This window comes from Psychrobacter glaciei, assembly GCF_014652895.1.
In the GTDB taxonomy this organism is placed as follows: Bacteria; Pseudomonadota; Gammaproteobacteria; order Pseudomonadales; family Moraxellaceae; genus Psychrobacter; species Psychrobacter glaciei.
This window is the reverse complement of the sequence record NZ_BMZR01000004.1, coordinates 40645-155987: the sequence shown is the minus strand read 5'-3', so window position 1 is coordinate 155987 and position 115343 is coordinate 40645. Positions and strand designations below refer to the sequence as shown.

The window sequence follows — 115343 nt, the reverse complement described above, 5'->3', positions numbered from 1 at the left end:
CTACCCAATGTTAAATTCTTACCACACTTCTTTGATGAGTGTTATGCCCGTTAAATTGTTTGTATTTATAACGATTGTGCCTGTGAATTTTGACAGGTTTGAAATTTACATAAGAAAAATGATTGGTCATATAGGCGATTTTATACAGTAAGACGCTTGTTAGCCACATGACTTCTTAGCTATATGACCTCCCATTTAAGTATTTATCTCATTTTTATTATTATTTTCAAAATGGGGACACGCCTTAGTGATGGTCATAAAATCTGATAATTATCTTCGTAAATTAAACTCAGATTAGAAATTAATTTACGAAGATAATTGACGGTAAAGTGCGTATAGTAACTGAAGGTAACGTCATGCTTGATAGACAATACTGATAAAGAACATGTTAGCTATTATGACAGCGTAAAATGCAAACTTAGTCGTTCATATCAATCCAAAAATAAGCCATTTTATAAATTGGAATAACTGTTAAAATTTTGCACTGACAGATAGCGCTACGAATAAATAGTCATTCATAGGATAATGATAATGGAAAATAATTTTGAGGGTCTGAAGGTCATGGTTATCGATGACTCAAAAACCATTCGCCGTACGGCAGAGACTTTATTACAAAAAGCTGGCTGCGAAGTAGTAACCGCTATTGACGGTTTTGATGCTTTAGCCAAGATTGTTGACAACAATCCCGATATCATTTTTGTTGATATCATGATGCCACGCTTGGATGGCTATCAGACTTGTGCATTGATCAAAAACAACCCTGATTATGCCAGTAAGCCGGTGATTATGCTGTCATCTAAAGATGGTTTATTTGACAAGGCACGTGGACGTATTGTCGGTTCAGATGAGTATTTGACTAAACCATTTAGTAAAGATGAGCTTTTTGAAGCAATCAATCAGTACCGTTAATAACCAACCATTTTATAAAACTGATAATTAGGCAGTTATATTGGTATGCTTCATATGTGCAGCGGTACGGCTAGTGCAAGTGGCTAAGAAGACTGTCATACAAAAAGCAACTATTAGCTGTCGTGACTGTTCCATGAATTAAGATTTCAGGTTAATTAAATAGCCGTGTTAGAAATAGCTCAGTGACGATCACAACAGTATTGTTTAGTGTTTACTACTTTATATATATCATCGTGGAAATAGTGCTGCCCTCGAAAGTGTCAGGCATTATTTTTAATAGATTTGTCTCAATAATATATCCCAACGGATATCATCGAAAATAAAGGAAATTTCCATGGCTACTATTTTAGTCATTGACGACTCGCCATCAGAGATGGCGAAATTTCGCGACATGCTTGCAAAAAACAACTATCAGGTGCTTGAAGCAACCAATGGTGAGCAAGGCTGTCAAATGGCAACTGATCATTTACCAGATGTCATCTTGATGGATGTGGTCATGCCTGAAATGAATGGTTTTCAAGCTACTCGTAAGATAACTCGTGGCAAAACAACATCGCATATTCCTATCATTATGATTAGTACCAAAAATCAAGAAACGGATCGTGTTTGGGGTAAGCGCCAAGGCGCTAAAGAATACATAACCAAGCCAGTTGACGAAAATGGTCTGGTTAATATTATTCGCAAAGTAATGGGGTAACTTGTGGCTTCCAAAGGGTTTATTGAGCTTCTGCGTTTCGCAGATTTGGCACGCGCACGTAAAAGTGGCCGTCACGGTGGACAAGAATCCGACTGGCAGGGTGTGGTATTTGAGATTGGTGGTCAGCGCTTGGTGGCACCAATGGGTCAAGTCTCAGAAATACTCACTATGCCAGAATTCACCAGTCTGCCCTTAGTAAAGCCTTGGATGATTGGCATCGCCAACATTCGCGGACGCCTATTACCACTGACGGATTTGTCTGAGTTTTTGCAGGTTCCTAGTCGGTTGGCGCAAATGAGCCAACGCAAGGTTATTGTGATCGATCATGATAATGTGTTTTCAGGATTACTTGTCGATCAAGTACTTGGTATCGAGCAATTTACTCGTGATGAATATCGCCCAGAAGCGCTTGAATATAACTCGCCATTCTCTCCTTATAATCATGGCAAGTTTTTTAAAGATGAACAAGATTGGTATATTTTTATGCCAAGCTTGTTAGTGCAAGATTTGCAGTATGCTGATGCAGCGCTATAACGGTCTTTCATACGGTATTTGCTGCCATGAAATACTCGCCTGCTAGCACGATGAAAAGAAACACCGACTGACATAATACAGTTGTATGTCAGCATTCATACAGGCTTTGCTAATCACTATTGTTTCGATAACAATATGATTGTCGGAGTCAGTCACGATAAGACTTTGACGATTGTTCGAAAGGGATACGCAAGATGAGTGATGTTATAAAGAACTCTGTAACTGGCAATAGCAAAACAACGCACACGGTTAAAGACGCCAATAATATTTGGAAATTATTATTGGGGTTTTTTGCTTTATTGACCGTGGTTTGTCTAATTTGGCTAGTCAATTCATTGTCATCAGTAAGTCAATATCTGCCTGATTTTAATCAATCAGTAGTATTGCCAGTGATTATATTTGTAGTAGGTGTTGCCGGTATTCTATTTGCCTTATATAAGTTACTTAGTCAGCGTGGCGGCTCAGAGCGTCTACTCATCGAAAAAGAGACTTTACGTCGTCGTCAAGAAGCAGAAGCAGAATCCGAGCGTGCGCGCCAAATTCAAGAAGAGAATGAGCGTAACCAGATTGCAATTTTGCGTTTGCTTGATGAGTTGGGTGATTTGGCGGACGGTGATTTGACGGTCAATGCGACTGTATCAGAAGATTTCACTGGGGCGATTGCTGATTCGGTAAACTTCGCCATTGACCAATTACGTCAATTGGTACTGGTTATTAACAGTACCGCTGATCGCGTTTCACAGTCCTCAGAGCAGACGCAGATGAATGCGGTTGAGCTTGCTGAAGCCTCGGAAAACCAAGCGCAAGAAATCGCTGGTGTATCCGCAGCAATTAATGAGATGACTGTCTCAATTGACCAAGTTTCAAACAACGCGGCAGAGTCTGCAACGGTTGCTCAGCGCTCGGTTGCTATCTCTTACAATGGGGCAGAGGTTGTACAGCGCTCTATTGAAGGCATGAACGTTATTCGTGATCAGATTCAAGAGACGTCAAAGCGTATCAAGCGCCTCGGTGAATCTTCGCAAGAGATTGGTGATATCGTTGGATTGATTAATGATATTGCGGATCAGACCAACGTATTGGCATTGAACGCGGCCATTCAGGCGTCAATGGCAGGGGAGGCTGGTCGAGGTTTCGCGGTAGTTGCTGATGAAGTTCAACGTCTCGCTGAGCGTTCAGCCAATGCTACCAAACAGATTGAAACACTGGTAAAAACCATTCAGGCGGATACCAACGAAGCTGTGATGTCAATGGAATCCACGACCTCTGAGGTTGTACGCGGTGCACGTTTGGCCAAAGATGCTGGTGAAGCACTAGAAGAGGTACAGAGCGTTTCTAATACGTTGGCAGATCTGATTCAAAACATCTCAAATGCCGCCCAGCAACAGGCTGAGTCTGCTGGACATATCTCTCACACGATGAATATCATTCAAGACATTACCTCACAAACCTCATCTGGTACGATGGCTACAGCGCGTTCTATTGGTGAGCTAAGTGAAATGGCTGCTGCCCTCCAAGAGTCGGTGACTGGCTTCAAAGTATCGAACGATGATGAGCAATTAGAAGCTGAAGAAAACCTATTGACCAACGCTTAATAATTAGCGAATGCGTAATAGGTAAGTATCATAATTAGTCATCAAGCTTAGGGTTTTGTTATCTTGAGATGTTAATCAAAGTGCTGCTCTAGTAGTGATGCTGGGCAGCAGTAATAATAGCAGGTCACGTGGATAAGCATACTCAACAAGACGTTAATGTAGTCGATAAAGCCAATCCCGATTTGGTGACAGTCTTAGGTCAAGTTAATGCCTTTGATACACAGCAATGGCAACGTTATATAGAGCAAGAAATTGGCTTTGTTTTACCTCCTATCCAACGACAGTGGTTGGTAAATGCGATTGACCGTACGGCTGCCGCGCATGGACTATCGATTTTGCAATTATGGCGTCAACTGCCAAGCAATGATGCGCTGCGCCAGCAATTATTGGACAAAGTGCTGATTGATGAAAGTCGCTTCTTTCGTCATATGCCTTCTATAGAATTCATTACAGAGTGCGCCTTGCGACACCAGCGACTGAGTCTAATAGATGACAGTATTGATGAGACGTTTCGCATTTGGAGTGTTGGCTGTGCCAGTGGACAGGAGACTTGGTCGCTTGCCATGAGTTTGGCATCAAAGCAGCTGGTCAATTACGCCGTATTGGGTACAGATGTCAGCCAAAAAGCAATTACGAAAGCACGTTTGGCACAATATGACAAACGTCAAAAAACATTGATTCCGTCAAGCTGTCAGCAGTTTATTTACCCATTACATTCTGAAACTGTACCCGATCAATCGACTGTTTTTGATTCATCTATAGTAGAAAGTACTATTAACGACACTCAAGAACATTGGCAAATCGTGCCAACTTTACAGCAGTATGTTAGCTTTGCTTTACACAATATTATCGGTCAAGAACCACCCACGTCCGATCTACAGCAGGTCATCATCTGCCAAAATATGCTGCTATATTTTCGTAAATTTGATCAACGAGATATTCTTAACAAGCTGTCAGAGCAGTGTGCACTAGGTGGTTATATAGTATTGGCTCCAGGTGAGGCGTTATTTTGGCGTCCTTCAAATATGCGCCGTATTGCGCACCCAAAAATTAATGCGTGGCAAAAGATCAGTGCCTAAATTAGCGCCTAGACGAGTTAGGATAAATCTATGAAAAACCAGCCCAATGACATGGTGACGCTCGAGTGGTTATTACCACTTTTTAATCAGCAATTATCACAAGTATCTGATGGCTGGCAATTAGACGCTGACAGCAATAATTACGAGCAAATGGTGCAGCACTATCATCAAGTTGGTGGTGCTTTAACTATGATTAATCTGCCTTTGCTGTCAAATTTAGCGACTAAGCTGAGTCTGTTGGCAGGGGCGGGTAGCAAAGATGGTTTTACCCCTGATGATCGCCGCATCGGTCAGTTTTCTCATCGGCTGTTACAACGTGAGCTGACGCAATATATGCGTACAAGCAGTCATCATACCGCTCTAATCAGTAGAGCGGCTGATGATCTTACTCAGTCGCTATCACGACTGGGTATAGCGACCGACCATTTGTCAGCGCAATCCACTATAGCCAGCAATGCTCATTACAAAAGCCTAGTCGATGGCGGTATTAATTCTGAAAAAGTTATCGATGATATTGAACTAGTCGTGCCAAGCCACGCGGTAGATGCTCATCTAGACACTCAGCAGTATCAAAAATTACTATTGGTTTGGCGTCAGCAAGTACAGGCGCTACTGGTTGCCAATAGCAATCAGCCCTCAGTACTGACGGTCTTAGAAAAAGTAAGTGAGTATTTATGGCAAACCACGCAAGACGATGATTTGCAGCGTCTATGGTATTTAACCGAGCTGTGGTTGCACGACCTTGCTCATAATAAAACACCGTTGCCTAAGCACTATGCTCCGCTATTGGCAAAGCTTGAGCAAGTGCTAGAGTCTTGTGGACATCAAGCCGAGTTGGCGTCGAGCATTATTAAAGAATTGCTCGCCAGCCTCTATATTGAGCTGAGTGGTCTTGCGCAAAGCAGCGAGCATACGCAGTCTATCCTCAGTAATCTACCGCAAAGTGCGATAATGGATGCACGTTTTTTACCTCGTATATTGAGCGAGCTTGAGACCCTTATTTTCAGTCTCGATCAACCGCAGACTTTATTGAACCCATTGCAACGCATAAATAGTCAACTCGAAGCTCGAGGGTGGACTTTTTATGCCTCAAAAGCAGTATCCATCATTGCTGATATAGAGCGTGCCCTTTCCTCAGAGACTGGGTTTGCACAAGAACAGTGGCAGATTGAACGCCAGCTTCAAGAGTTATATAGTGCTATTTATAATACAGAGCAGGCAATATCTACAAAGATCGGTGATGCCGCTGATTTTACGCCGGTGTCTGATGTAGCAGCGAGTGTCGACGCACAGTCAGATTCTAGTACGGACATCAACTCTACTAGTAAAGACTTACGTGAATTGCGCATTGCTGTTGAAGACATAAAACAAAGCTTTAATGCATATATACAGCGTCAGGATATTGCTCTCTTACCTGAGGCTGCTGATTTTACTAATATTGGTCATGCTTTTGATGAAATGGGATTGCCTTCAATCCGTGAAGCGACTGATGCTATAGCCAGCCTATTTGTACAACTCACCACTCATGAAGTTGACGTGCTCAGTTGGAAGGTTACCCAAGCATTGGCTGAAGGTCTGACTTCAATAGAGCTGTTGCTTGATTATCTGGCTCAGCAAGTTTTTGACCAGCCACTATTAGCGTTGGCAAATCAGCATATTGATAATGCTGCCACATTGCTCAGTGAGTATATTCAAGCACCTGAAAATGTTGACCAAAGCTTACTTAGCCAAAAAGTCGCGGCGACCGATGTACTACGCTACGATGATAACGGTGAGATTGCGCCGATTACTGAGCACGCTCTCGATGACCAAATTCTTAAAGATCAAGACTTTGATACGGCAATTTTGAGCCATGAAACGGCGGTAGAAGACGAGTCGGATAACCTCATCATAAATAATACCGTCGGTGATGATTTTAGCACTGTTAATGACAGTGAAGCTTTGCTACGTGCGCGTGAACAAGTGAAGCCAGATAGTTTCGATATAGATGAAGATATTCGTGATATTTTCATTGAAGAGGTGACAGAGGTCGTTGAGGACTTAGAAGATTTTTTACCAATTTGGCAACAGGATTCACAAGATCTAACACCTTTAACGGAAGTACGTAGAGGTTTTCATACGTTAAAAGGGTCGGGGCGCATGGTTGGTGCCTTTAGTATCAGCGAGATGGCGTGGTCAATCGAAAATCTGCTCAATCGACTTTTAGACAAGACATTGCCTGTCACTGATGAGGTTGTTGCGCTAGTAACAGAGACGACCAAGCGACTTTCAGTCTTAGTTACAGATTTTACGGCGCAACAGTCGCCAAGCTTTGATCCTGCGGTAACCATCTTACAAAGTCATAATGTACTAACGGGACAGCCAGTTAACACGGGTTTAAACATTGCCGTATCTGCCTCATCGGACACTGAATTAGACGAGGCTTTGGACTCAGATGAGACAATGGCAACTGCTGCATATAACAATCTGGTAGACACGATTGATGAGTCTGAAAATGAACAGGAAGTAGGCGGAGATAGAAACGTCATAGACTCTCTTTCTGGTCTGATGTTACCCACCGTACTCCTTTCTTTCATGCAAGAGACGCAGCAGTTACCGACAGATGCGAATGATGCCGATCCTGATATCAAAGAGATATTTATAGAAGAGGCGAATGAAGTATTGGACGACATCGTGCCTTTATATAAGCATTGGCAGCTGTCTCCCACTGATTTGAGCGATTTGGCAGACATTCGCCGCGGATTCCATACGCTAAAAGGTTCTGGTCGTATGGTTGGTGCCAACTATACCGGTGAGCTGGCATGGTCAATAGAAAACATGCTCAATCGCATTTTAGATAAGAGTATTGTTGCTTCAGCTGATATGAGACAGCTTATTACCGATGTGTTAGCAGCATATCCTGCTATGCTCACCACGTTTGAAAGTGACAGCCAAGATTATCCAGTGCTAGTACCACTATGGATTGCCTGTGCGAACGCTTTTAGTAAGCAGCATGGTAATGAGTTCAGCTATGCTAAGTTATATGAGCAAGCGCTTACCTCTACTGAGCAACCTTCAGTATTACAGTCTGATAGTACGATCGAAAGTAGTGATGAAAACATTGATAATATGCTGCAGACCATTCATTCGGCTAATGAAATGATGGCAGAAGCGCCAGTCATTTTGACGCATCAAAATGCAGAAGAAAAAGCATTTTTTGAGATTTTCATCGACGAAGCAGAGACTCTATTACAGGAGGTTGATACCTTTGTTAATGAGCATCGAGGTCAGCCCTATGTTGAAGTTAGTGATCACATTGTTCGGGCATTCCATACCCTAAGAGCCGCTTCAGGTTCTAGCGCTTTGGCAGCGATTAGCGAAATCAGTGCAACAATAGAGCAGAGTCTGGAGCTGTTGCAACAGCAAGATATTCCTATGAGGGCACAACACTTAGAGGCGTTAGCCCAGTCTGTGACACTGATTAATGGCTATCTTAATAATTACAAACCAAACGTCGAACAGCAAGATATATCGGTAGAAGACGCGCAGAGCCAGCAAGATATTGCGTCATTGCAAGCGATGTTGGGTGAGCATTATGCTGTCGGTGATTATAGTGAGATAGCAGACAATAAACTCACTATAGAACAGCTTTTCGACGAAAATATTGATGAACTGCTCGATGCTGAATGGCAATTAAATGAGGCGCTGAGCCACTCCGAAAGTGAGCATGTCCAGAAATATATTGAACAACAACTGGCACAAATAAATTATCTGGCTGGCAAAGCGGTAGATATTCCAAAATTTACTGCAATTCTCAGTGCCTTAGCTGGCGCTTATAATCATCTGCAAGACAGTCCTGAAACAGCAGCTGATACAGACATTCAAACCACGTTGTTGGCTGGGCATGCGCAGTTAGTAGGGTTGTTCGATGCATTGGCCGGTAGCACGTCATTAAAAATCGATGGGCACGTTCTTGAGGATTTACAGCGTATTGCTAATGGTGCTGACACTGAAGATGACATTATTGATGAGGATAATGATGGTCTGCCTACCGTGCAAAGTGTCTCTGCTGCTGAGTTTCAGTTAGAGTCTATCGATACTGACATTGAACTGTTAGAGATCTTTTTAGAAGAAGCGCAAGAGCTTGATGATGCCCTTGCCGAAAGCTTTAATAAGTGGCGTGCGGATATTACTAACATCAATACGCTAAAGGTATTACAACGTCATCTGCATACCATCAAAGGTGGTGCACGCATGGCAGGTATCCGCAGTATTGGAGACTTGACCCATGAAGCAGAGAGTATCTATGAAGCTTTTGTAGAGCACAGACGCGCGCCAACCACACAGTGGCTTGAGATTATGCAAATCGTGCAAGATACCTTGTCGTTGCAAGTCATGCATATGGTAAATCATCAGCAATCATTTTTTGCTCCCGAACTTATCGAGCAGTTACAACGTTTTGAGAAAGCACAAGTATTGCCAGATACGGTTAATTTGATTGTACCCGTGCCAAAACATCATACTGTCGCTGAGCCGCAAGCTGTTGAAGATGACTCTATACTCAGCAATGTCGAAAACACAGAAATCCTAACGCTTGATAGAATGATTAAACAGTCATGGGCCAATGGCTTACCAGATCCTGACATATTAGAAGTATTCTTAGAAGAAGCAGAAGCGCTGACCAATAATAATCAATATCTACAGTTATTTTTAGATAACGTGAGCGATACGGTTGCCTTACAAGCGCTACAGCGTGACTTGCATACCCTTAAAGGTGGCGCAAGAATGGTCACGGCTAATGGAATAGCGGACTTGGCACACGACATGGAGTCGGTCTATGAAGATCTTGCCCATCATCGTCGTCCTGCTACAAAAAAAGTCCTAGAGCTACTCGTGGCCTGTCATGACTGGATGGCAGATGCACTATTTATTCTCAAGCAACAAGTCAACCCGCCAACGCCTGCTTTATTAATAGAGTCGCTACAAGAATTTAGTAAAAACCCTGATAGCTTAAAACAAATACCTAATGAATCTCTGCAAGCGCAGCGCAAAGCGATTTTGACTGCCAAAGAAAATCGAAACTCAGCAGGTATGGTAAAAGACATCAGTAAAATGCCGTCGATGATCGGTGAGTTTACGGAGCAAGAGCAGAGCGCTAGTAGCAATGAGATGATCCGTATCTCAGGTGGTTTGATTGAGCATATGATTAACTTGTCTGGCGAGTCAGCGATTAACCGTGCGCGTATTGACATGGGCATGAGTAGCTTGACCAACAGCCTTGAAGAGATGGGCATCACGGTACAGCGTTTGGCAGATCAGTTACGCCGAATGGAGATTGAGCTTGAAGCTCAAATCTTATCGCAGATAGATGATGAGTTGATAAGCCATGAAGGTTTTGACCCGCTAGAGATGGATCAATACTCTTCTCTGAATCAGTTATCAAAATCTCTGACAGAGTCGGCATCAGATTTGGTTGATATTAATCATACTCTTTTAGAAAAAACGCGTGATAGTGAGAGCTTATTATTACAGCTGTCACGGACGCAAACTGAGCTACAAGATGGCTTGATGAATTCGCGTATGGTGCCATTTACGCGCTTGACACCGCGCCTTGAACGTACGGTACGCCAAACGGCTAATGAGCTTAATAAGTCGGTTGAGCTGACAATTATTAATGCTGATGACGAAATGGATAGAACCATTCTAGAGCGTATTACGTCGCCGCTTGAGCATATGCTACGTAACGCCGTCGATCATGGTATCGAAGACAGTACAACGCGTCTGAAAGCTGGTAAAGAGCGCAGTGGTAACATCACTTTAGAGGTGTTGCGCGAAGGCAGTGAAATTGTCATCAACTTATCCGATGATGGGCGCGGTATCGATGTCGAAGCTGTTCGCAGCAAAGCTATTGATCAAGGCCTTATCGATGCAGCAGACAGTAGTCTGACCGATCTTGATATCATGCAGTACATCTTTAATGCGGGCTTAAGTACCAGTAAGCAATTAACACAGATCTCAGGGCGCGGCGTTGGCATGGATGTCGTTATCAGCGAGATTCGTCAATTAGGTGGCGTCGTGTCTGTAGTCTCTGAGCTGGGCAAAGGGTCGCGTTTTACCATGCGCCTACCGCTCACAGTAGCCGTATCGGATGCCCTAGTAGTGCGAGCAGCAGATCGCTACTATGCCATACCACTGGTTCAGATTGAGCGTGTGGTACGTATCAATCCAGAAAAGCTTTATGATTACTATCAGTCAAATGACGCCACGCTAAACTTTGAAGACGCTGATTACCGTGTGCGCTATTTAAATGAGATTTTATCAGGTAATAAACTCAATGAGCTGGTGGTCAATACCAATACGAGCTTGCCGGTGATTATCATCAAAAACCGTACTGGACAGAATATTGCCCTGCAGGTCGATCAGATAGCTGGGTCACGTATTGAAGTCGTAGTAAAACCATTAGGACAACAATTCTCAAACCTATCGGGTATTTCAGCCGCTACCATCATGGGTGATGGCTCGGTCATGCTTATCTTAGATTTGATTGCCTTGATGCGTAATGCACCAGCGCTTAAAGAAGTCATGCCATCTGTTGGCTCTAAGCATAGACGCTTAGAATCTCAGCCGACGGTTATGGTCGTCGATGACTCGGTCACAGTACGTAAAGTAACGTCGCGCTTCTTAGAGCGTCAAGGGTATAAAGTTGCCGTTGCCAAAGATGGTGTCGATGCGATTGAGATACTACAAGAGACGATACCGGATCTTATCTTATTGGATATTGAGATGCCACGTATGGATGGCTTCGAAGTAGCCATTCAAATACGCCACAATAAACGCTTGCAGCACATTCCGATTATTATGATTACCTCACGTACTGGTGAAAAGCATCGTGAGCGTGCCTTAGAGATTGGGGTGAATGATTATATGGGTAAACCATTCCAAGAAAATGAGCTACTGAATAAAATCCAAATGCTATTGGGTGAAGAGGTCAGCCTAACTTATGAAGGATAAGGCACCTGTTCCATTAGCGCTCAAAAACAAAAGTGATATCAAGGTGCTGGTGGTCGCAGAAGATCATCACCAGCGTATGGCCTTTTCAGATACCGTACGTGGCTGTGGCTTTACCCTCATTGATTGTGTATCACGGGCGCAGTTGCACGATAAGTTTGAACGTTATGAAACACCCATTGATATTTGGTTGATAGACAGTGATTATGATGACAGTGTAGCCACGGCTACTGCTATGTCTCAATCAATCGGGGTTTTGGTGGGTTTTAGTCAAGCGCCTTATTTAAATGAGGCAAAGCAGTATGCTAAATGGCAACGCAAACTAAAACGTAAGCTTGCACAGATGCTACTCCTACCAGGATTGGTAGATACCAATGCTTATCAGAGCGATACCAATGACTGGCAGTATGTTGTGTTTTTGGGTGCGTCTATGGGCGGTCCTAGCGCTGTAAAAGAGTTCTTAGATAACTTGTCACCCACGCTACCCATTTGTATTTTATTGGCGCATCATTTCAACCAGACGATGATTGGGACGCTACCACGCATACTGAATCGTCATAACGATTGGCGCTGTCAGGTCATTACCTCGTCGCAACGTTTACAGGCGGGTCAATGTCTGATTGCGCCTATTGATAAGCAAATTGTTTGCGATTCGACCGGACGGATTATATTACTTGCTAAAGCATGGGAAGGTGATTATAAGCCCGCTATTGGTCAGATCCTAAAAAACACCAGCGATGTTTATGGTAGTGAGCTGATCAATATTATTTTTTCAGGTATGGGTAACGATGGGGCTCAGTATCTGGATTTAATCCAAGACAATGACAGTCAGTTGTGGGCGCAAGATCCAAGTGTCAGTACTTGTCCTAGTCAGCCACAAGCGATTGTTGATTCTGGATATTGTGGTTTTATTGGTAGCCCTGTGGCTTTAGCACAAAAACTTACCGACTATATTGGCGAAAGGGCGGCTGTTGCCTCTTCGCATTAATCTATTGTGAGCGACGTATGAAACAAATTCTAAAACATTCGTTTGAGGCAGTAAGCTTGCTAACCACGAACAATGGTATGCTAGATGTCACTATCGTTCCAGCATTTAATCAGCCTGATTGGATTATTCCGAGTAGCCTGATTTTGAGTGTGGATGACTTTGATGAGCATATTTGGACTTATCTGTGGCAACAACAAGAAGTCGCTGTATTCCATTTGCTATCCAGTGGGCAAACGCCAGAAAAGATCATAGTATTAGAGGGTAATACGGCTGCCCATCGCATAGCATTACAGACTGTCGGTGAACTGCACCAGCTACAAGTACGTATCTCTGACGTTAAGGATATTGAGCTTCCTGAACAGTATACCAGCAATGCTAATATCGATTATAGCGTCGCCCAAAAAACGAAAAATAGCGATAGTGAAACGGTTCAAGCGACTGGCAAAAATCTGACAGATAGCGAAATCGACTACGTCAAAGAGCGCTTTCAAGAAAACGTTGTAGAGTCCTACTTGTTTCAAACCGTAATTATCGATAACATTCTCTACTTGGTGCCTGATTTGGATAAAATTGCGCATCAATTGGTTGATTTAGACAGCTAGCTTTTTTAGTAAGTGTGGCCTATAGTGAATAGCAATTCATTAGTCTTAATCACGACTAATGATAGTGACCAGTAACATCGTCAAGACTAACCTAGCCACAATGACTGTGCCGCCTGTTATTGTCTTTATCTATAAATGTTGGTTAGAGTGAATAGAGCAGCCTATGAATGATATCGATGCGAATGTTTCAAAGTGGTCAATCGCTAGCCGCTTATTTCACTGGATCAGTGCGGTTTTATTGCTGGTAACGTGGCTCATGATGCTGTTATACCAAAATCTTAATGACAATCTCTATATTGGGCTACACAAGGCCTTTGGTATAAGCTTGTTATGTTGGATGATAGCGCGAGTTATCAATCGCGTCTTTACCAAAGTACCACCAGCGTTACCGATGCCTAAGTGGCAGCTGTTGATGTCAAAGTTGTCGCACTTTGCGCTATATGCTTTGCTAATCGCGATGCCGTTAGCTGGCTTGCTGATGTCAGTCTATGGGGGTCGACGGGTAGATATATTTGGTTTATTTCAGATTCCTGTCTTTGTCACCCCAGATAGAGGTTTAGCGCGTTATTATAATGATTTACACGTTGATATTATCTGGCCCATGATTATTGCCTTTACTGTATTGCATGTCGGTGCAGCTTTGTATCATCAGTTTGTCAAAAAAGACAATTTGATCGCACGTATAAAGTAACGACGAATCCAGAAAGTATGCGTCCACAAAAAAGCCCTCAGTATTTTACTGAGGGCTTTTTTAGATTAGGGCTTAACTAGAGCGCTTTTTCCATATGCTTTTGAACAGCTTACTTTTTATGCTCAGGCAAGTTGATATTCATCTCTAGCACATCTAAGCTGTCTTCAGAACGATGATTGATATTCACATCATCAATTTGCACGCCATTGACGTACTTATTTACCACTTCTAGTATTTCACGTTTCATTTTTTCGATACGATCCGCTGTTAGGCGGTTGTTTAAGCGATTTTCACTCGCAACGATAACCTTGAGACGCTCAGTGGCTAAATTGGCACTGCCGACATTGCTGCTGTCATCAGTACCAAATAAATTGCTCCAAAATCCTTTTTTCTTACTCATCATTAACCCCCAAACCAGCGCTGTAATAAACTCTTTTTCTTCACGTCAATATGACGCAACGGCCGCTCTTCGCCTAAGAAACGGGCGACAATGTCATCATAACATTGACCAGCGATGGAGTCGGTATAGTGAATAACCGGTTCACCGTGGTTAGATGCCTCAAGCACTGAATGGCTTTCAGGGATAACACCAAGTAAGGGTACTTTTAGGATATCATTAGAGATGGTATCGATATCCATCATCTCATTCGCTGCCGCACGTTCGGCATTGTAGCGAGTGATAACCAAATGCTCACGGATAGAACCTTGGTTCTCTTCGATCTTTTTGGTACGGCTTTGTAAGATACCGATAATACGATCCGAGTCACGTACTGAAGAGATCTCAGGGTTGGTCACGATGATCGCTTCATCAGCATGATACATCGCTAACTGGGCTCCGCGCTCGATACCAGCAGGCGAATCACAAATGATATAGTCAAACTGCTTAGACAGCTCAGCCATTACTTCGGACACCCCTTCGTCTGTCAGCGCATCTTTGTCACGCGTTTGACTGGCAGGTAGGATGTATAAGTTCTCAAGCTGTTTGTCTTTGACCAGTGCTTGTGACAAGCGCGCGTTACCGCTGATGACGTCTACAAAGTCATAAACAATTCGATTTTCACAGCCCATGATCAAGTCTAGATTACGTAGACCTACATCAAAATCGATAACAACTGTCTTATAGCCACGCAACGCCAAACCGGCGGCAAAAGAGGCACTAGTGGTGGTTTTGCCCACACCGCCTTTACCTGAAGTGATTACAACAATCTTCGCCACAATGGCACACTCCTATGAATCAATGGGATATCTATTAAATAAAATAGCGCATTCTCTTATGCTTATTATTCACATGTAATATATGCGCTGCGAGCGTAAGCCTAGCATAAATAAACAAAAATTTATAGCAAGTCTGCACTAAAGCGAAAAACAACGATTATCTGCGTTAAGTGCTCCTGCCTATAGGTATTAGCACTGATAGATAGGTTACATAGTGGCAGAGTAAATTATTTGTCTTGAGACAGTTTTGTTAACCAAACTTACCGAAATATTAAGTAAGATATTTAGCCATTACTTTCTCAGCACTACAGCAAATGCCTTTAAGATTTATATATAAAATTCGACAAATCAGCCGTCTAACTAAGCATCATCCATTACGGTAAATACCAAACCTTGACCTTCTATAAAGCGTACTTGTACTGGTTTGTCGATTACGTGTTCCGGTAAATTGTCTCGTAGGCAGTAAGTGCCTGCGACTGACACCAATGACGGGTTAAAGACCTGACAAAAAATACGAGCATCTTTGTCGCCTGTTGCTCCTGCGACCAAACGACCTTGGGCGCGGCCGTAGACATGCAAGCTGTTGTCAGTAATCGCTTCAGCACCACTGTTGACACTGTTGGTCAAAATCAAATCCCCACCGACGTGGTTAAGGCTCTGTCCTGAACGTAGCATTTGATCATAGATGAGGCTGGTGATATGTTCAGCGCTTACCAAGGTTTCTGCTGGAATATTGGCGATGGTCGTCTCGGTCGCTGTTTCAAGTGCGGGTTCAGACGCTGCGGCTACGTCATTCGTGCTGGTCGACTCTGTACTTTTGGCGTCTGATGCTTTATTGACCTGAGTAGTGGCTTTTTTACTGGGTAGAATACGCTCGATACGTTTGCCGTCGGCAGGAAATATCGCCAATCGCTGCTCACGTGCTTGTGCATCCAACACACCTGTCACGACACCGATAGGTTGCAGTCCCCATGACCATAATAGTTCTACCAATGCAGACAGATCTTGTTCGACCTCGCTATCAATGAGGATAGGGATATTGCTGGATTTGTTGCTAAGCGTTTCAGCAAGCTGAGTCTCGATAGCGTTTAAGTCATCCGTACTGAACTGTAAGCGCGAAAAGGTGAGCATCTTGCCGTAAAAGGCGAGAGCAGGCGTGGCACTCGGGGTTGGGGTGCTGTTGTCGTTATCTAAAATCGTCATAAGATTGATCCTCAAAAAATATCGTATGGCTGCATGCGTACTATATTTATTATTATTTAGTGGTTATTTACTTAGGTGCTGGTTATTTAGTAGCCATTTTTAGCAAAAATGTTATAAGTTAAGCATATCTTGGTGCTTCCATTGCTGCACTTTTATTTGTGCTTCAAATGCTGTCAAACTGTCCTCAATAATGCTAGAAATCAAAGTATCCAGCGCGGTGTTGTTGGTATCGATTTGTGCCACACCGCTGGCAATAGCGACCATCAATGCATCAAGACGCTCAGCATCGAGGAGACGCTCGTTTAAAGCAATGACCACATTTTCGCCAATATTGTGTCCCACATGCTGCAATTGCGACTCAATCAAGCCACCAGCGATGGGTATCATGCGCAAGTAGCGACGTAACTCTGGCGTATTGGCCAAACCTTCTTTAATCGCTTCGCCCATCGCACCAGCTAGCATGTTATTGCCTCCTGGTGAGGCCGTCAGCGCTTGCAGCTTTGGCGCCAGCTCTGTGCGTAGTAGCGAAAGTAATGCTGTTTCAATCTCATGACGGTTGCGAGCAATCGTTGATTCGATCAATGATTTGTGCGTTTTGGTGTCGGTAAGCTGCACACGAAAATTATCGATTGCAGTCAAAATGACACGATCTGACAACTCTTCTAATAGCAGATCAATATAGAACTTGATACGGTCAATCCACGACTGCGGTAGTACTTGATAGCCAAGCTGGTAGAGTCGGCGGCCGATGACCACTACTCGAAATAACCGTAGCGCGCGTAGCTGCGGAAAACAGCCCAATACCTCATACCAGTGGACAAACGGAAAAAAGAACCAGCGATAATAAACTTTTTCTTTAATGGCAATTGCCCAGCGTAATAATAGCTCGACGACTAAGAATATGGTGAAAAACCCACCCGCCGTACGCAACGGATCATGCAAGGTGCCTTGATACCAGTTAAGCGCATCACTTAGTGTCAGCCACCCTGCAACATTACTACTAAAGTTACTCATCAAGATGGCATCTATGCTAATCAATAAGAGATCAATACTAATAGCAACAATCATCAAAATATCATAAGTCAGCTTAAAGCGACTTGGTTTGGGACGATTTGACTGTGGTGACTGCGTGCTTGAGGTTTGCGTGCTCGGAGATTGACTGCTTGCTAAGTTCGATGACTCATTTGGCATTGCTGCGGCTATTGGCGAGCTTTTTGTAGGAGAGGCGGGCACAGTCATACCTTTTAGTAAGAAATGGCATAAGAAATAATGTCATCAGTAGACAGAGTCAATGATGATATTACAACTGAGTAAGCGAGCGTTTTAATGACTATTCACATTATCAATGAATGCCATCAAAAAACAACCCATCAACCATTATAATTTGGTATTTTATATCAATTGAGTAAAACCTGATATTAGAGCACGTCCTCAATCTGAACAGTAAACTGTAAACGGGTTAAAAATGGCTAAATATTTGCCAAACTGCGTCAAGTAGCTTGCTCATATCTCGATATTATCTGTACTACTTTCCTTGTTTAGCTGCCATTTATCTTATTTTTATCGCCATTTTCAAAACGAGGACACGCCTTAGCCAGCTTTTAGTGTTTATATTGCAGCATAAAAAGTATGGCAACATTGTGATTTGCAGATTTACTGAAAAAAATAATTTATCGTTCAGTCTATTTGCTCTGCGGGTTATCTGCAAAGTCAGCAAGCATGGTGGTAATAAGGTCATCTTTTTGACACCATATCTGTTCAACCCAATCAAACATTTTAGCCTTTATTGCCTCATCCTCTTCATAGCCACCATTTTTGATACCAGAAAACAATTCGTCAGGTATTTTAATATACCGAACGTCAACGCCCAAGCGTCTGATATTGCCTTTCCATAGATCACCATAGGTTGGCACGCCATCCGGATAAACAATGGTCATATCCAAAATACCATCGATGTCATCCCCTAGTGCATTGATAGCCAGCGCCAAGCCACCCGCACGCGGTTTCAGTAAATGCGTATAAGGTGCATTTTGTTTGTCATGTTTTTCTTGCGTAAAACGTGTGCCTTCTAAATAGTTTAATAAGGTGAACGGTTTGTCTTTTAATAACGCGCAGGCACGCTTGGCTTCTTCAATATCTTTGCCCTTTAATGCAGGGTTTTTGGCAACCTTTTCTTTAGGATGGCGGCGCATCATTGGGAAGTCTAAAAAATAAAAGGCTTGACCAACGATTGGGATATAAATCAGCTCAAACTTGGTAAAAAATCGGGTGAGGGGCAGGCGCTGTTCACCAATGTATTGCACGATACTGGTATCGACCCATGACTGATGATTGCTAACCAGCAGGTATTTACCGGCCATATGGACATCATCGGGTAAGTTGATACGCCAATCTTTACGTGGCAACATATTATCGATCAAGGCGTTATTACTACTAATCCAGTGGGCAGCAATTTTTATCACGGTTTTATCCGCAATGGGTGCTCCAGTAATCATCTTGGTCGCGCCCATTAGCCATAGCGGGATACTATAACCAAAGCTATTGGCCGCGATGACACTGGCTGCTGTAGTCAGCGAAACTGCCTTGCCCAATTTTGGGGCGCGTTGATGTATTTTTTGAATAGTAGAGGTCAGGCGCATGTTTAATCCCTGTCTATCGATATTGTTGATATATAAACACTCCATTTCTGAAGTCGTTATTTCCAAAATTTTTGGCGGTTTTATAGGGTTGAAATCGCGCTATATGTTTAGTGGTGTTATTAGCGCTGCTTCACGGTCAACTTTATTGCATGATTTTAACAGAAATTATTCATAGTGTACGACTGTAAACGTGACTTGCCATGTCTGGCCTAGCAGAGATGGATAATACAAAGGAGAAGAGTGCAAACCCTCCTGCACTTCTCATACATAGATGTGACAAAATATTACACATAAATAGATGGTAATTGCCATAATAATAACGAACGAAAGTAAGCACCTAAATAAGATTCATAAATAATCTTTATAAAAAGCACAGCTTAACAAAGCACAATTTTAATTTAATACTTAAGAGGAAATATTATGCGTAATACATTAATGATTGCCGCAGTCGCATCTGGTTTAGCACTTAGTGGTTGTGCTACTGATCCAAACACTGGACAACAGCGCTTGAACAAAACTGCTATTGGTACATTGGCAGGTGCTTTAGGTGGTGCAACCATCTCTAAAGCAACTGGTGGCGACAAAACTGGCCGTGATGCAGCTATTGGTGCCGCATTGGGCGCTGGTGTTGGTTATTACATGGAGCGTCAAGCTAAGCAGCTTGAGCAACAGATGGCTGGTACAGGTGTAACGGTTGAGCAAAACCCAACGACTGGTAACATCGACTTAGTTATGCCAGGCAGCATCACCTTCTCATTTGATGATGCTACGTTGAGCTCATCGTTCAAGCCAACACTTGATAAACTTGCTTCAACGATGAACCAGTACAACAAAACATCAGTTAACATTGCTGGTCATACCGATAGTAAAGGTTCAACGTCATATAACATGGGTCTATCACGTGATCGTGCTTACTCAGTGGCTAACTATCTGACTGCTCGTGGTGTTGCTTCTAACCGTGTCAACGTTGTTGCTTATGGCGAATCACGCCCAGTAGCTGATAACAACACTGATTATGGTCGTCAGCAAAACCGCCGTGTTGAGCTAACCATTAACTCACCACAAAGCGTAAACTAATAAATGATTTGATAACCATTAATTTTAGACGCTTACAGTAAAAATAGTGCAAAAAAGGTCAGCAATACGCTGGCCTTTTTTTGGGCTTAGAATTTGATAAGGCAACTTCTGATCAACGGTAAGACCCAATCCTTAAATTATATTTGATAATAGTTATCAATAACATTATAATTCGCAAATATTTGAATATTTCAGCAATAGTAATGACAGTGTTTAGCAACTATGACCCTATACATCAGTCATTTATTGTACTTGCCTTTTTTTATAATGTATCTCATCGAGGACGTGTATGAATATGACCACAGTGACGAACCGTAAAATTTTACCGACTACTTTAGCCGCTGCGCTTGCAGGGATACTGCTGGTATCGGGTTGTACCAAGCAAGCCAATGACGATACCGCCACTGATGCACAAACAGAGGTACAAAATACAGACGCTGCCAATAATAGAACCACATCAGGCGCAGAGCAAGCCAATATCGATCGCTTGGCACTTAGCTATGTAAATATGGCTCATGCTGCCTATAAAGATTCATTAGGCACCGCAAAGACTTTGCAGACAGCAGTGAATGCTTATGTAGATGCGCCAACTGAAGCGAACCTTGAAGCGGCAAAAGCTGCCTATAAAGCGGCGCGTCAGCCTTACTCACAGACTGAAGTGTTCCGTTTTGATGAAGCATTTGTGAGCGCTGATGACCAGCGTGAGATTGGTAGCGTTGATGGCTGGGAAGGACAGGTCAATGCATGGCCGCTCGATGAAGCGCTCATTGATTACGTCAGCGATGATTACGAAGGTGAATACAACAGTCAAGACAATATCATCAATAGTGATAGCATTGCCGTCGGTAGCATTAAGCAAGATACCAGCACGATTACACCGCAACTTTTAGCAGACATGAATGAAATCGGTGGTAGCGAAGCCAACGTGACGACCGGCTATCATGCGATCGAGTTTATGCTATGGGGACAAGATACCAACGGCGTCGGTGAGGGTGCAGGCAACCGTCCGATTAGTGATTACAATACCACCGATGGCGAATGTACTAGTGGTGAAAGCGCCAATACCGATGCAAGCATTTGTGAGCGTCGCGGCGAATTCTTAAAGGCCGCTGCGCAGTTATTGGTTGATGATTTGACCGCGATGGAAGCCCAGTGGCAGCCTGACAGTGAGCATACCTTACGCAGCGATATGATAGCGCGTAAAGATAACAATGGCCTGCGCCAGATTATGTATCAGATGGGCAGCTTGGCATTTGGCGAGTTGGCCTCTCAGCGTATGCAGGTCGCCTTCGTCACGGGATCTACCGAAGACGAACATGAATGCTTTAGTGACTTGACCCATCTGAGCTACGCCAATAATGCTCGCGGCATTCAGAATGTCTTTAATGGCAGCTACAAGACCCTCGCGGATAAAACCGTTGGTGGCTATGGCGTGAAGAACTACCTGATTGATACGGGTCATCAGGATGTTGCTGATAAGCTGGCTGCTGACTTTAGTAAAGTAGAAAGTGATTTTAATATCATCGTCGAAAAAGGCGAAAAAGAAGGTATTAAGATTGATCAAATGATCGCGACCGTTGGTCAAGCAAGCAAACAAGGTATCTCTGCTGAAGAGCAAAATGCTCGTCGTGGTTGGATCGAGACTGCCATTACCAGCTTGCAGGAATTGACGACTGGTATCGAAAGCGCGGCAAAAGCGGTTGGTATTGATAATCTAGATGCTGATGCGGGTTCATAGTTTTAAGCTAGGCTGTTTATACGCTTACTAGCGTCAGTTGTATTCATTTATAATGCCTGATAAGTCGCTATAAGTGAATGAGAATTATTTTCATAAGAAAGTAATTTATGTATAATACACACGTTGTCAATCTCGGTTGGCAATGTGTTTTTTTATGCCCTATTAAAATAACGCTACCAGCCAGCTTTCTTACAGTTGTACCCTGTTGACTGTAACGACATATTGTTATGGTGCGCGATTTTGATGGTTCTATACTAGCGCTAAGGCAATGCTTATGAACGCCATTTCTGCCACGAAAGACAAACTATCTATGTCTCTTCATACCTCTTTATTGTCTAAAAATACACCGTTAAAGCTTGCGCTTAGTGCTCTCTGCGTCTTGTCACTTACGGCTTGTCAGCCAACTGACAGCTCATCCGCTAATAAGAATGACGTCAATGCTGATAAGCAGGATAAAACCTTGTCTGCTGAACGCAGTCAAAATATCGAAGCGCTGGCTGGGGTGCCCATGCAGCAGCTTGCCTCCTTTGACCGGCAAGAGATTAAGCAAGGCGGTGATAGCGGTATTAGTATTACCAGTGCTGAGAGTTACTCAAAACCTTCATCAAACCTCACCGCCTTACGCAAAGGTTCTTTTTTCATTGGTAATGCGTTTTTTCAACAACCGTGGGTGATTGCCCCTGCTAGCACGGACAGCCGTGACGGTCTTGGCGCGTTATTCAATGTCGCCGCCTGCCAATCATGCCATGTCAAAGATGGTCGTGGTCACGCGCCGATGAGCAGCAAGGACGATGCTGATAGTTTATTAATACGTCTGTCTATGCCAGCGACAACGGATGAGCAGCGTCAGCAATTGCAGGATTCCCTGATCGAAAAAGTGGTGCATCCTATGTATGGCGGTCAGCTACAAGATCGCGGTATTCAGGGCGTACCGGCTGAAGCGCGAATTGCGGTACAGTGGACCGATATGCCAGTTACCTTTGCCGATGGTTATGTCGAAACCCTACGTGCGCCTATCTTTAAGTTGACCAAACCCGGCTATGGGGCGTTTGATAATGAAATGATGGTATCACCGCGAGTGGCTTTACCAATGATTGGGCTTGGGCTCTTAGAGCAAATACCTGACGATGATATCAAAAAACAAGCGATTAATAACAATAGTACTAGCGACATCAGTGGCAAGTTTAACTGGGTGATGGATCCACAAACTGGCAAGCATGCGCTTGGTCGTTTTGGCTGGAAAGCTGGTCAAACTAAGCTGATTACACAAAACCAAAGTGCCTTTAATGAAGATATGGGGCTGACCTCAAACATTCGTCCTCATGAATCCTGCATGCCAAGCCAAACCGCTTGTATTAACGCGACTACTGGCGCTGATGAGCAAGGTAACGGTAAGCTGCCCGTCGAAGTGAATGATGAAATAGCCAAGTTTGTAGAATTTTATACGCGGAATTTAGCCGTGCCACATCGTCGCAATGCCAACGATAAGCTGGTACTGGCTGGTAAAAAACGTTTTTATGATATGGGTTGTCAAAGTTGCCATACGCCAAGATATCAGTTGCCAAAAACCGATGACGATCATCTTGAGCAGCATGGACAAGTCATTTATCCTTATACGGATTTGCTGCTGCATGATATGGGCGATGCGCTTGCCGATCGCACGATAGCGGGCAAACTACCAGCAAAAGATGCGCAAGTTGAATTTTTGGCCAACTCATACGAGTGGCGTACTCCTGCATTGTGGGGAATTGGTCTGGCTCAAACCGTCGATCCACAAGCGACCTTTTTACATGATGGTCGCGCGCGTACGCTGATGGAAGCAGTGCTATGGCATGGCGGTGAAGCAGAAAACCAACGCCAAAAAGTGTTGAAATTAGATAAGCAAGGACGCGCTGAATTAAACGCCTTCTTAAAATCATTATAAAAATGATATAAATTATTACTTATCCCATTACCGAGAAACTTATGAAAATAAATCCTGCATTAGCAATGGCGTTATCGGCACTGAGTGCTGGATTACTCATCAGTTGTGTCAAGCCTGCCGATGAGAATAAAAAAGCAGAGGTGGATAGCCAAGCCGTCGCGCAAGATGGCGCTGCTTCAAACAGTACGGCCGCCGATAGCGCGAATGACGAACAGATAGTCGCCATAGATATCAGCGCGGAGACCGAAAAAACCTATCTGACCCATGTGGCTGAAGACATTGTCATTCCAGCTTATGCAGATGCGGCGAAGCAAAGTGGTTTGTTACATGATTTGGCACAGAAGCATTGTCAGCAAGCGCCTGTCAGCGGTGATGAATTGCAAGCGTTGCGTGCTCAGTGGCTGGTGCTGGCGCAAGCATGGGCGAGTGCTGAGATGATCAACTTCGGTCCTGCGACTGCTAGTATGAGCAACTTGTACATCAATTATTACCCTGACGAGCGCGGTCTGGTGCATAGTGGTGTTGCAGAGCTAATCGCGGCCAATCCAAAACTAACCCCAGAGCAGCTCGCTAACGAAAGTGCTATTGTGCAAGGCGTACCAGGTCTGGAAGAGGCGCTATTTACCAATGACAGCTTGAATGCTGCTCAATGTGCTTATGTAGTCAGCGCCAGCGCGGCACTAAGCACGCGATTAAAAGACATCGAAAGTAACTGGCAGCAGAACGCCACGACTTTACTGGCGATTGATAAAACGGCTGATAGCGATCAAGGTTTGAACCAGTGGTTTAACGCTTTATTGTCATTGATTGAGACGATGAAGACCAATGCTATTGATGAACCATTAGGTCTCACAGGCAAAGCCAAGGGTCATCTGCCTGCTGCTACTGCTGGACAAAGCCGCGCTATTATCAATGCTAAGTTGGCTACCTTGAATAAAACGCTGACTGACCCGGTATTGACGGCCATTCTTGGTAGCAATGATGAGAATGCTATTGCGGCCAGTCTATCAAGCGAGCTGGCTGATACCACCACGCTATTGGCGCAGATGCCAGAGGATTTAGCGACTGCCGATAAAGCCAAACAGCAAGAATTGTTTGATCATTTTACGACCATTACCCGCCTGATGAAACGCCAATTGATTCCGACCCTCGGCATCCGTGTTGGCTTTAACAGCAATGATGGCGATTAAGTCATGCAAACCTCTGAAGCCCATACAGCTGCGATAGCTAAATCTCATAGCGCGTCATCTAAAGCAGCGCCTAAACCGGCAAACAAGCGCTCAAATCATGAGCAGCTGGTGACGTCGGCTTTGACCACGCTTGGTAGTGTATTGGGAACGGCGGCATTGATTGGTATCCATCATCACTATCGCAAGCAGCATCAGCCTGAAGCAAAGTTGCAAGATTATGTGTCGGGTGTGCGTTCTCAGCTGCATACATTGCAAGCATCGTCCAAGCCACAGCTAACCCGTTTTCGCTACGCCTATCAGCACGCGTCTGCTGCGTGGCAACAGGCTTATCATAATGATATCGATGATAGAAATCATGATACTAAAAATACCGTGACTGACCTGACGGCAATGCATAGCACCGTTATGCTGGCGCGTCCAGTATGCTGGGTCAGTGGCGTGGCATCCATGCCAAAAAACCTATCATTGATAAATGACGATAACAGTCATGATGACAATAATGATGAAAATGGTTTTGGTGTGGTCGGCATCGATGCAGACCGACAAATCGTTTGGCAGACGACCATGCCTGAGCGTGTCCACGATATTGTTGTCCAGCCAATCCTTAATATTCAAAATAGACAAAACAATCAAAACAGATCAAACACTCATAACCGTCAACGTGATGTCGTGGTGCTGGGTCGCCGCCCCAGTGAAAGTTTTTGGGTATTAGACACAGCGACAGGGCAAGTGAAGTTTGCTATAAAAGCGGCTGATAATCGCCATTACTATGGGCATGCTTGCTACAGTTTGGATGGCTCAAAGCTATACGTCACTGAGAATGATACGATAAGCTTGGCGGGTAAAATTGGTATCTACGATGCTCATGATAACTATAATAAAATAACCGAATTTGACTCGCACGGTATTGGGCCACATGAGCTGATTATGCATCCAGATGGCGAGACGCTGGTCATCGCTAATGGCGGTATCAAAACCGAACAAGCCTCTCGTGAAGAGCTGAATCTCGATACCATGCGTCCATCGCTGACTTATCTGAGTCGTCATGACGGGACGCTGCTTGAGCAAATTATCCCTGAACACAATCAGATGAGTGTGCGTCATTTGGCCATACATGATGATGGTACGGTGATGATTGGTATTCAATTCCAAGGTGAAAAACATATCAATGTGCCGTTAGTGCTGACCCATCATCGCGGTGATCCTGACTTTAAACCATTGGTTATGCCCAATAATCAATGGCAATGCTTCCATCAATATATTGCCAGTGTGGCGGTTGATAGTCAGCGCAATCTGTTATGTGTGACCACACCGATTGGCGGTTGTGCAGCGATTTATGATTTAAACACACGCATGCTGATTGATGCTGTGCGTTTGCCGGATTGTGCAGGCGCTTCGCTAATAGCTAGTCAGTTCACTGGTCAAACTAAAAGTAATCATGGAGAGTCAGGTTTTATCGTCAGCGATGGACACGGGAAACTGACCAGACTACGTGTCAATACTCTATCAGTAGAAACATCGGGTGTAGCAGAATCAAATTCAAAACATACTGCCGACATTATGGTGCAGGACAGTCAAATACATAATATGTCTTTTGACAATCATTTGCAGGCAGTCTTAGCATAAGCGGTACAGGGGAGACATCACGATGCCGCAACAGAGTACGTCGCTCTTATTAGATATGGCGAGACAACAGCTGGTACAAGCGGGTATTGTGCTGCACGTGACCAAAAAGCGCGTCAAAAATATCAATTTTCGCCTAAAGCCTTATGCGCTCATGGTCTCTGTACCGATGTCTATCAGCCCCAGCCAAATCGCCCAAGCTGTCGACAAGCGCGTATCATGGGCGCTAGACAACCATCCGCAAGTGTTAGCGCGTTATCATCACAAGCAAACCCCGAAACCCAAAGCGTCAACCTCGGATAGCCCCGTGCTCTTATGGGGCATCGAACAATCATTGAGGCTAAATCACGATGAAAAAATCGCTTATTATCGGCAACAACTTACTGAAGTAAATCCAGCACTATTTGCCAAGTGGCAACCAATAGTCGGTGCTACTGCTAATGAAGTTCGACTGAAAAAAATGCATACGCGCTGGGGCAGTTGTAATACTCGTGCGCGTCGAATTTGGTTATCCGTATATCTTCCTGCTTACCCGATTGAATGCACCGAATACGTCATTGTCCATGAGCTGTGTCATTTGCATCATGCCAATCACAGCAAGGCGTTTTGGCAAACGGTAGCGGCAGCGATGCCGGATTATCAGCAGTGGCACGATATGCTAGCAGGCAAGTCGGGTCAGCTGGATTAAACGCCTCACACAAATGATATAAAGGCATTCGTTAACCCTAACATACCTGCTATGATAAGCGCTCACGTCGCAGTATATAGCGTATCATTCAAATAATAGAGTGATAGATATATTGTAGATGCATGGTATATACAGGGATATCATATGGACAACGTCAATCAAGCCGAATTTTGGCAGCAGCGTTATGAGACTGGTAGCATACAGTGGGATATGGGACAGGTGTCACCACCGCTAAAAGCTTACATCGATCAACTGCCTGCGTCTGCTAAAGATCAGGCTATTCTAGTGCCAGGGGCAGGCAATGCCTATGAGGTTGGCTATCTACACGAGCAGGGTTTTACCAATGTCACGTTGGTTGACTTTGCGCCTGCACCGATTGATGCATTTGCAGAGCGCTATCCTGATTTCCCAGCGGCGCACCTGATTTGTGCAGATTTTTTTAATTTATCACCTGAGCAGCATCAATTTGATTGGGTGCTTGAGCAGACGTTTTTTTGTGCGATAAATCCGTCACGTCGTGATGAATATGTCGAGCAGATGGCAGCCTTATTAAAGCCGCAAGGCAAACTGGTTGGCCTGCTTTTCAATGTGGATTTTGGCCGTGATGAACCACCTTTTGGTGGCACAAAAGATGAATATCAGCAGCGTTTTGAGCAGTGTTTTGATATAGAGATGATGGAAGCCAGCTATAACTCGCATCCTGCACGTCAAGGTAGTGAGTTATTTATCAAGCTGCAAGCGAAGTAAGCTCACGCTTGATATTATCTCGCGCTTGCTTTTCTAACCGTTCAAAGTAATAATCGGTCAAATACAGTCTTGGATGCGCCAACAATCCTTTTAACACCGCTGTTCGTCCGATACAGTAATCGGTAGCTGGCACGTGTGCATACTCTTTACGTACCGCAGATGCGTACGCTTCATATTCAGACCATGCAGCACCCAAAACGCTCAAATCCATATCTAGTAAATATGCTGCATCGCTGCACTTATCATCGTCTGCTAATGCATCAAGTTGATGGGTAGCCGTCATCATGATAAGTGCATAGATATGTTGGCATTGTTCCGCGCTCAAATATTTCTGCAACGCTTCCACCGCATAGTCTGCACTTTTAAGCTCATTATCTGCCCGTGTTGGCTCGTATATCACATCGTGATAATGCAGCGCTAAGGCGATAATATGGGGTTCATAAAGGTTGTGCTTAACTTGCTCAAACTGCGCAAACAACTGCTTAATGTGGTGCAGGGTGTGATAAGCGCGATGGGCTTCGTTATAACGGGTAGCGGCAGCTTGCCAAAGCATCTCTACCTCTACTCGATCAATATCATTAGCGATGGCAGACAAGTGCATGGCGAAATGCTGACCAAGGTCGGACGTTACGTGCGAAACATCGTTCATATTCATACTCAATTGTCTGAGTTACTTAGCGCCTCACAATCCTAATAGTCAACTTAGTCCTGATGAGCTGCATCTTCAAAGGCCTGTTTAAATACCTTGCCCAGTAAATTTACATCGTCGACACGCGCATAATTTAAGCGGGTGACAAAGGCGATGTGGCGATGTGGGCCTTTTTCTGCCAATGGCACCGCGACGGCATTTTGGTTTTGCAGATGCAATTGATCCAGCGCCATCTCAGGTACTAAGGTCGTACCCATATTAGCGAGTGCCATCTGAATAAGCGTGTTTAAGCTAGCGTCAGAAAAGCTCGATTTCATTTGCGCCCGATCAAAATGACAAACCGATAGCGTCTGATCGGTCAGGCAATGTCCTTCACCCAGCAGCATGAGATTGGCAGTAGCGAGATCCTCAGAATCAATGGTGTCAAGCTTGGCATGAATATCGTCTTTTGGAAATACTGCGAAGAAGTCTTCACTCCAAAATTCAAAACTGTGCAAGCCGTCTACGGCATAGGGTAGCGCAATGATTGCTGTGTCAATATGACCGTAACGCACTTGCTCAAGCAAGCGTTCGGTTTGTTGCTCAACGATGGTCATGCGAAATTCTGGATAATTGGCTCGCAGTGCAGGCAGGACTTTTGGCAGCAAGTAAGGAGCAATCGTTGGAATAATACCCACGGTCATCGGGTAGGCAAGCGGCGTTTGATGACTGTGCGCACGGGTGGTCAAGTCGCTCACTTCAGAGAATACACGCTGCGCCCGCGTCAGGATATCTTGCCCAATAGGAGTGATAAGCACTTGTTTGTTATTACGCTCAAAAATCTGTGTGTCTAGTTGCTTTTCTAATTCTGCGATACCTAAGCTCAGCGCAGACTGCGAAATATTACAATCTTCTGCTGCTCGTTTGAAATGGCGGTGTTTAGCGACTGCTAAGGCAAATTCAAGTTGACGTAAGGTAATCATAAGACCTCTTTTTTGGTTGTTTTTCACGCAAATGACGATACTTATGCATCTTGGTCATTATCGAAATTTACCGATAGCACACTGATGACATGAAGTAGATAGAATAGTTTAACAAGTTTAATAAAACAAAACATCACATTAAAAACTTTTAACTGGATTAACCATAGAATTCGCGTATAGTTTGTCAGGTAGCCCAGATAGTTCAAGGCTTAACAGAAACAATCAAATAAATAAGCACCATTAAATTAATTACACTTAATCAAAAAAGGAGCCAATCATGGCGTCTATTATCAATCAAGAAATCCCAGAATTTTCAGCAGATGCATATGTAAACGGTGAGTTCAAAACCATCACTTCAGAAGATGTAAAAGGTAACTGGGCGATCTTCTTATTCTACCCAGCTGATTTTACTTTTGTTTGCCCAACTGAGCTTGAAGACATGGCAAACCATTACGAAGAGCTACAAGGTTTGGGCGTAGAAGTATACTCAGTATCGACTGACACTCATTTCACGCATAAAGCATGGCATGATTCTTCAGACGCAATCGGTAAAGTAAATTACCCAATGATCGGCGATCCTACTGGTAAAATCACTCGTGGTTTTAACGTGATGATCGAAGAAGCAGGTCTAGCTGAGCGCGGTACTTTCTTAATCGATCCAGACGGTTTGATTCAGGTTGCTGAGATTCATGCTGGCGGTATTGGCCGTAGCGCAAAAGACATGCTGCGTAAAGTAAAAGCGGCACAATATGTCCGTGAAAACGATGGCGAAGTTTGTCCAGCAGCTTGGGAACAAGGTGGCGATACATTGAAGCCAAGTCTTGACCTAGTTGGTAAAATCTAAGTAGTTATCCAACTATTTAGCGAGACGTAGCGCTGTTTTCATTACTTTCTTAATTTGAACCAGCGCTATAAAAAGACCCCATCAGCCTACGTTGATGGGGTCTTTTTATATCTTAAGCTAAAGGTCTATTAGTGTTATTTATCGGTTATAAATGAACGATTACGCTTGAGATTGTACTTTATTCTTATCTATGGTTTTGTAAATCTCATCTTTGAGCTGTAGCTTGCGCCGCTTCATTTGTTCGATTTCTTCATCGCGGCTGGCGTGTTTGACCACGTCATTCTCAAGCTTATCAATTTGCCTGTCCAGTATAGTATGTTCATCGAAGATACTCGCAAAGTGCGCATCTTTTTGCTTGAGCTCATCGATGATGTCGCTGTGATCTTGCCATTTATCAGTCATGGTCATGTTGTCATCCTTGTTATTTAGCGTGTGCTTAGCATAAGCAGTGACGCGTTGTGGTTAAGACAGATTATGATTGTGAGACTTGTTGATTATAAAATTAAGATTTATAAAACTAAATGTAAGAAATTTTTAGCAGTAATTTTGGGGTGTATCCTCGATTTGAACGAAAGTGCTCAGATAGGATAAAAATGAGGACACACCCCTAATAAATGAAGCATTAAGCGTGAGATTGTGTTTTGTTTTTATCGATTATCTTATAAATTTCATCTTTAAGGTGTAGTTTTCGACGCTTCATCTGTTCTATTTCATCATCACAGCTGCTATGTTTTATCAAATCCTTTTCGAGATAATTGATCTTCTCATCCAGCTGAGTATGCTCAGCAAAAATACTCGCAAAATGGCTGTCTTTTTGCTTGAGTTCAGCGATAATTTCTTTGTTATCTAGCCTTGTATCAGTCTTTCTCATCTGGTCATCCTTGTTATGAAGCGCAAGCTAACGATCAGCATCAGCGCATTGTCGTTAAGATTTATGATTGTGAGACTTGATTATTACTCAACCAAACCGCTATTAAACTCAATAGTGATAAGGCTTAATACAAGCAGAAATAGCCTTTGATAAACACGCATAAAAGCCAATCTTCCGCTAGGAAACAGGAATTATTCCTATTGCTCTTATTCGATTGTAGCGAAAAAATCATCTTGATACTATGATAATAATCCTCTTATAAGTTTAAATTTAATTATAAATAACAATTAATGATTGGTTTTATAAAACATAAGGTTTGGGTTTCTCAGCTTGCTCAAATCTATGAAACCTATGATAATAGGGACATCAAAAGGCACAAGCCTTATCCAAATAACACTTTAAACGATATCACTTACCATAGATTTTCCATCTTTAAACGTGCAACTGCTTAGTTGCCGTTACATATTAAATAATAATGAGGAACAAACATGATAGATCAAAGTTTATTAGATGCCATCAAGAGCTATAGCGAAAACATGACCCGTCCAATTACCTTTGTCTTAGGTAATGGTACGCATGAAAAGCGGGCAGAGTTGATTGACTTTTTGACCAAAATCGCTGGTACGACTGACAAAATCAATTTTGATGCAGAAGCGATTGATGAGAGCTTGCCTAGTGCGATTAGTTTTAAAGTCGTCAGTCATGTTGATGGCGATTTGGCTGATACTGGTATCGTCTTTAGCGGTATTCCTGGTGGTCATGAGTTTACCTCGCTTATCTTGGCAATTTTGCAAGCGGGTGGTCATACGCTAAAACTGGACGAAGGTATTCAAAAGTTAGTCAAACGCTTTAATAAGCCATTACAATTCCAGACCTATGTGTCGCTATCGTGCCATAGCTGCCCAGAAGTGGTACAAGCGTTGAACCAATTTGCCTTATTGAATGACGACATCAGTAATGAGATGATCGACGGTGCATTATTCCAAGAGCAAGTAGAAGCGAATAACATCCAAGGAGTTCCAGCGGTATTTTTAAACGGTAAGCCGTTTGCTAATGGACTAATTGATACGGCTAAGTTGATCGGAAAATTGCAAGAGCAGTTCCCTGACTTGTTGTCAGAAGTGGAAGATGACACTGAGCAATTAGAACAACAGGATGTCACTATCATTGGCGCTGGTCCTGCTGGGGTCGCTGCTGCCATTTATACCGCGCGTAAAGGTCTAAAAGTGACCATGGTCGCTGATCGAATCGGTGGACAGGTCAAAGATACGCAAGATATCGAAAACTTGATTTCTGTACCATTGACGACAGGTACACATCTATCAGCAGACTTCGTCAAACATTTAGGCGAATACAACATCACGCTAAAAGAGCACGTCAGCGTTAAAGAAATCGGCGAGACATCGGAAGAAAACTATAGTATTCATCTAAATACGGGTGAGACTTTTGAGACGCGCAGTATTATCTTAGCGACGGGTGCCCAATGGCGCAAGCTTGGTGTACCAGGTGAAGAAGAGAATATTGGTAAAGGCGTGGCTTTCTGTGCCCACTGTGACGGCCCGTTCTTTAAAGGTAAAGAGATCTCTGTCATCGGTGGCGGTAACTCTGGTGTCGAAGCGGCGTTAGACCTTGCCGGTATTGTGAAGCATGTGACCGTGCTTGAGTTCGCTGATGAGCTAAAAGCGGATCAGGTATTGATCAACAAAGCCAAAGAGAGATCAAACATCGAGTTCATCACTGGGGCGGCGACCAAAGAGATTAAGGCCACTGATGGTAAAGTCAGCTCCATCGTCTTTGAAGATCGCAAAACAGGTGAAACCCATGAGCGTGATTTGTCCGGTGTCTTTGTACAGATTGGCTTAGTACCCAATACTAGCTTTGTCAAAGGCTTCGTGGATTTAAACCGCTTTGGTGAAATTGAGATTGATGAGCGCTGCCGTACGGATCGCAAAGGTATCTTTGCTTGTGGTGACGTCACGACTGTGCCATTTAAGCAGATTAACATCGCGATGGGTGAGGGTAGTAAAGCAGCATTGTCAGCGTTTGAATACTTGGTTATGCAGTAAGTTTGAAATTAGTTTGAATTTGAAAAGCCACCTCTTTTGAGGTGGTTTTTTTGTGCTATCGTATAAATACGTCTATATAGAACAAATCCTAATATTTAGAAAATGATCATTTAAGTAAACCAATAACGCGATTTTTCTCAGAAAATATCAGTATTTACGTTACAAACTCGACATTTGCATTACAAAATCGTGTTGTTGATGCAATAATGAGCTCAATAAAACCTATCATATGATCATGAACTATAAGGAAAATAGGCATGGAATATATTGAAGCTTTTTTTGCTCTAGTCGGGGATCTAACGTGGGGCTGGGCACTTATCCCTATGTTGGTTATTTTTGGTTTATTATTTACCATCGTGGGTAGATTTGCCCAGTTTAGATATTTTAAACGTATGTTCCGTGTATTTAAAACGGATGAGGTAGGAGACGACGGAATTTCTGCCCGTCAGGCGTTGCTCGTTTCTATTGGTGGACGTGTTGGCGGCGGTAACATTGCTGGCGTTGCGGTTGCAATCTCTTTAGGGGGTCCGGGAGCGGTATTCTGGATGTGGGTTGTAGCCCTTATTGGTATGATGACTAGCATTGTTGAGTGTAGCTTAGCCCAGCTTTACAAGCGTAGAGATACTGATGGTAACTTTCGCGGTGGCCCTGCGACCTATATTTTACATGGCTTAGGTAAAGACTATCGCTGGCTCGCCATCATCTATGCGATCTCGCTACTACTGTCTTTTTCTATCGGGTTTGTGGCGTTCCAAGGCAATACGGTGGCAGGATCTGCTCTTGAAAGTTTTGGGATTGACCGCTGGATAACAGGTGTGGTACTGGTGATTGCAGGTGGATTCATTGTCTTTGGCGGTATTCAGCGCATTGCTAAAGTGGCCGACGTTGTCATTCCTGTTATGGCATTAATTTATATCAGTATGGCACTTATTATTATTGCATTTAATTTCACAGAATTGCCTGCATTAATAGTAATGATTGTCAAAAATGCTTTTGGCATTGAATCTGTCGTGGGCGGTGGTATTGGTGTGGCGATTGAGCAAGGCATGAAGCGTGGTTTATTCTCTAATGAAGCAGGTCTGGGTTCTGCACCTAATATCGCTGCCACTGCTTATGCCACTCATCCTGTGAGTCAAGGTATCTCGCAGTCATTATCTGTGTTCATTGACACGTTAGTCGTATGTAGTGCCACAGCATTTATGATTTTACTGAGCGGTGTCTATCAGCCAGGTGCTGAAGTTGATGGTATCGTACTGGCACAGCAAGCGCTAACGACCCAGCTTGGAGATTGGGCGCAGTATATCCTGACCATATCGATATTGTTATTTGCCTTAAGCTCTATCATGTATAACTATTATATGGGTGAAAATGCCATTAACTTTTTGGTCAAAAAGAATATCAAAATGGCGACTCTGATTTTACGAATTGTCGTGATTGCGATATTATTTTTGGGCGCAGTGGCTCCTGCAGCTACTACAGTATTCTTCTTCGCTGATCCGTTGATGGGCGTGCTAGCACTAGCAAACTTATTGGCCTTGATAATGTTGTTTCCGCGAGCCAAGCGTCTACTTGACGACTTTGCAAGTCAATTAAAATCAGGGGTTAAAGAGCCGTTATTCGATGCACAAGAGTATGAAAAGTTGGACCTCGATCTGAGCGCATGGGGTAAAAAAGCGGTAAAAGAAGCGTTAGACCAAAAGCAGTAGTACACGTACGCTTTATTTATCATGAAAGAAAAAACCACTTTAACTGAGTTAAAGTGGTTTTTTTATGCAAGATACTATTTATTCGCCAAAATGCCAACTACCGAGAGTATCTCAACTGCTTCATCTTCTTTGATTACGCGTGTCTCTTTTAAAGCTGAACCGATCCAAGCTTGTATGTGAGGGTTGTTTAACATCGTTTCACAGTACTGTTTAGTCGTCGGCTTTAATTCTATGCTGGAGGCATCAGTATAAGTCTGCAAGCGTAGCACTACAGGCGCAAAAAAAGCATCGGCAGCCGTGAATTGACCAAAAAGGTAGCTGTCTTTTGAGCGATTTTTTAAGCAATCTGCAAAATCTCTTCGATACGAGCAATGTCAGTTAAGCAGGTATTGCTTGGTTGTATCTTCGCAGTCGCTCTGATATTCATCGGCATCTCATTACGAATACCCGTTAGACCAGAATGCATCTCAGCGACGATGCTTTGGCAATAGGCGCTATTTATTCTGATGCTAGTATTGCTTTTAGTCTCAGACTTACTCAGTCCTGTCCAAACATCTATGTCGATAAAATAATCATTGATATGCATGGTAATCGCTAAGGTATCCCAAACCGTAACCTTGTCATCATTTTCACCATAAACCAAAACGGGCACTTTGCCTGTTGGCGCATGCTCATCGAGAATTGATGTTGCTGAAGGATGAAACAACTCAATAAGTTGCTCATCAAAATCAACATTGAATGCTTTGAGCAACAGCCACGCTCGTAGCGACCAAGATGAGTAGTTTTTATTACCGATGATGAGAAGTGGTTTTTGCATCATAAAGTCCTATTAAATTGTATAAATAAAATTTAATTATGTACCCAATGCTGAAAATTGACCAGTCTATAGTTTAGTAATATTCAAAAAAATGCCCGTCCAAATTTTGGACGGGCGTTTTCGTTTTTTAAACAATTATACGTTTGTTAGATTCGTCTTAGTCATCTAACAAGTCCATGCGCTTAGCGGCTTCGTAGATACCCGTTGAGCGGTTACCCGTACGGCAAAATATTAACACTGGTTGCTCAGCTTGATTAAAGAAGTCAGCAAACTCCTCAACGTGATTTTGATTGAGCTCACTACCAGCAAATGAGACTTCTTTATAAGCAAGTCCTGCTTCTTTAGCAGCTGCTTCGATATCAGCGCTGGTAGGTTGTCCAGGCTCTTCGCCATCAGGACGATTATTGATAATGGTTTTGAAGCCGTTTTCGGCAAGCATAGGGACTTGATCAGGGGTAATTTGTCCCGTAATACTGATTTCGTGGCTCATAAGAGCTCCTTTTATTGTTTATATGAAAGAGTGAGATGTAAAGTGTAGGAATACAGCATCTAAGCCTAGGCTTATTGCAGTCACTTCTAAAGAGAAGGTGTGTAAGCGTTATTGCCGTTTTATAGCAGCCCTTGCATCAATGCGCTTTGATAAAGCAGTTTGGCGCGAGCACCAGTACCACAAAACATCAATATGGGCTTGGGCATTGAGTGATAAAAGACGGCAAACTGTTCTACGGTCAGCATACTTAGGCGCTCATCATCAAAGGGTAGGTGATGATACGTCAGATTTGCCTGCTTCGTTGCAGTCGCCAAATCACAGCTATTAGGCTGTGTCTCGATCTCAGCATCTGGGCGTATATTGAGTACTGAGCGATAGCCCAGCTCAGCAATCTTGACACATTGGCTTGGGTATATTTGCTTATAAATCGTTAAATCATCGGTCATAAAAAGGGTCATTTACGTTTATTAAAAAATGTTAAAAACACTAAAGCGCCGATTTGACGTCTAAATGTTGTCTTATTTCAGTTCGGCTTGATTTAGCTCGTTTAGATTCAGTGCAGCCATACAACAAGCTAGCATACTATACTCTCTATCATAACGATATTTTGTTGCAGACATCAATAGTGATTGTATGGTTGACGAAAATAGTAGGGCGTATTTATATTTGCTTTAGAGCATTGACGGCATCCATAGTACTGAGGTACACCTGTCCTGATAGCTCAGCAATCAGCGGAGTGTGTTCGATGACATCCATGACTGGGCCTTTAATAAAGCTAAAGTGTAAATGCTTGTTTTGCAGGGCCAGCTCTTGATTTAAGGTGCTGAGCATTTCCTGCGCGGTCAGATCAATGTGATTGACCGCGGCCATAATGAGAATCAGCTCATGCGCTTCGGGATATTGTTGTAAGGCATTTAAGATGCGCCGATGTACCGATTCGCTATTACCAAAAAACAGACTCTCATCGATACGTAACATCAATAAATTATGAAAAGTGACGACATCGTGACGATTGATATTGCGAAAATGTCCTGTCCCAGCCAATTGTCCGACGATGGCGACGTGTGGTTGACTCGATTGCCAGATGAGACTGGCAAATGACACCATGAGACCGATGACCAGTCCGGTATTCAGCCCAAATATTAGTACCCCTACAAACGCTGCGATAAAGCTTGCACCGTCTAAGCGATCCCGTTGCCAAGCGGACTTTAAGGTCGCAATATCGATCAAGCCAATGATGGATGCCATGATGGTTGCGCCAAGCAAGGCGTAAGGCAGCGGCGCAAGTGCGCTATTAAAGGCGATTAGTGCGGCAATCATCACCAGCACCGTCATCAGGCTGGCGAGTGGAGTTTTGGCACCTGAGTCGACGTTGATTGCCGTCCGTGAAAACCCGCCTGCCACGGCAAAGCTCTGAAAAAATCCACCAGAAAGATTGGCGAGTCCAAGCCCTGTCAGCTCACGATTAGCATCAAACTTCTCACCGCGCAGTCGCGCATAGGTGCTGGCGACGGAACTGCTAGAGACAAAGATAATAAGCGCCATCAATCCTGCGGTTGGTAACAGTTTGAGCGCTTCTTGGATGTCTGGTATATGGGGCAGTGTGAAACGTGGTAACCCTTGCGGAATATTACCGATAGTCGCCACGCCACGCGCGTCCCAATGCAGTGCCATACTGAGTAAAATGGCAATGCCGAGCAAAATAAGGGGAAACAAGCGTTCTGCCCATTTGGCAGATGAGGATGACAGCCACGTTCGCCACACCCATTTGCTACCGTAGCGATTTGCGACCAAGAGCGCAAAAGCGATCACGCCAATCAACAAGGTCAACGGATGTAGCTGGCGCGCATATAGCTGCATGGTCGATAAATAACCGATTAGGCTGCTGCCCGCGATCGGGATATCCGTTAAGTATTTGAGCTGACTGATAAATATAAGGACCGCCGCACCGCTCACAAATCCTGCCGATACGCCGCGACTGATAAACTGCATGATCCAGCCAAGCTTGAGCCGTCCTGCGATCCAAAGCAGTGACCCCACCATCAGTGCCAATAGACTTGCCATTAGGGCATACTGCTCAGTGCCTTGCTCAGCGTAAGGCAACAAACTACTGGCAGTCATAATAGCCGTGATGGCCACCGGTCCGACCGCTTGTACATTGCTAGAGCCAAGCCAAGCATAGACGATGACAGGCACAATCGCAGCGTACAGACCATAGACGGGCGGCAAGCCTGCAAGTACAGCGTAGCCTAGGCTTTGCGGTATCACCAGTACGCCCACCACCAGCCCAGCGATGACGTCAGTTGGCAAGGCAGCCAGCTGATACTGGCGCAGCCAAGTAGGAATCAGGCGAGTAGCGATAGAGGTCATATCAATACGTCATCACAATAAATAAAGTTAAAAACAGCTAAGAACTCAATAACCAGTTAGGCATCTGTTTTGGCACAAAAGCGTTGATAAAGTAGCTCTAAGACCGCCAAGGCATCGTCGCTGGCGATGCTATAGTAAATTTGCTTGCCGTCGCGCCGTGTCGCGACCAGCTCATCCTTGCGCAATATGCCTAACTGCTGCGATAAGCTTGGCTGTCCAACACCGACCAACCCCTCAAGCTCACCAACGCAATACTCACCTTGAGTCAATTGACAGAGAAGGAGTAAGCGATCAGGATGCGAGAGTGACTTTAGTAATTGGCTGGCTTGTAGCGATGCTTGTTGCATCTGTTTGGCCAGATCTAGCGGTACAGAGTCTGCGTTATTGACTGACATAGGGTCGGCCTTACTGTCAGTAGAGGTAGCCAATGCTGAGGTAGAAGTTGTCAGAGTGAGCTCCTTATATAAAACCAGATAAAGGTCGCGTGGTTTTTATAAAAGTGATGAGTGATTACCGTTAATTATCAATGATATCGCAGCTTACATCAAGTTATATTTATTTACATTATATAATTTGATAAATTGTATAGTGATTGCTATATTGGTATTAACGTTAAGAAAGCATGTTAAAAAGGCATGCTAAAAATTTGACCGCTGATGTTGTCGGCGGCGTTGATATTAACTGCAATAATTTATAAACATTTAATATGCATTGTTTTTTGAATTAAATATTGTATATGACGATCCATTATACTTAAAGAATGGTTCGAAGGTTAAAACAATCCTATAAAAGCAAAGAGGCAGCTATGCAAGTTCATTCTTTTTTAGATAGCGATACAGAAACTTATACTCACGTTATCGCTGATACCGAACAGAAACTGTGCGCCATTGTCGATCCTGTACTGAACTTTGATGCCAAGTCAGGCAGAACGAGTACCAGTAGTGTGGATGAAGTGATTGAGTTCGTACGTGAGCAGGGCTGGGCGCTTAAATATATTATCGAGACGCATGCGCATGCAGACCATCTATCTGCTGCTATTCATGTAAAAGAAAGCCTTGGTGGACAATTAGTAATTGGTCAGCATATCACCGAAGTACAAAAAATCTTTAAGCAAATCTTTAACTTTGACACCAGTTTTCGTACCGATGCCAGTCAGTTTGATATTTTGACCGACGAGGGTGAAACACTAGCGCTTGGTGGTATTACCATTACAGCCATGTATGTGCCCGGTCACACACGGGCAGACATGGCTTATCTGGCGGCTGACGATGAAAAGACAGTGGTATTCGTTGGAGATACCTTGTTCGCGCCTGATGTCGGTACAGCACGCTGCGACTTCCCCGGCGGCGATGCCAAAACGCTCTATCAGTCTATTCAAAAGCTGTTGGCGCTTCCTGAAGATACAGTCATGTATCTGTGCCATGATTATCCAGGTGAAGGCCGTAAGCACTGTCCAACAGCGACTGTTGCTGCACAAAAACTAGAAAACATCCATGTTAAAGACAGTATAAATGAAGCCGAGTTTGTGCAGATGCGTGAGCGCCGCGATGCGACTTTGGGTATGCCACGCCTTATCATTCCTGCCGTGCAAATTAATATTGATGCAGGACATTTCCCAGAGCCAGAAGACAATGGTACGCGTTATTTGAAAGTGCCGATCAATGTCCTTGGTGAATAAACTAAACAGTGCCATAAGTAAAAATTGTCATCTTATGCCTTACTATGCAAGTATCGTATGATTGATATCTATAAAAATGATTATCAGATAGATTATTTACTGTATAGAAGATTGGTATAGTCAGGTCAATATAAAAAAGAGACAGCGTGACTGGTATAAATTTTTCGTAGCCTCTGTCTGCGTAGGCACAGCAAGCAAGAAAAGTTTGTGCCAGTCACGCATCATAATGTCATGTACCCATTTTATTTAGTATCAACTATATCAATATCCGCAAACGCTAAATACGGCAATAACTGGAGAGAATAATGAACCCTTATGAGCGCTATGTATTGCCCAAGCTGATAGATGTTGCTTGTAGTACAGGTAACGTGATGAAAGCACGTTCTAAAATTGTTCCTCAGGCGTTAGGCGAGGTATTAGAAATTGGGATTGGCAGTGGTCTTAATTTGCAATTTTATGATGCCAAAAAGGTTTCTTCTATTATTGGTGTTGACCCAGCAGCTCAAATGCAGACGTTAGCACGCAAGCGCGCCGCTGACATTAATATTCCAGTTGAAGTGATAGCCGTTGATGTCCAAGGCATTCATGCGGATACGGATCAATTTGATACGATTGTGATGACCTTTACCCTATGTAGTATTGATGAGCCAATAGCTGCACTTCGAGAAATGGTACGCGTGTTAAAACCTAGCGGTCGCTTGTTGTTTTGTGAGCATGGCTTAGCGCCAGATTTTTCTGTTGAGCGATGGCAGCATCGACTGACGCCTTTTTGGAAACCGATGGCCGGTGGTTGTCATTTAGATCGTGACATTCCAGTACTGATTAGAGCGGGTGGTTTTGTCATTGACGAGCTGAGCGAAGAATACTTGCCCGGCCCAAGACCGATGAGCTATGTATATAGTGGCGTGGCACAGCAAGTGGCGTAGAGAATCAATATAATTGACTATGCTAAAATTGCTCGTAAAACCAATTCAAATAGCTTTTAGTTAAAAATACCAAAGTCGAATTTTCGAGACCATTAAATAATTAGAATAGGAATCATATGATGAGTGAGCAAAGTTTTCATCTGGTCTGCCCACATTGCCAAGCAACCAACCGTGTACCTGCTGCACGGCTAAGCGCTGCACCGAAATGTGGTAAATGTAGTCAGCCATTATTGACAGCAAGTCCGTGTGAGCTGAACGCGCAAACAGCCAATAAAGTCATCCAAAAAAACGAGGTGCTGACCATCGTTGATTTTTGGGCAAGCTGGTGTCAGCCTTGTATTATGATGGCACCAGAGTTCAAAGTCGCTGCTGGTCAGTTGCCGCAAGTGGTCTTTGCCAAAGTGCAAACGGATAAATATGAGCAGGCGGCCGCTCCCTATAATATTCGCAGTTTACCAACGATGGTGGCCTTCAAAAACGGCAAAGAGGTCGCGCGTCAATCAGGGGCGCTGCCTAGCAATCAAATCGTCCAATGGGTGCAAAGCTTACGCTGATCGTCGCTGATGGCTCAATTGATTATGTTTGTTAGGTGGGATAAAAGTCGTTAAAAAAGCCAATATGCTTATCGCGTATTGGCTTTTTCATTGTGTGGTGGCGCTATCTTAATCATTTAGACAGCTTTTGCTTAATGTTACTCACCATAAATCTTAACACCATTGGCAAAGCTACAACGTTGAATACGCGCCGATTGGACAATCGCATCACGCTCGCCATAAAGCCGTGATAACTTGGCATCGCGGGCTTTGGTATTGTTACTTTTGCCAACACCAAAGCTGATATTCGGTGAGATGCCCCAGCGGCCTGCAGAAACCCCAACACCCACACCCGAAGCGGACAAGGTTGATTGCTCATTTCGAGTGACGTCAACATAGCGATTGACACGGACGTACTCTTGGCTCAGTGCTTGGCAGTCATAGCTCTGATAAGTGCTTGGCGGCACATATTGCGGCGTGATATTACCAGTAGAAGCGCAGCCTGAGAGACCCAACATGCCGGCTGATGCCAATAGTGTCGCTATAGTAAAAGTTTTCATAATGGCTCCATAGGGCTAAGTAAGGGTATGTGGCGTCGTCGCGATTTTAAGTAAAATCATCGTGATTGCTTTGCTTATAGTCATCTGCTTGCAAACCTCTATTCTTAATAACGAGCATGCAAGGCATTGTATTTATTTAAGATAGCAAAAATACTGGAATTAAGATATTAAAAATACACGCCCTAGTAGCCATTCATTCCGCAATCGGTCTATCTAAGCTCAGTCAGACATAGAGTGGCGATTAAAACAAATTATCAGGTTTGCTAAAGGCCAGTAACACAATACCAATATAAGCCACGGCAGCGATAAGAATGCCAGTTTTGGTTTGACCAGGTGTCGCGTGAGTTTGAAAGGCTTTTATACTGGCACTAATAGCCGCCACGAGTAAGATTATTTTGGCGAATACCCATTGTACAGGCGCATTGGCATTCATCAGTTGCATCAGCATTATAGCCCCTGAGAGGATGAGCAGCGCATAGAGGACATGGGTGGCTATTTTGATCATGCGCGGCGCCCGTATATTGGCGCTTAATGCGAGATAGCTTTGGTATAAAAATAGCACAATCACCAATACTGCCATGAGCATATGTAAATGTTTCATTGGATGTCATTTCCTTTAACGGCGCAATTTGTAAGTCTGTAAAAAGTCACGCGATGTAGGGTTTTTAAATGGCTACCACACCGTGAGCAAAGTATTTTTATGATTGTCATTTAACTAAAAATTAATTGGCATAAGCTTAATTAGCTTTTATTTTGTCCGGCACATAACGGGCTATCAGGGCTTTGACCTTGCCATTCGATTGGGGTAAAAGCATGAATCGCTAAGGCATGTACCTGACCACCCTGAGAGGTCAATAAAGCATTAACCAAGCCATATACCAGCTGATGACGCGCTACTAAGCGCTTGCCTTCAAAAGCGTCACTCACGATAGTCAGTTTAAAGTGGCTTTCTTTACCATCGAAGTAACCAGAATGATTCATCGACTCATTAATCAATTCGATATGTTGTGGTTGTAATGCCTGTAGCTCATGTTGGAGCGCATCAGCAGTGGGTGAGTGGGTACTCATAAGAATCCTTTGTTTTGTGTTGCTTAGCAAGCTTTGAAGCAATATTTGAGACCGTGTGGTGACCATTATAACAGACGCTGACAACTGTACAGAAAGCTATTGGGTAGACCATAGCACATGCGACAGTTTTAAAGTAATACAGCCAGCTTCTGAGCCAAAAATACAAAAAAGCAGAGCGCAACCCGTGGGTTATACTCTGCTTTTAGTAAGCGATAAAACGCTACTTAAGAGTGAATGGCCAGCAATACACGATTAGCGACGTGATTTTTGATACAGCGGCATCACTTTAGGCATCAATGCTTGCAATTGGCTAATGCGATTGCTACTGGTTGGGTGAGTACTTAAGAACTGTGGTGGCTCACCTTGGCTGGCGCGCTGCATTTTTTGCCATAAGCTGATAGCCGCTTGAGGATTGTAGCCTGCGCGTGCCATTAGCTCGAGACCGATTTGGTCGGCTTCAGCTTCTTGGGTGCGACTGTGTGGACGACTCAAACCTAAATCTCCAGCAACGTTCGCTAGATCAGCCTGACCTTGTGATAGACCAAAGATACTTGCTGCAACACCGATACCGGTCTGAGTAGCATACTCGCGTGAGAGACGCTCACGTGAATGCTCACGCAGGGCATGAGACATCTCGTGACCCATAATCGCGGCAATTTCGTCATCCGTGAGGTTTAAGCGATCAATAATGCCCGAGTAAAACATAATTTTGCCACCCGGCATAACAAAGGCGTTCAGCTCGTTGGATCTAATGGTATGTACTTCCCATTTCCAATTAGCTGCATCAGGGCGATATACGCCTACTTGACCGATGAGGCGGTTAGAGATATTTTTTAAACGATTGAGCTGAGCTTTATTAGTGTCGAGCACACCACGTTTGCTTGCTTCTTGCAAGTTTTTATTATAGCTTTGCGCTGATAGCTGCTGTACTTGCTCGCTAGAGACCAAGAGTAGCTGTTGACGATCGACGCCGACCGCGCCACTGTTGGTGGTGCTGGTGCAGCCAGTTAAAGTAAGTGCCGATAATGACGCGGCCATCACGGTGGTGGTAAGCAATTTTCTCATGATAAACATCCTCGCTGTAAATGATAAAAAGTAAAGTTAAACAAAGTTAGTAGTAGCGGAGTAGGCCGGTAACAGCAGAGCAGATAGAAGGGCAGTTTATTATTGAAGTTTTACTACCGTCTACCACTCTACTTAATCACTAAAATTTTACCTGAATGGTAACAAGCCATAAGTATAATAATGTTAACAGCCTAAAACCAAGGCAGAAAAAGTAACAATACAGCGTATGATTGTAAGTGGAATCAATATTAACGAGAATAGCGTAACTTTTATTCCTCTATCGTCATAAAGCAGTACGACGTCGTACTACTAATAATGGTTAGTTAATGGTCATATTCAGAATTGATGAAAGAGTCAGGAATAATAGAAGAGATTTTCCTATTACTTTATAAAATAGTTTTAAACACTGCAATGACTGTATTGATTGCAATATCAATCATTTATGATAAATATGCTCTCGAATAAAAATTAAAAGTGGCAATACTGATGAAAAATATGAAAAAACCTGTTGACACACGCAGGATATTTGCTAGAATAGCCAGCCTATCGAGACGTAGTAGTTAACAAGTTGTTAGCGATATTACGAATTGATTTAAGCGGGAATAGCTCAGTGGTAGAGCATAACCTTGCCAAGGTTGGGGTCGAGAGTTCGAATCTCTTTTCCCGCTCCAAATATGGCTCGTTTAGAGCACTAAAGCCTCACTTCATTGTGGGGCTTTTTTTATGGGTGAAATTTGAGAGTGCTGTCATTGATTACAACAAACCATGAGCACACTAAACTATTTTAAAAATAAGAGGTTGGGCAATCCATCATCGACTGGAAAGACGGTGGTAAGCGTTTTGGTGAGGTTGACTCTAAACTAAAATGCTTATTTGCCCGAGTTACCCGAGAACTGCCTAACGGCTTTAAAACTTTTATTGTGTAATAAAACTGTCATAATGTATTTAATTATTAAGTTTTTATTACAAAAATAAGTGTGAGTTTAGTCCGTTTTTTCTTATAATAAATCACATTGAAAAATTAAAATTTTTGAAGGGATTGATGAGCCATGTTTATTGAACCTCTATGCTCATTATATTAAACACATACTAATAATTTGGAGCACTATCCTATGTCAAATATGTCAAATATGTCGAATACGTCAGATCTACAAGCATTGCAGCAATTGGCTGAAAAACGTCGTTCTATTTATGCATTGAATGATCAGTTACCAGTTGCAAAAGAAGAAGTGGTTAAATCGGTTGAGCATGCTATTTTGCATACGCCATCATCATTTAACTCACAATCGACGCGCATCGTCGTGTTGTTTGGTGACGATCATAAAAAGCTTTGGGATATGACCGAAGAAGCACTACGTGGTATCGTTGGTGATGAAGAGAAGTTTACGCCAACCAAGCAAAAAATCGACGGCTTTAAAGCAGGCGCAGGTACGATTCTATTTTTTGAAGATCAAAAATTAGTGAGAGCCTTACAAGAAGGAGCGCCATTATATGCCGACAAATTCCCTGTTTGGGCAGAGCACACCAGTGCTATGCATCAGTATGTAATTTGGACAGGGCTTTCTAGCATTAATATCGGCGCTAACTTACAGCATTACAATCCAGTGATTGACCATAAAGTTGCGAGCACTTGGAGTATTGATGCTGATTGGGATTTGACTGCACAAATGGTATTCGGTGGTATCGAGCAGCCAGCAGGTGATAAAGAGTTTATGCCTGTTGAAGAGCGCGTGAAAGTATTTGGTTAAACCATTACGTTTATCTATTATAGTCAGAGCACTTTTAAACCGCTACGGTGTTACCCATCCTAGATGTACTCAGTGTAATATCTGCGGTCGGTCGCCTTGTAGCGATTCTAAAATTCCTTGACTATATTTAGCGAGATAAACATGAAAAAGCGCCGTCCAGCAGTGTTGTTGGACGGCGCTTTTTTATTTCAAAGTATAAGTCAGTCGTTGTATAAATAATTGAATGCGCTAAATGATGACACGCCCTAGTTACGTCGCATAAGACTGTTGGCGACCCAAGCTGGACCGATTAATAAAAACTGTAAGTCTTTAAGAAATGACGGTTTTTTGCCTTCGACCTTATGACCAATAAACTGGGCAATCCAAGCAACCACAAAGACAGCTGCCCAAACCTTGAAACTTAAAGGTAGTAAGGTCATCACTGATAGACAAATGAGAATAAAAATCCCCATTGCCAAAAATAATGGCGTCGAGAGTTTCATATAGAATAAGAGTACTAAGGCACTAAGCACCAAAGTAAACCAGACTGACAGTGACATACCCATTCCTAATAAACTAACAAAAATAGTGGGGACGCACAGCCAATGGATTTTTTTGTTGATTAGGTTTTGATGACTGACTGAATACTCACTGAGCCATTGCTCAAGAGTACGCTTAGACATCTTTTGTTGACGATTGCGAGACATACTAACCTCCGTGTTAGTAAATGAATGACTGGTAGTAGCTCAATGCGTGAGTCTACTGACGACTACCAGTTGTAGCACTAATTTGTGCGATCTACCATATTATCTGGTAAACCGCACAGTCAAAATAGATTATGCCAACGATGCCAAATAGGTTCATTTTGAGCCAATATGTTTTATGCGGACTGTTGCTCGCTGCGATACCATTCATATAGGCCAACGAAAGAATTTACTTGGTAAATCATGGTCTGAATAGCAAAAATATAATTGCCCGACATGAGATTCACGATCAGCCAAACAAAATTGACGATAATCCATAACCACCAGCTAAAAGAATAACGCAGAATCATCGCGGCTTGCGCAGTAATAGACAACACAAAAGCAATGACGTTAATCCAAAAGAAGGAGATGAAACCTAAAAATAGACTGCTATCGTCTTCTACGACTGCGTAGCCGTAGTTGGCCAATAAGTCGTTGACGGTGGGGAAGAGTACCAAGCCGATAACAATAAATACGGCGGTAATTAACCAAACTGCTTTGCTAGCAGACTTCGGTATCATATCGCCATCAGGGTCAGTGTGCTTTGACCAATAAAAAATACCGTAGACATGGGTAAAAAAGTTAAATAACGGTGCCAGCATCAAGCCGACTGCGCCGGAAGTGGCTTGTACTACGACTTCGCCAGCGGTAGCGCCCATCCCAAAGCCATTGCCCATGACGTTTTTTCGGAACGAGAGTGACACCACGCAGATCAGACCGATAAATGAGACTGCCAAATAAAACCAATCAAGCGTGGTGTGGTCTGTGGTGAGCCAAAAACCTGCTGATAACGCAATAACGCCACAAATGAACCAAGTTATGATCCATTGCAGCGCCCATTTTCCAGTAATATTGTCTAATAGCTGAATGCGCATAACTGTTTTTTCCTAAAATGAATATGGCTGTCAAGAAGGTGCTGATAAAAGACACTGACAGCCGCAATATTATTATAAATTCATGAATTTTGGGTATGTTTTTTATTCTAAGAGTTTTTACCATAAACATGCTGATCGATGAGCAGCAACGCTTGCTGGTAGCGCGCATCGTAATCAGGCTGATCAACCATGTGCGGCTTAATATCATGACGGGCAAAAATGTCGACGAGGCGCTGCTCAAAGCGTCCACGCGCCTCAGGCGTACCTAATGAGCGCATACCGTCATCCACCCACGGCGTATTATTGTCCAGCATAATCGTATGGTCTACGCGAAACTCATCAATACAAGCAGCGACAAAAGGATGCGTGCGACCCTCATATTCTTCACAGAATGCTTGAGTAGTCACAAAGTCAGTATCAATAATGGTGACAGGCGCAGTCGCTCTAGCTGCCGCCTCTCGTATCGCCTGAGCATGATGGAGCGAAATGGGTGCATAATCACTGTATTGTAGCCCGATCTCGCTCCCACCCAAATCCGTGCCGACATACAGTCGCCCCATCTCTAATGCAAAGCTAGCGCCATAGTAGTTGGCAAGCTTGTGCACCAGTGTCGTCTTACCTGAGCTTTCACCACCAACGATAGCAACGGTCTTGGTATAGTCCCCACGTGCTTGTGGATGCAGCGCTGACCAGTGCGCTACGGGATCACGGGCGATGGCATAAGAATCAAACTCAGGCTGTAGCGGGGTAGTGACGACTGGCATCGATAACTGCTCATAAACATCACTCTGAGCCAATGGATGGTTTTCTGCGACAAACAATACTGCCTCTGCGGGCAAGTTGAGCGCTTCCGTCAAACGTTGTAATTTGGCATTACTGGCGGCAATATCGATTGTCACATCAACGAAGCCATCATGTAGAGGCAGTTCAATCTCATGAGTGGTATGAATACGAACGAAAGGCAGGTCTGCACAAGCCATCTGCAACCAACGCGCTTTGTCTTGTAAGGTGATACTAAAATCGGCATGCGGTGATGGGTGTGCCATGATGACGATATGCAAAGTCTTTGCTTGTCCTGCCGCTGCCAATATGCTGCGCATCTGCCCCAAATGCAGAGGCTCAAAATGCCCAATCATTAAACCCGTCTCGTACATAGCTATCCTTATCTGTATCCACATTATGTTGAACCGACTATATAAAGGTTTGTTCAGACTTACAGGTAGGTTATTGTAAACAGCCGTTTTATGCTCAGAAAAATACCGTAAATCTACCAAATTTACTCTGTATAACTTAATATTTCCCTCTGCTTTTATGGCTATGTTAACCATTTTTCATAATTTATTGGAATATCAAAAGGTTAGAGTCACTGTAGTAAAGCCGTAAGGTTATAGAAATAAACTGCGCTCTGAAACATTTTGAAATATCTATTTAAAATCAGGGGTTTACGAGGCCTTATGACAGGTTAGGGCAAGTTTAGGTAGCATAAACTCACAAAGTACGTCTACATACTCAACAGATTAACTTCTAAACATTGCTATAATTATTCATAAGTTGAGAACGCTAAGCATTTTTAAGAATAAGTATTTTTAATGGTAAATATTTTTAGTAGTAAGTGTTCTTAATAGTAAGTGTTTATATAAAATCAAAAGTAAGCAAAAGAAAAACTATATTAAAGAGGTATTTGATTTGGCTAAATTAGCAAAATTACATCGCTCACAGAATAATCGCATGATAGCAGGTGTGATGGGTGGCATCGCAGAGTATGTCGGCTGGTCACCTACTTGGGTAAGAGTGTTATTTGTAATTATTTCATCATTGAGTGCGGCAGTACCAGGCATCCTAATCTATATCATTTTATGGATAATTATGCCCAAAGCAACAAATGAATCGTATCAGTAAACCAGTTCTAAGATCTAAAGCTATACTTTGAAAGTGAAAGTTTAACTAAAAAATAAAAAGCCTGATCAATCAGGATACCAAAGACATACTTTTCCTCCTGCCCAAATGTTCACGCATTTGGGTATTTTTTTGTCATTTATGCTTTCCTTTATGCTTTCGTCAATGAAGATTTTACTGCTCAATGAGCAAACACGCATCATTTTTAGGGTGTCTCTTTGATTGCTTGATAAATTTAGTTGATGTAAATATGGATAAAATAGTCATTTTTTAGTAAGGTGAGCAGACAAATAGAGTCGTTGCCGAGTAGGCTGTACGAGTGCTATCAACGTTTTGTTCAACAGACCCTAATACTAATTCCACAGTGGCTTTATTATGATGCCCCAAACTATGACAACTCAAACTATGACAACTGAAGCGAAAAACTCTCAACCGATGACTTTTCAGGATTTAATCCTAACCTTGCAGAACTATTGGGCTGACAAAGGCTGCGTTATCTTGCAGCCTTATGATATGGAAGTTGGCGCAGGTACTTTCCATACGGCGACATTTTTGCGTTCGTTAGGTCCTGAGCGCTGGAATGCCGCTTATGTGCAGCCGTCACGTCGCCCAACCGACGGACGCTATGGCGATAACCCAAACCGCTTGCAGCATTATTATCAATTCCAAGTAGTGTTGAAGCCAAATCCACCTAATATCCAAGAGCTATATTTAGACTCGCTAAGAGCTATTGGTATCGATCCGTTGGTGCATGATGTTCGTTTCGTCGAAGACAACTGGGAGTCACCAACGCTAGGTGCGTGGGGACTTGGTTGGGAGATTTGGCTAAACGGTATGGAAGTGACGCAGTTTACTTACTTCCAGCAAGTGGGGGGTCTCGAATGTTTCCCAGTAACTGGCGAAATCACTTATGGTCTTGAGCGCTTGGCGATGTATGTGCAAGGTGTCGACAGCGTTTATGATTTGGTCTGGGCAGATGGTGAGTTTGGTCGTGTCACTTATGGCGATGTCTTTCATCAAAATGAAGTTGAGCAGTCTACCTATAACTTTGAGCACGCTGATGTACCAATGATGGGTCAGATGTTTGATTTTTATGAGCAGCAAGCGGATAAGCTAGTTGCCGAGGGTTTGCCACTACCAGCCTATGAGATGGTACTAAAAGCCTCACATGCCTTTAACTTACTTGATGCGCGCGGTGCTATTTCAGTGACTGAGCGTCAGCGTTTTATCCTACGTGTGCGTACGCTTGCTCGTAAGGTTGCTATTGGTTATGTTGAAGCACGCGCTAAGTTAGGCTTTCCATTAGCAGATGAGGCACATCGTCAGGCAGCGCTCGATAAGTATTTGCCAAAAGAAGACGTGGCAACAGATAGCTTAGCAAAAGAAACTACCGATACCAACCAATCTACTACTAATAAATAGGAGCATCCCATGAGTACTATTCTATTTGAACTGGGGTGTGAAGAACTGCCTCCAAAAAGCCTAAAACCTCTACGTGACGCGCTACAAGCAAGTGTCACTGAACAATTGACTGAAGCAGGTATCAGCTTCGATAGTATCAAAGCCTTTGCTGCGCCGCGCCGTTTAGCGCTTCAAATTCAGGGCATTGGTGACAAGCAGCCGGATCGTAGCGAGCAAAAACGCGGGCCTGCGATTAAAGCCGCCTTTGATGCGGAAGGTAATCCAACACGTGCGGCAATGGGCTTTGCCAAAGGCTTGGGTATTGAGGCCAGTGAGCTGATAACGATTAACACTGATAAAGGTGATTATATCGGTTATGAGCAAACCATTCAGGGTCAAGCAACGACTGAGTTGCTGCCCGCTATTTTCCAAACAGCGCTTGATAACTTACCTATTGCTAAGCGTATGCGCTCAGGCGCTAGCCGTAATGAGTTCGTGCGTCCAGTACAATGGGCCGTATTGATGCAAGATAATGCTGTCATTGACGCTACTATCCAAGGTCATCAGACAGGAACACAAACGCGTGGTCATCGCTTCCACAGCCCTGAATACTATAACATTGGTCATGCCAATGACTATGAAGAATTACTAGGTGGCTTAAAAGTAGTTGCTGATTTTGACAAGCGTCAAATGCTGATCAAAAATCAAGTCAAAGCATTGGCAGATGAAGTTAACTCTGATGCCATTGTGCCGCAAGCGCTGCTAGACGAAGTCACTGCATTGGTTGATTTTCCGATTGCCTTACGAGCAAGCTTTGAAGCGCGCTTCTTACAAGTGCCACAAGAAGCACTCATCTCTACCATGCAAGCGGATCAAAAGTATTTTTGCCTGACAGATAAAACTGGCAAATTGCAGCCTTACTTTATTTTTATTACCAATATTGAGTCAAAAGACCCGAATCAAATTATTGAAGGTAATGAGAAAGTCGTGCGTCCACGTTTGGCTGATGCAGAGTTTTTCTTCTTACAAGACCAAAAGCAGCCATTATTTGCACTAACAGAAAGCCTAAAAACTCGCGTCTTCCAAGACAAATTGGGTACGATTTGGGAAAAATCTGAACGCATTGCCAAGCTTGCTGCATTTATCGCCGCCTTGATGCAACAACAAGGTAGTGAGATTAGTATCGATGAAACGGTACGTGCAGGTATTTTGTCCAAAGCGGATTTGGCAAGCTCATTGGTTGGTGAGTATCCTGAATTACAAGGTATCGCGGGTACTTATTATGCGCGTTTGAATAATGAGCCAGAAGCAGTTGCGGCAAGTTTAGAAGAGCAATATTTACCTAAGTTCAGCGGTGATGTATTACCACAGACGCCGATCGGTATTTGCTTAGCATTAGCGGATCGTTTGGATACGCTCGTCGGTATTTTTGCGATTGACCAAGCACCAACGGGTTCAAAAGATCCGTTTAGCTTACGTCGTTCTGCTATTGGTATTCTGCGTATTTTGATTGAGAAGCAGCTACCGATTAACTTGGTAGCGTTGGTTGAGCAAGCCATCAAAGGCTATAGCACGGCTAACGGCAGCAAGATTGCCAAAATGGGTGATACGTTTACCCAAGTCATGTCGTTCTTAAACTCGCGCTATCGGGCGATGTATACCGAGCAAGGTGTGAGCGTTGATACCATTCAAGCAGTGCAAGCGATTAACCCGCATATGCCGCTTGATTTTGATCAGCGTATTCGTGCCGTACAAGCATTTAGTGAATTGTCACAAGCATCAATGTTGGCTGATTCAAACAAACGTGTTGCCAATATTTTAGCCAAGTCAGAGGTAAGCGTCGCTGATAATGTCGATGAAGCGTTATTATCGGAACCTGCTGAGCAAAGTCTATATGCGAGTGTGCAGCAAGCACAAACAGCGGTGCAACCATTACTTGAGCAGGCTGACTATACGCAAGTATTGCAAACGCTAGCCAGTTTAGACGAGCCGTTGACGCAATTCTTTGACAATGTCATGGTCAACAGTGAAGATACTGCACTAAAGAACAACCGCTTAGCGTTGCTTAAGCAAGTACGAGCTTTATTCTTAACCGTGGCTGATATTAGTGAGCTGCAACTGTAATTTTACTGAAACCTGATTGTTGGTTTCGATGCAAAAAAACTGGCTTAACGTGGCCAGTTTTTTTGTTCTAGCACCGCAATCAGTGAGTACGATTATCTAATGAGCAATTCAGTGAAATCAGTAATTGAACGGTAAAGGTATTGTATTGTCACTATTATTGACGGTAAAATTTATACTATTAGGGTGTGTTGAATAATCATTAGCTGAGCCATCTTAATCATTTCTCACGTTTACCCCTCATTCAAGGAGCAATGCTGTGTTCGCTGCTATTATGATGATAATTATTATCTGGATTGTGATGTGGGGCTTTTACAAGTTTATGTACCCGCGCGCACCCAGAAGCATGATGCCAAAAGATGGCGATGTGACTACACCGCGTCACTGCAACTTCTGTGGTAACAGTTTGGCTGAATACCGCGGCGTTCTAGAGACCAAGCCGGGCTTGGTGGCAAGTAGCGATGGCAATACTGACGCTGATATTAAAGGCAGTCAGGAGTTATTCTTTTGCAACTATGAGCATCAAGCGGATTTTCATGCTGGAAGAACTTATAATCCTAATGCATAAGTAAGTAATTCGGCTGTGGATTAGACATAAAAAAGCGCTTGGCTCACCAGAGCTAAGCGCTTATCTGTTCAACAGATCCGTGTTTACCTATAAGATAGAGTGTGCATCCTTCATGATTTTATTGAGTAATGCTTCAGATTGCTTATCTCCTTGAACACGATCTTCGTCACTTCTTTGATGCGCATGAATTTTCTCGTATAAATTCAGACAGCATAATACTAGTAAGCTCTCTTGGCTGAGGCTCGGCGCGTCGCGTTTTAGGTCGAGCGCATAGTTATTGATATAAGAGACGGCTGAATGTAGTTCTTCTTGCTCGTGTACTGGGCAATAGATGGGATAGGTGACTCCAGCAATTGCAATATCTACTTTTTTAATCTGCGGCTCAGGCGTGCTATTTGTTTTAGGTGCAGGTTTAGCAGCGGCGCTCTGTGAAGCCGAATTATTTGAGGTTGAAGCATTTGGCACGGCTTTTTGGGATTTAAGGCCGTTGATTGGCCGTTGATTGTTTTGTGATTGATTGTTTGGCGCTTGCTTATCTAAAGGGATAGTCTGGTCATCAGTCATGATAAATCCTACAATATATGTCATTAAAGTGAGTGATATAAGAGCTTACACGTGTGAGTCTGTTGGCTTAATCAATGCTGTATTTTTAATAATTAAGGTACTTGATAATAAAGGTACTTGGTAAATGTGGCTTTTATCGATAAAAATGCTATTTGAAGACAATGATATTCGTCAATTATGTCCTCGTGCCGCTATTTATGAACCTTCTGCTTGGTCGATACGGGTTAAGCGTTTTAACACCACTTGCGTACGCTCAGCGGCCAGTTGATTCTTCTTTTGTAAGTCATTATTTTGCTGTTTGATATCGCTATACTGCTGCTTTAATTCATTATTATGCTGTAGCAGCTCGCTATTTTCTTGTTGTAATTGGCTGATTTGCTTTTGCAATTTATCTTGCTCTTCACCGATCATATGGTGCGCTTCTGCCAGATTTTGATAGCGGTTATCGAGGTCGTTCAGCTTCTTTTTGGCACCATCGCGCTCTGTATAACTGCTATCGAGCTTGGCCTGAAGTGTGGTAAGTTCTTTTGGATCGGTAGCGGGGTGTTTTTTGAGGCTGCTAAGTTCAGCACTGACAAGCTGATACTGTTTTTTGATGTCGAGTATCATTTTTTCTAATATTCTAAGTTGATCATACATAGTCAGTTTTTATCCTTAACAAGTAAGCGTGAATGAATTTTGTTCTCTGCGTTTAATAATGCCATAGGTGACCGCATAATATCTATATCAACAAAGTAATTGTATGCCGCTTTGTTTCATAACTTCTATTAGCCGCCGCCTCGTTAATGATATCGCGCGGCGTCTGTTTCTATTTAATACTACTAATCAATCACTAGGACATCTATTATGAATGATAATATCTCTGGCTGGAATACATGGCTGACTGCATTTGATGATTGGACTGATGTGTCTATCAGTGAGGTACACGGCTTGATGACAGGGCTGATGACCGCCTGCGATGCACCTGATGAAAAGGTATGGGCGAAGGTGTTTGAAGAGCTGAGCTTCGCCGCTTTACCAGAGCCTGCATTGACCTTGTTGACAGAAGAAGCTGAAGATATAGTGTTCCAGCTCAAAGACAAAGACGATGCCTACTCTTATACGCCATTAGTCCCAGATGATGAACATGATTTATACGAGCGCGTGATGGCACTGAAACAGTGGGCAAATGGCTTTATGACCGGCTTTGGCATTACTGATTGCCGTCTAAGTAGCGAAGAAAACGAGATGCTATCGGATTTGGCTAAAATCGGTGGGATTCGATTAGAAGACGATGAAGACTTTGAAGGTGGTGAAGAGTCTTACCTGCATGTTTATGAATTTGCGCGTATGGTACCAGTGAGCTTTGCCACTCGCCAACGTAAGCCTGTCAAAGATATCGCCTTGATTTCTGGACTTGCCATTGATGCCAAAACCACCAAAGAGTTGCAAGCTGAAGGTAAGGTGTCAAAACCAATGCCGCCAGTTGTTGATATTATGAACCAACACAATCCCTCATAATACGAGTATCACGTATCATAATAAGGATGTTTTATGACTATACAGAGTAGTAACGATGATGCCAGTCAAGTATTGGCTGATGCTCATTATCCCACCCAAAGTATCGATTGGCTAACGCGCTTAATTGGCTTTGATACGGTCAGTCGTCATTCTAATTTGGCTTTGATTGAAGACGTAAAAGCTTACTGCGAGCAATTGGGTTTGAGCGTCGATTTGACCTTTAATGAAGCCAAAAATAAGGCCAATTTATTCGTCACTGTGCCAGCAGGGGCAAATGCTGACCACGTCAATCATGGTCTCGTGCTATCTGGTCATACCGATGTGGTGCCAGTCGACGGTCAAGACTGGACGTCTGAGCCTTTCACAGCAACCATTCGTGGTGACAAGCTGTATGGTCGCGGCGCTTGTGATATGAAAGGCTTTATCGCTTGTGCGCTGACGATGTTGCCACAAGCGGTAAAACTATCTAATGCAGGCCAGCTGCGTCGCCCATTGCATTTGGCATTATCATTCGACGAAGAGATTGGCTGTCTAGGCGCGCCATTGATATTGGCAGATTTAAAGGCGCGCGGTATAACCCCTGATTATTGTATCGTCGGTGAGCCAACTAATATGGCTATGGTGGTGGCACATAAAGGCATTGCGGTTTATCGTTGCCGTGTGCATGGTAAGTCAGCGCATTCTTCATTGATTGCACAAGGGGTCAATGCCATTAGCTATGCCAGCCGATTGGTGGGCTATGTCGATACGCTTGCCGAAGAGCTAAGTACTCGTAACGGTGCTCTTGAAGATGGGGACGAGATATTCACTGTGCCTTACTCAACGTTGTCAGTAGGTACCATCCATGGTGGTACGGCCACCAATATCGTGCCCAATCTGTGCGAGTTTACCTTTGATTATCGTAATCTGCCGCATATGACGCAAGACGATGTACTGGAACCTATTCAAGCCAAGATTGCGGAATTAAATGCGCAAATGCAAGCCCGCGCGCCAGAGACTGGCATTGAGCTGATGCAAGAAGAAAGCGTACCGGCAATGACTGATAATGATAGTGCTGAACTACAATCATTGATCGCTGCATTGACAGGGGATGATGAGCGTCATAAAGTGGCTTACGCGACTGAAGGCGGTCAATTTACCAATGCAGGTATTCCAACAATCATCTGTGGACCTGGTAGTATTGAACAAGCTCATAAGGCGGATGAATACGTTGAACTTAACGAAATTGTACGTTGTGATGGGTTTTTGCAGAAGCTGTTAAATAGTTGTGCGGTCAATTAGTAGATTGAGAAGCAAGTGATTGTTTTTTCATCTAACTTTTTATCTAAGTTGGCATAAAACACACCGTCTATATGGCGGTGTTTATTTTTTGCCTCTTTTTCATGTTTTAAGTTTATTTCAAATAAAAGAGTAGGGGTTGGTTGATGTCTTGGCACCTGTTTGCGGTATTTTTTGCGAGTACGTTTTTTATCTCAGCGACCCCAGGTCCCAATATGCTGCTAGCATTCCAGTATGGTATGAATTACGGCGTGAAGCGCACATTGTGGACGCTGGCAGGTTTAAGCCTTGGGTTGTTTGTGCTACTGCTTTCCACATTGCTTGGCTTGGATGTGATCAGTCGCCAGTCACCTTGGTTGCTGACGATCATCAAAGCCGTTGGCGCGGCATACTTGATTTATCTGGGTATTAGCTCATGGCGTGATGCTGGCAATGGCAGCTTGATGAGTGATGCTCGTGAAATGAGCGAAGAAGTCGCGGCTGACTATCCTTCTTCTGATAGTAAAGATACAGTTGGTACACCGCAGCCGCGCTCACTCTCCAGTGCTGCTGCTAAAGCTGCCCCAAGTAATATGACTTTGTTTCGTACTGGCGTCTGGGTATCGTTGTCCAATCCAAAAGCCATTTTGTTCTTTGCTGCCTTTTTTCCTAAATTCATCAATTTCAGCGCGCCATTATGGCCACAATATATCTTACTGACCATCGGCTTGTTTTTGAGTGAGACAATTTGGCAGATCATTTATACGTTGGGCGGTAAGAAGCTGGCAAGTTGGCTCGATGTGGGTAATCGCTTGGCTTGGCTCAATCGTGGTTGCGGGGTGATATTTATCATCATTGCTGCTGCTTTATTGGCTGAAGTTATAAATAGTTTTATGGTTTAAAGATTTCTGAGTTCTGTGTTTAAAATAAGAGTTTCAATGAAATATAATTTTTTCTATAAAGTAAAATTAATTATTGACTTTATTTTTTAAATCGTTATTATTAGCAATATTGATTTATTAGCTTCTATGTAAGCGATAAATCATTCCAATAAACCTGCTACTATTGTCTACAATAATTAGCCACAACCTATGGAGGAATCATCGTGTCCTATTTAACTACCAAGACGTTTTTAAAGACTGAATGTGTAAACTACATGACAGCAATGACAACTTCGAAAAGGTTTGGCTGAATCTATATACAAGCTATTGAATGATATCCTATTGAATGATATCAACGCATAGCCTTCTGTATTTACTTGTGCTATCCCTCTTCTAAGTCTACTGTGCCAAAATCGCTCTGCGATCGTGCTAAGCCATATTGCGCCTGCTGTTATCTGTTTACCTAACATTTTTCTTCACCGTCATTGCTAATAGAGTGCTTCATGCTATTATTTAGCTGATACTTTTCTATGCGTATAGCATTTACGCAATGGGCAGCGGTTTTGAACCATGTAACCTTTCTTTAAAACGTCCATCATAAATTAACCATGAATTTTTATTGATTTTTTATTTAATAAAAAGACGGTATTTTATTACCTAAATTTTATAGATTGTTAAAAAACTACTTATTAAACGTTATGTTTAATTGAGATAGATAAGTAATATCTAAAAATCATAATAGTCAAAATAAAAATATTTTGTATGGTTATTAAAATAATAAAATGGAAGTAATAGATAATGAGCATTAAATTAATATTAAACGAAAATCGTAAGCACGGCGTACCCGTCAAGATTTATACCTCGGACGTTGAGCAAGGTGCGATGCAGCAACTACGCAATTTAGCTCAGTTGGAGTTTGTGCACTCACATATTGCAGTGATGCCCGATGTGCACGTTGGCAAAGGCGCAACAGTCGGCAGTGTGATTCCGACCAAGTCCGCCATCATTCCTGCCGCAGTCGGTGTAGATATTGGCTGCGGTATGAATGCAGTACGTTTGTCCCTGACGGCAAGTGATTTGCCTGATAGCTTGAGGTCATTGCGGTCGATCGTTGAACAGCAAGTGCCTGTTGGGTTCAACATGCACAAGCAAATCCAAGCCAAGAACTCAACGCTTGATCCGCTAGGTAAGCGATTAAAACCGATTACTGATAAGCACCCAGGTTTGCTTAAAATGCTCAAAGGTTTTGAGCGTACGTGGGCGAAGCAGTTGGGAACACTCGGCGGTGGCAATCATTTCATTGAGCTGTGCTTGGATGAAAACAATGATGTCTGGGTAATGCTGCACTCTGGCAGCCGCGGCATAGGTAACTGTATCGGCCAGTACTTTATTAACCTTGCCAAAAAAGAACGTCAATCGCGCTTCGGTCATGTGCCAGATCGAGATTTGTCTTACTTTGCCGAAGGGTCTGATAGTTTTGCTGATTATGTCGAAGCAGTGGGCTGGGCGCAGGACTACGCGCTTGAAAACCGCCGTGAGATGATGCGTTTAGTCATTAAGTCATTGCAGTCGCCACAAGCGGGATTACCACGGTTTCAGCTGACCAAAGAAGCTATTAATTGTCATCATAACTATGTCAATGAAGAGGTGCATTTCGGTGAGCAAGTCTATGTGACCCGCAAAGGTGCCATTAGTGCTTATGCTGGTGAGCTCGGCATTATCCCAGGCTCTATGGGCGCAAAATCCTTTATCGTACGTGGTCTGGGCGAGGCTGAATCGTTTTGCTCATGTTCACATGGGGCAGGGCGACAGATGAGCCGAGGTAAGGCCATGCGAGCGTTCACTATCGATGAGCTAAAAGCGCAGACGGATGGTGTCGAATGTCGCAAAGATAAAGGCGTCATCGATGAAATACCTGGCGCGTATAAAGACATTGATGAAGTGATGGCCAATCAAATGGATTTGGTTGAGGTGGTGCATACGCTAAAGCAGGTCATGTGTATTAAAGGCTAATGAGTAAAACCATAGCGAGTCACGACGGTGTCAACCGAGCTAAATGTACTAAGTGTACTATTTGCGCTCGATTTCCTAATCGTGGTCTCACTATGGGGCCACTCGAATATATAAAATAGATTTAGATAGATTAAAATATAGGTAAAAATATGAGCTTAAAAGAAACTTTAAAAAAGGCCAAACAGATTGAACGGCAGTTAGAGCAGCAAGCTGAAACAGGTACACAGCAATCGCTAGGCACAGTTAAGCCGCGCAACTATTTGGCGCTTGATCCACTATTAAGAAAGGGTGGTATTCACGAAAAGGAGGATATCGATATCGTTCGCAAAAAACGCCGCCGTGAGACTAAGCAGCAATTGCGTCAAACGGATTGGTTGTCAGAGTAGCCATCGTTCATCTTAATCTTAAATTTAAACAACAAAAAAGCCGTTCGCTATTATAGTGAACGGCTTTTTTATTCAAGCTTATAACTTAACCACTATGCCAATATTTCGATTAGCTCACCTTTTACCATGTGCGGGCTGACGAAATCAGTAATACGTACGCTCACAAGTTTACCTAACATCTCATCCATTTTCTCGACATCATGAGGGAACATGACGGTACGGGTGTTATCCGCCGTACCGATTAAGCAATCAGGATGACGGTTGGCAACTTGTTCAACCAAGACACGAGTCGTAGTGCCGACCATCTCATGGGTTTTGGCAAGTGTTGAATCAATGATGACTTTTTGAAATTCTGCCAAGCGCTCCTTTTTAGTTTTGAAGCTCACATCATCTGGCAATTCTGCCGCTGGCGTGCCTGGACGCTTAGAGTAGATAAAGCTGTAAGAGTGATCGAAGTTCAATTCTTTTGCTAGATTTAAAGTATCTTGGAAATCTTGATCGGTCTCACCAGGGAAGCCAATGATAAAGTCGCTCGATAAGTGAATATCAGGACGAATGGCTTTAAGCTTATTAATCTGATTGATATACACATCGATTGTATGGTTGCGCTTCATCGCTGCCAAGATAGCATTCGAGCCACTCTGAACAGGCAGATGCAAGTGAGACACCAGCTCTGGCAATTGTGCATACGCATCAATGATGTCATCAGTGAATTCAAGCGGATGGCTGGTCGTATAGCGAATACGCTCAACACCATCGACATGCGAGACATAATGTAACAGCTCAGCGAAACGGCAAATGCTGCCATCGTCTTTTTCACCGCGATAGCCGTTGACGTTTTGACCGAGCAGGTTGATTTCACGCACCCCTTGTTCGGCAAGGCTATCAATCTCAGCCAATACGTCATCGAGTGGGCGCGATAACTCTTCACCGCGGGTATAAGGTACGACGCAAAATGAGCAATACTTTGAGCAACCTTCCATAATAGAGACAAAGGCTTTAAAGCCTTCTACTCTTGGCTCAGGCAAAAAATCAAACTTTTCGATGCTAGGAAAGGACACATCAATCGTACCAATACGGTTTTTAGGCGCGATATCACGCTGCTCGTTTGACTGATCATACAGCTCTGGCAAGCGATGCAAGGTTTGTGGGCCGAATACCATATCGACGTAAGGCGCACGTTTTTGAATGTTATCGCCTTCTTGCGAAGCCACACAACCACCGACACCAATGACGAGGTCAGGGCGTTTTTCTTTTAGTTTGCGCCAGCGACCCAATTCTGAAAACACTTTTTCTTGTGCTTTTTCGCGGATAGAGCAAGTGTTCATTAGTAGTACATCGGCCTCATCGATGTCATGAGTCACTTCCATGCCATGAGAATCGCCTAGCACGTCTAGCATTTTGCCAGAGTCATAGACATTCATCTGACAGCCTTGGGTGGTGACAAAGACCTTTTTGGTCACTGCTTTTTCGACGGGTGCTTGGGCTGAACTTGCTTCTTTGAGTGCAGTGACAGCAGGCGCAGTAGCAGTTGTCTCAGCAACAGCAGCGTCATTGATGCGGGGATTAAATACAGTAACACTCATAAGGATAAGTCCATGATTGACTAAAAATATAGCAGGGTAGCCGATTAACAGGTGGCATATTTTATCACAACCCTCTGCCAATGTGAAAAATTAGCACAGGCTATTGGTCATCAATATGATAAACAATTCATAGCAGTATCAATTATTTACTAGAATTAGCAGTGCTTTTGACAAAAACTGCGACTAGACATCATTTCTATGTTACACCGTACTGTCCTATTTATTAACAAAAGGTAAAGGAGATAGTTGAAAGTACAATGAATATAGTATGATGAGTGCTATAACCTTGGCGATACTTAGCGAATCGCTATTCACTTATTTGTAGAGATATCATGAAGAGAGTCAGTATGACAAAGTTGCGTGTTGCTCATAGCATCAAGGATGAAAAGTCTACCAGTAAAAAGCACGCGTCCAAGCGGCTCACATCCGGTACGCTACGGATGAGCGCGCTGAGTGTAGCGACAGCAGTGAGTGCGCTAGGCATATCGCAAGTTGCTTGTGCAGAGCTGACATGGGGTGATAACGACAGCTATCAGCCAGAAAGTAATTATCAACAAGACAGCAGTGTTGACTCATTTACAGCCGCTGCCATCGCAGCAGATCGCGGTGATGTCAGTGCACTTTATAATTACGAACAAATGATGAGCGGCGGTTTGTTTGCGATGTATCCTACTTATTGGCGGATGAATCTAGACCTTAACTCACAAAGTTCAGCGGCGGTATCGCAGTTTGTACGTCAGTATCCTGATACTGTCATGGCTGAGAAATTGGTTGCGGATTTTGCTGAGACCAAAGCGGGGTCAAACGATTATGCCTCAGTCAGACAAGTGGCAAACTTGATTACCAATGCCGATGCTAGCGAGCGCTGTGCCGTTGCGCTTGGGTTCAATAATGGCGGTGATACCATGCGCGCCATGGCAGCCAAGTCTGATGTATGGCTGACCACCCAAAAACAGCCTGCCTTGTGTGATCAGCTAGCGATGGAGATGAATAACAACGCGCTGATTAGTAATCAAGATCGTGCTGCTCGTCTGAAACGTATGCTACGCAAAGGCAAAACTGGCGATATTATGGCGTTGTCATCACGCCTTGGTACACCGATTGCTTATTCTGCTTTGAGTGAGATTCAGCTAAATCCTTCATCATTCTTTACCAGTTTTGGTCGTGAGCCTGCCAGTCAGACCAATCAGTATCTCTATCTGTATGCGATAGGCCGTATCGCTGACAAGTCTTATCGTGAGGCAGCATTACAGTTAGATTTTGATATCAAACAAGACAATCAGCGCTCAGTCAAACTATTGAACGATGAGACCCGTCGCTATGCTTATCGTACCCTTGGGGTACAGCGTATGAATCATAATACTGACGATGGTTTTAACGCTGAAGCAGTTGATTGGTTCCGCAACAGTTTAGATGACGATTTTAACTTCGAAGAAGCTGAAGACTATGCCATGGCAGCGATTCGCTTTGGTCGTTGGGACGATGTGGTCGAAGCCATCTCAAAAATGGATGGTGAAACTCAAAAAGGCAATCAGTGGCAGTATTGGCTGGCTCGCGCTTATGAGCAATCAGGCAATAGCAGTAAGAGTAATACTGCTAAGAAGATGTATCAAAACCTAGCAAAAAGCAATGATTACTATGGTCTGATGGCAAAAGACAGAATCGGTCAGCGTTTTGACGCCAGTCGCTTAGGCGGTAGCAACTTACCCAATGTTAGTACTGCCGATCGTGCCCGCGTCATGCAAGATGGAAACTTTGCTCGTGCCTTTGCTTTATATAACGCTGACGCTAGCCGCGCCTATGCCAACCGTGAGTGGAACTGGGCAGTCAAGCAAGCACGTGACAATCGTGATGACAATCTAATCATCGCTGCTGCTAGCTTGGCACATGACATGGGCTGGCTCGATCGGGCGATCTATGCCGTTGACAATACGGACAGAGTTGACAGCTTGGCATTATCGCATCCGATGCCGCACCAAGATGCCGTCGTTCGCTACAGCCAATCGGCGGGGATTGATCCGGCATGGGCTTATGGCATCATGCGTCAAGAGAGTCGATTTGTAGCCTCAGCACGCTCAGGTGTTGGTGCTAGTGGGTTGATGCAAGTCATGCCTGACACAGCAAAATATATTGCCCGTAATTTAGGTGAGACTTATAGTGCTAGCCGTGCCAACAGTGGTGATACCAATATCCGTTATGGTACTTGGTATATGGGGGATATTTTGGGCAAACTAAATTATCAGCCAGTATTGGCAACGGCGGGCTATAATGCTGGCCCTAATAATGCCAAGCGCTGGCAGCCGGTCTATGGTTCGTTAGCCGCTGATCAATACGTGGAGTCAATCGCTTTTCCTGAAACGCGCAATTATGTGAAACACGTAATGGAGAACGCTACGATTTATAGTAGCTTATTGGGTCGTAGTCAGCCGATTAGTCAACGTATGGGTACGGTGCCAGCTGCATTTTAGGTTGTTCATTTAGTAAAAAAGAAACCATTGACGATAGACTGTTAATGGTTTTTTTTATATCTATTTTTCAGCATTCATTTTTATTTGAACCAATGGGTTATTATTCTGCTATATAGAGGCTTGTATTCTCTCTGATTTCTATCTTGTTTTTAATACTTAAGCGATGTTTACGTTTCTGCTATAGATTAAAAAACGCATTTTGCTACCATTGCTTTAATTGTTGTCTGTATTTTTTTTGGTTTATTTTAAGCTTGGTTCAATGAATATTTATACTTTGAGCACCTTTATTTAAGCTTGCCCACTCTTTTATCGTTGCTAGATACCTAACTACTTATGATCAAAAAATATTTCAATTTGCCTATGTTATTGCAAGTAAATCGTCAGCTGTCGAATCAGACGCGGGTGGACACTCTGTCGGAACCAGTCACGATAAAGTTATCTACGAAGCTAAATGACAGTGCGATACGTAAAAAGGATGCGATAGGCAAAGAATATAAGGATAAAGGGTATACGGTGATGGGCGGGGTCGCCTTGTTATTGTTACAGAGTGTGATGATCATACCAGCGCAAGCGGCCAATGCCGTCAAGAGTGGTCAACGTGTGTTAATGATTGAGATGACGCCTGCATTATGTAGCTTGCAACCAACGCGAGTACGTATGCGCCAATGTCTAGAAGGGTATTCATTAACGGTATCAGGTTTGGACATGGGTTATGGCGAGCGCTGTGGGCGCGGTGTTGAGCCGCGCCTGACCCCATTACAACTAAAAGTTGTCAACCGTATCATGCCAGACACGACAGTGCGTAGCCAAGTATGGCAACATTATGGTGCTTGTAGCCCATTGAGCGCGAGTAGTTATTTTCGCCAAATAACCAACTATGCCGGCGCCCTAAAATTGCCCAACGAGCTCAATACTGGCAACAGTTATACCGTCTCAAAATCGCGTTTTATTGGACAAATGACTCGCCTTAATAGTGGCATGCCTGCTGCCAGCATTGATTTAATTTGCCAAGCGGGCAGTCGACGCCAAACGATATTAACCGATGTCCACGTTTGCTACGAAGGCAGTGAATTTGGTAGCTGCAGTGAAGTGGTAGATAATTGCGGCAAAAAGTTTATTATCTCAGGCGGTAAGTAACGCTCTTTTCAGCGAACGATGGATGAATATTGCTCATTTATAAATATCATCCTGATTAAGTAACTTCTGCTAAAGCTATTTTTTTATCACTTCCTCTTCATTCTCCATCCTTTATCTATAAAGGCTTGACCGATACCAATATCCTCTCGTATAAAATGTAACAATATAGTGAGGGATAGCGTTCGCGCTTTCTCTAGACGGTTAACGGGGGGAAGTGCTACACTATCTCTCGGTTTAAGACTGCTAGTGTTCAGTGAGCAAGTCGATATCTATAATGATAATCATCAATTAGGGAGTATTCAATGTCAATGAAACAGCCTTTACGTGTTGCCGTTACTGGCGCCGCTGGTAACATCAGCTATGCGATGCTATTCCGTATTGCATCTGGTGAGATGCTAGGTAAAGATCAGCCAGTTATTTTGCAGTTGCTTGAAATCACTCCAGCACTTGACGCCCTGAAGGGTGTGGTTATGGAACTAGAAGACTGTGCATTCCCATTATTAGCCGGTATCGTTCAAACTGATGATGCAAACGTTGCATTCAAAGATATCGATTATGCTTTGCTCGTTGGCGCTCGTCCGCGTGGCCCAGGTATGGAACGTAAAGATTTGCTAGAAGCCAACGCTGCGATTTTCTCAGCCCAAGGTAAAGCACTGAATGACGTAGCAAGCCGTGACGTTAAAGTATTGGTTGTGGGTAACCCTGCCAACACTAACGCACTTATCGCTCAGCGTAATGCACCAGATCTTGACCCACGTAACTTTACAGCGATGACTCGTTTGGATCACAACCGTGCCATGGCGCAGTTGGCTGGTAAAACTGACAGCACTGTCAATGACGTGAAAAAAATGATCATCTGGGGCAACCACTCATCAACTCAGTATCCAGATCTAACGGCTTGTACTGTTAATGGTAAGCCAGCATTAGATCTAGTTGATCGTACTTGGTACGAAGGCACTTATATCCCAGAAGTACAACAACGTGGTGCAGCGATTATTAAAGCTCGCGGTGCATCATCTGCTGCTTCTGCTGCCAATGCCGCTATCGCACACATGCGTACGTGGGCACTAGGTACTGATGAAAACGATTGGGTATCTATGGGTGTTTACTCAAACGGCGAGTATGGTATTGCCGAAGGCCTAATCTACTCATTCCCATGCACGTGCACTAACGGCGACTGGTCTATCGTAGACGGCGTTGATGTGTCATCTGATTTCTCAAAAGAGAAAATGGCAGCGACTGAGCAAGAGCTTAGCGAAGAGCGTGATGCGGTAGCTCATTTACTACCATAATCAAATAGCTTGCTAAAATTTTAGTGCTATTTGCAATCGTATTATGTATAAAAAGCCTTCTTGTTTGAAGGCTTTTTTACGTCTAAATATCTGTTATTTTTAACCGTTCCTATTAGATTGCTTTTAAGTGTTTGAGGCTCAACCATTAATACAATTGATAACGTTAGATAAACGTTGGTTAACAGTTATTAAAATAAAGCTTGCTACAATAAAGTGGTTAGCCTAAATAATAAATAAAACTAAAATTGCACCATATAAGGAGAAAAGTATGTTGGGTGAACCTGAATATAATATGAATGAGTTATTTGCTCAATTGGGACTTGATAGCTCAGATGAAGCGATTGATAACTTTGTTGAAAAACACCAATTGGCAAAAGAAGAAAAGCTAGTAGAGGCAAAAGTTTGGACAGACAATCAACGTGCTTTTTTACAAGAAGAATGGGAAAAAGATGCGAAATGGGTAGAAGTCATCGATGATTTAAACGTGCGTATGCATCCAGACGCGTAAAAAATAACCTAAAAGATAAGTTAATCTAAAAGACAAACAAGAAGTATAGAAAAGCAAAACCCACTACATTGTATTTAGAATGTCGTGGGTTTTTACTTTTCTATATCTTGAATGCAATGCGTATGATCTAAGTTCGAGACTTTCCTACATTCTAGTTAGGCTGCTCTGCTCGCCATTCAAGCAATGCTGTTACATCATTATGAATACCAACTTTTAGCGCCTCTAAGCCATCATAATGTCGTTCACCATGCAAATAATGTAAAAAACGAACCTGTAAATTTAGTCCATATAAATCAGCCTGCAATTCTGGGAAATGTACTTCTAAACGCCAGTCACTGCCTTTATCGACAGAGGGTCTAATACCAATACTGGCTGTGCCAAACAAGCTGTGTGGACGCAAACCTGTTACGCCTGATTTTCCGTTAATCACTTGCGTGGTCAAACCATTAGCGATGACTTTGCCATGGTCATCTAAACTGACCACATCGACGGCAAAGATACCATGCAAAGCAGGTTTTAAGCGCTGTAAATCGATATTAGCTGTAGGGAAGTCCATGGTGCGGCCTATCTGATCGCCACCAACAACTATGCCTGCAATCGCGTAATCACGACCAAGCAGCGTGTTAGCGGCGTCAATATCACCAGCCAATAACAAGTCACGAACGCGAGTGGAGCTAATACGGGAAGCCTTACCGCCGTTATCTATAACGGTATGCAGATTGGTCACATCCAAGCCATAATCCCGCAAAAACTGACTGTCGCCAGTACGGTCATGACCAAAGCGAAAGTCGTCACCCAGTACCAATGCTTTTACGTTCAAACGCTTAGCCAATATATCTGCAAATGCCTGTGCTGATAGCGAACGAAAATCAGTATCGAAGCTCGCTACAATCAAAGTCTCGACCCCATGCTCTGCTAGCAGCGCTTGCTTTTCGGCTAGATTGGTCAGGCGCGCGGGGGCAGTAGCGGGGGCAAAAAATTCACGAGGCTGTGGCTCAAATATCATGACGGCAGAGCCAAGATTTTGCGCTTGGGCAATCTCACGAACTTGAGCCAGCATCGCTTGATGACCCAGATGTACGCCATCGAAATTGCCGATAGTCAGCGCACAAGGTGCTAGATTTATCGGACTCGTATGTGCAGGCAAAGCGCTCGGCGACGCAATCAGTTGCTCAAGAAAATAGGTGTTCATAAGTTTTCAGCTATGATAAGACCAGATAAAAAACGAAAAAACACACCTATACTAACAATCGATGTGTCTAAAAGCAGCCATTATAAAGTAAAATAGCCCCACTAACATCCTATAGTCGACGCATAGTGAAAGTATCAGTCACTCAGCGTGGTCATTCTTTATGAATTATTTGTACTTGCTTGTGTTATCAGTATGACTATTATTCACTATTATCGATGATGCCGATAATAATGCTAAAAATTATGGAGATCTTATGTCTGATGTTGCCTTGAATGCTATATCAACTGATTTATCAACACATCAGCTCGCTGATCAGTTTATTGTGCAGCGTGCGAGTAAAGAAGATTTAGCAGAAGTCTTAGCCATTTATAATCAAAGCATACCTGCTAAACAAGCAACAGCTAACCTTGCATTGGTAACCGTAGATGAGCGAGCTGCTTGGTTTGATGAGCATCTAAGCAGTCCAACAAGGCCCATATATGTGGTCAAAACATTGCGAGGAGGGGATGATGCAGAGCAAGCGCAGTCGCCGATAATTGCATGGGGCAGCTATAGTGATTTGTATGCGCGGACAGCCTATCATATCAGCACTGAGATCAGCGTCTATCTAAATCAAGATTATCAGGGTCAAGGCCTAGGTAGCTTGTTGACACGCTGGATGTTGACGCAAGCGCCAAGCTTGGGCATTCGAAACATTATCGCGCTTGTCTTTGCTCACAATCAGCCAAGTTTAGGACTGTTCCGTAAACTTGGCTTTGAGCAGTGGGGCTACATGCCAAAAGTTTGCGATATGGAAGGGTTTATTGCTGATGTCGTGATGCTGGGTAAAGCAGTGACATCGGATGATGCTTCAGATAAGTAAGCTGAAATAGCTTAACCCAAGATCTTCCATTGACCTTCTATCTTCTGTAGCTGATAGGTCAATGGCGCAGGTTCGCTCTGTCCTTTGAGCATCAACTCACCAGTAATAGTGGCACGAGTCTTGTCATCATTATACTTGGTATCAGTGATAGTAACGCCATCGACAGTCTGCTGAAAAGCGGATTGTGTTTTGGCAAGTTCTTTTTCAAAATTCGCCATATCTACTTGATAGTATCCAACCGCTTCTTTTACATCGCCATAATATAAGCTATTTAGCGCCTGTTTGACGGTGTCTTCTGGCGTACCAGCTTCAGTCGGATTAGTCACTAAGCTTTTTTGTTTGGATGAAGCAGTGATTGGGTTGATGTTATCACTATCAATGGTTGTCTCATCTTTAGCACTATCCGTCATTTGCTCGCTTGCCACTGTGTTATTTGCATCAACGTCTGCCGTCTGATTGGCTGCATCGACTTCAGGGTTCCCAGCCACGGCAGCTGTATCGCTCGCTGTATTTGCGCTATCGGCTTCTACATTATCATTGTTGCTACACCCGCTGATTAGCAGTCCGGTGCTCAATACACCAGCAGTTAGTAGCATTGGTAAGCGTCGTAGCGTTGAATATTCGACTGTCATAGTAAACCTCAAATTTCATTTATTTATCAATAATCGATTATGACAACTATCAGCGGCATTCACTGTCAATTCTCATATTAAGCTTGTTTTGGTTTAGTAAGTCATTTATTCAGCGTTCACAAATAAATTAGCCATGCTTTAGCTGACGCGGACGGAAGCCTGTTGCTAATAACACCACCCCATAAACTAGGGCACCAACCGCACACATAATGAGCAGAGCCGCGATACGTCGCCACTGAGCCTCGTCGGCTGGGAAGTAAGGTAACATGATATAAAGGACAGCAATCATAGAAGCGGTAGAGATTGCAAACTGAGTAAACAGCTTTTTCCAGTGGCTGCCAAAACGGAAAATATCGCGCTTATGTAAGAAATAATATAATAAGCCCGCGTTGACGAAGGCCGCTCCTGTGGTCGCAAGGGCAAGACCACCATGCAGAGGTATCTCTAAAAAGTAAAATATTCCGATAAAAATCACACTAAAAACCATATTGGCAAAGACGGACACGATACCGATTTTTACTGGTGTTCTAGTGTCTTGACGGGCAAAAAACGCTGGCGCAAATATTTTAATGAGCATAAAGCCTAAAATACCACCCGCCATACTGCGTAATGCCAGCGAACTCATCTGCGCATCACGCAAGGTAAATTCACCGCGTAAAAACAGCGCTTGCATCAGCACATCAGCCAGTATAAATAAGGCTGCTGACGCTGGAACACCCACCAATATGATTAAACGTGCCGCCCAATCAATGGTTTTTTTAAAGCTAACATCGTCTTTTTTGGCTTCACTTTTCGACAAACTGGGCAAAATGACCGTACCAATCGCTACGCCAATCAGTCCTAACGGCAACTCACTCATACGTTCTGCCGCATAAAGCCAAGAAACCGAACCACCAATCATTAACGAGGCGAAAATAGTATTGAGGAGCAGATTGATCTGAGTGACAGAGACACCAAAGATAGCAGGCAGCATAAGTTTTAAGATGCGTTTAACGCCTTCGTGCTGAAAGTCAATCTTAGGTGCGACCAGCAACTTTTGTTGCCATAACTGCGGCAGCTGTATGAGGAACTGTAGCAAACCGGCGATTGCAACGGCATAACCGAGTGCCATAATCGGTGTGTCGAACATAGGGGCAAAAATTAATGCGCCGCCAATCATACATAAGTTCAACAGTACGGGTGCAAAAGCTGGCGCAGCAAAACGCCCGTAGCTTTGCAGAATACCGCTAGCAAAAGCAGTCATAGAAATAAATAATAAATAGGGAAAGGTAAGGCGCAGTAGCTCAGCCGTGATGGCAAATTTACCAGGTTGGTCAGCAAATCCGGGAGCAAATAACGTTACTACCCACGGCGCCATCAAAATGACGACCACAGTGAGCATCGATAGAATCAACAACAGGGCGCCTGAGGTACGACTGACTAATATCTGTACCTGTTGTAAGCTGTATTTTTCTTTATATTCCGACAGTACTGGCACGAAAGCTTGGCTAAAAGCGCCTTCAGCAAACAGACGGCGCAAAAAGTTAGGTATCTTAAAGGCGACCAAAAAGGCATCCATCAGACCACCTGCGCCAAACACCCCTAATAATACGACATCGCGTACCAGACCTAAGATACGGGACAGCATGGTCATGCTGCTGACGACCATGGTTGAGCGAAATAACCGACTTTTTGCCATGAGAACCTATTTTGCTAAGTTGTTTACTGAGTTGCTGTTATCAAAAAACTGACGGATTATAGCACTTTCATAATCGAGATAAATGGATTGGATGTGGAATATAGGGTTTTAAAAAAACGAGCATTATTATCTTAATGACAGCCCAGAGTGAAATAATTTCAAATTGTCTTGTAAATGTCATTTAAAAGATTGAATAGTTCTGAGCGTTTATTAATCATGGACTCTCTATAGCTAGTAGCATCACTTATTTCAAAAGGTTTATTAGTGTCTTTCACTCGATTGTAAAAATCTTTAATTAAATCGCCATACTCTCTTACTTGAACTGAGGCATCTTTATAGCCAAATAATAGCAATAGGGATTCCGATTTGGTTAATTCCTTAAAGCTATCAAAAAATTCATTTTGAGTTACTGACAGCTCATTCGGTTTTTCAATGGAACTATCTAGAATCAATCTTCTTCGCCAATCAGAAGATAGTGCCCAATACCTCAAAGTTATATGGTTAAAGTTTTCAACTTTTTCTGCAACTTCTTTTAACATCTCAAATTCACGTTCTACTTTAGATTTTTTGAGTTCATTACGATGTTGTGTTGAAGATAATAGAAAAGCAATAATGCCTGCTATCAATGCACCTAAACCTATTTTCACTGCTGAATCGACCACTTCAATCCAAGTCATAATGTTTCCAATCGATGAGTAATAATTATTAAAGTTAAACAAGTCTTCTATTTCAATAGACATGCGATCTCTTGACGCAACTTTGGCCAGTCAAAATAATCGCCAGGATCTGTCTTTCGACCCGGTGCGATATCGCTATGACCGGTTAAGTGTCGGCGGGTTTTAGGGTAGGCGTCATATAACGCAGCGATAACGGCTGCAAGTGTGTCATATTGCACCGAGGTAAAGGACACAAAATCTGACCCTTCAAGCTCGATGCCAATGCTATAATCATTACATTCAGGACGACCAAGGTAGCTGGATCTGCCTGCATGCCATGCGCGCTCGGCAAAGTTTACAAACTGTGTGATAGCACCATCACGTTCTATAAATAGATGTGCTGAGACTTCTGCGCCCTGGATGGTTTGAAAATAAGGATGCGCATCCCAGTCCAATTGATTGGTAAATAATGCTTTTACATAATGAACGCCATCACTGCCGCAGATGCCAAACTCATTCGGTGGTAGGCTAATATTGTGAATGACAATGGTGTCAATAGTCAGATGGTCGGGTCGTTTATTATAGTTCGGCGACATAAGCCAAGTGGCTGAGGATAAGCGCCCGTCCTTTATAATCATTGGCGGTGTCGTGGACATAGTGCTCTCTTTTTATAATTTATTAATAAGTGCGTAGCAAATACTTGTGATTACCGATTTTTTATTAATTGATAGCAAAACTCTCTAAAAAATAGCCAATCACAACTTTCTTTTGACGATTCGATAGACCCAGTAACGCGATGAGCGTATGGCTTCTACAGTGCGAGATATTACTCATGTCTATATATTCAAACCTTGTGGTGCATTGCAACTTTTTGGCGACAGACTGTACGCCAACAAAGGTGAGCAGACGCGCGCGTTTACCATTAACGATTGCAGGTCTGTTACTGACGGTACAAGCGCAGGCATTTTTGCCAACGCCAGCAGAGCTTGTGATTACAGGTGCGCTAGCGTTGGATAACAAAGCTGATGCTGGGCTAAATAATAACATCAAGCCAAATAGCAGCTCAAATAAAGATATCGCTGATCACCCTCGCACTAATACTAATACTAGCGGTGTCGATAATAACGTTAGTCATATTGTCGCTAGCAACACCAAGGCAGAACAGCTGCTAGCATCATGGCGCGAGCAAGCAAAAACAGAAAACCTAGCCCAGCATACGACATGGCGACGTTTATTGTACTTCTTTGATGATCAAAAGAATCTAATTGGTAAGAAAAAAGACACAAGTCTCGTTGATGATGCTAGCTTCTTTTTAAGTGAAAAAGGTGCGCAAGACTCAGGCGCAGAGCTTGATGCATTGCTGGTCGCTCTGGCTGAAGAATTAGCGCTGACTCATAATACGGTTGTCAAAGACAATACCGCTAATAATTCGGTACTTTGTCGTTTCCCAGCGCGCGTACAATGGCTGACCGATACGCTAAATATCGATAAGACAAGCTGGCAAGCTGAGTGTCCGGAGCTGGATGAATGGATGCAAAAGCTGGCACCTGAGCAGCTGTCTATTATGTTTGCCGAAGAGTATTTGGACAATCCCATATCAGCCTTTGCCCATACCTTGTTGCGTATTGACTCAAAGGCCAGTGTGGCTGATCCCAGTCAGATTCATCATGCCTACGCGCTGAATTATACGGTCGATGGTGATCCAAACGATAGTTTTCCAGTTTATGCCATCAAATCCATGACAGGTCTCTATGATAACGCCATCGAAATCGATCCTTACCCAGAAAAACTGGCGAAATACTTGCAAGACGATGAGCGTGATGCGTGGACGTATCAGTTGAACTTGACCCCAAGCGAGGTGCAACAAATCATGTTGCATGTTTGGGAAACCAAAAGGTTAGATTTACCGTATTACTTCACCACTGATAACTGCGCCTCTGAGGTTTTGCGCCTCATCGATGTCGTGCGTCCGCAGCAGCATTTATTAAGCCGATTACCTTATGCCGTCGTACCCTCTGACGTCATTCAGCTGCTTAATGAAGAAGACTTACTGGCAAACCCTCGTTATACGCCAGCTGACAATACCGTACGTCAAGCCGCGCTTAACCAAGCCAAGGCCGCCGCTAAGCTGGGTTATCAGCCATTGACTAAAGAAGCTGCCCAAGAGATTAAATCCGCAGAGCGCAATCCAGCATCCAGTATGTCAGCAGATAGTAAAACCATACGCAACTTACCTATCGTCGCTGCCAACAACAATCCAATAGACAGACATCCATTGCAAATGGCGCAGATTGGTGTCGGACAGCGCGGTGACAATAATTATATCGATGTGGGCGTGCGTGCAGGTTTTCATGACACACTTGATCGGGCCGCTGGTTTTTCACAGTTTTTTAATTTAGAAGGGCTGGCAGCGACGCTACGCCTTTATGACAAAGATGATAACAATAGCAACTACAAACAGCCGGACAGTGTGGTCTTGCAGAATTTTACACTGCTGCGCGGACGCTCATTTAACCCAGTAAATAGCGCTCAGCAAGGCAAAACTTGGGGCGTCAGTGTCGAGGCGACCCGAGTAAACGATGGCTCACAGCAAGATGGCACGGATCATTTGGTTGGGAGCGTGGGTTATGAGACTGGCTGGTCGTGGGCATTTGGAACCCCTAATGCTGGTACTGGCGAGATGCCGCCACAGTTATGTTACACCTTGCTATCAGGCACGGGACAAGCAGGGCGCGGTATCAATAAAGGCTTTCGCGTAGGCGCAGGTGTGAATGCTGGTTGCCGTTATCAAATTAACAATCAGTTACGTGCGCAGGCTGATTTGCAATTGCCATATTGGTATCATGGCAGCAGCGATGAGTCTAATGCTCGCGGTCATTACTGGCAGCCGGTCTCAACTTTGGGTCTACAATACGATATCGATAAAAAACAAGCATTACGTATTAATGCCAACTATGAGTGGCAAGATCGCATCGATGCCAATGACGATTTACAGCTGTCGTACAGGCGCTATTTTTAGTACTTATTATAAAAAATGTATAAGCAGTCATTAGAAATGGCGTTCGAATAAAGGATAAATGATGAGTACGCAAAATTTACTGATTATTGGGCAAGGTGATATCGGTTTGCCGGTCACCAACAAGCTTGTGCAAGATGGCTTTAACGTTACTGGGCTGGCACGCAATCAACGCGAGCACTATCATTTGGATAGTGAGGCAACGTTTATGCAAGCCGATGCATTGACATTGACCGCTGAGCAGCTGCAAGATTTTACGCATATGGCGATTATCGTCACGCCCGATGACTATTCAACCAGCGGCTATCACGAGAGTTACTTGGCGATTAATCAGCATTTGGCGACACTTGCTCCAAAGTTAACCAACCTTGAACGTATGGTCTTTATTTCCTCAACAGGTGTTTATGGGCAAGATAACGGCGAATGGATCGATGAAAATACCGCGCCTGTCAGTCCTGAGCGCGAAGCATCAAAGGTCATATTGCAAGCAGAGCAAGTCTTGCAGCAAGGCTTTGATGATAAAGCCATTATCATTCGTCCGAGCGGTATTTATGGTCGCGCGCGTCTCATGCGCCTGCGCAAAGTCAAAGAGAAACAAAAAGAGCCAGTAGCTGCACAGCACTGGAGTAATCGTATTATGGATCGTGATTTGGTCAATATTATCACCAATGTCCTGACCAGCACTGCGCCAAAATCACTCTATATCGCCACTGACTATGCGCCCGTCACTACTTATGAGCTAGGCGTTTGGTTAAGCGAGCAAATAGGTGAGACGCCACCTGCTATTGATCATTCAAAAACAGCGGTTACGGGGAAGCGCTTGCATAGCAACATTCCGTTAGCTTGGCTGGATTATCCTGACTGGCAAGCAGGTTACCGTGATATTTTGAACCATCAAGAGTAAGCCCTTAAGAGTAAGATAATTGCCTGATTTAAGCATTCTTATTCGTTTTATATTTTATAAACTATGGAGATTTCATGACCCAGCCTTCTACTTCTGATGACCGTTTGTCTCATGCTAATCTGGCAGCAGAAGGCGGTAAGCTGGCAGAAAACCATGTGCAAAAAAAGGCTGAGCAATCGTCTATGCTAGCTGATTCACAGCAGCCTGCAATCGTCCACCCCAACTTTGATCCCAGACAATCTCCCCTTGATCCTGCACGGCCCTTAACTGATATCCCAGAGCCTGCCCGCCGCTTGAACGGTCAATTGAGACGGCTTTACGGTAACTCTGCGCGGTTCTATCAGCCCAATGAAGACCGCTTTTCGAAATGGGCACTGATTGCTTCAGAAGCGCTGGCTGAGCATTTGTCATTGCTCAATGCTGCCAAGCTTATCAAGTTGCCTGATAACTTTTATGAGAATCATAGCGAGCAGCCATTGTTATCAGCATTATCCGATATGACTATGTTAGATATGTCAGATATCCAAAAGGCCATTCGTGCTTATCCAAAACTGCACCGCTTTGGGCTTAGGCCTGCTGATCGCTCTGAAATGATTGAGTCAGATAATAAACGCCACGACGCTTCAGCATCGCTACGAGCATTGACCAAGCGTTATAATCCTGATGAATTGCTTAATAGTCTGTATGCCGATGATTGGCAAGTGGTTTTGCAGCCGCAGCAGTTTGAGACAGGAGAGGGTAGTTTAGCGACAGATATCATGGCCTGTAGTGCTGCTGTCCATGCTCTAAAACAGTGTAGTACGCGCAAAAGTATCAATCATAGCTATAGCGCTGCGCAAATATGTCAGCATGTGCGTAGCTATTTGCTCAGTCAGATTGTTTGTGAGCCCTCGCAGCGCCATGCATATCGTCAAATTCGGATGTTTTCTGGTCACATTATTGTTGCCGCTTATCATTTGGGCTGGGAGATACAAGTACGGAACGATGGCCAAAGCTATTTTAATGTCTCATCACGTAGTGGCTTACTGACTCGCTATGCCAATATGCAGAATTATGAGATCAATGGTTGGTCAAGCTGATCAATAATGCGTACAATAATGCCAGTTTTTCGCCCCTCTTTTTGCTGATAGGAATGTCATAATGTCTCACGTACCACGCTCTCAAGACCCAACGTTTTCATCTCATCAATTCATTCAATTGGCTTTAGACAACCAAGTGCTTAAGTTCGGTGAGTTTGTACTCAAGTCTGGTCGCATTAGTCCGTATTTTTTTAATGCTGGCTTGCTAGCGACGGGTGAGATGTTGTCGTTGCTCGCGCGCGGTTATGCCGATGCCTTGGCCGAACAAATGGCTGAACAAATGGCTGCTAGCAATAACGGTACAGATGAGCAAGAGCTGGTTATTTTTGGCGCGGCTTATAAAGGTATTCCATTTGTGGCTGCAACCGCGCAAGCCTTATGGCACCATCATGGTATCAATGCCAAGTGGGGTTATAACCGTAAAGAAGCCAAAACCCACGGTGAAGGTGGTAATTTGGTCGGTGCTGATGTCAGTGGCAAAGCAGTTTGGGTACTTGACGATGTCATTACGGCTGGCACAGCGATGCGCGAAGTGGTCGATATTTTAGAGCAAGCAGGTGCCAGTGTGGCAGGTATTATCGTGGCCCTTGATCGTAAAGAAAAAGGCTTGGCTGAGCATTCTGCTATTCAAGAGCTTGCTGCGACGCTAGAAGTGCCAGTGCGCGCACTGGTCGATATTGACGACTTAATCAGCTATTTGTCAGACGGCGAGAGCCAGTACAAAGATGCGACTCAACTAGCCAAAATGCAACATTACCGCGCGCAGTACGGCGTATAGTTGGGCACTGAATTTTGAATCTGTTTTAATAAAAATATAACGTAAGTGAGCCTTATCATGAGCCAAGAAAATCAAAAAAAATCTTTAAAAATACTCGTCATCATGGATCCTATCGAACGGGTTAATTATAAAAAAGACACCAGCTTGGCGATGATGTGGGCAGCGCAAGATCGCGGGCATCAGCTTGGCTACTGTCAGATTCATGATTTATGGTTGGATCGTGGACAGCTAATGGTTGATACTCAGCCGCTCACGGTAAAGCGTGATCCAGCAGATTTTTATACGTTGGGTGATAAAAGCACAGGTCCAGTCAGTGGTTATGACGTGATTTTGATGCGTAAAGACCCACCGTTTGATATGCGCTTTATTTATGCGACTTATATGCTCGATCACGCCAAAGCGGCAGGCGTGCTCGTGGTCAATGATCCACAAGCGATCCGTGATTGTAATGAAAAAATATTTGCGACATGGTTTAGCGAGTATATGAGCCCGACGATTGTGACCAGTAAACAGGCACATATTCGTCAGTTTATCGCTGAACAGCAGGATGTCATCGTCAAGCCACTAGACGGCATGGGTGGAACTGGTATCTTCCGTTTGACCGCTGACAGTCCCAATATTGGTGTAACGATTGAGGTGCTGACTGAACTTGAGACACTGCCAATCATGGCGCAGCGTTACTTGCCAGAGATTAAAGATGGCGATAAGCGTGTATTAATCGTCGATGGCGTCGTGATAGATTATAGCTTGGCCCGTATTCCAAGCAAAGGCGAGACCCGTGGTAATCTCGCAGCTGGCGGTAGCGGTGTTGCCATGCCGCTGACTGATGTTGAGCGTCAAGTAGCAGAAGTAGTCGCGCCAATCGTCAAACAAAAAGGCCTAATGTTCGTTGGTCTAGACTTAATCGGTGGGCGTATCACTGAGATTAACGTCACTAGCCCCACCTGTGTACGTGAGATTGATGATCAATGCGGTACAGATATTGCGACCGACTTTATCATGGCGATTGAGAATAAATTTACTGCATAGTTTTATCTATGTTAAGGAATACTTTGACTACGTAAAACCCATATTTTAAGGTATTGTTAGTCATTGATTTTTCTTACCGTTTATTAGCGTTACACGACGCCAAGCTGTGATCGATCATGGCTTGGATTTTTGTTATTTTTGCTGCATAAAGTGCTGTATACAAAGCAATGATTTCCTCTATACTATGCGGGCTTTTACCGTGTCATCATTTTTTATAAAAGACATCACGGCAGCGAGATAAACCCTTCATATAAATAAAGTAAAGATAGGCAGGCGTTTATGAAAACACCGCATATATTGATGATGGCAGCTGGTACTGGCGGGCACGTTTTTCCAGCGCTTGCCGTTAGTGATGAGCTGACCCAACGCGGTGCGGTCATTCATTGGTTAGGAACGCCAAACGGAATGGAAAATGGTTTGGTCAAACCGACTGGCTATACTTTTCATGCTATTAATATGCAAGGGCTGCGTGGTAAAGGCGTTGGTCGACTATTAAAGCTACCAATGACTCTGCTGTCAGCGACCATGGCTGCCGTAAAAGTGATTCGTAGTAATCAGATTGATGTGGTCGTTGGATTCGGTGGTTATGTGACTGCACCTGGTGGTATCGCTGCACGTCTAACCAATACGCCACTGATTATCCATGAGCAAAATGCCATCGCTGGCATGAGCAATCGCTATCTGTCTAAGCTTTCGACTAAGACGTTACAAGCGTTTGAGGATACCTTTGCTAATAGTGCGCAGAATGCCAAGCTTGAGACAGTAGGCAATCCAGTGCGCAATGCCATTACAGGTGTCGCAGAGCCAACGGTACGCTATGATGTGAATGATCGCTCACCGCTTAAATTGCTGGTAGTAGGCGGATCACTTGGCGCTCAAGCCTTAAATGACACCGTGCCAAAAGCGCTTGCATTGCTAAACGAGCCTTTTGAAGTGCGTCACCAATGCGGGCGTAACAATGAGGCCGCCACGCAAGCAGCTTACGATAGCGAAGACTTAAGCAGGCATCAGTTTACGGTACAGCCTTTTATCGACGATATGGCAGCGGCTTATAACTGGGCAGATATGATTGTATGCCGTGCAGGCGCGTTGACCGTGACGGAAATTCAAAACGTTGGAATTGCTGCTATTTTTGTGCCGTTACCACATGCCGTTGATGATCACCAAACGGCTAATGCTCGCACGCTAACCTCACATGATGCGGCAGTCTTGTTACCGCAGTCGGAGTTGACAGCCAAGCGTTTGAGTGATGAGCTTGCTGTACTTAATCGAGAAAAGTGCTTAACGATGGCAAAAAAAGGTCATGCTCTTGCCAATCGTAGTGCGAGTAAGCAAGTTGCCGATATTATTTGGCAAGCGTTGTAGCCTGCAACTCATACCCATTATTTTTAATTTACCAAATTTTATTGACCTTTAATAAAGAGAGATCCTTATGTCTACCTCTGCAAAAGCCTTACCTAAGCGTTTGATTGAAATACCAGAGATGCGCCGTATTCAGCATTTGCATTTTGTTGGTATTGGCGGTTCAGGTATGTGCGGTATCGCAGAGGTAATGAACAATCAAGGTTACGAAGTAAGTGGTTCTGACATCGCAGAAAGCTTGGTGACGAAGCGCCTACAGCAGATTGGCATCGAGATATCGATCGGTCATGACTCCATAAATATCGCCAATGCGGATGTTATTGTCGTCTCATCAGCGATTGATCGTAGCAACCCTGAAGTAAAAGCAGCATTAGAAGCGCGTCTGCCAGTGGTACGCCGTGCCGATATGTTGGGTGAGTTGATGCGCTATCGTCATGGCATCGCGGTTGCTGGCGCGCATGGCAAAACCACCACGACCAGTTTGCTCACCACGATGATGGCAGAAGGCCAGCTCGATCCTACTTACGTAATTGGTGGTAAGCTGAACGCCTCTGGCAAAAATGCCGCACTTGGTAGCAGCCGCTTCTTGGTGGCAGAAGCCGATGAGTCTGATGCATCGTTTTTGTCTTTACATCCGATGGCAGCGATTGTGACCAATATCGACCAAGACCATATGGAAACGTATGAGAATAGCTTTGATAAATTAAAAGCGGCTTATATTCAGTTTTTGCAAAACATGCCGTTTTATGGCTTGGCAGTGGTGTGCGGTGATGATCCAGAATTGTATGCAATGATTGATGATATTGGTCGCCCAGTCTTGACCTTTGGGCTTGAACCTTTTAACGACGTACAAGGCGTTGACTTGGTGACGGAAGGCACTAAAACGCACTTCACAGTATTACGCCGTGACCGTGAGCCTTTGCGCTTGACGCTTAATATTCCTGGTACGCATAACGTCTACAATGCACTTGCCGCTATCACCATGGCGACCGATGAAGGTGTCGATGATGAAGCGATCAAACGCGCTTTGCAGAAGTTTGAAGGCGTTGGTCGTCGATTTGAGCAGCATGCCTCTGTCGATATCGATGATGGTAATGTCTTATTGATCGACGACTATGGTCATCACCCAAAAGAAGTCGACGCCACCATTAAGGCCGCTCGTCAAAGTTTCCCTGATCGTCGTTTGGTAATGCTATTTCAACCGCATCGTTACAGCCGTACCCGTGATTGCTACGATGATTTCGTGGAAGTACTATCAAGTGTTGATGAGCTACTGTTATTGGATGTATATTCAGCAGGTGAGAGTCCGATTACGGGCGCTGATACCAAATCATTAGCGCGCAGTATTCGTTTGCGTGGTGAGGTTGAACCGACGATTATTGATAAAGATAATTTAGCCCCTGTCATGCAACGTTTACTAAAAGCCAACGATATGCTCATTACTCAGGGTGCAGGTAATGTGGGACAGATTGCTGTCGACTTGGCTGCCAATAACCTTTACATTTAGTAAGCTAAAAATTTTAGGAACTGTCCTTATGACAACGAACGATAATCAAGAAAGTACAAACAATAATAATGCTATTGATGCTGCTGAGGATAAAACAGCCATTATCAATCCAGAGTCCGCTCTAGCAGCTGCTGCACAAGCAGAGAAGAGTGATATGAAAAATAACCAGTCGAACCAAGACAAGCCATTGAGCGCTGCTTCTAACAAAGTAAAAGATGCTGGACAATTTGGTAAAGTAGCCGTCATTTATGGTGGCAGCAGCAATGAGCGCAGCGTATCATTGGATAGTGGTGCCGCTGTATTGCAGGCGCTACAAAACCAAGGCGTTGATGCCACTCATTTTGACCCTAAGCATCAAGACATTACTGAGCTTCGTGACTATGATCGCGTGTTTAACGTGTTGCATGGTCGCGGCGGCGAAGATGGCTTGCTACAAGGCGTGTTGCAATGGTTTGATATTCCGCAGACAGGCTCAGGCATTTTGGCATCAGCGCTAGGCATGGACAAAGTTCGTACCAAGCAATTGTGGCAAGGTTGTGGTTTAGCGACGGCACCATTTTCATTATTGACGGCCGATACCGACTGGCAGCAAGTGGTTAACATGCTAGGTTTACCACTTATTATCAAGCCAGTTCATGAAGGATCCAGTATTGGCATGACCAAGGTTAATAACTTGGACGAGTTGCCAGCGGCTTATGCAACAGCGGTACAGTGCGGTGATGCGGTCATGGCTGAGCGCTGGATTACTGGTCGCGAGTTTACGATTGTCATTATCGATGACGAAGCCTATCCGGTCATCCGTCTTGAACCTGCTGATATCACCAACTTCTACGATTTTGAAGCCAAATACAATCGTAACGATACCAGCTACTATATTCCGTGCGGCTTGAATGATGCTGATGAAAAGCATTTGCAAGACTTGAGCCTTGCGGCATTTCGCGCAGTAGACGCAAAAGGCTGGGGGCGTATCGATGCCATGCAAGATGAGGCGGGCAATTTTTGGTTACTTGAAATCAACACCGTACCGGGTATGACCAGTCATAGTCTGGTACCGATGGCAGCCAAAGCTCGCGGTATGGATTTTGATACACTGTGCTGGCATATCCTTGCGCAAACGTTATAAACAATTGATAACCTTAGCTCAGATGTTTTTATCTAGGTTGATATGAATGATGCAGTTTATGGCAGAATTATTGATAGTATAGATGTTTAAAAAACGGCTATTAATGAGTAAAAATAATCGTTCGAATAGCACTGATACTGTTGGTTGTTGGCAAACATAAGCATAATTGAATGTATCGCTAGCCCTGCTATACCACAGCTTCATGTAAACTTGTGTAAATTCGTTGTCCGTAGTAGGGGTTAGGCTATTGTTTGACCGCAAAATACGTTAATATTGTAATTATTGAATCGTTTTAGTGATATTTATGAATGATTTATGACCTTGCGTTGTAAATCGAGAGAAATAGACGCTTAATCGAGAATGATAGCGTCTCAAAGACGTTTTTAGATAAAATTTTTGATAGTATATTCGTTTAATATGTCGCTGCAAAATATAAGCAGACTCACCTTTAACAAAAGCACTATTGGCTTCATGCAAATAGCTTTATGCAAAAACAGGGACAAAGGTCATTATGGCTCAAACTGTCAACGACGTAACTGACTTGATGAGTGATAAAGCCCGTCGTCCAACATCTAACTTCCAAGTACCGAATTCGGTCAGATATTTTTTTATGGTATTGGTGTTAGGTTTGCTAGTGCTTATATTGATTATGGGTGGTAAAGCCTTACGTGATGCGCCTCCAGCTGCCATTCATGTCAGCAATCAAGGACTCACTGTTGCTCAGTACCAAAAGCTACAGCAAGTCATGAATCAACAGAAAGTGAGCAGTTTTTTTACTTCTGATTTACAAGCATTAAGAGATATTACTACGGGTCTTGCTTGGGTGGATCAAGTGAGTGTGACTCGTGACTGGCAACGTGGCATTGTGGTCACAGCGTTGCCCAAGCAGGCAGTTGCAAATTTTGGTACTGAACGTTTAGTCGATGCAAAGGGGATTGTTTTTGTCCCTGCTGATAGTAAGGATTTGACCCAAGCCCAATTTGCCACTTTGCAAGGTGAGATAACGCAAGCGCCGGTCATCATGCAACAGATGCAACAAATTAACGATTGGTATGCACCACTCGATATGCAAGTTGCAGATATTATCCTGTCGCCAAGAATGACATGGCTCATTCGTTTTGATAACGGTCAGCGAGTCATTGTTGATAATGAAAATACCGCGCAAAAGCTGCTGAATCTTAGTCAATTACTAGGTAATCAATTAAGTAATCGCCGAAATGAGATACAGTCTGTAGATTTACGTTATAAAAATGGCTTTACCATCGCTTGGAATATGGCACAACCAGAAATCGAAGCACCAAAAATCTGACTGTCACAAAAAATAGTGAGTAGTAAAAACAGTAAGCAAAAGTAGTTGATAAACCACCAGTAATTCATGACACTTTGTTTATTTAGCATAGAGATTGTAGGTGCGGTAGGATATAACGGCGTAAAGATAATGATTTTTTAATGATTTAATGGAGACGTCATTTGGTTTCCTGTTTAGCGATAATTTGTCTGGTACCATGAAAAATACTGAAAATCTGGTTGTTGTCCATCTAAGTGCCACGGCAGTTTATGTCGTTATTGGCAGCGTTGTCTCTGCAAAAGACATTCGTATTATGGGTGTAGGGCAAGTTAAAAATAGTGACTTTTATCAAGGTCAAATAAAACATCGCGAACGCTTGCAAGGTGCTATCAGGCAAGCCATTCAAGAAGCAGAAGATACTGCCAATTGCCGTGTGCATAGTGTGTGGTTGACCTTGGCAACGCCTGAGCTCCTGAGCAAGAACAGTGCGGGCGAAGTACTAGTAGAGGATGAAGTCGTACGTGCCAAAGATATGGTACAGGCGTTGGCCAACGCCAAATCACGCGACTTGTCATCAGACTATTATTTGATGCATTGTTGCCAGCAAGGTATCTATGTCGATGAACAAGACTTTATGGTCGACGATGCGATTGAGACGGTGGCGCACAATATCAGCGTGATGTATCACATGATGATGATGCCGGTCGCCAGTCGTCAGAACATCCAAAAACTATTGCAGAGTTGTGATGTCGGCATCGATCACATTGTCTTCGATGCGGTGACCAGTGCAGAATATAGCTTGATGAGTGATGAGCGCCAGCAGGGTGTCTGTCTGGTTGATATCGGAGCGAGCACGACTAGCATCTGTGTCTACAAAGAAAACAAGTTGATTTTTACGCATTGTATCGCGACTGGCAGCCATGAAGTGACGATGGATATTTCAGCAGATGTCGGGATATCGATGATAGAAGCTGAAAAACTTAAAAAATCGCATGGTACGGTCGATGTCAATAGCGTCGATCCTAGCTCATTCTTTATCTTTAAACCGCAAGGGACCAGCGACGAGATTAATATTGGTATTTATAATTTAGCCCGTATTATTGAAGCGCGTTATGTGCAAATCTTTACTGAAGTGGCGCGTCAATTGCATGAGGCAGATTTGATCAGCTATATTGATAAAGGCATCGTGCTGACAGGCGGCGGTAGTGTGATCAAAGGCATGATACCCTTTGCCAAAAAGCTGCTTAAAATGCCAGTCGTTTTGACCAATACCCACCCAGCAATCAGCGCTTATAATCACTTTGATAATGACGAATCATTTAAACAGCTAAATATCCAAGTCAATGATCGCGCTTATCAAACGGCATTTGGTACACTACTATATAGCCAAAGCGAGCAGTTTCGCCACAGTGAAAAAAGCGAACCGGAAGCGATTCAAAAAAACAGAGTAACAGGCGTCTTTCAAAGTGCAGGGCAACGTTTTGCTAGTGTGCTCAAAAAGATACTATAACTCCGTTGCTAATGACGTTGGTATAAACATATTTATATAAAAGAATGCTTATACAATAAGCGTTGTTGTTTTGAAAGGTGTACCACAATTAAGCGTATAACGTAATATCGAAAGTAATATTGAAAGTAACATTGAAGTTAATGCCCTGAGCAATGATGACATATTTTCGTCCAAGCTTAACGGTTTAAGATATAGCCCTGTTTTATTTAAATACATTTATATATAGTAAGTCGATAGCGCGTCATATGAGTGCGTTACCATGTATCGACCATCACGCTATCTGCAACTGGAGAATCTTTTTTATGTCAAAATACACCATGCCAGATGATAACCAGCTTCAAAATAACGGCCAAGCAAGCTTCACAGTATTCGGTGTGGGTGGTGGTGGCGGTAATGCGGTTGAACATATGGTACAACAAGGAATTAGAGGTGTGACGTTCGTCTGTGCTAATACGGATAAACAAGCACTTGATCGTCTGACAGCGCCGCATAAGTTACAACTTGGCGCAAAAACTAACCGCGGTCTAGGCGCTGGTGCCAATCCAGAAGTCGGACGTGAAGCAGCAGAAAGCGAAGAAGAAGCCATCCGCGCATTACTCGAACATTCAGACATGGTCTTTATTACCGCTGGAATGGGCGGCGGCACTGGTACGGGTGCAGCGCCAGTCGTGGCTCGTATTGCCAAAGAGATGGAAGTATTGACGGTCGCTGTTGTGACCACACCTTTCAAATTCGAAGGCGGGAAACGTATCAAAGCAGCTAAGGCTGGTATTGAGCAACTGACTAACTTCGTTGACTCTATCATTACCATTCCAAATGACAAGCTGATGAGCGTCTACGGCAATATCTCTATGCAAGATGCGTTCAAAAAAGCGGACGATGTGTTATTACACGCCGTGCAAGGTATTGCTGAAACCATCGCAAGCGAAGGTATGATCAATATTGACTTTAACGATATCCGTACGGCGATGACTGCTAAAGGTCACGCCATGATGGGTATTGGTCGTGCCAGCGGTGATGATCGTGCGCGTCAAGCCACTGAAAAAGCCATTAGATCACCATTGCTTGATGATTTACGTTTAGAAAACGCCAAAGGTCTACTGGTTAACGTTATCTCTTCTGAGTCATTATCATTAGATGAGATGAGCAAAATCAGCGCAATCGTCGAAGAAATTACCGATATCGATGATGCCCATATCTTCTATGGTTCTGTCATCGATGAAAAAATGGGTGAAGATCTACATGTGACCGTTATTGCAACGGGTTTGACGTTGGATGAAAATGCAGGCCAAGAGCCAGAAGTAGTGGAGCAGCCTGTGCCTTCTGTGAATAGCACACAGCCTGTTGATCCTAACTTGCATACCAGTGCGCTAAACAGCCAAAAGCAGTCACAAGCGCAGCTGCATCAAGATAGTTTAGCGCGTGCAAATCCGACGCAAGAGCAGCCCAAAACCAAGACCAACAGCATTCAAGACTATTTAAAGCGTCAACAAAATAAATAAGTGTTTTGCAATATTATTGGTCAGAAAAAGCCAGCGCTATGTCGCTGGCTTTTTTGTGCTCATCCATAAGAAATGATTTGTTTTGAAACATTATTTTTTAGAAAGCCATTGTTAGAGCGTGCTGAACTATCACAGATAGTCTCTGTCAGTGCATGATTAAAGGATCAAACACGCCTTAGCCATATACCGTGCGATATATGATGTAATCATTATATTTATTCCTAAATATCTGTTTATTAAGGTAATTTATAGGTCGGTAAAATCTAATTCATTCGAATAAAAAAATCACGATAAGTGTTATCAATCAAAGAGATAAGAAAATTAACGCTTTTTAACTATGGCGAATGAGGTGTGGATAATGGTACACTAGGTCAATTGTAACAAAATATGTGGGAAAACAGCCATGAACCAACGAACCATAAAAGCAGCAATAGCTGTTACAGGTACCGGTCTCCATAGTGGTCAGCCTGTTGATTTAGAGTTTCATCCACAGCCAGTTGATACTGGTATTGTTTTCGAGCGCTCAGATATTGAAGGCAGTCAGCCAATTCCAGCCAGTGCTTTTTTAGTACAAGATACTATGATGTCATCCAATCTCGTATTCGGTGGCGCACGTGTAGGTACTGTAGAACACTTATTAAGTGCAATTGCTGGACTGGGTGTTGATAACCTATTGATTCGTGTTTCCGCATCAGAAATACCTATCATGGATGGTAGTGCTGCACCGTTTGTCGCGTTACTGATGCAAGCTGGTTTTTGTGAGCAAGAAGCTTCAAAGAAGTTCATTAAGATTGTAAGACCAATAAAAGTAAAAGTAGACGATAAATGGGCAGAGCTACGCCCTTATGAAGGCTTTGAATTAAATTTTGAGATTGACTTTGATCATCCTGCTATTGATAAAAACTTTCAGCATGCACAGCTACAGTTTTCTACGCAAAACTTTATAGAAGAGCTGAGTTCAGCGCGTACTTTTGGTTTTTTACGAGACATCGAAGCCCTACGTCAGAATAACTTGGCTTTAGGCGGTAGTATGGAAAACGCGATTGTCATCGACGAGGCTAATATCCTTAATGAAGAAGGCTTACGTTTTAATGATGAATTCGTGCGCCATAAAATTTTGGATGCTCTAGGCGATTTATATCTGATTGGCTATCCAATTTTGGGTCGTTTTAACGCTTATAAGTCTGGTCATGCATTAAATAATTTGTTGGTACGTGAGATATTGTCTAATCCTGATAGCTTTGAAATTGTAACTTTTGATGACAATGTAACCTGTCCTATCGAATATTTGCCCCTAAAAGGGGTAGCAGTTGAAGGATGAATACAGGAATACACACGAAGTATCGAAACATTTACGCAATATTACATAAAATGGTTATAAGAACCGTTAATTTATATTCTCATACATAGATATATAAGTAAGTATTTTTAAACAATACAACGTTAGCGTAGATAATACCGACGCTGTAGGTAATCAAAAAATCATCTGTTAGTCGTATTCACATTGTGAAGCTGACTAACAGATGATTTTTTTTGTTTACGTCATTACAAAAACCTAGCGTAAATGGCCACGTTTTTTGAAAATAGTTACATAACTTTACATGTTGAAGTCGGGATTTTTAATGATTTGCTAAGCGCAAAAGTGCTTTTTTGAGCTTTTCATCAGTGGTGACATGCTCTGCGGCCTGTGATATAGTCCGCTTTGTGTTTTGGCTAAGAGCCTGATTTTCATTGGCTTTGTGAGACTTTGATAAAGTTGCTGATAGCGCTAATGGTTTTTTAGATGAAAGACTATGCGCAGATATTTTAGCTACAACGACGCGAATTTGCTTGAGTTGTTTAAATGTAATCGACTGCTCTGTTAATATCTGCAAATAAGCGTTCTGTAAATAGCGAATATGGTTAGCAGCGGTCATTGAGCCCACACTGAGTGTCAACTGCTCAGAGGTTAAGCCAACGACCCAGCAGGTACTAAGGATTTCTTCCGGTAGACAGTCTATTAGAAGCTCTTTTATCTCAGTGGTTGCTTCAATATATAGACGCATATTGTCAGCAAGGGTTTGGGGTAGCGCGCTACCAGCAAAGGCTTGATGATCGATAAGTTGGGCAAGCCGATTAGGCTGTTTTTTTGACATCGTAATGACTCATCTAATAGGTGACAAAATCGATATTCATAACAAATAAGCTCAATATATATATGGGATGGATAGCAAACGATTTATGAAGCAGAAGACCGCGCTGCTAATAATACCAGCGTTAGTTACTGTAGAAAAAAGAGTGAGCTGTTGTACTAAGGATTTTATCATGTTTATTTGATGATTATGTCCTCTAAACTAATTGATGCTTTGTCACGGATGACGAGCAGTCTTGTATTAACAAATAGGTAGTAAATTTATGAAACAAGCTTTATTAATTTTGTCAGTACTGGGAATGGGCATAGCACAAACGAGTGGTGCTGCCGAGACCACCTTTCAACCAAATAATACCTTGAGTCATACCATCACCAACATCTCTACTTCTGCGAACTACGGTTCTAGTCGTAACATCTATAGCACTAATAGTGGTGCTCATGTATATAGCAACGACGAAATCAGTCAAGCGATTGACAACTTAAGCGCACATGCCAAGCAAAAAGAATATCAGCTTGCCTCGCTAACCAGTCGTTTATCGTATGAGCAGCGTCAGCAGCAAGCCAGCCGTGTGCCTGATCGCAACTCTGCTCCTGCCATGGCAGCAGCAAGCGCGTCACGAGTAGCGCTATCTAGAAGCTCTGGTTACTGTGCTCGCTACGTACGCAAAGCACTACAATCAGCAGGTTATGAATTTACGCCAAATCCTTCAGCTTATCAGTACGCCTCTCGTGGTACGCTTGCTCAAGCAGGCTTTAGCAAAATCAGTAATGATATGTCGCCACAAGTTGGTGATGTTGTAGTCTACAATCGCACGTCAAGTCGTCCACATGGTCATATCCAGATCTTTGATGGCAATGATTGGGTGTCAGACTTCCGTCAAAATAGCATTAGCCCATACAGTGGCACTTATAGCTATACTACATGGCGTGACTCGCAGTACGTTGATGATGCATCAGACCGTGGTATCTACCTTGCAATGGCTGACTAATAAGCGTCAAGTACATCGTGTTTTAAGTAAACCGTTTTCTCCGAATCCAGTAATGCTCTTAATGACATTGCTGGTTTTTTTTGTTTTAAAATATTAGATAGGCGTTATCGTTCAGTTGCTATCGATGACGCTAGCTGGTTAAGTAAGGCAGTTGCAGGATCAAACCTAGACCAGTAGCGACGGTCGTGAAAGTCAGGCGGGGAGGCATGTGTAGGTGCGAAATATAAAGTGGTTTCACCGAACCATAAAATGACGCAAGGATGTATGTGCTCAATAGTCATATTATTGATAGCAAAATTTTGGCTAGACAATTTGTCTAATGGCACACCGAAGGTTCGCTCGAAGCTATGAGGTGTATGCGTTTTCGATAATTTTTTCGAGGCATTGGCATTTATTGATGATACATGCGTATTTGCGCGGTCAGTCCAGCTAATCTTTGCGGGTGTACGCCCATTTGCTAATAACAAGCGGGGTGGTGGCAGAGTGGTAGGGTTTCGATAGCTGTCAAACTGATAAAGCGCATAACGACCATCTGGGCTGGCGTTAACTTCAATATAAGTCGAATTACTGCTAATGTCAGCCATATCGTGATTATTTATTGAGTTACCTGTGAGAAAGCATTCAAGACAGCTCTCTTCCCACAAATAGTCAGTAAAGCCGACGTTTACTTCTTTCCAAGTAGGCCAGTCTAATTGACCCACCAAAGATTGTGTGGGCAAGATGATTTGATAGGTTAGCTGTAAATGCAATTGTGGCTGCTGCATGATAGTCGCATGCACAACGACTTGGATAGCTCCTAGCGTGTCTATACTAACGCCAAGCTGCTGGGCATCATCTGCTATCTTTTCAGTGGCGATGCAAAGGTTAAAAGTCTGGCTCATAATTTGGTATGACTCAAGTAGTTATAATAGGGTCTGTTAAACATTCAAATGTGGAACTGGCAGTCCTAATATTTGAATGTTCAACAGACCCTAAGTTCACAAAAAAATAAAAGCCGCGAGCAGATTGCATCGCGGCTTTTAGGTTGTATCAAAACACTCAAATCAAGCTGAGCATGACACACTACTGCGTGTGACGAGCAAGGTTTGATAGCTTAGGGTTGGCGTTTGGATTTTTACGTAGTAACAATGCCATGCGGCCAATTGAGTGAATCAGAGTTGCCTTCGCAGTAGCAGCAAGCTCAGCACCGATGACATCGCGTTCTTCTTTTGTGCCAGCAGGCAATTTCACTTTGATGAGCTCATGATCTGATAAAGCGCGATCAATCTCTTCAGTAATGGTCGGGGTAATACCTTTATTGCCAATCATAACGACAGGTTTTAGCTCGTGACCGATGCCTTTTAGGCGTTTGATAGTAGCGTTATCGAGTTGCATAGAATTCCTAGGTGTTGGTAAAAATAAAAATGGTACTGTCAAAAAACAGTGATTGATCATTATAGATAATCTGTGCCTATCTTGCATGAGATCAGCAGGATTTTGCACGATTTTACGTGACGAAAATGTTAAACTGAATGTTTGGTCACATTATAAACGCTACTGCCTTATAAAGCAGTGTTTTAACCAATAGAATTTGGTCAGTTTGCGACCATCAACGAATAAATAGCCTGATTGATGACACATCTAGAGTAATCGACGCTTTATTGAATTTAGTTTGTCAGTGATAGAGCGATTCAAAAAATTGTATTCAGGTTTTGTAAGGTAATAGGAGCAGGTATTTTGGCCACGCGTATTGAGAACAAAAAACTGTCAAAGAGCAGCAGTGCTTGGATGAAAGAGCATATTGACGATCATTATGTCCAAAAAGCGCAAAAAGATGGCTATCGTGCCCGTGCCGCTTATAAGTTATTAGAAATAAATGAAAAGACCAACCTCATCAAAAAAGGCATGACGGTCGTTGATTTGGGTAGTGCGCCGGGCAGTTGGTCACAAGTTGCTGGCCAATTGGTAGGTGAACAAGGTATCTTGATTGCCTCTGATATTTTAGCGATGGATACCTTGCCTGATGTTACCTTTATTCAAGGTGATTTCCGTGAAGCTGAGGTTTTTGACGCCATTATGGCAGAAGTCGGTGACAGGCAGGTTGACGTAGTATTGTCTGACATGGCACCCAATACTGCTGGCAATAGCGCAATTGATCAGCCGCGTATGATGTACTTGTGCGAGCTAGCAGTGGACTTTGCACTTGCAACCTTACCAGAAGGTGGCGCGCTTATTATGAAAGTGTTTCAGGGCGAGGGTACACAAGAATTACGCAAGCAGATGCAGCTCGATTTTAGTAAGATTCGTAGTATCAAGCCAGGTGCATCACGACCACGCTCAAAAGAGATGTTTTGGATAGCGATTAAATAGTTTTAACATCAATGAGTTGTTGCTATTGTAAGCGAGATGATAAGTCACCATAAAGTATCATTATCGCACTATAAAAACCGCTACAATCGTTAACTGAATAAAAGTGAAACCTGCTTGAATTATGCAGGACAACACCACATATCATGGTATATTAACTTTGTTTCGAGCATATGTTTTAAGCAAAGTCGTCTGAAAATAAGCGCTTTATCAGCTCATTTACGATAGGTCAATGATAGCGAGTACTTGTTAATGCGTCTTTTTAGTCGCTGCAATGCAAGTACAGTGTTAAGTGTCTAGGCAGTTATTCAAGCAATGAGCAATGCGTTTATAGACGTCACGTGTTTAGTAAACACACCAATAAGTAAGGGATGGGAATAACTAGTGAGCGACATGGTAAAAAATACCTTATTGTGGCTGGTGGTAATCGGCGTTTTGGTGCTGGTGTTTAGCGGCTTTGACCAATCGTCTGAGCCGGATAGCCTTAACTACTCTGAATTTGTGACCGCCGTGTCAGAAAGTCAGGTAGCCAGTGTTGAAATTGATGGCGAGCAGATCACCGGCGAAAAGAAAAATGGCTCATCTTTTGAGACCATTAGACCAGCCGTGGCTGATGAGCAACTAATGCCATTATTGCGCGAGAACCAAGTTGAGGTTCAGGGCACAGCACCGAAACGTCAAAGTGTGTTGATGCAGTTACTGATAGCCAGTTTCCCAATCCTATTGATTATTGGTCTGTTCTTATTCTTTATGCGTAATATGCAGGGCGGCGCAGGCGGTAAAGGCGGCGGCCCAATGAGCTTTGGTAAATCAAAAGCCAAGATGCTGACTGAAGACCAAATCAAGGTTAACTTCGAAGACGTGGCGGGTTGTGAAGAAGCCAAAGAAGAAGTGGTCGAAGTGGTCGAGTTCCTGCGTGATCCAGATAAATTTACCAAACTTGGCGCAACCATTCCACGTGGTATCTTGATGGTAGGCCCTCCAGGTACAGGTAAAACATTGCTAGCAAGAGCGATTGCTGGTGAAGCGAAAGTACCGTTCTTCTCAATTTCAGGTTCTGATTTTGTTGAGATGTTCGTTGGTGTCGGTGCCTCGCGTGTCCGTGATATGTTTGAGCAAGCGAAGAAAAGTGCCCCTTGTATCATCTTTATCGATGAGATTGATGCAGTCGGTCGTCATCGTGGCTCTGGTATGGGCGGTGGTAATGATGAGCGTGAGCAAACACTTAACCAACTATTGGTTGAGATGGATGGTTTTGAAGGCAATGAAGGCGTCATCGTTATTGCCGCCACTAACCGTGCGGATGTGCTTGATAAAGCGCTATTGCGTCCGGGTCGTTTTGACCGTCAGGTACAAGTTGGCTTGCCAGACATCAAAGGCCGCGAGCAAATATTAAAAGTACATTTAAGAAAGTTGCCGAATACCGTTAGTGTTGATGCCAACTCTTTGGCTCGTGGTACACCAGGATTTAGCGGGGCACAGTTGGCCAACCTTGTGAACGAAGCCGCTTTGTTTGCTGCGCGTCGTAACAAGCGTAGCGTTGATATGAATGACTTTGAAGATGCCAAGGACAAGCTGTACATGGGTCCTGAGCGTAAATCAATGGTCATCCGTGAAGAGGAACGCCGTGCCACTGCTTATCATGAAGCAGGTCACGCGCTAGTGGCTGAGCTACTACCGGGTACCGACCCAGTGCATAAAGTCACGATTATGCCGCGTGGTTTTGCCCTTGGGGTAACTTGGCAGCTGCCTGAGCATGATCAAACCAGTATGTATAAGTCAAAAATGCTCAGCGACATTGCAATTCTATTCGGTGGCCGTATCGCTGAAGAAGTCTTTATCAATCAGATGTCGACGGGTGCCTCAAACGACTTTGAACGTGCAACCAAAATGGCACGAGCGATGGTAACTAAGTACGGTATGTCAGATGCCCTAGGTATCATGGTCTATGAAGATGATGATAACTCACAAGGTTACTTCGGTGGTGGTGGTCGTACGATTTCTGAAGCAACGCAGCAAAAAGTTGATGACGAAGTTCGCCGCATGTTAGAAGAGCAGTATGATATCGCTCGAGAACTGATTGAAGGCAATCAAGAAAAAATGCATGCGATGGTTGATGCGCTGATGAAATGGGAGACCATTAATAGTGATCAACTACAAGATATCATAGCGGGTGAAGATCCACGTCCACCTAGAGTATACCAGCATAATGAAGTAAACCTAGCCAAAAACGATGTGAAAACGACGGGTTCGACCCCGCCGCCATTACCAGCGATGTAGTTTACTGTTCATGAGTAGCAAACATAAAAAGCCCTTTTTAATAGAGGGCTTTTTTATTGTCATCATTTTATGAAGGATTTAGAAAGACAGCAGATTTACTGATATCATAAGAGAAAAATAGAGCGCTAGCCCATTTTTTATACATTTAATCTACAACGGATTGGCTATGTCATTATTTCAACCTTTACCTATTTATACCGTCTCTAGTCGCGAAAAAACTTTAGATTTATCGCAACCACACATTATGGGCATCCTTAACGTCACACCCGATTCATTTTCAGACGGTGGTCAGTTTAATGCTATTGATAGCGCGCTTGCTCATGCCAAAGAGATGATAGAGGCGGGTGCGACCATTATTGATATTGGTGGTGAATCTACCCGTCCAAATGCTGACGCCGTTGCTACCACTGAAGAAATGCAACGAGTTGTGCCAGTCGTTAAAGCAATTAGACAGCAACTTGGTAATACCGTTTGGTTGTCTATCGATACCAGTAATCCTACCGTTATGCAGGCAGCTTTTGAGGCAGGCGCTGATATTTGGAATGATGTACGAGCGCTCAAACGCGAGGGTGCAGCAGCGTTAGCGACGGAGCTTGATATACCAGTTATGTTGATGCACATGCGTGGTGAGCCGACGACGATGAATAATCTTGCGCGTTATGATGATGTGATCGCTGACGTCAAAGCGGAGCTAAGCGCTCGTATCGATGAGGTCACGAGCGTTGGTGTTAAGCGTGAGAAAATAATGATCGACCCAGGTTTTGGTTTCGCCAAAAACTACGAACATCATTGCGCACTATTGTCTCAGCTAGGAGAGTTACAAAGTCTTGGCTTGCCCATGATGTTTGGTATCTCCCGCAAGCGTTTTTTGGCAGAAGTATTGACCAAGAGTGGCGTCGAAGCGGTGGCTACAACTGAGGCGGTAGAACGAGATACGGTCGGTGTTGCTGCTGGTATATTTGCCCTGCAACAAGGCGCTAGTATTATACGTACCCATAATGTCGCGATGATGCAGCAAGCAGTGGCGTTATGGCATCAATTGTCTGCCTACAATCAACACTAAGAAGTTAGCGTTAGTATGGCTCTAATCACTGCCAGTACCACATTTGAATGTTCAACAGACCATAATAGTTAGCGCCAATAATTAACATTTAATATTAATCTGAACACCTACTAAAATAATGAGAGTAATGCTATGACCACTACGACCCAGCCAGAGCCAACCAATGAACAGCGGCGTGTCATCTATCAAGCCCGTCGTGGCTTAAAGGAATTGGACTTTTATATTGACCTATATGTGAAAGAGCTTTATTTAACAGCGGACCCCGCTGAGCAGGAAAGCTTTGCCCAGATGCTGACTCATGAAGATCCAGATTTATTGGATTATTTTACCAACCAAAATCGTCCAGATGATGAAAGCATATGGGCGCTAGTGAATAAGATTAAAACATGGCGTCATACTAAGGATATATAGTCGATTTACTTTGAAACAGATACAGTGCGATTGGGATGAATTTTTCGTAGCCTCTGTGATAGCAGGAAGCAAAATTTATACCAGTCGTACCTAACAAGTAATATATCGATTTTATTCCGAACTGACCATATTATAGCTGGATAGCTTATCAGTTAAGCTATCCATGATTTTGAGTTTCCTTTTATGTGGTTAAATTTGTATTGATGACTGAGACAATCTGATAAATATGACAGTTTTTCCCATATGGCAGTTTTGTATATATGACAATGATTACCTCACCACGGATTGATACTGCTATCAAGACCGCTAGCCATTTGCGTACGTTACTGTATCTTGGTTTGGCGTCAGTCATGCTTGGATTGGCATGGCTTGCTGCATTGGCGCTATGGCAATATGTGCTGATATTAACGATCACGGCAGCCGTCGTTAGCTATCTGGCATTGTCGCGTCCTATTTTATTGCATCTAACGCAGCCACCGCTTGACCAGCGTGTCGATCAACAATGGCAACTTTTGATACGCACGAGTCAAGGTGATGGGCTATGGCAAGCACAATTGAGGACTGTTCAACATAATTATTGGACGATGAGCTTTGATTTTATTATTACAGAGCCTTATCAGCGCCCCTTGTCGGTGACTGTATTTCGCGATCAAGTGAGCCTTGAGCAATGGCGAGAGCTAAATATTCTGGCGAATGTGAATGCTGCAACAACAACTTGATTGGGCATACGAGGTTTCTCCTGAATGTTCAACAGACCCTAGGTTTGTAATGATTTTAATAGGCCAATATGGTGAATAACAAAACACCTATCTCGATAGTAAGATAGATTTGTTATATTGAAATACAAAAGCATATTCAGCTTTTATGCCATCTATTGATTTTATAACAGTCTGGTCAGATGACATAGCGGCTTATGAACAACAAATAAAATGAACAAAAAGGAAGAAATTATGAGCTTATTAGGGAATTTAGTCAGTCAGGTAGCACGTAGTGCGATGGCTCCAGATGATGCACAGCGCAATCCTGTCAGTCAGCGCACGACATCACGCCGCACTGGCGGGCTGGGTGATATTTTAGGTGGGGTATTGGGCGGTGGCCAAACCGGTGGTTATAACCCACAGCAGTATGATCGTCAGACGGATAATGGATTTGGTCTGGACGACATTATAGGTAGTCTCACTGGCAGCAGTCAACGCGGTGGTATGAGCACTGGTGCGGGTGGCTTGGGCGACATCCTAGGTAGCGTACTGGGTGGTCAAAGTAGTAGAAGTGGTAGCGGTGGTAAAGGCATGCTGGTTGCCGCTCTCATGCCCATGGTGTTGAGCTGGATTCAGCGTAATGGCGGCTTAGGCGCTGCTCTCTCAAAAATTACAGGTATGGGTCACGACAATCAAGTACGTTCTTGGATGAGTAGCAATGAGGTCAATGATAATTTGGACCCCAATGAGATTAACCAATTATTTGACGAAAACGAGATTCAGCAAGTAGCCGCACAGACTGGTGCCAATGAGACTGAAGTGCGTCAAGGTTTAGCGGAGTTGCTGCCAGAAGTGATGAACCAATTGACGCCAAACGGCAACCTAGACAATGAATCTGAGGCCAATCAAGAGATCGATCAGATCATTGGCCAATTATCTAGTCGATTGGGGACGTTAAAATAACCACGCTAAAATAGCTGCTTTTTAACAAACCAGTATTAATAAAAATGTAATAAAAAAAGAGTATGTCTAATGACGTACTCTTTTTTTACGACTAATCAATCGTTATGAGTCATTAGTCTAAAAGCGCTCATCTAATGTGTCTAGCGTATAGTTGAGCGCAGCAAAGCAAATATCACTCTTGAAACCTCTATATTGTAAAAATCGTAGTTGGCGAGCTTTGTCTTTTTGCTCAGTGGGGATGTCGTCACCATATTTTTTGGTGCGGGCGGCAACCGCTAATTTCAGCCAATCAATCCCTTCGACGAGGTTGTCGGCGCTGTCATCTACAAATTCACTAAACTCATCTGACTCTGCATTCGCCATATCGATTAGCTCGTCGATATTACCAGGCATGGCCATCTTTTTACGATAAAACTCCTGCTTGATACGTCCACGTCCCCGACCTTTACGAATATTTTCACGAATAAGCATGAGGGTAGTGCGATAGTCACTTTGATAGCCTTTCTGCTCAAACTCTTCGAGTAGTTCATCGATTTTGGCAGGATTCTGCTCTTTATCGATCAGCTTTTGTTTTAATTCAGCCTTGCCATGTTCACGGCGTGATAAATAGTAAAATGCTAACCAACGTAAGCGGCTTTCCGCTTTAATGGCATCAACATCGGCCTGTCGTTGTTCAGGGGTACGTAGATAGGCTTTTAATGCGGATGGCAAATTGTCCATTTGATTAACTGCAGCAGTGTCTTCCTCTGGCTCTGATAAATGCTCATCGGTGGAACCAAATGTGGTGTCGTCGATGACGTTATCTGTATCTGAGTTTTCCTTTATATTGGACTTGCCATCTAGCGAGTTATCATGAATGTCACGTTTGACTTCCGCTAGCATCTCTTTAATACTTTGCGGTTCAGGTGATTGATAAGTAGGTACGTTATTAGGCTCTGGCTCGAAGTTAGCAGCCGGATGGAAGCGTTTCTTACGCTTTTTAGACTTGGTTTTAGAGGATTTGGATGAAGGTTCAGGAGTAAAAAATGAGCTAGTGTCGTTGTCGAAGTGATCAACGGTTTGGGACGTTTCATCGTCCTCAGAAGTTGAGCGCGCGGGACTAGACTTTGGATGTTTTGATTTAACTACAGGCTGTTGTCGCTTAGCAGATTTTTTAGAGAGATACTTTTGAGTGGCTGTTTTTTGTTTAGAGACAGGAGTACTAGCTGAATCGGCTTCCGACTCAGCTAGAATTTCGGCTAATGTTTTAATCTTCATAACTATTAGGGCGTGTCCTCAATTCAATCGATGGTCATCTGAATGGGTCAAAAATGGTTAAATCCTGCCAAACAGCATCAAATAGCTGACTAATATCTCGATATTATCTGCGCTATTTCTCTCTTTTGACTGCAACTTATCTCATTTTTATTGCCACTTTTAAAATGAGGACAGGCCCTAGTTAGCTAATCAGTAAAAATAGTCAGGTAACGATTACTGTACTGGACTTGCCACTGTTTCTTTATTAGCTTTGGCTACCTCTGGTGCTTTACTATCGTCGGCAACACTACCATCATCGGTAACACCTAGCTTTTCAGCACGGATTTTGGCTTCAATTTCTTCAGCAATGACAGGGTTTTCTTTGAGGAATAACACTGAGTTTGCTTTACCTTGACCGATTTTTTCATCGCCATAGCTATACCAAGAGCCTGCTTTACCGACTGCGCCAATTTCGACACCCAAATCAATCACTTCGGCTAAGTGGTTGGTACCTTCACCATAAGTGATTTCAAACTCGGCTTGACGGAATGGCGGTGCCATTTTATTTTTAATGACTTTCACACGGGTTTGGTTCCCGATGATTTCATCACCATTTTTGACCGCACCGATACGACGAATATCCATACGGACTGAGGCGTAGAATTTCAGCGCATTACCACCGGTCGTGGTTTCAGGGCTACCAAACATCACACCAATTTTCATACGAATCTGGTTAATAAACACGACCATACAGTTGGAGCGTTTGGCATTACCAGTGATTTTACGTAGCGCTTGGCTCATTAGCCGTGCTTGCAGACCCATGTGTGAGTCACCCATTTCGCCTTCAATTTCTGCACGTGGTGTCAAGGCTGCGACTGAGTCAATGACGATCATGTCGACAGCACCCGAACGTACCAACATGTCGGTAATCTCAAGCGCTTGCTCGCCATTATCAGGCTGCGAGACTAGCAAGTCATCGGTCTGTACCCCAAGTTTACGCGCATAGACAGGATCTAGAGCATGCTCTGCATCGATAAAGGCACATACGCCACCTTGCTTTTGGCATTCTGCAATCGCCTGCAAAGTCATGGTGGTTTTACCTGAGCTTTCTGGGCCGTAGATCTCAACGATACGCCCTTTTGGTAAGCCACCGATACCAAGGGCAATATCTAGACCAAGCGAGCCTGTGGATACTACGTCGACATCAAGCGCAGCAGAGTTATCGCCTAAATGCATAATGGTATTTTTACCAAATTGCTTTTCAATTTGACCTAGTGCCGCTTTGAGTGCTTTGGCTTTATTGTCGTCCATACTGGATTCCTTATCTTCAATCATTGGTGTAAGACTATAAATTTGGTGTTATAAAGAAAATATTCGTACCATGACAGTTAATGGCTCAATAGTGCTGATAATTATCTACATAGTAACCAGCGTTCAGCTAGATTATATAGGTTGTCATATCGATGAGATAGATAGTAATATTGGATATATCACCTTACTATACAGTAAAATCAAATAATGATAAAAGTAAAATTAAGTCCGTAATTAATGGCTACAGGGATAACTTCTAAGCTGTATTAAGCTCGTTAATTATGAAGCGTTTCTTTGTGCCACTATTACTTAGGTAGGGCAATTATAACAAAAACCACGGATCATATAGCGGGTTCGATGATGTTAAACGACACTATATGTCGCATGATAAACGACTGAAATTTTATATAGACTATGCTGGAACTTATGTATTATTTCAGACGGGATAATGGGGTAGTTTGTCAATAGATTTATAAGTTGTCCACAACAAATAAATAGCGTTTATTTACCTTATGTGAAACATCGCTAATATTAAAATAATATTTTAAAATATTGAAAATAATTTATTATGATTTAAATTTCTATATAAGTTATTGAATAATATAGGTTTTTAAATTGTACAAAAAATGAACGATTTTACCTAACCCTTTAAGCTACCTAGGAAAATTCTTGTCAAGTAGTGACTTATACACAGGGTTATCCACAGCTTATGGGGAGAACTCGTGCAGCCCTTATAGTGCCAATGTTTGCATGAATGTATAGTGTCAGCGAATCATTCAATTATATGTTTTGTGCCATTATGCAACTATTTTTTCATCTGGCAATTTCGTCAAAATTGCTATGTTTCACATATTGCTGCTCTGTAAATTTAATAAATAAAATTCTTCAAAGCGTCTCAAACAGAGGGTTTGGCTGATTAAATACTGAATATATTTAGATAAAATGAGGATGGGTAATACCAGCTGCATAAAAAAGCGGCTAAATGTCTTAGCCGCTTTGTCAAAAATCATTAAGGGTAACGTGATAAGGCTTACTCTTTAATATAGATTAAATCCCAGACACCATGCCCGCGCTCTAAACCGCGGCGCTCAAACTTGGTCATTGGACGAAAGTCAGGGCGGTCAGTAAAGTTGCCTGCACCCGCTTGATTGGTGAGTCCTGAAAAACCGTCTAAAACCTCAACCATCCAAAAGGCATAATGCTCCCAGTCGGTTGCTGTATGAAACCAGCCACCTTGTTTTAAACTGCGCGTGACAATCGCCATACGCTCAGGGCTGACAAAACGACGCTTATAATGGCGCTTTTTTTGCCATGGATCAGGGAAGTAGAGCTGAATACGGTCGATATGATTTTCTGGAATCTGCTTGAGCAATTGAATGGCATCACCGTTAATGATTTTGACGTTGCTTAAACCTTGCGTACCTGCCATATAAGCACATTTACCGATACCTGGCTCGTGTACTTCAACACCCACAAAGTTACGGGTAGGCTCGGCAGCTGCCATCTCAATGAATGAGTCACCCAGTCCAAAACCAATCTCTACAGTAAGCGGCGCATCAATACCGTTGGGCGTATCGGCGAATAGTACGCGCAAGTCATCGATACCATCAAGATTGCCATCACCGAAGCTGTTATTAACCAAGTAGTCAGCAAACTCTGGATCAGTGAGAGCCAGCTCAGCGTTCTTATTCATGTGCGTGCGCCGTTTCATAAAAGTATTCACAATACGAATATGTTTATCATTTTGCGAAACGGTCTCAATGGCAGTATTAGGCTCAGCCACTTGATTTATATCATTTGAGTTATCGGGATTAGAGGATTGGTTCATAGGGTTACTAAGACTTTATAAAGTTGCGAATATGAGCGTATTATAGGTTAAATATGAGCAAGTGTGAACGTTCAATTATCAGGCAGTTGCTGATGGCGTAAACCGCTTTCACTCTCCTTTCAAACATTTTCTAAGCTTTCGTACATAATTTTAAACCGGCATCGATGATATCGTCCTTAGAAACTTTGGCGTCAGCAGGTGATAAATAGTTTTTATCTGTTTCAGTATCTGTCTCAGTATCGCGCCAGATTGTATCTTTTGCACTGAGTGTTTTCATTGGCGGCTTATCGATGTCTGTATTTGAATCAGCATTGAGAATATAACGCTCTCCACTGAGGGTTATTATAGAAACAATTGATTTGTCATTAATTTCATCGCATCTTATTACCATACTCTCGGCAGTAAATGGCCATTGACCTACAAAGGTGCTTTGATCAAAACCTAGCTCATTTTTATAAGGGTCAGATATGGCACTGACGTTAACGATGATAAGGGTTATAGCAGTAGCGATTAGAACGGTAATAATCATAATGGTTATGATTATATTGCGCTTGAGTGTAGACATGAGATGCTCACGAATCAAATAAGGACAAGAGCTTAGTCGCTCTATGATTGGCTTTTGCATCAGTTTATACTAAAGATATTCTAAAAATATGAAATATTAATGAAGAATATAAAGAGTGTATTTAATCTAATTATTCGCTGAAAAAAGTGTCTTACAGTGATTATTGATACGCTTTTTATCGAGAGCCTACTGCTATGTTATTTATCGAGACGGATTCACCGCCACCTTTTTACCAAGAACAGCTGACTGCTGCCAAGCGTGAGCAGTTGGATAAATGGTTTATCGGTCATCGTACCCAACGCTATTATCTCAAGCGCTTTGCACAGTTTGATAAGCAAGGCTATTTGTCGCCAAAATGGCACTGGGCCGCGTTTTTTATTACTTTTCCTTGGCTGCTATATCGCAAGCGCTATATGGATGCGATCGTCTATAGCGTGGCAGGTTGGTCTTTTATTCAGCTTAATATTGCGATTGTGTTGGTTATTTTTGAATTTGTGGCGATGTCTTATATTCCTGATGCCTATCAAATGGCAACGCGGCTCGGTATTGCAGCGATGATTTGGCTATTTTGGGCATCTATGGTGGCACGTTGGACAGACGCTTATTACTACCGTATGGCACGGCGCGAAATCGCTGACGCCGTTGATGACCATCCACGAGATGACAACGCGCAGCAGGCACATCTGCGCCGAGAGGGTGGGGTGAGCTTATTTGGTTTGGGATTGGGTTTTGGGCTTTTTGCTTTCGCCTTACTGGTGATTAAGGTACAGTTTTTACCTATTATCGCGAAGCCAAAAGCCAATGAAATATTATTCAATGCTTATGACCTCACCAAAACGACGCAGAATCGTGTGGCTGTCATTTACCAACAGACTGGGCAGTGTCCCATTGATTTGCCATTTAACATAGACGACCCGCAAGTGCTGGTGCGTATTGACACTCAAGTGCCGGGCGTTCCTAAAACAGATTGTGCTGTCATAGGAACGATTCATGATGTTAAATTCCCACTGCGTTATCTCAATGAGCAAACAGTGGCTTTCTATCATGTGGAAGATGGCGATAGTTGGCAATGCACCAGCTCGCTAAACGAAAAACTGGCGCCGCCAAACTGCTCAACGGATTAAAAAAGGTAGTTAGGCTTTGGGATCAGGAACGATATCGTCTTTTTCATCAACGGGCGTCGCTTGGTTTTTTAAAGCGTCAGAAAACTCACTCAAATCCATCTTACGCGCCTTGCCAATATCCTCATCAAACAAGCTTTCAAGCTCTGCCATTGATGATTGTACTGATTCAATCAGGCTAGCTTCATCATCATAGATGGCTTGCTGACGTTCAATCAAGTCGTCATCATAATCACGGAAAGTCTGTACAGTTTCGCGTGCTTTTTCTGGAGAGATGCCGAGCAGCTGCAAGGACTCACGCGACATATCTAACGACGATAAATAAGTCTCACGCCAAATATGACGCACCCCAACTTCACGGAGGCGATAATAATGCTGACGATCACGCGCTCGTGCCAAGACGATTAAATCAGGGTAGTTCTTACGTAAGTATTGAGCGGTGGTAATAGAGCGCTCTAAGTCGTCAATGGCAAGAATAAACACACGTGCTTTTTTGATACCAGCGGCACGTAATATTTCAGGGTTTTTTGGATCACCATAATAAACTTGGTTACCAAAGCGACGGACAAAATCCACCCGATTGGCAGAGCGTTCGATGGCCGTGAATTCGATATTATGCATGCGTAATACACGACCGATAATCTGACCGACACGGCCAAAGCCCGCGATAATGACCTGATGCTCATGATCGGGAATGGTGTCGTACTCACGGCTGGGTTTGCTTTTGGCAAATAATGGCTCTCCTATTTTTTCTAATAGTAAGAATGCCAATGGCGTCAGCGCCATAGAGATGGTCACAATGAGATTTAGGGTGTTTGCTAGCTCAGGTCGCAGAACGTTTTGGGCGGTGGCCACACTGAACAAGACAAACGCAAATTCACCCCCTTGAGCGAGAGTCACCCCCAATCTGATACTGGTTGGCCATCGATTGCCAGATATTTTTGCGATAGCGGTGACCACACCGAATTTGATAAACATCAATGCCATCGCACAGCCGATAATAAAGATGGGCTTGGCCAAAATGAGTTTGACATCAGTCAACATACCGACTGACATAAAGAATAGCCCCAATAGCAATCCTTTAAAGGGTTCGATACTGGCTTCTAACTCGTGACGGTACTCCGAATCTGCCAGCAATACGCCAGTCAAAAATGCGCCAAGCGCCATCGATAGACCAATTTGACCCATCAAGATAGAGACACCCATGACGATAAATAGTGCGACCGCAGTCAGTAATTCTGTCGCACCACTAGAGGCGACAAATTTAAAGAAAGGTCGAACCACATAGCGGCTGGCAAAAATCAGTCCAGCGAAAACGGCGAAAACCTTGCCAAAATAGATTAAGTCGTAGCTCTGCTCGCGCACCCCTGACAAAAACGGAATGACCGCTAATAAAGGAATCACGGCAATATCTTGGAATAACAAGATGGTAAACGCTTCACGCCCATGGGTACTAGACAGCTGCTGTTTTTCAGTCAGTATTTGTAGCACAAAAGCGGTAGAAGAGAGCGCCAAGCCGAAACCGACGATAAAAGCAGTATCGAGTTGTAAGGAGAAAAATTGATATAGGATACCCATCAATAAGGTGCCGGAAAGACCGACTTGCAAGCCACCAAGGACGAATATTGAGCGGCGCAGCGCCCAAAGCCGTGAAGGCTGGAGCTCAAGACCAATGATGAAGAGCAGCATCACCACGCCAAATTCAGAAAAATGTAATAAGCTCTCAGCATCGCCCGCTACATCTAGCGCACTAGGCCCTAATATCAGTCCGGTGATCAAATAACCAAGGACGGTCGCAATACCAAAGCGTTTGCCAAGGGGTACAAAGAGCAGCGCGGCTCCCAAGAAAATTGTAGCTTGTAACATTAAATTTGGTGAGCCGGCGGCGGCAGCGAACATCTGAAATCCTCAAAATTGGCAATAAAATAAGCAATGTAAAACAGTCAATATAAAACAAGAAGGACAATAATAAATAACGCGAGCATACGTTATTTTTTGCGATAAATCTTCCACACGCCATTATCGGCAAGCGGATTGTTATAAGCATCATTACGACGCTTGCGCGGTGTCTGCCGACTGTCTATCATCTTAAAATTGGGCAAAGCGTGGACAATGAGTCCAGTACGATAAAAGCGCACGCGCTCAGGCTCTAACATCTCACCTTTATTATCGCGACAAAAGACGTACGCACGCAAATCAATAAATTCACGATGAGCGACCAAACGAGCCTCATCATCGTTATCAAATACGGCTGCCATACGCGCAATCTCATCAGCGCTGTAATCCCCGCATTTATCCGTAAGTGCACCGACTGAGCCAAAACTTTTAGATTCTTTAGCGTGAGTTTTGGTTAGATGCAGTCGTTGCACATGATAAATAAACTGCGGTATTTCGAGGCTGGCTGGTAGCGGCAGATAATCAGGTGGTAGATTGGCCGCAGGATAAAAGGCCATCGCGCGTTCGAGCAGAGTCTGCCAACGCTGTTGATAGGCTTTGACTTCGGCTAAATTGCCTTCATAGATAGGCATGTCGCGAACTTGTCGCAAAATATCAGGTGGAAATTGCGCATCACGAAAGCTGGCGATGTCTTCTTGCAGGGTTGATAGCAAAACCTTGGCGTGTTTTTTGCCATCTTTTGAGGTAGGGTCGTCGATATAGTCTGGGGCGACAAAAGGTGCTGAGCGTCTAGACATAGTGGTATATCATCAATGAATAAATTAAAAAGATACTAATAAGTATGTTTGCCAATGTTCAATAGGGTTTGAATTGATCATTTATCATTAATTGATAGTTATTATAACCATATAAACTTATTGGAACTTTATTTTTTTAAAGTGATTGAGCAAATTTTAATGAGAGTTGCCAATATAGCAGCCATATGAAGAGCTGGCTTAGTATTAAATTAGCATAGCTTAGGGTCTGTTGAATATTCAAATATTCGGACTGCTGATCGCTAAAATCGCACCAAACTAGGCGTAAACTGATGATAATGTCGAGACCTTAGCTAGGTTTATAACAACGTTTGGTGCGATTTTAGCATCAGCCTTTCAGGGCGGGACTATTTTTTGCCAATACATGGCGAAATTGTCTAACCTAGAATGACTAGGCGTCAAAAATTTCACTGCGTATTGTCTAAAAAATAGCCACCGCCAGTGCCACATTTGAATGTTCAACAGACCCTAATATTAATACAGCATACAGATTTTGCTGAGTAGCGTTATTGACAGACTCTAATATAGCTGCTCAATGATTGTGACCAATATGACTCCCATTATCAACGGCTCGCTCGGAGATGTCACAGACTAATGCATTGCTGTGGGTAGCTGTTTGCGGATGCGATGAGCTTTCGACCTGAATAGTCGCATGATGAATGCCAAGTGTTAACAAGCTTTTTTCCAGATCCTCAATCAGCAGACTTGATTCGTGAATACTCATTTCTCCATCGACGACAACGTGACAAGACAGTGCATTTAAGCCGCTAGTGATACTCCAAACGTGCAGATCGTGTACCTTGTGTACTTGAGGATGGGCGATCAGTTTTTGCTCCACATTAACCAGCGATATACCTGCTGGCGTGCCTTCCATTAATATGTGGACTGAATCGCGTACGACGCGGTAACCGCTGATTAAAATCAGGATGGCAACGATGACTGACGCCGCCGCATCTGCCCACAACCAACCAAAACCTATCATTAGTAACGCGGCAATAATAGCCGCAACCGAACCCATCAAGTCGCTTAAAACATGCAAATAAGCACTTTGCATATTCAGATTCACCGGTGCTTTGCTATCAGATGTTTTGTCTGTACTGGCGCCGTGGCTATGCTCATTTTCAGCGTGGCTACCTCGGTGCATCAACCAAGCGACTAAAATATTAATCAGCATGCCGATGGTCGCAATGATAAGCATCCCTTGGGTAGCAATGTCAGGCGGTGAGTTAAAACGTTTAATTGCTTCATAAAAAATCATCAGCGCGATAATAACCAAAGTAGCGCCATTTACCCCCGCCACCAAAATCTCAAAGCGCTTATAACCAAAGGTCTTTTGATGGGTCGCTGCTTTTTCACCAATTTTGAACGCCATTAACGTCGCGCCCAGTGCTACCGCATCGCTGAGCATATGACCGGCATCGGATAATAGTGCCAAACTACCGGTGAGCCAGCCACCGATCGCTTCGATAAACATGTAGCCAGTGATTATAATAAAGCTAAACAGTAAAGTGCGCTGATAGCCTTTGGTATCGCGCGGTGCCGTGGTCTGTTCTAAGTGTTCATCGTGGTCGTGAGTGTCTTGCTTGTCATGAGTGTAATTGCTCTCATTATCTTGAAGCAGAGGTTCAGGCATATCAGCATCGCTCTGATGAGAATGGTTACTTCGTTCAGGGTTTGAATTATTTTGACTCATAACAACACTCAGGATGATAGAAAGTAAAATGGATGGTTTATAAAGCTGGGTTTGCTGTGCATAAACCAGACAGATATACAGAATTTAGCACATTTAATAAATGCTTGCTGTATCTAGGGCGTGTCATCAATTAGCACATTTATATATTTAGTGGTCTTAAAATGGCTAAATTTTGCTAAACATCATCAGAGATTTTGCCAATATGTTCATATTAGCGGCTATTTCTTCCTTGTTTATCTGCAATTTTTCTCATTTTAAGCCTCACAATCTAATTGATGACACGCCCTAGGCGGTAAACGCTGAATGACCGATATTGAATAGCGTTCTTTAGTAACGGTGAGCTATAGTGCGATGATTGTAGTTAAAGGATCACGATTAGGAATTGGGCGTCACCAACCGACAGGATCGACATCCAAGGTTAGCTTCAGATATTTGGCACTTGGCAAGGCGAGTACCGGTTGCCACCATTGATTTAATACCTGATGTAACTGTCGTCGATCTTTGGCTAGCAGTAACAATTGTGCATGGTATCGACTGTTCTTCTTGCTCATCGGTGCGTCGATAGGACCAAGCACAGCAAGATTATGGCCATTAGGTAGACTGGCAATCGCATCTTTCAATGCTTGCGTCGTAGCGGCAAGCGTTTTGCCTTCGCAGCGTATCAGGGCAGCATGGCTATGCGGCGGTAACCCCATCATTTTACGCTCTTGCAATAGCTCGCGAGCAAAGGACAGATAACCATCTTTTACTAGCTTTAATAACAGCTCATTATCTGGCTGCAAGGTTTGAATCAATACACGACCAGATTTATCACCGCGTCCAGCACGACCAGCCACCTGAATCATCAGCTGTGCGGTATGTTCTGGCGAGCGAAAGTCGGCGGATAAAAAGCCACGATCAGCATTGGGCAAGCAGACCAAGGTAACATTGGGAAAATGATGGCCTTTGGCGACCATTTGCGTGCCGACTAAGATAGCAGGCTTGCCTTCATTAATACGCTGATAGATATTCTCCCAGCTGTCTTTACGTCTGGTCGTATCACGATCGATTTGGATAATGGGATACAACTCTTTACTGGTTTGCGGATTGGCAAAAATCGCGTGCAGGTTTTCGCTGAGTCTTGTGGTACCCATTCCCTTGGCATCTAGATTTTGACTGCCACAATCAGGGCAAACGGTGGGAATATAGGCTTGCCAATCACAATGATGGCATTTTAAGTACGAGCTGCTTGAATAGGAATTAGGTTGCGATTGACTATTATAATGAACGGTTAAATGCGCATCACAGCGTGGACAATCTGCCTGCCAACCACAAGCCTCGCATAGCAAAACTGGCGCATAGCCACGACGATTTAAAAATATCAATACTTGATCGCCCGCTTCGAGCGTTTGCCGTATCGCACCAATTAACGCATCGGTCAGCCCCGTATCATAGCGTGCACCATCATCTTGAGTCTGTTGATGGGTGCTTTGCAGGCGCGCATCAATTAGTTGCATGGTTGCAGGCTTTGCATTGCCAGGGCGAGTCTGTAGTTGGCATTCTACTAATTTGCCGTCATCGACCAGTTTTAAATGCTCAAGAGACGGGGTCGCGGTACCAAGTACGACAGGAATGTTGCATTGCAGGCCGCGATAAAGCGCGACGTCAGCGGCATGATAACGTAGAGTATCTTGCTGCTTATAAGAACCATCATGTGCTTCGTCGACGACGATAAGTCCTAAATCAGCAAAGGGATATAGCACTGCTGAGCGCGTCCCGATAATGATTTGAGCATGACCCGTGCGGCAATCTTGCCAGCCTTGTAAGCGATGAGTGTTGGTCATGCCGGAGTGTAGCAAGACAATATGGGCGGCAAAACGACTGGCAAAGCGCGCGCGCGTCTGCGGGGTCAAACCAATCTCCGGTACTAAAATCAAAACCTGCTTGCCCGCTTCTAATACGGCTTGCATCGCTTGCAGATAAACTTCGGTCTTGCCACTACCAGTAATGCCGTTCAGCAAAAACCCCGTGTAGCGCTCAGCTTCGTGCGCCGCAATGATAGCGTCGACGGCAAGCGCTTGCTCATCATTGAGATCGAGTGGCATTTTTGCGAGTTTGATAGGAGCAGGTGCTTGTTTTGGCTCAATATAGCGCTCGATAAGGCCTTTATCTTCCAGCGTTTTTAAAAAACTGCGCTGCATACCTTCTAATAGCAGTACATCTTCACTCGCACCGCGCTCGCCGTGTAATTTTAACATATCAAATTGTTGCTTCTGCTTTTTGGCATTGGCACGAAAATCGCCATCAGCGATATGTGGCAAAATTCGCCAGTGCGTAATCAGCAAGTCTAGCGGCTTGCCTTGACGAACGAGGCTGGGCAAGATGACAGCTAACACATCACCAAGCGGATAGTGGTAATAGCTTGCCAGCCAATAAGCCAGCTTTAACATGCTGGCATCCAAAATCGGCTCGGCATCTAGGCACTTATTAATAGGTTTGAGTTTTTTCATCGGTACGCTGCTATCCGCTTCAGCGATATGAGCGACCACGATACCGATTAAGGTTTGACGACCAAAGGACACCTCGACGCGGCTACCAATTGGCGGTATCCATGGTGAATTATTATCTGGCAAAGCATTCATATCTGCCGGTAAGCTATAGTCAAACACCCGATAAAGGGGCACGGGCAGAGCAACTTGTACCAACATAAAATACATCTCTATTGTTTGGGTATTTAAATAATGAGAATAATAGTAAGCCCAAATAGTGATATTTGGGCTTACGCTAACAACCGTTATTTTTACTCAATTACTTAAGAATTGAGTATGATGAGGCTCAAGATTATTCAATATATAGAATAGACTCAATTTCGACCACACCGCCTTTTGGTAGAGCAGCGACTTGTACGGCTGCGCGGGCAGGGTATGGCTCGGATAGGTTGGCTACGAACACTTCGTTCAAAACGGCAAAATCATTTAAGTCTGTCAAAGATACATTGAATTTAACCACGTCATTTAGACTGCCGCCAGCTGCTTCACAGATAGCTTTGATATTTTCGAACACCTGCTCAGCCTGTGCTTTAAAACCTTCTCTCAGCTCCATGGTTTCAGGATCGAAACCCAACTGTCCTGAGATATAAACGGTGTTACCGACTTTGACGGCTTGTGAGTAAGTGCCAACAGCGGCAGGGGCTTTATCAGTTTGAATGGTTTGACGAGTCATATTATATCCTTAAGGTGTTTTTTTCGTTTGATTGATTGGCTTTACTGACTAAAAACGCAGTAGCAAAGTTTATCATTGTTTTGGGGTGTTCTGAAAATTCGAGATTAAAAGTAAGGGTATTTAACACTTCTATCTACAGCTGATAGAGTCGCATGATATTGGGAAAGCCCAGCAGCGAGCGCAGTTCGCGAATACCTTGTGCTAAGTGGTTGCGACTACGCACCACAATATGAATGATAGTGTCAGTATGGCGCACATCGACCGTTTCCACCCCCATATTTAATTGGCGTAGATGGTAGATAACCTCACTAATTTGTTCGTCGCTGAGGGCAAGAGACAGCTTCAAATAAGCCGAAAAACGGACTTTGCTAGCGTGCTCGCCGGATTCATTTTGTTTGATGGCCTTATCATTGCGCCAGCGCAGCTGTATCACTTGATAAGGGTTGTCTTTGCGAATATCATCGAGCGAGAAGCATTTATGGCGATGTACCACCAAGCCGTGACGGGATAAATGACCAACGATAGGGTCGCCGTAGATTGGATGGCAGCAATTGGCAAAATCAAGCTCTACCCCTGAGGCATTGACAATCAATTGTTGCGGTTGGGCATCATCATCATTTTGTTCTTTAGCCTGCAAGTCACTGACTTCGTCGCTAAATAAGCGAGTGACCACCAGTTGTGGTAGTAGTGTGCCCGAGCTAATCTGTTCAAATAGCGCATTTTTTTCTGTCAGACCACGCCATTCTGTCAAGTTCTTCCAGTCGCTGTCCGTTAAATCATCGAGGCTTTTTTGATAGGTTTTTAGCGCGCGATCCAAGGCTTGTTGACCATGGTGCTGTTTATCAGCAGCAGATAAATCCTTAAACCAGCGTAAAATCTCTTCACGGGCTTTATTGGTCACGACAAACCCGAGCCATTCTGCCTTTGGCTCTGAGTGGCTATTTACTTCAATTTCGACCAATTGCCCGTTTTTGACCACCGTGCCCAACTTGGCTTTGTTGCCATCGATATTGGCACCGACGGCCACATTACCAACCATAGGTCCAACAGCATAAGCAAAATCAAGCGCTGTGGCTCCTTGTGATAGCTCATAAGCGCGACCTTTGGGACTATAACAAATAATCTTGCTTGAATGCAGGTAATCCATCAGCTCGCTAATCGTCGAGACAGCAGCAGTAAAGTCAGGGCTGTTTTGATTTAAGCTGTCTTCATCGACCAAGTCTTTCATATTGCGTAGTGACGCCTGAATGACTGATTGACTGACATCGGAGGCGTGTTCTGCCCCGATAACACCAAGCCTTGCTGCATTTTGCATTTGCTTGGTCAAAATAGTGACTTTTACAAAATCATTATCCCGCTCATAAATAAGGGTCAATGATTGATTACCACCCGGTAGTGGGCGACGAATATTGTCAGCGATATGGGTATCATCGATTTGATATTTTTTGATGAGGTAATAAGCCAGTTTGTCGCAAGCTTCAATATTATCGAGCACAATCTCAAAAGCATAGTGACGAAGTAGCGCATTAATCTCACCGCGATTTCGGAAAAACTGTCGATATATCACCACGCGATTGTCTAAGACTTTGACGAGGCCATTGAGCCCTAAGTTGTTTAAAACAATAGTCAGATAGCTATGAATAGCCTCTCTTTGAAAATTACGTCCCAGCCCGTGTTGCAGCAGCTTATCTGAAATCTTGTTATACATACCAGAATCAAGATTGCGGTAACACAGCACCTCAATATAATCAGCGATGTCATTGAGACCCATCAGACGGGCAAATGGCACATAAAAATCTAACGTCTCTTGCGCCGTCGTGCGCTGTTTTTCAGGACGTACCGCATCCAGCGTCGACATATTGTGTAAGCGGTCGGCAAGCTTAATGATTAACACCCGTGGATCAGCAAGGGTAGCCGTCAGGATTTTATGAAAAGTCGCCGCTTTATTTTGTTGTTTATTATGGGTCGAAGATTTTAATTTGGTGACGCCATCAACCAGTCTAGCAACTACTTTGCCATAACGTTGCTCGATTTGCTCATCGCTAACGTCGGTATCTTCGACGGTATCATGCAAAATCGCTGCAATAATGGTATCTCGATCTAAACGAAAACCTGCCAATATTTCAGCGACCGCAATCGGATGAGTGATATAAGGCTCCCCTGATTTACGCTTGTCTTTAATATGCGCAATATCACCGAACTCACAGGCATCAACAATATCACGGCGTTCAGCAGCAGTCAGATAGCCAACTGAACGGAGCAAATTATATTGAGCATCATCGACTAGATGATGACTGAGTTTGGGAAGGGTTTGACTCATAAAGTGACGATCCTATTTTCCATTACCTATAATTGATTAAGCCCTGTTAAGGTAAATGGTGACTGAATGAATACTAATCTATCGTTAAAGCAAGATAATATCGATGTATGGATATATGGATAAAAAAGCAACCGAATGCAAGCTGTACCAGCATATCGTTTACAGGGTTGATGCTGTCACGCTTTTAAATTGCAGCGACCATATTATAAAAGAAAACGATCATTGTAAAAAAGAGCAATAATTATAATAGAGAGCAGTAGAAAGGCGAGACCACTCTCTAATTAATCGTAAATCGTATTCAATGTCAACTGCTAAGCGTTGGTGCCAGAAAAAAACTTATAAATTTATACCCAGTGGTATGATTTTGGGCGTAAATGGCTTTCATAATAGCCAAAAGCATACAGTTGTAAACGAAAAACCACAGCATAAGCTGTGGTTTTTATCATCAATATGCGCTTGCATATCAAACAGCTTTTACTAGAAGCTATGATCGCCTGACAGTGCTAAATCCATTGAGCTAGTAGCAAAGTTATGCTCTGGCTGATTTAGAATATCGCGAGTGATTTTGCCCGCAGCAATTTCACGTAGAGCCAATACCGTAGGCTTGTCGTTATCGACTTCAACCAACGGCTCAGCGATACCTTTGGCCAGCTGACGGGCGCGCTTGCTTGCGACCAAAACCAGCTCAAAGCGATTATCAACAT

At 43.5% G+C, this 115343-nt stretch carries 99 protein-coding genes, 1 tRNA gene and 2 pseudogenes; 58 read left to right on the top strand and 44 right to left on the bottom strand.

Translation table 11 applies throughout. From position 1 onward, the window contains the following. The first annotated feature begins 531 nt into the window (after window positions 1–531). The 9 genes and pseudogenes from pilG to IE130_RS10525 all read left to right on the top strand — a co-directional run bounded on the left by pilG (window position 532) and on the right by IE130_RS10525 (window position 14082). The gene (gene pilG / locus IE130_RS10565) at window positions 532–909 is read left to right on the top strand and encodes a twitching motility response regulator PilG (RefSeq protein ID WP_010201623.1); all 378 of its coding nucleotides are present in this window, start codon (window positions 532–534) and stop codon (window positions 907–909) included. Window positions 910–1243: 334 nt separating this feature from the next. Continuing rightward, window positions 1244–1606, top strand: a complete 363-nt coding sequence (locus IE130_RS10560; RefSeq protein ID WP_010201622.1) for a response regulator — start codon at window positions 1244–1246, stop codon at window positions 1604–1606. A 3-nt stretch (window positions 1607–1609) separates the two neighbouring features. Next, window positions 1610–2140 carry a chemotaxis protein CheW gene (locus IE130_RS10555; protein WP_010201621.1) on the top strand — a complete coding sequence of 177 codons (531 nt, stop codon included), beginning with the start codon at window positions 1610–1612 and terminating at the stop codon, window positions 2138–2140. 548 nt (window positions 2141–2688) lie between these two features. After that, window positions 2689–3735 (top strand): annotated as a pseudogene (locus tag IE130_RS10550) (methyl-accepting chemotaxis protein); the annotation flags it as partial. A gap of 128 nt (window positions 3736–3863) precedes the next feature. After that, a complete protein-coding gene (locus IE130_RS10545; RefSeq protein WP_189585588.1) occupies window positions 3864–4814 on the top strand; it encodes a CheR family methyltransferase in 951 nt (316 codons plus the stop codon). A 30-nt stretch (window positions 4815–4844) separates the two neighbouring features. Next, entirely contained in the window at window positions 4845–11804 is a 6960-nt protein-coding gene (locus IE130_RS10540; RefSeq protein WP_189585585.1) for an Hpt domain-containing protein, read from the top strand. Continuing rightward, window positions 11794–12789, top strand: a complete 996-nt coding sequence (locus IE130_RS10535; protein ID WP_189585582.1) for a chemotaxis protein CheB — start codon at window positions 11794–11796, stop codon at window positions 12787–12789. Before IE130_RS10540 ends, IE130_RS10535 begins: the two co-directional genes overlap by 11 nt. A gap of 17 nt (window positions 12790–12806) precedes the next feature. Further along, window positions 12807–13391 (top strand): hypothetical protein, encoded by a 585-nt coding sequence (locus IE130_RS10530; protein ID WP_189585579.1) that lies wholly within the window; start codon window positions 12807–12809, stop codon window positions 13389–13391. A gap of 163 nt (window positions 13392–13554) precedes the next feature. Beyond that, entirely contained in the window at window positions 13555–14082 is a 528-nt protein-coding gene (locus IE130_RS10525) for a cytochrome b (protein ID WP_189585576.1), read from the top strand. A 109-nt stretch (window positions 14083–14191) separates the two neighbouring features. Here the strand turns inward: IE130_RS10525 and minE are convergent, their stop codons facing one another. From minE to yihG, 5 genes are all read right to left on the bottom strand, one after another. After that, the gene (gene minE / locus IE130_RS10520) at window positions 14192–14482 is read right to left on the bottom strand and encodes a cell division topological specificity factor MinE (RefSeq protein ID WP_010201590.1); all 291 of its coding nucleotides are present in this window, start codon (window positions 14480–14482) and stop codon (window positions 14192–14194) included. Window positions 14483–14484: 2 nt separating this feature from the next. After that, window positions 14485–15297: a septum site-determining protein MinD gene (gene minD, locus IE130_RS10515; RefSeq protein ID WP_010201589.1), complete on the bottom strand. Its 813-nt coding sequence runs from the start codon at window positions 15295–15297 to the stop codon at window positions 14485–14487. 360 nt (window positions 15298–15657) lie between these two features. Further along, window positions 15658–16500 (bottom strand): septum site-determining protein MinC, encoded by an 843-nt coding sequence (gene minC, locus IE130_RS10510; RefSeq protein WP_189585573.1) that lies wholly within the window; start codon window positions 16498–16500, stop codon window positions 15658–15660. Window positions 16501–16611: 111 nt separating this feature from the next. Further along, window positions 16612–17739, bottom strand: coding sequence for a hypothetical protein (locus IE130_RS10505; RefSeq protein ID WP_227676200.1), 1128 nt, complete (start codon window positions 17737–17739; stop codon window positions 16612–16614). A 443-nt stretch (window positions 17740–18182) separates the two neighbouring features. Further along, entirely contained in the window at window positions 18183–19139 is a 957-nt protein-coding gene (yihG, locus tag IE130_RS10500; protein WP_189585569.1) for a 1-acylglycerol-3-phosphate O-acyltransferase, YihG family, read from the bottom strand. 420 nt (window positions 19140–19559) lie between these two features. Here yihG and IE130_RS10495 point away from each other — a divergent pair, with 420 nt between their 5' ends. The 7 genes from IE130_RS10495 (at window position 19560) to IE130_RS10465 (ending at window position 28126) form a co-directional block, all read left to right on the top strand. Beyond that, window positions 19560–20216 (top strand): YiaD family glycine zipper/OmpA-like lipoprotein, encoded by a 657-nt coding sequence (locus IE130_RS10495; RefSeq protein ID WP_189585567.1) that lies wholly within the window; start codon window positions 19560–19562, stop codon window positions 20214–20216. 289 nt (window positions 20217–20505) lie between these two features. Further along, window positions 20506–21954: an imelysin family protein gene (locus IE130_RS10490; protein ID WP_189585565.1), complete on the top strand. Its 1449-nt coding sequence runs from the start codon at window positions 20506–20508 to the stop codon at window positions 21952–21954. Window positions 21955–22228: 274 nt separating this feature from the next. Beyond that, the gene (locus tag IE130_RS10485; protein ID WP_189585563.1) at window positions 22229–23878 is read left to right on the top strand and encodes a di-heme oxidoreductase family protein; all 1650 of its coding nucleotides are present in this window, start codon (window positions 22229–22231) and stop codon (window positions 23876–23878) included. A gap of 41 nt (window positions 23879–23919) precedes the next feature. Then, window positions 23920–25068 carry an imelysin family protein gene (locus IE130_RS10480; protein ID WP_189585561.1) on the top strand — a complete coding sequence of 383 codons (1149 nt, stop codon included), beginning with the start codon at window positions 23920–23922 and terminating at the stop codon, window positions 25066–25068. Between the two features lie 3 nt (window positions 25069–25071). Continuing rightward, a complete protein-coding gene (locus tag IE130_RS10475; RefSeq protein WP_189585560.1) occupies window positions 25072–26694 on the top strand; it encodes a DUF1513 domain-containing protein in 1623 nt (540 codons plus the stop codon). 22 nt (window positions 26695–26716) lie between these two features. Beyond that, window positions 26717–27379: a M48 family metallopeptidase gene (locus tag IE130_RS10470; RefSeq protein ID WP_189585558.1), complete on the top strand. Its 663-nt coding sequence runs from the start codon at window positions 26717–26719 to the stop codon at window positions 27377–27379. Between the two features lie 144 nt (window positions 27380–27523). Next, on the top strand, window positions 27524–28126 hold the full coding sequence (locus IE130_RS10465; RefSeq protein WP_189585556.1) for a methyltransferase domain-containing protein: 603 nt from the start codon (window positions 27524–27526) through the stop codon (window positions 28124–28126). On the opposite strand, the gene IE130_RS10460 is transcribed toward IE130_RS10465, so the two are convergent. After that, window positions 28107–28775, bottom strand: a complete 669-nt coding sequence (locus tag IE130_RS10460; RefSeq protein ID WP_189585554.1) for an HD domain-containing protein — start codon at window positions 28773–28775, stop codon at window positions 28107–28109. The two genes, IE130_RS10465 and IE130_RS10460, sit on opposite strands and share 20 nt — an antisense overlap. A gap of 53 nt (window positions 28776–28828) precedes the next feature. After that, window positions 28829–29737: a hydrogen peroxide-inducible genes activator gene (locus IE130_RS10455; RefSeq protein WP_189585552.1), complete on the bottom strand. Its 909-nt coding sequence runs from the start codon at window positions 29735–29737 to the stop codon at window positions 28829–28831. 277 nt (window positions 29738–30014) lie between these two features. Between IE130_RS10455 and ahpC the strand changes: the two genes are divergently transcribed. Next, window positions 30015–30581 carry an alkyl hydroperoxide reductase subunit C gene (gene ahpC, locus IE130_RS10450; protein WP_010201562.1) on the top strand — a complete coding sequence of 189 codons (567 nt, stop codon included), beginning with the start codon at window positions 30015–30017 and terminating at the stop codon, window positions 30579–30581. Window positions 30582–30740: 159 nt separating this feature from the next. Here the strand turns inward: ahpC and IE130_RS10445 are convergent, their stop codons facing one another. Both IE130_RS10445 and IE130_RS10440 read right to left on the bottom strand, forming a co-directional pair. Next, window positions 30741–30989, bottom strand: coding sequence for an HP1242/YdcH family protein (locus IE130_RS10445; protein ID WP_189585550.1), 249 nt, complete (start codon window positions 30987–30989; stop codon window positions 30741–30743). A 214-nt stretch (window positions 30990–31203) separates the two neighbouring features. Beyond that, window positions 31204–31452 carry an HP1242/YdcH family protein gene (locus tag IE130_RS10440; protein WP_010201558.1) on the bottom strand — a complete coding sequence of 83 codons (249 nt, stop codon included), beginning with the start codon at window positions 31450–31452 and terminating at the stop codon, window positions 31204–31206. A 488-nt stretch (window positions 31453–31940) separates the two neighbouring features. Here IE130_RS10440 and ahpF point away from each other — a divergent pair, with 488 nt between their 5' ends. After that, window positions 31941–33518 (top strand): alkyl hydroperoxide reductase subunit F, encoded by a 1578-nt coding sequence (gene ahpF, locus IE130_RS10435; RefSeq protein WP_189585548.1) that lies wholly within the window; start codon window positions 31941–31943, stop codon window positions 33516–33518. A gap of 257 nt (window positions 33519–33775) precedes the next feature. After that, window positions 33776–35224, top strand: a complete 1449-nt coding sequence (locus IE130_RS10430) for an alanine/glycine:cation symporter family protein (protein WP_189585546.1) — start codon at window positions 33776–33778, stop codon at window positions 35222–35224. 74 nt (window positions 35225–35298) lie between these two features. On the opposite strand, the pseudogene IE130_RS14460 reads toward IE130_RS10430, so the two are convergent. The 6 genes and pseudogenes from IE130_RS14460 to IE130_RS10405 all read right to left on the bottom strand — a co-directional run. Beyond that, a pseudogene (locus IE130_RS14460) lies at window positions 35299–35517 on the bottom strand (glutathione S-transferase family protein); the annotation flags it as partial. Between the two features lie 44 nt (window positions 35518–35561). Next, the gene (locus IE130_RS14245) at window positions 35562–36041 is read right to left on the bottom strand and encodes a glutathione S-transferase (RefSeq protein ID WP_227676199.1); all 480 of its coding nucleotides are present in this window, start codon (window positions 36039–36041) and stop codon (window positions 35562–35564) included. A gap of 157 nt (window positions 36042–36198) precedes the next feature. After that, window positions 36199–36531: a protein tyrosine phosphatase family protein gene (locus tag IE130_RS10420; RefSeq protein WP_010201553.1), complete on the bottom strand. Its 333-nt coding sequence runs from the start codon at window positions 36529–36531 to the stop codon at window positions 36199–36201. 119 nt (window positions 36532–36650) lie between these two features. After that, window positions 36651–36977 (bottom strand): protein tyrosine phosphatase family protein, encoded by a 327-nt coding sequence (locus IE130_RS10415; RefSeq protein WP_010201552.1) that lies wholly within the window; start codon window positions 36975–36977, stop codon window positions 36651–36653. A gap of 214 nt (window positions 36978–37191) precedes the next feature. Beyond that, complete coding sequence (locus tag IE130_RS10410; RefSeq protein ID WP_189585544.1) at window positions 37192–38901, bottom strand: SulP family inorganic anion transporter; 1710 nt, start codon at window positions 38899–38901, stop codon at window positions 37192–37194. A 56-nt stretch (window positions 38902–38957) separates the two neighbouring features. Then, complete coding sequence (locus IE130_RS10405; RefSeq protein WP_010201550.1) at window positions 38958–39296, bottom strand: ArsR/SmtB family transcription factor; 339 nt, start codon at window positions 39294–39296, stop codon at window positions 38958–38960. Window positions 39297–39706: 410 nt separating this feature from the next. Here IE130_RS10405 and IE130_RS10400 point away from each other — a divergent pair, with 410 nt between their 5' ends. The 3 genes from IE130_RS10400 (at window position 39707) to trxC (ending at window position 42059) form a co-directional block, all read left to right on the top strand. Beyond that, window positions 39707–40579 (top strand): MBL fold metallo-hydrolase, encoded by an 873-nt coding sequence (locus IE130_RS10400; RefSeq protein WP_189585542.1) that lies wholly within the window; start codon window positions 39707–39709, stop codon window positions 40577–40579. Window positions 40580–40884: 305 nt separating this feature from the next. After that, on the top strand, window positions 40885–41505 hold the full coding sequence (locus IE130_RS10395) for a class I SAM-dependent methyltransferase (protein WP_189585540.1): 621 nt from the start codon (window positions 40885–40887) through the stop codon (window positions 41503–41505). A gap of 119 nt (window positions 41506–41624) precedes the next feature. Next, the gene (gene trxC / locus IE130_RS10390; RefSeq protein ID WP_010201540.1) at window positions 41625–42059 is read left to right on the top strand and encodes a thioredoxin TrxC; all 435 of its coding nucleotides are present in this window, start codon (window positions 41625–41627) and stop codon (window positions 42057–42059) included. Window positions 42060–42196: 137 nt separating this feature from the next. Here the strand turns inward: trxC and IE130_RS10385 are convergent, their stop codons facing one another. The 4 genes from IE130_RS10385 to IE130_RS10370 all read right to left on the bottom strand — a co-directional run bounded on the left by IE130_RS10385 (window position 42197) and on the right by IE130_RS10370 (window position 44731). Then, window positions 42197–42598 (bottom strand): hypothetical protein, encoded by a 402-nt coding sequence (locus IE130_RS10385; RefSeq protein ID WP_189585538.1) that lies wholly within the window; start codon window positions 42596–42598, stop codon window positions 42197–42199. 241 nt (window positions 42599–42839) lie between these two features. Next, window positions 42840–43199, bottom strand: a complete 360-nt coding sequence (locus IE130_RS10380) for a SirB2 family protein (protein ID WP_189585536.1) — start codon at window positions 43197–43199, stop codon at window positions 42840–42842. Between the two features lie 140 nt (window positions 43200–43339). After that, window positions 43340–43666 (bottom strand): BolA family protein, encoded by a 327-nt coding sequence (locus IE130_RS10375; RefSeq protein WP_189585533.1) that lies wholly within the window; start codon window positions 43664–43666, stop codon window positions 43340–43342. Window positions 43667–43918: 252 nt separating this feature from the next. Then, entirely contained in the window at window positions 43919–44731 is an 813-nt protein-coding gene (locus IE130_RS10370; RefSeq protein ID WP_189585530.1) for a M48 family metallopeptidase, read from the bottom strand. A 596-nt stretch (window positions 44732–45327) separates the two neighbouring features. On the opposite strand from IE130_RS10370, the gene IE130_RS10365 reads away from it, so the two are divergent. After that, window positions 45328–45402: transfer RNA gene (locus IE130_RS10365), tRNA-Gly, on the top strand. A 450-nt stretch (window positions 45403–45852) separates the two neighbouring features. Then, window positions 45853–46479 carry a nitroreductase family protein gene (locus IE130_RS10360; RefSeq protein WP_189585818.1) on the top strand — a complete coding sequence of 209 codons (627 nt, stop codon included), beginning with the start codon at window positions 45853–45855 and terminating at the stop codon, window positions 46477–46479. Window positions 46480–46724: 245 nt separating this feature from the next. Here the strand turns inward: IE130_RS10360 and IE130_RS10355 are convergent, their stop codons facing one another. The 3 genes from IE130_RS10355 to nadR form a co-directional block, all read right to left on the bottom strand. After that, entirely contained in the window at window positions 46725–47165 is a 441-nt protein-coding gene (locus IE130_RS10355; protein ID WP_010201522.1) for an Mpo1 family 2-hydroxy fatty acid dioxygenase, read from the bottom strand. A 173-nt stretch (window positions 47166–47338) separates the two neighbouring features. After that, window positions 47339–48076, bottom strand: a complete 738-nt coding sequence (gene pnuC / locus IE130_RS10350) for a nicotinamide riboside transporter PnuC (RefSeq protein ID WP_189585527.1) — start codon at window positions 48074–48076, stop codon at window positions 47339–47341. A 107-nt stretch (window positions 48077–48183) separates the two neighbouring features. Continuing rightward, a complete protein-coding gene (gene nadR / locus IE130_RS10345) occupies window positions 48184–49254 on the bottom strand; it encodes a multifunctional transcriptional regulator/nicotinamide-nucleotide adenylyltransferase/ribosylnicotinamide kinase NadR (protein WP_189585524.1) in 1071 nt (356 codons plus the stop codon). Window positions 49255–49762: 508 nt separating this feature from the next. On the opposite strand from nadR, the gene IE130_RS10340 reads away from it, so the two are divergent. The 4 genes from IE130_RS10340 (at window position 49763) to IE130_RS10325 (ending at window position 54062) form a co-directional block, all read left to right on the top strand. Further along, window positions 49763–49975, top strand: a complete 213-nt coding sequence (locus IE130_RS10340; RefSeq protein ID WP_010201518.1) for a PspC domain-containing protein — start codon at window positions 49763–49765, stop codon at window positions 49973–49975. Window positions 49976–50407: 432 nt separating this feature from the next. Further along, complete coding sequence (gene glyQ, locus IE130_RS10335; RefSeq protein ID WP_189585815.1) at window positions 50408–51394, top strand: glycine--tRNA ligase subunit alpha; 987 nt, start codon at window positions 50408–50410, stop codon at window positions 51392–51394. 9 nt (window positions 51395–51403) lie between these two features. Beyond that, window positions 51404–53497 (top strand): glycine--tRNA ligase subunit beta, encoded by a 2094-nt coding sequence (gene glyS / locus IE130_RS10330; protein WP_189585521.1) that lies wholly within the window; start codon window positions 51404–51406, stop codon window positions 53495–53497. A gap of 256 nt (window positions 53498–53753) precedes the next feature. Next, window positions 53754–54062, top strand: coding sequence for a hypothetical protein (locus tag IE130_RS10325; protein WP_227676198.1), 309 nt, complete (start codon window positions 53754–53756; stop codon window positions 54060–54062). 87 nt (window positions 54063–54149) lie between these two features. Here IE130_RS10325 and IE130_RS10320 read toward each other — a convergent pair whose 3' ends face one another. Together IE130_RS10320 and IE130_RS10315 are read right to left on the bottom strand one after the other, a co-directional pair. Then, window positions 54150–54626 (bottom strand): cell division protein ZapA, encoded by a 477-nt coding sequence (locus IE130_RS10320; RefSeq protein WP_189585518.1) that lies wholly within the window; start codon window positions 54624–54626, stop codon window positions 54150–54152. 195 nt (window positions 54627–54821) lie between these two features. Next, window positions 54822–55265, bottom strand: coding sequence for a hypothetical protein (locus IE130_RS10315; protein ID WP_189585515.1), 444 nt, complete (start codon window positions 55263–55265; stop codon window positions 54822–54824). Between the two features lie 207 nt (window positions 55266–55472). Between IE130_RS10315 and IE130_RS10310 the strand changes: the two genes are divergently transcribed. The 5 genes from IE130_RS10310 to IE130_RS10290 all read left to right on the top strand — a co-directional run bounded on the left by IE130_RS10310 (window position 55473) and on the right by IE130_RS10290 (window position 60663). Then, entirely contained in the window at window positions 55473–56126 is a 654-nt protein-coding gene (locus IE130_RS10310) for a UPF0149 family protein (RefSeq protein ID WP_189585512.1), read from the top strand. Window positions 56127–56159: 33 nt separating this feature from the next. Next, entirely contained in the window at window positions 56160–57407 is a 1248-nt protein-coding gene (gene argE / locus IE130_RS10305) for an acetylornithine deacetylase (protein WP_189585509.1), read from the top strand. 143 nt (window positions 57408–57550) lie between these two features. Further along, a complete protein-coding gene (locus IE130_RS10300; RefSeq protein WP_189585506.1) occupies window positions 57551–58285 on the top strand; it encodes a LysE family translocator in 735 nt (244 codons plus the stop codon). 777 nt (window positions 58286–59062) lie between these two features. Continuing rightward, window positions 59063–60277 (top strand): RtcB family protein, encoded by a 1215-nt coding sequence (locus tag IE130_RS10295; RefSeq protein ID WP_189585503.1) that lies wholly within the window; start codon window positions 59063–59065, stop codon window positions 60275–60277. 149 nt (window positions 60278–60426) lie between these two features. Then, window positions 60427–60663, top strand: a complete 237-nt coding sequence (locus tag IE130_RS10290; RefSeq protein ID WP_227669883.1) for a hypothetical protein — start codon at window positions 60427–60429, stop codon at window positions 60661–60663. Between the two features lie 92 nt (window positions 60664–60755). On the opposite strand, the gene miaB is transcribed toward IE130_RS10290, so the two are convergent. After that, window positions 60756–62249: a tRNA (N6-isopentenyl adenosine(37)-C2)-methylthiotransferase MiaB gene (miaB, locus tag IE130_RS10285; protein WP_189585500.1), complete on the bottom strand. Its 1494-nt coding sequence runs from the start codon at window positions 62247–62249 to the stop codon at window positions 60756–60758. A 347-nt stretch (window positions 62250–62596) separates the two neighbouring features. Between miaB and IE130_RS10280 the strand changes: the two genes are divergently transcribed. The 4 genes from IE130_RS10280 to IE130_RS10265 all read left to right on the top strand — a co-directional run bounded on the left by IE130_RS10280 (window position 62597) and on the right by IE130_RS10265 (window position 67654). Further along, the gene (locus IE130_RS10280) at window positions 62597–64717 is read left to right on the top strand and encodes a lytic transglycosylase domain-containing protein (RefSeq protein ID WP_189585497.1); all 2121 of its coding nucleotides are present in this window, start codon (window positions 62597–62599) and stop codon (window positions 64715–64717) included. A gap of 360 nt (window positions 64718–65077) precedes the next feature. Beyond that, window positions 65078–65854, top strand: coding sequence for a ribonuclease T2 (locus IE130_RS10275; RefSeq protein WP_227669882.1), 777 nt, complete (start codon window positions 65078–65080; stop codon window positions 65852–65854). Between the two features lie 302 nt (window positions 65855–66156). Beyond that, window positions 66157–67146, top strand: a complete 990-nt coding sequence (locus tag IE130_RS10270; protein WP_189585494.1) for a malate dehydrogenase — start codon at window positions 66157–66159, stop codon at window positions 67144–67146. Between the two features lie 268 nt (window positions 67147–67414). Next, the gene (locus tag IE130_RS10265) at window positions 67415–67654 is read left to right on the top strand and encodes a DUF2789 domain-containing protein (RefSeq protein ID WP_189585491.1); all 240 of its coding nucleotides are present in this window, start codon (window positions 67415–67417) and stop codon (window positions 67652–67654) included. Between the two features lie 151 nt (window positions 67655–67805). Here IE130_RS10265 and ribF read toward each other — a convergent pair whose 3' ends face one another. Further along, window positions 67806–68846, bottom strand: a complete 1041-nt coding sequence (gene ribF, locus IE130_RS10260) for a riboflavin biosynthesis protein RibF (RefSeq protein WP_227676197.1) — start codon at window positions 68844–68846, stop codon at window positions 67806–67808. A 253-nt stretch (window positions 68847–69099) separates the two neighbouring features. Between ribF and IE130_RS10255 the strand changes: the two genes are divergently transcribed. After that, the gene (locus IE130_RS10255; RefSeq protein ID WP_189585488.1) at window positions 69100–69708 is read left to right on the top strand and encodes a GNAT family N-acetyltransferase; all 609 of its coding nucleotides are present in this window, start codon (window positions 69100–69102) and stop codon (window positions 69706–69708) included. A gap of 11 nt (window positions 69709–69719) precedes the next feature. Here the strand turns inward: IE130_RS10255 and IE130_RS10250 are convergent, their stop codons facing one another. The 4 genes from IE130_RS10250 to ampD all read right to left on the bottom strand — a co-directional run bounded on the left by IE130_RS10250 (window position 69720) and on the right by ampD (window position 73330). Continuing rightward, window positions 69720–70340 (bottom strand): nuclear transport factor 2 family protein, encoded by a 621-nt coding sequence (locus tag IE130_RS10250; RefSeq protein WP_227676196.1) that lies wholly within the window; start codon window positions 70338–70340, stop codon window positions 69720–69722. Between the two features lie 127 nt (window positions 70341–70467). Beyond that, window positions 70468–72018: a murein biosynthesis integral membrane protein MurJ gene (murJ, locus tag IE130_RS10245; protein WP_189585485.1), complete on the bottom strand. Its 1551-nt coding sequence runs from the start codon at window positions 72016–72018 to the stop codon at window positions 70468–70470. Between the two features lie 158 nt (window positions 72019–72176). Continuing rightward, on the bottom strand, window positions 72177–72695 hold the full coding sequence (locus IE130_RS10240; protein ID WP_189585482.1) for a hypothetical protein: 519 nt from the start codon (window positions 72693–72695) through the stop codon (window positions 72177–72179). Window positions 72696–72742: 47 nt separating this feature from the next. Further along, the gene (ampD, locus tag IE130_RS10235; protein WP_189585479.1) at window positions 72743–73330 is read right to left on the bottom strand and encodes a 1,6-anhydro-N-acetylmuramyl-L-alanine amidase AmpD; all 588 of its coding nucleotides are present in this window, start codon (window positions 73328–73330) and stop codon (window positions 72743–72745) included. Between the two features lie 176 nt (window positions 73331–73506). On the opposite strand from ampD, the gene IE130_RS10230 reads away from it, so the two are divergent. The 12 genes from IE130_RS10230 (at window position 73507) to lpxC (ending at window position 89093) form a co-directional block, all read left to right on the top strand. Beyond that, window positions 73507–75693, top strand: coding sequence for an Lnb N-terminal periplasmic domain-containing protein (locus tag IE130_RS10230; protein ID WP_227676195.1), 2187 nt, complete (start codon window positions 73507–73509; stop codon window positions 75691–75693). 61 nt (window positions 75694–75754) lie between these two features. Further along, window positions 75755–76594, top strand: a complete 840-nt coding sequence (locus tag IE130_RS10225; protein ID WP_189585474.1) for an SDR family oxidoreductase — start codon at window positions 75755–75757, stop codon at window positions 76592–76594. A gap of 74 nt (window positions 76595–76668) precedes the next feature. Further along, entirely contained in the window at window positions 76669–77673 is a 1005-nt protein-coding gene (locus IE130_RS10220; protein ID WP_189585471.1) for a hypothetical protein, read from the top strand. Window positions 77674–77734: 61 nt separating this feature from the next. Next, window positions 77735–78451 (top strand): orotate phosphoribosyltransferase, encoded by a 717-nt coding sequence (gene pyrE, locus IE130_RS10215; protein WP_189585468.1) that lies wholly within the window; start codon window positions 77735–77737, stop codon window positions 78449–78451. Window positions 78452–78508: 57 nt separating this feature from the next. Further along, window positions 78509–79480 carry a glutathione synthase gene (gshB, locus tag IE130_RS10210; RefSeq protein ID WP_189585465.1) on the top strand — a complete coding sequence of 324 codons (972 nt, stop codon included), beginning with the start codon at window positions 78509–78511 and terminating at the stop codon, window positions 79478–79480. A gap of 279 nt (window positions 79481–79759) precedes the next feature. After that, window positions 79760–80845 (top strand): undecaprenyldiphospho-muramoylpentapeptide beta-N-acetylglucosaminyltransferase, encoded by a 1086-nt coding sequence (gene murG, locus IE130_RS10205; RefSeq protein WP_189585462.1) that lies wholly within the window; start codon window positions 79760–79762, stop codon window positions 80843–80845. 67 nt (window positions 80846–80912) lie between these two features. After that, window positions 80913–82349 (top strand): UDP-N-acetylmuramate--L-alanine ligase, encoded by a 1437-nt coding sequence (gene murC, locus IE130_RS10200; RefSeq protein WP_189585459.1) that lies wholly within the window; start codon window positions 80913–80915, stop codon window positions 82347–82349. A gap of 154 nt (window positions 82350–82503) precedes the next feature. Next, a complete protein-coding gene (locus IE130_RS10195; RefSeq protein WP_189585798.1) occupies window positions 82504–83472 on the top strand; it encodes a D-alanine--D-alanine ligase in 969 nt (322 codons plus the stop codon). A 511-nt stretch (window positions 83473–83983) separates the two neighbouring features. After that, a complete protein-coding gene (locus IE130_RS10190) occupies window positions 83984–84781 on the top strand; it encodes a cell division protein FtsQ/DivIB (RefSeq protein ID WP_189585455.1) in 798 nt (265 codons plus the stop codon). A gap of 196 nt (window positions 84782–84977) precedes the next feature. Beyond that, window positions 84978–86270 (top strand): cell division protein FtsA, encoded by a 1293-nt coding sequence (gene ftsA, locus IE130_RS10185; RefSeq protein WP_201574509.1) that lies wholly within the window; start codon window positions 84978–84980, stop codon window positions 86268–86270. Between the two features lie 302 nt (window positions 86271–86572). After that, window positions 86573–87772, top strand: a complete 1200-nt coding sequence (gene ftsZ, locus IE130_RS10180; RefSeq protein ID WP_010201472.1) for a cell division protein FtsZ — start codon at window positions 86573–86575, stop codon at window positions 87770–87772. Window positions 87773–88175: 403 nt separating this feature from the next. Beyond that, complete coding sequence (gene lpxC, locus IE130_RS10175; RefSeq protein ID WP_189585450.1) at window positions 88176–89093, top strand: UDP-3-O-acyl-N-acetylglucosamine deacetylase; 918 nt, start codon at window positions 88176–88178, stop codon at window positions 89091–89093. Between the two features lie 298 nt (window positions 89094–89391). Here lpxC and IE130_RS10170 read toward each other — a convergent pair whose 3' ends face one another. Then, complete coding sequence (locus IE130_RS10170; protein WP_189585447.1) at window positions 89392–89907, bottom strand: hypothetical protein; 516 nt, start codon at window positions 89905–89907, stop codon at window positions 89392–89394. Between the two features lie 259 nt (window positions 89908–90166). Between IE130_RS10170 and IE130_RS10165 the strand changes: the two genes are divergently transcribed. Further along, window positions 90167–90892, top strand: a complete 726-nt coding sequence (locus tag IE130_RS10165) for a CHAP domain-containing protein (RefSeq protein WP_010201465.1) — start codon at window positions 90167–90169, stop codon at window positions 90890–90892. Window positions 90893–90996: 104 nt separating this feature from the next. Here the strand turns inward: IE130_RS10165 and IE130_RS10160 are convergent, their stop codons facing one another. Continuing rightward, on the bottom strand, window positions 90997–91773 hold the full coding sequence (locus tag IE130_RS10160) for a DOMON domain-containing protein (protein WP_189585444.1): 777 nt from the start codon (window positions 91771–91773) through the stop codon (window positions 90997–90999). 181 nt (window positions 91774–91954) lie between these two features. Continuing rightward, window positions 91955–92266 carry a YhbY family RNA-binding protein gene (locus IE130_RS10155; protein ID WP_189585441.1) on the bottom strand — a complete coding sequence of 104 codons (312 nt, stop codon included), beginning with the start codon at window positions 92264–92266 and terminating at the stop codon, window positions 91955–91957. A gap of 342 nt (window positions 92267–92608) precedes the next feature. Here IE130_RS10155 and IE130_RS10150 point away from each other — a divergent pair, with 342 nt between their 5' ends. The 6 genes from IE130_RS10150 to IE130_RS10125 all read left to right on the top strand — a co-directional run bounded on the left by IE130_RS10150 (window position 92609) and on the right by IE130_RS10125 (window position 98653). Beyond that, entirely contained in the window at window positions 92609–93241 is a 633-nt protein-coding gene (locus IE130_RS10150) for an RlmE family RNA methyltransferase (RefSeq protein WP_025652421.1), read from the top strand. Window positions 93242–93622: 381 nt separating this feature from the next. Further along, a complete protein-coding gene (gene ftsH, locus IE130_RS10145; protein ID WP_308430273.1) occupies window positions 93623–95518 on the top strand; it encodes an ATP-dependent zinc metalloprotease FtsH in 1896 nt (631 codons plus the stop codon). Window positions 95519–95684: 166 nt separating this feature from the next. Beyond that, window positions 95685–96581, top strand: a complete 897-nt coding sequence (folP, locus tag IE130_RS10140) for a dihydropteroate synthase (protein ID WP_189585435.1) — start codon at window positions 95685–95687, stop codon at window positions 96579–96581. A 132-nt stretch (window positions 96582–96713) separates the two neighbouring features. After that, window positions 96714–96992: an FAD assembly factor SdhE gene (locus IE130_RS10135; protein ID WP_010201454.1), complete on the top strand. Its 279-nt coding sequence runs from the start codon at window positions 96714–96716 to the stop codon at window positions 96990–96992. A 260-nt stretch (window positions 96993–97252) separates the two neighbouring features. Continuing rightward, complete coding sequence (locus tag IE130_RS10130; RefSeq protein WP_010201452.1) at window positions 97253–97711, top strand: hypothetical protein; 459 nt, start codon at window positions 97253–97255, stop codon at window positions 97709–97711. A gap of 231 nt (window positions 97712–97942) precedes the next feature. Continuing rightward, window positions 97943–98653: a YidB family protein gene (locus tag IE130_RS10125; protein WP_189585432.1), complete on the top strand. Its 711-nt coding sequence runs from the start codon at window positions 97943–97945 to the stop codon at window positions 98651–98653. 117 nt (window positions 98654–98770) lie between these two features. On the opposite strand, the gene IE130_RS10120 is transcribed toward IE130_RS10125, so the two are convergent. From IE130_RS10120 to IE130_RS10105, 4 genes are all read right to left on the bottom strand, one after another. Continuing rightward, window positions 98771–99910 carry a regulatory protein RecX gene (locus IE130_RS10120; protein WP_189585429.1) on the bottom strand — a complete coding sequence of 380 codons (1140 nt, stop codon included), beginning with the start codon at window positions 99908–99910 and terminating at the stop codon, window positions 98771–98773. Between the two features lie 213 nt (window positions 99911–100123). Beyond that, window positions 100124–101200 carry a recombinase RecA gene (recA, locus tag IE130_RS10115; protein WP_189585426.1) on the bottom strand — a complete coding sequence of 359 codons (1077 nt, stop codon included), beginning with the start codon at window positions 101198–101200 and terminating at the stop codon, window positions 100124–100126. A gap of 1030 nt (window positions 101201–102230) precedes the next feature. Continuing rightward, window positions 102231–103028 carry a tRNA (guanosine(46)-N7)-methyltransferase TrmB gene (gene trmB / locus IE130_RS10110; protein ID WP_189585422.1) on the bottom strand — a complete coding sequence of 266 codons (798 nt, stop codon included), beginning with the start codon at window positions 103026–103028 and terminating at the stop codon, window positions 102231–102233. A gap of 130 nt (window positions 103029–103158) precedes the next feature. Next, window positions 103159–103593, bottom strand: a complete 435-nt coding sequence (locus IE130_RS10105) for a hypothetical protein (RefSeq protein WP_189585419.1) — start codon at window positions 103591–103593, stop codon at window positions 103159–103161. 194 nt (window positions 103594–103787) lie between these two features. Between IE130_RS10105 and IE130_RS10100 the strand changes: the two genes are divergently transcribed. After that, a complete protein-coding gene (locus tag IE130_RS10100) occupies window positions 103788–104717 on the top strand; it encodes a DUF2628 domain-containing protein (protein ID WP_189585416.1) in 930 nt (309 codons plus the stop codon). A gap of 9 nt (window positions 104718–104726) precedes the next feature. Here the strand turns inward: IE130_RS10100 and IE130_RS10095 are convergent, their stop codons facing one another. From IE130_RS10095 to rpoZ, 7 genes are all read right to left on the bottom strand, one after another. Then, a complete protein-coding gene (locus IE130_RS10095) occupies window positions 104727–106613 on the bottom strand; it encodes a monovalent cation:proton antiporter-2 (CPA2) family protein (protein ID WP_010201442.1) in 1887 nt (628 codons plus the stop codon). Window positions 106614–106702: 89 nt separating this feature from the next. Next, a complete protein-coding gene (locus IE130_RS10090) occupies window positions 106703–107407 on the bottom strand; it encodes a hypothetical protein (RefSeq protein WP_189585413.1) in 705 nt (234 codons plus the stop codon). Window positions 107408–107957: 550 nt separating this feature from the next. Continuing rightward, entirely contained in the window at window positions 107958–109058 is a 1101-nt protein-coding gene (locus tag IE130_RS10085) for a cation diffusion facilitator family transporter (protein WP_373299675.1), read from the bottom strand. A gap of 449 nt (window positions 109059–109507) precedes the next feature. Beyond that, window positions 109508–111805 carry a primosomal protein N' gene (locus IE130_RS10080; protein WP_189585410.1) on the bottom strand — a complete coding sequence of 766 codons (2298 nt, stop codon included), beginning with the start codon at window positions 111803–111805 and terminating at the stop codon, window positions 109508–109510. 133 nt (window positions 111806–111938) lie between these two features. Beyond that, on the bottom strand, window positions 111939–112319 hold the full coding sequence (locus tag IE130_RS10075) for a RidA family protein (protein ID WP_189585408.1): 381 nt from the start codon (window positions 112317–112319) through the stop codon (window positions 111939–111941). Between the two features lie 133 nt (window positions 112320–112452). Next, window positions 112453–114639, bottom strand: coding sequence for a RelA/SpoT family protein (locus IE130_RS10070; protein WP_010201436.1), 2187 nt, complete (start codon window positions 114637–114639; stop codon window positions 112453–112455). Between the two features lie 477 nt (window positions 114640–115116). After that, a partial coding sequence (gene rpoZ, locus IE130_RS10065; RefSeq protein WP_189585405.1) for a DNA-directed RNA polymerase subunit omega occupies window positions 115117–115343 on the bottom strand: 227 nt, incomplete at its 5' end.

Coding starts and splice junctions, on each gene's coding strand:
- IE130_RS10120 (WP_189585429.1), bottom strand. CDS start 99,910: ATGAAGATTAAAACATTAGCCGAAATTCTAGCTGAGTCGGAAGCCGAT.
- pyrE (WP_189585468.1), top strand. CDS start 77,735: ATGTCTCACGTACCACGCTCTCAAGACCCAACGTTTTCATCTCATCAA.
- IE130_RS10230 (WP_227676195.1), top strand. CDS start 73,507: ATGTCTATATATTCAAACCTTGTGGTGCATTGCAACTTTTTGGCGACA.
- IE130_RS10100 (WP_189585416.1), top strand. CDS start 103,788: ATGTTATTTATCGAGACGGATTCACCGCCACCTTTTTACCAAGAACAG.
- IE130_RS10535 (WP_189585582.1), top strand. CDS start 11,794: ATGAAGGATAAGGCACCTGTTCCATTAGCGCTCAAAAACAAAAGTGAT.
- IE130_RS10380 (WP_189585536.1), bottom strand. CDS start 43,199: ATGAAACATTTACATATGCTCATGGCAGTATTGGTGATTGTGCTATTT.
- IE130_RS10320 (WP_189585518.1), bottom strand. CDS start 54,626: ATGACTGATGACCAGACTATCCCTTTAGATAAGCAAGCGCCAAACAAT.
- IE130_RS10095 (WP_010201442.1), bottom strand. CDS start 106,613: ATGTTCGCTGCCGCCGCCGGCTCACCAAATTTAATGTTACAAGCTACA.
- IE130_RS10170 (WP_189585447.1), bottom strand. CDS start 89,907: ATGTCAAAAAAACAGCCTAATCGGCTTGCCCAACTTATCGATCATCAA.
- IE130_RS10310 (WP_189585512.1), top strand. CDS start 55,473: ATGAATGATAATATCTCTGGCTGGAATACATGGCTGACTGCATTTGAT.
- IE130_RS10540 (WP_189585585.1), top strand. CDS start 4,845: ATGAAAAACCAGCCCAATGACATGGTGACGCTCGAGTGGTTATTACCA.
- IE130_RS10165 (WP_010201465.1), top strand. CDS start 90,167: ATGAAACAAGCTTTATTAATTTTGTCAGTACTGGGAATGGGCATAGCA.
- IE130_RS10240 (WP_189585482.1), bottom strand. CDS start 72,695: ATGACTTGGATTGAAGTGGTCGATTCAGCAGTGAAAATAGGTTTAGGT.
- IE130_RS10370 (WP_189585530.1), bottom strand. CDS start 44,731: ATGAGAAAATTGCTTACCACCACCGTGATGGCCGCGTCATTATCGGCA.
- nadR (WP_189585524.1), bottom strand. CDS start 49,254: ATGTGGATACAGATAAGGATAGCTATGTACGAGACGGGTTTAATGATT.
- IE130_RS10090 (WP_189585413.1), bottom strand. CDS start 107,407: ATGTCTAGACGCTCAGCACCTTTTGTCGCCCCAGACTATATCGACGAC.
- IE130_RS10280 (WP_189585497.1), top strand. CDS start 62,597: ATGACAAAGTTGCGTGTTGCTCATAGCATCAAGGATGAAAAGTCTACC.
- IE130_RS10125 (WP_189585432.1), top strand. CDS start 97,943: ATGAGCTTATTAGGGAATTTAGTCAGTCAGGTAGCACGTAGTGCGATG.
- ftsA (WP_201574509.1), top strand. CDS start 84,978: ATGAAAAATACTGAAAATCTGGTTGTTGTCCATCTAAGTGCCACGGCA.
- IE130_RS10440 (WP_010201558.1), bottom strand. CDS start 31,452: ATGAGAAAGACTGATACAAGGCTAGATAACAAAGAAATTATCGCTGAA.
- IE130_RS10405 (WP_010201550.1), bottom strand. CDS start 39,296: ATGTCAGTCAATAACGCAGACTCTGTACCGCTAGATCTGGCCAAACAG.
- IE130_RS10075 (WP_189585408.1), bottom strand. CDS start 112,319: ATGACTCGTCAAACCATTCAAACTGATAAAGCCCCTGCCGCTGTTGGC.
- IE130_RS10375 (WP_189585533.1), bottom strand. CDS start 43,666: ATGAGTACCCACTCACCCACTGCTGATGCGCTCCAACATGAGCTACAG.
- IE130_RS10395 (WP_189585540.1), top strand. CDS start 40,885: ATGAACCCTTATGAGCGCTATGTATTGCCCAAGCTGATAGATGTTGCT.
- IE130_RS10445 (WP_189585550.1), bottom strand. CDS start 30,989: ATGACCATGACTGATAAATGGCAAGATCACAGCGACATCATCGATGAG.
- ftsZ (WP_010201472.1), top strand. CDS start 86,573: ATGTCAAAATACACCATGCCAGATGATAACCAGCTTCAAAATAACGGC.
- IE130_RS10430 (WP_189585546.1), top strand. CDS start 33,776: ATGGAATATATTGAAGCTTTTTTTGCTCTAGTCGGGGATCTAACGTGG.
- IE130_RS10255 (WP_189585488.1), top strand. CDS start 69,100: ATGTCTGATGTTGCCTTGAATGCTATATCAACTGATTTATCAACACAT.
- IE130_RS10155 (WP_189585441.1), bottom strand. CDS start 92,266: ATGCAACTCGATAACGCTACTATCAAACGCCTAAAAGGCATCGGTCAC.
- IE130_RS10455 (WP_189585552.1), bottom strand. CDS start 29,737: ATGATTACCTTACGTCAACTTGAATTTGCCTTAGCAGTCGCTAAACAC.
- IE130_RS10220 (WP_189585471.1), top strand. CDS start 76,669: ATGACCCAGCCTTCTACTTCTGATGACCGTTTGTCTCATGCTAATCTG.
- miaB (WP_189585500.1), bottom strand. CDS start 62,249: ATGAGTGTTACTGTATTTAATCCCCGCATCAATGACGCTGCTGTTGCT.
- IE130_RS10135 (WP_010201454.1), top strand. CDS start 96,714: ATGACCACTACGACCCAGCCAGAGCCAACCAATGAACAGCGGCGTGTC.
- recA (WP_189585426.1), bottom strand. CDS start 101,200: ATGGACGACAATAAAGCCAAAGCACTCAAAGCGGCACTAGGTCAAATT.
- yihG (WP_189585569.1), bottom strand. CDS start 19,139: ATGCGCCTGACCTCTACTATTCAAAAAATACATCAACGCGCCCCAAAA.
- IE130_RS10265 (WP_189585491.1), top strand. CDS start 67,415: ATGTTGGGTGAACCTGAATATAATATGAATGAGTTATTTGCTCAATTG.
- IE130_RS10225 (WP_189585474.1), top strand. CDS start 75,755: ATGAGTACGCAAAATTTACTGATTATTGGGCAAGGTGATATCGGTTTG.
- pnuC (WP_189585527.1), bottom strand. CDS start 48,076: ATGCGCATTCAGCTATTAGACAATATTACTGGAAAATGGGCGCTGCAA.
- IE130_RS10385 (WP_189585538.1), bottom strand. CDS start 42,598: ATGAAAACTTTTACTATAGCGACACTATTGGCATCAGCCGGCATGTTG.
- IE130_RS14245 (WP_227676199.1), bottom strand. CDS start 36,041: ATGCAAAAACCACTTCTCATCATCGGTAATAAAAACTACTCATCTTGG.
- argE (WP_189585509.1), top strand. CDS start 56,160: ATGACTATACAGAGTAGTAACGATGATGCCAGTCAAGTATTGGCTGAT.
- lpxC (WP_189585450.1), top strand. CDS start 88,176: ATGAACCAACGAACCATAAAAGCAGCAATAGCTGTTACAGGTACCGGT.
- IE130_RS10275 (WP_227669882.1), top strand. CDS start 65,078: ATGTTATTGCAAGTAAATCGTCAGCTGTCGAATCAGACGCGGGTGGAC.
- IE130_RS10480 (WP_189585561.1), top strand. CDS start 23,920: ATGAAAATAAATCCTGCATTAGCAATGGCGTTATCGGCACTGAGTGCT.
- murG (WP_189585462.1), top strand. CDS start 79,760: ATGAAAACACCGCATATATTGATGATGGCAGCTGGTACTGGCGGGCAC.
- IE130_RS10290 (WP_227669883.1), top strand. CDS start 60,427: ATGAGCTTAAAAGAAACTTTAAAAAAGGCCAAACAGATTGAACGGCAG.
- IE130_RS10475 (WP_189585560.1), top strand. CDS start 25,072: ATGCAAACCTCTGAAGCCCATACAGCTGCGATAGCTAAATCTCATAGC.
- IE130_RS10460 (WP_189585554.1), bottom strand. CDS start 28,775: ATGAACGATGTTTCGCACGTAACGTCCGACCTTGGTCAGCATTTCGCC.
- murC (WP_189585459.1), top strand. CDS start 80,913: ATGTCTACCTCTGCAAAAGCCTTACCTAAGCGTTTGATTGAAATACCA.
- IE130_RS10080 (WP_189585410.1), bottom strand. CDS start 111,805: ATGTTGGTACAAGTTGCTCTGCCCGTGCCCCTTTATCGGGTGTTTGAC.
- glyS (WP_189585521.1), top strand. CDS start 51,404: ATGAGTACTATTCTATTTGAACTGGGGTGTGAAGAACTGCCTCCAAAA.
- IE130_RS10295 (WP_189585503.1), top strand. CDS start 59,063: ATGAGCATTAAATTAATATTAAACGAAAATCGTAAGCACGGCGTACCC.
- minE (WP_010201590.1), bottom strand. CDS start 14,482: ATGAGTAAGAAAAAAGGATTTTGGAGCAATTTATTTGGTACTGATGAC.
- IE130_RS10415 (WP_010201552.1), bottom strand. CDS start 36,977: ATGACCGATGATTTAACGATTTATAAGCAAATATACCCAAGCCAATGT.
- IE130_RS10525 (WP_189585576.1), top strand. CDS start 13,555: ATGAATGATATCGATGCGAATGTTTCAAAGTGGTCAATCGCTAGCCGC.
- glyQ (WP_189585815.1), top strand. CDS start 50,408: ATGACTTTTCAGGATTTAATCCTAACCTTGCAGAACTATTGGGCTGAC.
- IE130_RS10530 (WP_189585579.1), top strand. CDS start 12,807: ATGAAACAAATTCTAAAACATTCGTTTGAGGCAGTAAGCTTGCTAACC.
- IE130_RS10470 (WP_189585558.1), top strand. CDS start 26,717: ATGCCGCAACAGAGTACGTCGCTCTTATTAGATATGGCGAGACAACAG.
- IE130_RS10085 (WP_373299675.1), bottom strand. CDS start 109,058: ATGCCTGAACCTCTGCTTCAAGATAATGAGAGCAATTACACTCATGAC.
- minC (WP_189585573.1), bottom strand. CDS start 16,500: ATGACGATTTTAGATAACGACAACAGCACCCCAACCCCGAGTGCCACG.
- IE130_RS10070 (WP_010201436.1), bottom strand. CDS start 114,639: ATGAGTCAAACCCTTCCCAAACTCAGTCATCATCTAGTCGATGATGCT.
- ahpC (WP_010201562.1), top strand. CDS start 30,015: ATGGCGTCTATTATCAATCAAGAAATCCCAGAATTTTCAGCAGATGCA.
- IE130_RS10410 (WP_189585544.1), bottom strand. CDS start 38,901: ATGACCTCTATCGCTACTCGCCTGATTCCTACTTGGCTGCGCCAGTAT.
- pilG (WP_010201623.1), top strand. CDS start 532: ATGGAAAATAATTTTGAGGGTCTGAAGGTCATGGTTATCGATGACTCA.
- IE130_RS10190 (WP_189585455.1), top strand. CDS start 83,984: ATGGCTCAAACTGTCAACGACGTAACTGACTTGATGAGTGATAAAGCC.
- IE130_RS10300 (WP_189585506.1), top strand. CDS start 57,551: ATGTCTTGGCACCTGTTTGCGGTATTTTTTGCGAGTACGTTTTTTATC.
- IE130_RS10250 (WP_227676196.1), bottom strand. CDS start 70,340: ATGACAGTCGAATATTCAACGCTACGACGCTTACCAATGCTACTAACT.
- IE130_RS10560 (WP_010201622.1), top strand. CDS start 1,244: ATGGCTACTATTTTAGTCATTGACGACTCGCCATCAGAGATGGCGAAA.
- IE130_RS10495 (WP_189585567.1), top strand. CDS start 19,560: ATGCGTAATACATTAATGATTGCCGCAGTCGCATCTGGTTTAGCACTT.
- IE130_RS10105 (WP_189585419.1), bottom strand. CDS start 103,593: ATGTCTACACTCAAGCGCAATATAATCATAACCATTATGATTATTACC.
- IE130_RS10420 (WP_010201553.1), bottom strand. CDS start 36,531: ATGAGCCACGAAATCAGTATTACGGGACAAATTACCCCTGATCAAGTC.
- IE130_RS10355 (WP_010201522.1), bottom strand. CDS start 47,165: ATGTCTCGCAATCGTCAACAAAAGATGTCTAAGCGTACTCTTGAGCAA.
- IE130_RS10130 (WP_010201452.1), top strand. CDS start 97,253: ATGACAATGATTACCTCACCACGGATTGATACTGCTATCAAGACCGCT.
- IE130_RS10315 (WP_189585515.1), bottom strand. CDS start 55,265: ATGTATGATCAACTTAGAATATTAGAAAAAATGATACTCGACATCAAA.
- IE130_RS10485 (WP_189585563.1), top strand. CDS start 22,229: ATGAACGCCATTTCTGCCACGAAAGACAAACTATCTATGTCTCTTCAT.
- IE130_RS10360 (WP_189585818.1), top strand. CDS start 45,853: ATGTCAAATATGTCGAATACGTCAGATCTACAAGCATTGCAGCAATTG.
- trmB (WP_189585422.1), bottom strand. CDS start 103,028: ATGAACCAATCCTCTAATCCCGATAACTCAAATGATATAAATCAAGTG.
- trxC (WP_010201540.1), top strand. CDS start 41,625: ATGAGTGAGCAAAGTTTTCATCTGGTCTGCCCACATTGCCAAGCAACC.
- ahpF (WP_189585548.1), top strand. CDS start 31,941: ATGATAGATCAAAGTTTATTAGATGCCATCAAGAGCTATAGCGAAAAC.
- IE130_RS10160 (WP_189585444.1), bottom strand. CDS start 91,773: ATGAGCCAGACTTTTAACCTTTGCATCGCCACTGAAAAGATAGCAGAT.
- IE130_RS10400 (WP_189585542.1), top strand. CDS start 39,707: ATGCAAGTTCATTCTTTTTTAGATAGCGATACAGAAACTTATACTCAC.
- folP (WP_189585435.1), top strand. CDS start 95,685: ATGTCATTATTTCAACCTTTACCTATTTATACCGTCTCTAGTCGCGAA.
- IE130_RS10465 (WP_189585556.1), top strand. CDS start 27,524: ATGGACAACGTCAATCAAGCCGAATTTTGGCAGCAGCGTTATGAGACT.
- IE130_RS10270 (WP_189585494.1), top strand. CDS start 66,157: ATGTCAATGAAACAGCCTTTACGTGTTGCCGTTACTGGCGCCGCTGGT.
- murJ (WP_189585485.1), bottom strand. CDS start 72,018: ATGGCAAAAAGTCGGTTATTTCGCTCAACCATGGTCGTCAGCAGCATG.
- ampD (WP_189585479.1), bottom strand. CDS start 73,330: ATGTCCACGACACCGCCAATGATTATAAAGGACGGGCGCTTATCCTCA.
- IE130_RS10195 (WP_189585798.1), top strand. CDS start 82,504: ATGAAAAATAACCAGTCGAACCAAGACAAGCCATTGAGCGCTGCTTCT.
- ribF (WP_227676197.1), bottom strand. CDS start 68,846: ATGAACACCTATTTTCTTGAGCAACTGATTGCGTCGCCGAGCGCTTTG.
- IE130_RS10505 (WP_227676200.1), bottom strand. CDS start 17,739: ATGACTGTGCCCGCCTCTCCTACAAAAAGCTCGCCAATAGCCGCAGCA.
- IE130_RS10490 (WP_189585565.1), top strand. CDS start 20,506: ATGAATATGACCACAGTGACGAACCGTAAAATTTTACCGACTACTTTA.
- gshB (WP_189585465.1), top strand. CDS start 78,509: ATGAGCCAAGAAAATCAAAAAAAATCTTTAAAAATACTCGTCATCATG.